Source organism: Meridianimaribacter flavus (assembly GCF_004366715.1).
Classification (GTDB): domain Bacteria; phylum Bacteroidota; class Bacteroidia; order Flavobacteriales; family Flavobacteriaceae; genus Gaetbulibacter_B; species Gaetbulibacter_B jejuensis.
Map to the genome: position 1 here is coordinate 346,028 of NZ_SOQZ01000001.1, position 115,343 is coordinate 461,370.

At 33.6% G+C, this 115,343-nt stretch carries 96 protein-coding genes (2 of these 96 running past the window's edge); 49 read left to right on the forward strand and 47 right to left on the reverse strand.

Annotation, left to right across the window (positions count from 1 at the left end):
• Nucleotides 1-3,745 carry the 5' portion of a GEVED domain-containing protein gene (locus A8975_RS01610; protein WP_134198441.1) on the reverse strand. 1,913 nt of this gene lie to the left of the window's left edge, so only the first 3,745 of its 5,658 coding nucleotides appear in the window; the start codon lies at nt 3,743-3,745; the stop codon falls past the left edge of the window.
• 115 nt (nt 3,746-3,860) lie between these two features.
• On the opposite strand from A8975_RS01610, the gene A8975_RS01615 reads away from it, so the two are divergent.
• Nucleotides 3,861-4,331 (forward strand): regulatory protein RecX, encoded by a 471-nt coding sequence (locus A8975_RS01615; RefSeq protein ID WP_134198442.1) that lies wholly within the window; start codon nt 3,861-3,863, stop codon nt 4,329-4,331.
• Nucleotides 4,332-4,384: 53 nt separating this feature from the next.
• On the opposite strand, the gene A8975_RS01620 is transcribed toward A8975_RS01615, so the two are convergent.
• From A8975_RS01620 to A8975_RS01645, 6 genes are all read right to left on the reverse strand, one after another.
• Nucleotides 4,385-6,541 (reverse strand): T9SS type A sorting domain-containing protein, encoded by a 2,157-nt coding sequence (locus tag A8975_RS01620; protein WP_134198443.1) that lies wholly within the window; start codon nt 6,539-6,541, stop codon nt 4,385-4,387.
• 130 nt (nt 6,542-6,671) lie between these two features.
• A complete protein-coding gene (locus A8975_RS01625) occupies nt 6,672-7,163 on the reverse strand; it encodes a DUF6646 family protein (protein WP_134198444.1) in 492 nt (163 codons plus the stop codon).
• A gap of 35 nt (nt 7,164-7,198) precedes the next feature.
• Nucleotides 7,199-8,068, reverse strand: coding sequence for a cupin-like domain-containing protein (locus A8975_RS01630; RefSeq protein ID WP_134198445.1), 870 nt, complete (start codon nt 8,066-8,068; stop codon nt 7,199-7,201).
• 264 nt (nt 8,069-8,332) lie between these two features.
• Nucleotides 8,333-9,769 (reverse strand): flotillin family protein, encoded by a 1,437-nt coding sequence (locus tag A8975_RS01635; RefSeq protein WP_131506249.1) that lies wholly within the window; start codon nt 9,767-9,769, stop codon nt 8,333-8,335.
• A 60-nt stretch (nt 9,770-9,829) separates the two neighbouring features.
• The gene (locus A8975_RS01640; protein ID WP_134198446.1) at nt 9,830-10,468 is read right to left on the reverse strand and encodes a hypothetical protein; all 639 of its coding nucleotides are present in this window, start codon (nt 10,466-10,468) and stop codon (nt 9,830-9,832) included.
• A 364-nt stretch (nt 10,469-10,832) separates the two neighbouring features.
• Nucleotides 10,833-12,650 carry a TonB-dependent receptor plug domain-containing protein gene (locus A8975_RS01645; protein WP_134198447.1) on the reverse strand — a complete coding sequence of 606 codons (1,818 nt, stop codon included), beginning with the start codon at nt 12,648-12,650 and terminating at the stop codon, nt 10,833-10,835.
• A 79-nt stretch (nt 12,651-12,729) separates the two neighbouring features.
• Here A8975_RS01645 and A8975_RS01650 point away from each other — a divergent pair, with 79 nt between their 5' ends.
• On the forward strand, nt 12,730-14,223 hold the full coding sequence (locus A8975_RS01650) for a PLP-dependent aminotransferase family protein (RefSeq protein ID WP_134198448.1): 1,494 nt from the start codon (nt 12,730-12,732) through the stop codon (nt 14,221-14,223).
• Between the two features lie 10 nt (nt 14,224-14,233).
• Here the strand turns inward: A8975_RS01650 and A8975_RS01655 are convergent, their stop codons facing one another.
• Nucleotides 14,234-14,647 carry a putative signal transducing protein gene (locus A8975_RS01655; protein WP_134198449.1) on the reverse strand — a complete coding sequence of 138 codons (414 nt, stop codon included), beginning with the start codon at nt 14,645-14,647 and terminating at the stop codon, nt 14,234-14,236.
• A gap of 106 nt (nt 14,648-14,753) precedes the next feature.
• On the opposite strand from A8975_RS01655, the gene A8975_RS01660 reads away from it, so the two are divergent.
• Entirely contained in the window at nt 14,754-15,272 is a 519-nt protein-coding gene (locus A8975_RS01660; RefSeq protein WP_134198450.1) for a DUF2975 domain-containing protein, read from the forward strand.
• 2 nt (nt 15,273-15,274) lie between these two features.
• Nucleotides 15,275-15,481, forward strand: coding sequence for a helix-turn-helix domain-containing protein (locus tag A8975_RS01665; protein ID WP_134198451.1), 207 nt, complete (start codon nt 15,275-15,277; stop codon nt 15,479-15,481).
• A gap of 14 nt (nt 15,482-15,495) precedes the next feature.
• On the opposite strand, the gene A8975_RS01670 is transcribed toward A8975_RS01665, so the two are convergent.
• From A8975_RS01670 to A8975_RS01705, 8 genes are all read right to left on the reverse strand, one after another.
• Nucleotides 15,496-16,044, reverse strand: coding sequence for a hypothetical protein (locus A8975_RS01670; RefSeq protein WP_134198452.1), 549 nt, complete (start codon nt 16,042-16,044; stop codon nt 15,496-15,498).
• Between the two features lie 118 nt (nt 16,045-16,162).
• Nucleotides 16,163-16,456, reverse strand: a complete 294-nt coding sequence (locus tag A8975_RS01675) for a F0F1 ATP synthase subunit epsilon (RefSeq protein ID WP_129759603.1) — start codon at nt 16,454-16,456, stop codon at nt 16,163-16,165.
• Between the two features lie 60 nt (nt 16,457-16,516).
• Entirely contained in the window at nt 16,517-18,025 is a 1,509-nt protein-coding gene (gene atpD / locus A8975_RS01680) for a F0F1 ATP synthase subunit beta (RefSeq protein ID WP_134198453.1), read from the reverse strand.
• 169 nt (nt 18,026-18,194) lie between these two features.
• On the reverse strand, nt 18,195-19,850 hold the full coding sequence (locus tag A8975_RS01685) for a G-D-S-L family lipolytic protein (RefSeq protein WP_243832933.1): 1,656 nt from the start codon (nt 19,848-19,850) through the stop codon (nt 18,195-18,197).
• Between the two features lie 4 nt (nt 19,851-19,854).
• A complete protein-coding gene (locus A8975_RS01690) occupies nt 19,855-22,602 on the reverse strand; it encodes a TonB-dependent receptor (protein ID WP_131506240.1) in 2,748 nt (915 codons plus the stop codon).
• Nucleotides 22,603-22,792: 190 nt separating this feature from the next.
• Entirely contained in the window at nt 22,793-24,640 is a 1,848-nt protein-coding gene (glmS, locus tag A8975_RS01695) for a glutamine--fructose-6-phosphate transaminase (isomerizing) (protein ID WP_134198455.1), read from the reverse strand.
• Between the two features lie 6 nt (nt 24,641-24,646).
• The gene (locus tag A8975_RS01700; protein WP_134198456.1) at nt 24,647-26,251 is read right to left on the reverse strand and encodes a DUF4270 domain-containing protein; all 1,605 of its coding nucleotides are present in this window, start codon (nt 26,249-26,251) and stop codon (nt 24,647-24,649) included.
• A 101-nt stretch (nt 26,252-26,352) separates the two neighbouring features.
• Entirely contained in the window at nt 26,353-27,156 is an 804-nt protein-coding gene (locus tag A8975_RS01705) for a glycogen/starch synthase (protein WP_131506237.1), read from the reverse strand.
• Between the two features lie 110 nt (nt 27,157-27,266).
• Between A8975_RS01705 and panC the strand changes: the two genes are divergently transcribed.
• The 13 genes from panC (at nt 27,267) to A8975_RS01770 (ending at nt 48,652) form a co-directional block, all read left to right on the forward strand.
• Nucleotides 27,267-28,115, forward strand: coding sequence for a pantoate--beta-alanine ligase (gene panC / locus A8975_RS01710; protein WP_134198457.1), 849 nt, complete (start codon nt 27,267-27,269; stop codon nt 28,113-28,115).
• A 13-nt stretch (nt 28,116-28,128) separates the two neighbouring features.
• A complete protein-coding gene (gene panD / locus A8975_RS01715; RefSeq protein ID WP_129759595.1) occupies nt 28,129-28,479 on the forward strand; it encodes an aspartate 1-decarboxylase in 351 nt (116 codons plus the stop codon).
• 3 nt (nt 28,480-28,482) lie between these two features.
• Nucleotides 28,483-29,436: a lysylphosphatidylglycerol synthase transmembrane domain-containing protein gene (locus A8975_RS01720; RefSeq protein WP_134198458.1), complete on the forward strand. Its 954-nt coding sequence runs from the start codon at nt 28,483-28,485 to the stop codon at nt 29,434-29,436.
• Nucleotides 29,437-29,474: 38 nt separating this feature from the next.
• Nucleotides 29,475-30,623 (forward strand): alpha/beta hydrolase, encoded by a 1,149-nt coding sequence (locus A8975_RS01725; protein ID WP_134198459.1) that lies wholly within the window; start codon nt 29,475-29,477, stop codon nt 30,621-30,623.
• A 49-nt stretch (nt 30,624-30,672) separates the two neighbouring features.
• The gene (gene radA / locus A8975_RS01730) at nt 30,673-32,034 is read left to right on the forward strand and encodes a DNA repair protein RadA (protein WP_134198460.1); all 1,362 of its coding nucleotides are present in this window, start codon (nt 30,673-30,675) and stop codon (nt 32,032-32,034) included.
• A 25-nt stretch (nt 32,035-32,059) separates the two neighbouring features.
• Complete coding sequence (locus tag A8975_RS01735; protein ID WP_134198461.1) at nt 32,060-32,644, forward strand: hypothetical protein; 585 nt, start codon at nt 32,060-32,062, stop codon at nt 32,642-32,644.
• Between the two features lie 296 nt (nt 32,645-32,940).
• Nucleotides 32,941-38,532 (forward strand): GEVED domain-containing protein, encoded by a 5,592-nt coding sequence (locus A8975_RS01740; protein ID WP_134198462.1) that lies wholly within the window; start codon nt 32,941-32,943, stop codon nt 38,530-38,532.
• A 7-nt stretch (nt 38,533-38,539) separates the two neighbouring features.
• Nucleotides 38,540-41,401, forward strand: a complete 2,862-nt coding sequence (locus tag A8975_RS01745) for a PQQ-dependent sugar dehydrogenase (RefSeq protein WP_134198463.1) — start codon at nt 38,540-38,542, stop codon at nt 41,399-41,401.
• A gap of 126 nt (nt 41,402-41,527) precedes the next feature.
• Nucleotides 41,528-44,932 carry an isoleucine--tRNA ligase gene (gene ileS, locus A8975_RS01750; protein WP_134198464.1) on the forward strand — a complete coding sequence of 1,135 codons (3,405 nt, stop codon included), beginning with the start codon at nt 41,528-41,530 and terminating at the stop codon, nt 44,930-44,932.
• A 5-nt stretch (nt 44,933-44,937) separates the two neighbouring features.
• Nucleotides 44,938-45,321, forward strand: a complete 384-nt coding sequence (locus A8975_RS01755; RefSeq protein WP_129759590.1) for a TraR/DksA family transcriptional regulator — start codon at nt 44,938-44,940, stop codon at nt 45,319-45,321.
• Between the two features lie 123 nt (nt 45,322-45,444).
• Nucleotides 45,445-46,059: a lipoprotein signal peptidase gene (locus tag A8975_RS01760; protein ID WP_134198465.1), complete on the forward strand. Its 615-nt coding sequence runs from the start codon at nt 45,445-45,447 to the stop codon at nt 46,057-46,059.
• Nucleotides 46,060-46,091: 32 nt separating this feature from the next.
• Nucleotides 46,092-47,978 carry a hypothetical protein gene (locus tag A8975_RS01765; RefSeq protein ID WP_134198466.1) on the forward strand — a complete coding sequence of 629 codons (1,887 nt, stop codon included), beginning with the start codon at nt 46,092-46,094 and terminating at the stop codon, nt 47,976-47,978.
• Between the two features lie 89 nt (nt 47,979-48,067).
• Complete coding sequence (locus tag A8975_RS01770) at nt 48,068-48,652, forward strand: hypothetical protein (protein ID WP_134198467.1); 585 nt, start codon at nt 48,068-48,070, stop codon at nt 48,650-48,652.
• On the opposite strand, the gene A8975_RS01775 is transcribed toward A8975_RS01770, so the two are convergent.
• Genes A8975_RS01775 through A8975_RS01790 form a run of 4 tightly spaced genes read right to left on the reverse strand, consistent with a single transcriptional unit; the run spans nt 48,636 to nt 51,483 of the window.
• Nucleotides 48,636-49,211, reverse strand: coding sequence for a 5-formyltetrahydrofolate cyclo-ligase (locus tag A8975_RS01775; RefSeq protein ID WP_134198468.1), 576 nt, complete (start codon nt 49,209-49,211; stop codon nt 48,636-48,638). The two genes, A8975_RS01770 and A8975_RS01775, sit on opposite strands and share 17 nt — an antisense overlap.
• Nucleotides 49,180-50,190, reverse strand: a complete 1,011-nt coding sequence (locus tag A8975_RS01780; RefSeq protein ID WP_129759585.1) for a succinylglutamate desuccinylase/aspartoacylase family protein — start codon at nt 50,188-50,190, stop codon at nt 49,180-49,182. The genes A8975_RS01775 and A8975_RS01780 overlap by 32 nt, the downstream gene beginning before the upstream one ends.
• The gene (rimK, locus tag A8975_RS01785) at nt 50,187-51,062 is read right to left on the reverse strand and encodes a 30S ribosomal protein S6--L-glutamate ligase (RefSeq protein ID WP_129759584.1); all 876 of its coding nucleotides are present in this window, start codon (nt 51,060-51,062) and stop codon (nt 50,187-50,189) included. The genes A8975_RS01780 and rimK overlap by 4 nt, the downstream gene beginning before the upstream one ends.
• Nucleotides 51,040-51,483 (reverse strand): ATP-dependent zinc protease, encoded by a 444-nt coding sequence (locus tag A8975_RS01790; protein ID WP_129759583.1) that lies wholly within the window; start codon nt 51,481-51,483, stop codon nt 51,040-51,042. Before A8975_RS01790 ends, rimK begins: the two co-directional genes overlap by 23 nt.
• A 114-nt stretch (nt 51,484-51,597) precedes the next feature.
• On the opposite strand from A8975_RS01790, the gene uvrC reads away from it, so the two are divergent.
• The 10 genes from uvrC to A8975_RS01840 all read left to right on the forward strand — a co-directional run bounded on the left by uvrC (nt 51,598) and on the right by A8975_RS01840 (nt 67,477).
• Nucleotides 51,598-53,388, forward strand: a complete 1,791-nt coding sequence (gene uvrC / locus A8975_RS01795; protein ID WP_134198469.1) for an excinuclease ABC subunit UvrC — start codon at nt 51,598-51,600, stop codon at nt 53,386-53,388.
• Nucleotides 53,388-55,625, forward strand: a complete 2,238-nt coding sequence (locus tag A8975_RS01800; RefSeq protein WP_134198470.1) for a patatin-like phospholipase family protein — start codon at nt 53,388-53,390, stop codon at nt 55,623-55,625. Before uvrC ends, A8975_RS01800 begins: the two co-directional genes overlap by 1 nt.
• Before the next feature lie 217 nt (nt 55,626-55,842).
• Nucleotides 55,843-57,000: a homogentisate 1,2-dioxygenase gene (locus A8975_RS01805; protein WP_134198471.1), complete on the forward strand. Its 1,158-nt coding sequence runs from the start codon at nt 55,843-55,845 to the stop codon at nt 56,998-57,000.
• Between the two features lie 126 nt (nt 57,001-57,126).
• Nucleotides 57,127-58,287 (forward strand): 4-hydroxyphenylpyruvate dioxygenase, encoded by a 1,161-nt coding sequence (gene hppD, locus A8975_RS01810; RefSeq protein ID WP_129759579.1) that lies wholly within the window; start codon nt 57,127-57,129, stop codon nt 58,285-58,287.
• Nucleotides 58,288-58,436: 149 nt separating this feature from the next.
• Nucleotides 58,437-59,216, forward strand: coding sequence for a DUF3108 domain-containing protein (locus A8975_RS01815; RefSeq protein WP_129759578.1), 780 nt, complete (start codon nt 58,437-58,439; stop codon nt 59,214-59,216).
• Between the two features lie 4 nt (nt 59,217-59,220).
• Nucleotides 59,221-60,153: a tryptophan 2,3-dioxygenase family protein gene (locus tag A8975_RS01820; protein WP_134198472.1), complete on the forward strand. Its 933-nt coding sequence runs from the start codon at nt 59,221-59,223 to the stop codon at nt 60,151-60,153.
• Nucleotides 60,154-60,167: 14 nt separating this feature from the next.
• A complete protein-coding gene (locus tag A8975_RS01825) occupies nt 60,168-61,457 on the forward strand; it encodes a peptidoglycan DD-metalloendopeptidase family protein (protein WP_134198473.1) in 1,290 nt (429 codons plus the stop codon).
• 7 nt (nt 61,458-61,464) lie between these two features.
• The gene (gene pgi, locus A8975_RS01830; RefSeq protein WP_131506218.1) at nt 61,465-63,087 is read left to right on the forward strand and encodes a glucose-6-phosphate isomerase; all 1,623 of its coding nucleotides are present in this window, start codon (nt 61,465-61,467) and stop codon (nt 63,085-63,087) included.
• A 163-nt stretch (nt 63,088-63,250) separates the two neighbouring features.
• Nucleotides 63,251-65,815: a TonB-dependent receptor gene (locus tag A8975_RS01835; RefSeq protein WP_134198474.1), complete on the forward strand. Its 2,565-nt coding sequence runs from the start codon at nt 63,251-63,253 to the stop codon at nt 65,813-65,815.
• 12 nt (nt 65,816-65,827) lie between these two features.
• On the forward strand, nt 65,828-67,477 hold the full coding sequence (locus tag A8975_RS01840) for a choice-of-anchor J domain-containing protein (protein WP_131506216.1): 1,650 nt from the start codon (nt 65,828-65,830) through the stop codon (nt 67,475-67,477).
• A gap of 56 nt (nt 67,478-67,533) precedes the next feature.
• Here the strand turns inward: A8975_RS01840 and gldD are convergent, their stop codons facing one another.
• From gldD to mutY, 4 genes are all read right to left on the reverse strand, one after another.
• Entirely contained in the window at nt 67,534-68,109 is a 576-nt protein-coding gene (gldD, locus tag A8975_RS01845) for a gliding motility lipoprotein GldD (RefSeq protein WP_131506215.1), read from the reverse strand.
• A complete protein-coding gene (locus A8975_RS01850; protein WP_129759571.1) occupies nt 68,109-69,416 on the reverse strand; it encodes a gliding motility-associated protein GldE in 1,308 nt (435 codons plus the stop codon). Before A8975_RS01850 ends, gldD begins: the two co-directional genes overlap by 1 nt.
• Before the next feature lie 25 nt (nt 69,417-69,441).
• Nucleotides 69,442-69,885, reverse strand: coding sequence for a single-stranded DNA-binding protein (locus tag A8975_RS01855; protein ID WP_129759570.1), 444 nt, complete (start codon nt 69,883-69,885; stop codon nt 69,442-69,444).
• Between the two features lie 82 nt (nt 69,886-69,967).
• The gene (gene mutY, locus A8975_RS01860) at nt 69,968-71,014 is read right to left on the reverse strand and encodes an A/G-specific adenine glycosylase (RefSeq protein ID WP_134198475.1); all 1,047 of its coding nucleotides are present in this window, start codon (nt 71,012-71,014) and stop codon (nt 69,968-69,970) included.
• Nucleotides 71,015-71,147: 133 nt separating this feature from the next.
• Between mutY and A8975_RS01865 the strand changes: the two genes are divergently transcribed.
• Together A8975_RS01865 and A8975_RS01870 are read left to right on the forward strand one after the other, a co-directional pair.
• Nucleotides 71,148-71,438 (forward strand): HU family DNA-binding protein, encoded by a 291-nt coding sequence (locus A8975_RS01865; protein ID WP_129759568.1) that lies wholly within the window; start codon nt 71,148-71,150, stop codon nt 71,436-71,438.
• Nucleotides 71,439-71,760: 322 nt separating this feature from the next.
• Nucleotides 71,761-73,305, forward strand: coding sequence for a ribonuclease E/G (locus A8975_RS01870; protein ID WP_134198476.1), 1,545 nt, complete (start codon nt 71,761-71,763; stop codon nt 73,303-73,305).
• Nucleotides 73,306-73,368: 63 nt separating this feature from the next.
• Here A8975_RS01870 and A8975_RS01875 read toward each other — a convergent pair whose 3' ends face one another.
• The 3 genes from A8975_RS01875 to A8975_RS01885 form a co-directional block, all read right to left on the reverse strand.
• Nucleotides 73,369-74,406 (reverse strand): aldo/keto reductase, encoded by a 1,038-nt coding sequence (locus A8975_RS01875; protein WP_134198477.1) that lies wholly within the window; start codon nt 74,404-74,406, stop codon nt 73,369-73,371.
• 88 nt (nt 74,407-74,494) lie between these two features.
• Complete coding sequence (locus A8975_RS01880; RefSeq protein ID WP_131506210.1) at nt 74,495-75,454, reverse strand: flagellar motor protein MotB; 960 nt, start codon at nt 75,452-75,454, stop codon at nt 74,495-74,497.
• 11 nt (nt 75,455-75,465) lie between these two features.
• Complete coding sequence (locus tag A8975_RS01885; RefSeq protein WP_134198478.1) at nt 75,466-76,236, reverse strand: exodeoxyribonuclease III; 771 nt, start codon at nt 76,234-76,236, stop codon at nt 75,466-75,468.
• A 112-nt stretch (nt 76,237-76,348) separates the two neighbouring features.
• On the opposite strand from A8975_RS01885, the gene A8975_RS01890 reads away from it, so the two are divergent.
• Both A8975_RS01890 and A8975_RS01895 read left to right on the forward strand, forming a co-directional pair.
• Nucleotides 76,349-79,759, forward strand: a complete 3,411-nt coding sequence (locus tag A8975_RS01890; RefSeq protein ID WP_134198479.1) for a hypothetical protein — start codon at nt 76,349-76,351, stop codon at nt 79,757-79,759.
• Nucleotides 79,760-79,832: 73 nt separating this feature from the next.
• The gene (locus tag A8975_RS01895) at nt 79,833-80,414 is read left to right on the forward strand and encodes a DUF3575 domain-containing protein (protein ID WP_129759561.1); all 582 of its coding nucleotides are present in this window, start codon (nt 79,833-79,835) and stop codon (nt 80,412-80,414) included.
• A gap of 83 nt (nt 80,415-80,497) precedes the next feature.
• On the opposite strand, the gene A8975_RS01900 is transcribed toward A8975_RS01895, so the two are convergent.
• Together A8975_RS01900 and A8975_RS01905 are read right to left on the reverse strand one after the other, a co-directional pair.
• Complete coding sequence (locus A8975_RS01900; protein WP_134198480.1) at nt 80,498-82,042, reverse strand: glycine--tRNA ligase; 1,545 nt, start codon at nt 82,040-82,042, stop codon at nt 80,498-80,500.
• 63 nt (nt 82,043-82,105) lie between these two features.
• A complete protein-coding gene (locus A8975_RS01905) occupies nt 82,106-82,990 on the reverse strand; it encodes a hypothetical protein (protein ID WP_134198481.1) in 885 nt (294 codons plus the stop codon).
• A 180-nt stretch (nt 82,991-83,170) separates the two neighbouring features.
• On the opposite strand from A8975_RS01905, the gene A8975_RS01910 reads away from it, so the two are divergent.
• Nucleotides 83,171-83,740 (forward strand): ComF family protein, encoded by a 570-nt coding sequence (locus tag A8975_RS01910; RefSeq protein WP_317128031.1) that lies wholly within the window; start codon nt 83,171-83,173, stop codon nt 83,738-83,740.
• A 113-nt stretch (nt 83,741-83,853) separates the two neighbouring features.
• Nucleotides 83,854-85,461: an Ig-like domain-containing protein gene (locus A8975_RS01915; RefSeq protein ID WP_134198483.1), complete on the forward strand. Its 1,608-nt coding sequence runs from the start codon at nt 83,854-83,856 to the stop codon at nt 85,459-85,461.
• On the opposite strand, the gene A8975_RS01920 is transcribed toward A8975_RS01915, so the two are convergent.
• The 3 genes from A8975_RS01920 to A8975_RS01930 all read right to left on the reverse strand — a co-directional run bounded on the left by A8975_RS01920 (nt 85,448) and on the right by A8975_RS01930 (nt 87,939).
• A complete protein-coding gene (locus A8975_RS01920; RefSeq protein WP_134198484.1) occupies nt 85,448-86,227 on the reverse strand; it encodes an amidohydrolase in 780 nt (259 codons plus the stop codon). The two genes, A8975_RS01915 and A8975_RS01920, sit on opposite strands and share 14 nt — an antisense overlap.
• A gap of 11 nt (nt 86,228-86,238) precedes the next feature.
• Nucleotides 86,239-86,709, reverse strand: coding sequence for a hypothetical protein (locus tag A8975_RS14490; RefSeq protein ID WP_166667430.1), 471 nt, complete (start codon nt 86,707-86,709; stop codon nt 86,239-86,241).
• A gap of 87 nt (nt 86,710-86,796) precedes the next feature.
• A complete protein-coding gene (locus A8975_RS01930) occupies nt 86,797-87,939 on the reverse strand; it encodes a methionine aminotransferase (protein ID WP_134198860.1) in 1,143 nt (380 codons plus the stop codon).
• Nucleotides 87,940-88,022: 83 nt separating this feature from the next.
• On the opposite strand from A8975_RS01930, the gene A8975_RS01935 reads away from it, so the two are divergent.
• Nucleotides 88,023-90,113 (forward strand): S46 family peptidase, encoded by a 2,091-nt coding sequence (locus tag A8975_RS01935; RefSeq protein WP_134198486.1) that lies wholly within the window; start codon nt 88,023-88,025, stop codon nt 90,111-90,113.
• 89 nt (nt 90,114-90,202) lie between these two features.
• On the opposite strand, the gene ahcY is transcribed toward A8975_RS01935, so the two are convergent.
• Nucleotides 90,203-91,519 (reverse strand): adenosylhomocysteinase, encoded by a 1,317-nt coding sequence (gene ahcY / locus A8975_RS01940; protein ID WP_129759553.1) that lies wholly within the window; start codon nt 91,517-91,519, stop codon nt 90,203-90,205.
• A 68-nt stretch (nt 91,520-91,587) separates the two neighbouring features.
• Between ahcY and A8975_RS01945 the strand changes: the two genes are divergently transcribed.
• The 8 genes from A8975_RS01945 to A8975_RS01980 all read left to right on the forward strand — a co-directional run bounded on the left by A8975_RS01945 (nt 91,588) and on the right by A8975_RS01980 (nt 98,864).
• On the forward strand, nt 91,588-92,217 hold the full coding sequence (locus tag A8975_RS01945; protein ID WP_134198487.1) for a 4'-phosphopantetheinyl transferase family protein: 630 nt from the start codon (nt 91,588-91,590) through the stop codon (nt 92,215-92,217).
• On the forward strand, nt 92,218-92,943 hold the full coding sequence (locus A8975_RS01950) for a geranylgeranylglyceryl/heptaprenylglyceryl phosphate synthase (RefSeq protein ID WP_134198488.1): 726 nt from the start codon (nt 92,218-92,220) through the stop codon (nt 92,941-92,943).
• Between the two features lie 2 nt (nt 92,944-92,945).
• Nucleotides 92,946-93,206, forward strand: coding sequence for a thiamine-binding protein (locus tag A8975_RS01955; RefSeq protein ID WP_129759550.1), 261 nt, complete (start codon nt 92,946-92,948; stop codon nt 93,204-93,206).
• Nucleotides 93,190-93,822, forward strand: coding sequence for a nicotinamide riboside transporter PnuC (pnuC, locus tag A8975_RS01960; RefSeq protein WP_131506198.1), 633 nt, complete (start codon nt 93,190-93,192; stop codon nt 93,820-93,822). Before A8975_RS01955 ends, pnuC begins: the two co-directional genes overlap by 17 nt.
• Complete coding sequence (locus tag A8975_RS01965; RefSeq protein ID WP_134198489.1) at nt 93,783-94,352, forward strand: AAA family ATPase; 570 nt, start codon at nt 93,783-93,785, stop codon at nt 94,350-94,352. Before pnuC ends, A8975_RS01965 begins: the two co-directional genes overlap by 40 nt.
• Entirely contained in the window at nt 94,349-95,914 is a 1,566-nt protein-coding gene (locus tag A8975_RS01970) for a DUF4301 family protein (protein ID WP_131506196.1), read from the forward strand. The genes A8975_RS01965 and A8975_RS01970 overlap by 4 nt, the downstream gene beginning before the upstream one ends.
• The gene (gene arfB, locus A8975_RS01975; RefSeq protein WP_134198490.1) at nt 95,907-96,311 is read left to right on the forward strand and encodes an alternative ribosome rescue aminoacyl-tRNA hydrolase ArfB; all 405 of its coding nucleotides are present in this window, start codon (nt 95,907-95,909) and stop codon (nt 96,309-96,311) included. The genes A8975_RS01970 and arfB overlap by 8 nt, the downstream gene beginning before the upstream one ends.
• Nucleotides 96,312-96,680: 369 nt before the next feature.
• Entirely contained in the window at nt 96,681-98,864 is a 2,184-nt protein-coding gene (locus A8975_RS01980) for a TonB-dependent receptor (RefSeq protein WP_134198491.1), read from the forward strand.
• On the opposite strand, the gene A8975_RS01985 is transcribed toward A8975_RS01980, so the two are convergent.
• Entirely contained in the window at nt 98,861-99,286 is a 426-nt protein-coding gene (locus A8975_RS01985; protein WP_129759544.1) for a hypothetical protein, read from the reverse strand. The two genes, A8975_RS01980 and A8975_RS01985, sit on opposite strands and share 4 nt — an antisense overlap.
• 171 nt (nt 99,287-99,457) lie before the next feature.
• Here A8975_RS01985 and greA point away from each other — a divergent pair, with 171 nt between their 5' ends.
• The gene (greA, locus tag A8975_RS01990) at nt 99,458-99,931 is read left to right on the forward strand and encodes a transcription elongation factor GreA (protein WP_129759543.1); all 474 of its coding nucleotides are present in this window, start codon (nt 99,458-99,460) and stop codon (nt 99,929-99,931) included.
• Between the two features lie 99 nt (nt 99,932-100,030).
• On the forward strand, nt 100,031-100,420 hold the full coding sequence (locus tag A8975_RS01995; protein WP_129759542.1) for an HIT family protein: 390 nt from the start codon (nt 100,031-100,033) through the stop codon (nt 100,418-100,420).
• A 1-nt stretch (nt 100,421) separates the two neighbouring features.
• On the opposite strand, the gene A8975_RS02000 is transcribed toward A8975_RS01995, so the two are convergent.
• A complete protein-coding gene (locus tag A8975_RS02000; RefSeq protein ID WP_131506192.1) occupies nt 100,422-100,772 on the reverse strand; it encodes a hypothetical protein in 351 nt (116 codons plus the stop codon).
• Between the two features lie 12 nt (nt 100,773-100,784).
• Nucleotides 100,785-101,939 carry a sensor histidine kinase gene (locus tag A8975_RS02005; protein ID WP_134198492.1) on the reverse strand — a complete coding sequence of 385 codons (1,155 nt, stop codon included), beginning with the start codon at nt 101,937-101,939 and terminating at the stop codon, nt 100,785-100,787.
• Nucleotides 101,940-102,061: 122 nt separating this feature from the next.
• On the opposite strand from A8975_RS02005, the gene A8975_RS02010 reads away from it, so the two are divergent.
• The 3 genes from A8975_RS02010 (at nt 102,062) to aat (ending at nt 104,389) form a co-directional block, all read left to right on the forward strand.
• Complete coding sequence (locus A8975_RS02010; protein WP_134198493.1) at nt 102,062-102,931, forward strand: flavin reductase family protein; 870 nt, start codon at nt 102,062-102,064, stop codon at nt 102,929-102,931.
• A gap of 16 nt (nt 102,932-102,947) precedes the next feature.
• Nucleotides 102,948-103,322 carry a DUF3127 domain-containing protein gene (locus tag A8975_RS02015; protein WP_129759538.1) on the forward strand — a complete coding sequence of 125 codons (375 nt, stop codon included), beginning with the start codon at nt 102,948-102,950 and terminating at the stop codon, nt 103,320-103,322.
• A 443-nt stretch (nt 103,323-103,765) separates the two neighbouring features.
• Nucleotides 103,766-104,389, forward strand: coding sequence for a leucyl/phenylalanyl-tRNA--protein transferase (gene aat, locus A8975_RS02020; RefSeq protein WP_134198494.1), 624 nt, complete (start codon nt 103,766-103,768; stop codon nt 104,387-104,389).
• An 11-nt stretch (nt 104,390-104,400) separates the two neighbouring features.
• Here the strand turns inward: aat and A8975_RS02025 are convergent, their stop codons facing one another.
• A complete protein-coding gene (locus A8975_RS02025; RefSeq protein ID WP_134198495.1) occupies nt 104,401-104,967 on the reverse strand; it encodes a DNA-3-methyladenine glycosylase I in 567 nt (188 codons plus the stop codon).
• A gap of 103 nt (nt 104,968-105,070) precedes the next feature.
• On the opposite strand from A8975_RS02025, the gene A8975_RS02030 reads away from it, so the two are divergent.
• Nucleotides 105,071-105,655 carry a thioredoxin family protein gene (locus A8975_RS02030; protein WP_166667431.1) on the forward strand — a complete coding sequence of 195 codons (585 nt, stop codon included), beginning with the start codon at nt 105,071-105,073 and terminating at the stop codon, nt 105,653-105,655.
• Nucleotides 105,656-105,757: 102 nt separating this feature from the next.
• On the opposite strand, the gene A8975_RS02035 is transcribed toward A8975_RS02030, so the two are convergent.
• The 7 genes from A8975_RS02035 to A8975_RS02065 form a co-directional block, all read right to left on the reverse strand.
• Nucleotides 105,758-106,498 (reverse strand): energy transducer TonB, encoded by a 741-nt coding sequence (locus A8975_RS02035; RefSeq protein ID WP_134198497.1) that lies wholly within the window; start codon nt 106,496-106,498, stop codon nt 105,758-105,760.
• A gap of 49 nt (nt 106,499-106,547) precedes the next feature.
• Nucleotides 106,548-107,087, reverse strand: a complete 540-nt coding sequence (locus A8975_RS02040; RefSeq protein ID WP_134198498.1) for a hypothetical protein — start codon at nt 107,085-107,087, stop codon at nt 106,548-106,550.
• 37 nt (nt 107,088-107,124) lie between these two features.
• Entirely contained in the window at nt 107,125-107,817 is a 693-nt protein-coding gene (gene truB, locus A8975_RS02045) for a tRNA pseudouridine(55) synthase TruB (RefSeq protein WP_134198499.1), read from the reverse strand.
• A complete protein-coding gene (locus A8975_RS02050; RefSeq protein ID WP_131506183.1) occupies nt 107,817-108,614 on the reverse strand; it encodes an undecaprenyl-diphosphate phosphatase in 798 nt (265 codons plus the stop codon). Before A8975_RS02050 ends, truB begins: the two co-directional genes overlap by 1 nt.
• 137 nt (nt 108,615-108,751) lie before the next feature.
• Nucleotides 108,752-109,018 carry a DUF3098 domain-containing protein gene (locus A8975_RS02055; protein ID WP_129759530.1) on the reverse strand — a complete coding sequence of 89 codons (267 nt, stop codon included), beginning with the start codon at nt 109,016-109,018 and terminating at the stop codon, nt 108,752-108,754.
• A gap of 34 nt (nt 109,019-109,052) precedes the next feature.
• Nucleotides 109,053-109,388, reverse strand: coding sequence for a hypothetical protein (locus tag A8975_RS02060; RefSeq protein WP_134198500.1), 336 nt, complete (start codon nt 109,386-109,388; stop codon nt 109,053-109,055).
• 62 nt (nt 109,389-109,450) lie between these two features.
• Nucleotides 109,451-110,329 carry a cell division protein FtsX gene (locus A8975_RS02065; RefSeq protein ID WP_129759528.1) on the reverse strand — a complete coding sequence of 293 codons (879 nt, stop codon included), beginning with the start codon at nt 110,327-110,329 and terminating at the stop codon, nt 109,451-109,453.
• Between the two features lie 201 nt (nt 110,330-110,530).
• Here A8975_RS02065 and A8975_RS02070 point away from each other — a divergent pair, with 201 nt between their 5' ends.
• Nucleotides 110,531-113,668 (forward strand): leucine--tRNA ligase, encoded by a 3,138-nt coding sequence (locus tag A8975_RS02070; protein WP_134198501.1) that lies wholly within the window; start codon nt 110,531-110,533, stop codon nt 113,666-113,668.
• A gap of 221 nt (nt 113,669-113,889) precedes the next feature.
• Here A8975_RS02070 and A8975_RS02075 read toward each other — a convergent pair whose 3' ends face one another.
• From A8975_RS02075 to A8975_RS02085, 3 genes are all read right to left on the reverse strand, one after another.
• On the reverse strand, nt 113,890-114,438 hold the full coding sequence (locus A8975_RS02075) for a hypothetical protein (RefSeq protein WP_134198502.1): 549 nt from the start codon (nt 114,436-114,438) through the stop codon (nt 113,890-113,892).
• A gap of 254 nt (nt 114,439-114,692) precedes the next feature.
• Complete coding sequence (locus A8975_RS02080; protein WP_134198503.1) at nt 114,693-115,121, reverse strand: hypothetical protein; 429 nt, start codon at nt 115,119-115,121, stop codon at nt 114,693-114,695.
• Between the two features lie 157 nt (nt 115,122-115,278).
• Nucleotides 115,279-115,343, reverse strand: partial view of a hypothetical protein gene (locus A8975_RS02085; RefSeq protein ID WP_134198504.1) — the 3' portion only. It continues 418 nt past the right edge of the window; only the last 65 of its 483 coding nucleotides appear in the window; its start codon lies off the right edge, out of view; it ends in the stop codon at nt 115,279-115,281.

The following is a 115,343-nucleotide window of genomic DNA, read 5'->3' on the forward strand; positions in this document are numbered from 1 at the left end:
TAGCTGTATAACAAGTGCTAGAATTTTCCCTAACTTGACAATAGAACTGATAATCAATATAAGTAATTGGGTTAATTATATCTAGTGATGCTGATGTTGAATCATTATTAAAATCGACATTATTAGGAACAACAACAAAAGTAGTAGCGTTTGGTGCAAGGTAGTACCATTGATAACTTAAAGGTAGACCTCCTGCAACACCTTCAGAGCCATTTACTGTAAGTTGAATGGAGTTATTACAGTCAAAAGTAGGTGTGTTTAATACAGAAACTGTTGGTGGAATTCCTAAAGAAAAATCAAATAGCCCAATGTCTACATAATCAGAATCAGAACAATCAGTCCAGTCAATCATATCCCAATCATTAATGTCAAATGTGCTAGAAGGCAATGGAGTAGCATTATTTTGTCTTCTAAAATTAACACCATCACCACCAATACCTAGTCCATTAGCCCATGTGCTACTTCCATAAACTCCAAATGCATCAATAATAGAAGTTGTGGAAATTCTGTAAAGAGCAATCATATCAGAGCTATTATTGTCAAAATTAATTCCACTTGATGAACTAAAAGTTTGGTTAGGGCTCACACTCAAATTATTTAATGGACTACAAGATGTTGTCCCAAGCGCTACAACATAAACGCTACCAGATGTTAAGTTACCAGATAATACATTTGAACTAGAAGGGCTTGCATTACCATTATTGTATACATTTATACTATAATCTGATAAATTTATTGTGCCTGATGTACCATTAAAAATCTCAACATAGGATGAACTTCCACTTGTTGCATCTGTAACCTCGCTTATAAATAAATCATTTGGAATTGTTGATGACAGAGCAGTTTCACAACCACTAATTGCATTATCAATAAAAGTAAAAGTATTTGTAGAAGAACAGCCAGTTGGAAATTGAACAACTAAATTTCCTGATGTTGAACCAGCAGGTACTAAAACAACAAGCTCAGTAGAAGTTGAAGAAACCGTCGTCATAAGTAAGCCATTTAATTCAGCGTAGGCTCCAGTTAAATCTTCAGCAGAAGTGATGGTTACTTCAGTGTTTTCAGGTCCTTCAATTGGCCAAATAGAACTAACTAAAGTTGCTGTGCATACTCCTGTGCCTTCAATATCAAAAGTATAAGGGTTCTCGTCGCTATCAGAATTAATTATGCTCACAGTAGCTGTTCTTGTTCCATCAGCAGTAGGAGAAAATTCTATTCTAAATTCAGAATCAGAAGATGAAGCTATAGAGGTATTAGGTTGTAGGGTTACTGTAAAATCACTAGCATTTGTACCTGTAATTTCAACGATAGGTGCTCCAGTAAGGTTTAAAGCAGTTGCTCCAATGTTTTCTACAAAATAACTTTTTTCAGCACTAGTTGACCCTACGTTTGTTGAGCCAAATAATGTGTTGTTTAAACCATAAGGAGCGTTAAAGCCGTTTGGTATAGTAATATTATTACCTTTTACATTTATTTCAGCATTTGTTGGTTGGATGACATTAATGGTGTAATCTTCAACCTCACCAAAATTAAAATCTTCACAAGGTGTTGCGTAAGGTCCTCCATTATCTGATTTTGCACTTACTCTCATTCTTATATTTCCAAGTACAGCGTTTGTAGGAACTGTAATAGATAAAGGAGATAAAGATGGTTGAGCGTTTGCACTATTGGTGGTTGTTCCTAATTCAAAGGCTTCGTTTCCAGAATTATTAAAAGTTCCGTCTTGATTCCAATCTATCCAAACTTTTACATAAGACGTATAATTACCTGAAGTGTTAACATTAACACTTAAATTATAACTATCACCTAAAGTCAAATTGGTTGTAATTGCTGTGTAATTCGAATAACTATTAGTAGAAACAGTTGTATTATCAATAGTATTTAGATTAACATTTAAAATACCAGACGCATTAGTTCCACCATCAGAACTACAATATGTTAATGTAGGTACTGAACAAACTTCTACTCCTTCAGACCATGTTGTCCCTCTTCTTATAAATACATTAAAGCAATAATTTAAGCCATTAACTAAACCAGTAACTGATTTGTTGGTAACATTTGCTGTTGTTTCGTAAACAAGCTGATTAGGTGTAGTATAAACATCATTGTCAGCTCCTGAATAAGCTGAGCCATCACCTGTTGGAGTAAAGGTAACTGAACCTTGGTTAGCTACTATAATTAATTGATCCCAACAAGAAGTAGGTGTTGGATTATTCCAACTTAAATTGACTTGGTTAGTAAGTGGTGTAGCAGTTAGGTTGCTAATATCTCCCTGAGCAATACCATTGGTAACAGTACTTCCACCTGTGCCTCCACTTGCCCATCCAGTAAGTGATTCGCCAACATAAGAATATACTGTAAACGAATAATTGTTATTCTCAGTTAATCCTGTAATAGTAGCAGATGTAGCATTACCTTTATAAACGACGCGACCTAATGAAGCAGGTGTTACAGGAGTAGCTAATGAAAAATCTGAATTAGCAGTATAAGTGTTAGCGTCAGTTTTGGTTCCTGCAGGATCGGTTCCTCCGTCGATTGCAAAAACAACATAACCTGTTGGAGTAGTTCCTGTAGCTGGAGGTGTCCAGCTTAAAATAACACTATTATCTTCAAAACAACCTGAAATACCAGTTACGTTATTTGGATTAGGATTAGAAAGATTTAAAGTGGCACTGTTTGATGTTGTTGAACCACAAGCATTACTTAATACACATCTGTAAAGATTACCATCCATTGTCGTGTTTGTAGCTCCTGTTGTATAGGTGTTAGTTGTTGCTCCAGTACCATCTGTTACATTGTTCCAACCCGAACCAGAGTTAACTTCCCATTGGTATGTTGTAGCATTACTAGAAGCAACAGAGAATGTTGCTGTATTTGGTATTATAGCATTTTGATCGGTTGGTTGTGTAGTTATATTAGGAGCAGTAATTCCTGTACCAGTTAAAATGCTTGTAGCATCATCTGTTATTGTTGTGCTACTTATTGTTAAAGTAGCTATTTGCGCTCCAATAGCAGTAGGAGTAAATGTAACATCATAGGTGGCTGTACTAGAAGGAGCAATAGTAGTTGAAGATAAATTGCTTACTACAAACTGAGGGTCATCTGAAACCACATTAACATCAACAGCAGGCACAGTACCATTATTGGTTATTGTATACTGTAGTGTTGTAGCAGATGTATTTAAGCAAGAAGAACCATGGTTTGTTGAAGCGCCTGAAATGGCAAGGTCTGAGGTTGGAGTTACTAACTTATATAATTGCAATTCTTGTTGTCCGGAATTTCCATATGCTGCAAATCTAGGAGCTCCAGCGTTGTAAGAAAGTTGTCTCGATGAATGATCAACATTTAATACTGTAAATTTGCCACTACTATATGAAAAGACCCATCTTTGTTCATCACTGGATACAGCAGTAACAGCATAAGCATGATTACTTGTACCAGTATAAGACACATATCTACTACTAGCTTCATTATAAATGGTTCTACCTGAGCCATTGACTTCAATTCTCCATATAATAGCGGCAGCGGGATTTGAGATTTCACCACTAACTGGTGAAACATTGGTATAACCAAAATAAGATCCGCCATTGTTGTTGTTCATAGCATATTGGTCATCTTCGTTTGTGACAACATAATAACCATCTGTGAGTTCTGCTAAACTTGTAATTTTGGTATAAGTCTGCCCAAACCCAGTTGCGGTTAGGCATAAAAATACTATTAATACGAGGGAGTATTTCTTTTTCATAAAGGGAAAAAATTATATAACGCTAAAAAACAAGCAGTAAATATAAGCTAAATTACTTAATTTTCAAGGGGTTGAGTTTTCGGTTTTATTAACAAATTGTTACTATTTTTGCACTATGCATCGACCAAAAACATATACTCTAGATGAAGCGCAAAAACGGATGGAACGGTATTGTGCGTATCAAGAACGTTGTCATCAAGAAGTGACCAAAAAGTTATATGAAATGCGAATGATTCCTGAGGCAAGAGACAAAATTATTGTGCATTTGCTTGAGCATAATTTTTTAAACGAAGAGCGTTTTACAAAGACGTTTGTTTTAGGGAAGTTTAGAATAAAAAAATGGGGACGTAAGCGCTTAGAGTTAGAGCTTAAAAGACGAGAAATTAGTTCATATAATATCAAGTTAGCATTCAAAGAAATTTCTGATGCTGAATACCTAGAAACCTTTAACCAACTTGCCGAAAAAAAAGTAGCACAAATAAAGGAATCTAACCTTCAAAAGAAAAGAAAAAAACTAGCAGATTATTTACTGTATAGAGGTTGGGAAACCCATTTAGTATACGATAAAGTAAATGAGCTGATATAAAAAAAGCCCTTGAGTAAATACTACAAGGACTTTTTTAAAACCAAAGGTGAAATTTAAAACTGCTTTATGAATTTTTTGGTTAATCTAGTATGGTTTGTTAGGGTTGTTTCTATAATATAATTGCCTTTAGAAAGTTGTGAAGTGTTAATAACAACTTCATTGTTATTGGCTTCAATTTCATTTACTACTTGACCTAAAACGGTATAAAGTTTTACTTGTGCTATGTCTTGAGTTTTGTGTTTAACTTTAATACTCGTTCTGTCTAAATTGTAAATTGAAAAATCATTTATTTCAGCTTCAGAAACACTTAGAGTACTGTTCTCTGTAAAAACTATTTCAAATCTGTTATCATGTTCTCCTGCTATAGCATTAAACGTATAATCAGCTGATGATAAATCATGTTCTATACTTAAAAAATTATCTCTTAAATAAATAGTGTGTGTATTTAAAAAATCGCCTTCAAGCTGAGGTATTGAAATGGTAAATTGAGCGTCTTCAGTTGCTATAAATCCTAAAGGGATTATTTCATTTTCAGTAAGTGTACTAGGCGCTTTACCTTGTATAGCTAGTTTGTGAACATCTGTTTCGTTAATTAGTGAATATAAATAAGCATTAGCACCACTTGCTAGGTTTTTTTCAGCATCATAAAAACTAGAGTCTTCACCATCAGTTGCACCATTAACATAAGCTACAAGAGTTTGATTAAATGCACCATTGTTATTGGTAAGGTTAACCCATAATCTACTTTCGGCTGAAGGACTACAAGAACCTGCATCTCTAAAAAATTGATTGTTACTAATGTCATCTCCCATACGCATGCTGTTGGTAAAGGTTACATTAGCGTTTGCTAAACCTTGAATAAAAAAGCTCTGTCCTGAAGGGATGTATCTACAAGGTACAATACCTGATCCACCTGCAATTTGTCCGCTTCCGTTAATAACAGCATAATCATTGGTGTTAAAGTTTAGTGTTTCATTACCTGTGTTATTACCGCTAGGAGGTGATGCTTGTGACCATAAATAAACTGCGTTAGAGACTACACCTGTATTTTCAGTAAAAAAGGCATCAACACTTATTGCTGAAGGATATGGATTTCCTATCATATTCCAATCGTTATCTCCATTGTCTCCATTATAATATATAGGTGTCGTTATATCTCCTGTGTTAAATGGTCCGCTAAAGGTGTATGGATATGAAGTTCCAGATGAAAACCCACTTGCTGTATGTGTTGCTGCATATCCTGTTCCTGGTTGTAAAACTGTTGCGTCAGAAATACTTTGCCAATCGTTACCATCATCATCAATATTATCATGTCCAGCAACATATGTTCCAGTATTTCCAATTTCATCTAAAACATCAAGATAATTTTGTGCATTATAAACAAAACGATATTGAGATGATGAAAGCGCATCTCCAGCAGTTTCACCAACAACTGGCGAACTCCAATAGGTATAATTGTACCAGTTGTTTAATTGTGCAGTTTGCTTTACAACGTTAGAAGTACCGCCTACATTAACAGTAAATGTACCTGTATCTTCAACTTGCACAAAAGCACCATAATGAGCTACAGTTATTGTTCCATCAACTACTACGTCAGTAGTTACAGAGACATGTGTGTTATCACCAACTGATAATGTATGACCTGCATTAACTTGAAGACTCCACGAGTTTATGTTTCCTTGAAGATTAGTAATATAATCAGCATTTATCTCAACAATACTGTTTTCGTTAGGTTGAGAGTTGCTCCATGAAGTTCCATTCCATGTCGTAGAGTGTCTAACAACTTCACCACTTACAGAAACAGATTCAGAAACAGAAGGGTTTGGTAATAACTCAGGGGCTGAAATTGCTATAGTTCCATTATAGTTTCCAATAACTAGTCCGCTTTCAAGTCTAATGTAAACGATTACGGAGCCAGAGCTAATTAATGCTCCTGGAATAGTAATTTCAGAACTATATCCTGAGTTTTCATTAGTAGAAACCTCATAACCAGTTGGGGCAGTAATGGTGTAAGGTCTACTTAATGAAAACGCATCGGATACTAAAAAAAATTGTGCAGCTGAGGGACCATTTTCATATTCGTATGAAAATCCACTAATTGAAGGTACGCTAACAGTGTAAGCTAAAGCTTTTGCTTGTGTTAATACTCCAAAGCAAAAAGCAATGGTCAATACACGTATAACTCGTAGGTTAAGTAATTTAATTATCATAGGTTAAGTTTGGATTTGGTTAATCGTTGAGTAATTATACAACTTTAGATTAACTCACCTATGAAATGCAATTTGTTTTCGATTAAACGATTATTTGTGTAGGATAAATCTTAATTTATGATGAATAAACTTACAAATTAAATGAAGCTCCAATATTTAAAGCAAACTGATTATGAATGTAATAACTAATGTCAGATTTATCATCACTATATTTTGCTAAAGGGAATGATGCTTCTGTAAAAATTCCAAAACCATCAGTGAAAAAATATCGAGCTCCAACATGACCTCCAAAATTCTTTAAGCTAATGTTTAAACCAGGATAAAGATCAAAATTTTCATCAATATTTACCACATTACCTAAATTAGCATTAAAACGCCCTTTAATATCAAAGCGATCACCAAAACCAGCATCTAAACGATCATCAATTCCTAAAGCATATGTAGAGGATACACCAATAGAGATGTTTTCGCCTAAACCATAGTCGTAACTTATATTAATTCCTGTAGCTTCATCTTGCAAATTCAGTCCGACTTGAAATTTCTGGTCTCCTTTTCCTTTGAATGCTTGTGCATTTACTAATGAAAATGAAATTAATGCAATAAATAAAAATAAGTTTTTCATAATTAAAATGTCTTAAAGTTTTAAGCCTGTAAATATTATAAATTCTTAAGATAGTTATCGGTCTTTGTTATGGCTTTTTCGTTTTTCCAATCTATCCAGTTCTGTCCTTTAATTCTACGCATTATATTATCAAAATGTCTCATAATAAAAATATTGTATAGCGCTTTTGATAAATTTTTAGGACGCTTTGCTATAGATCTTAGACTCATAGAAAAGCCTGGGGTCACATATTTCATGTAATGCCAATAGCCTTCAGGCATATAAAGGACTTCCCCATGGTTGAGTTCAGTAGTGTAACCTTTTGCATGTTGTAATGCTGGCCATTTTTTGAAATCTGGATTGGAAAAATCAATATCTTCTCTTGTGATTAAAGAGTGAGGTACTTTATATAGATACTTGTTTTGTTTTTGGTCAAAAAGGATAATTTGTTTTTTACCTTCAAAATGAAAATGAAAAATATTAGCCAAATCAATATCATAATGCATAAAGGTATAAGAGTCTTCTCCACCAAAAAATAACATTGGTAGTCCTTTCATTAAGCGAATACCAAAATTAGGATAGCTAAAATCTTTTTGAAGTTGAGGTACTTCTTTTAAAATGTTCCAAAGAAAAATACGATAACGTGTAGGTTCTTTTTTAAGTAAATCTACATAGTCGCGCATTTTCATTTTAGCATGTGGCTCGTTAAAACCGTCTTTATAATCAACAGGTCTGTCGTCATAAAGTGGTACGGTTTTATCACCAGCAACCGACTTCATATAGTCTAAATTCCATTTGGAATACGCAGGCCAATCTTCGATAAAACGCTCTATAACCACAGGTTTTTGTGGTTTGTAATAGTGTTTTATGAAATCCTCTTTAGTGATGGTTTTTACTCGAGGGATGTCCTGAAGTTGTAATTTCAATGCTATTAATTTAGAACGCCAAAGTTAAGAAAACGTTACGAAATGAATTACATTGTGTATTGAAAAATTTTACACTGAAAAGAATTACAGCCATTTAGATTCATTTTCGGTTGGATCCAAAATATCAATTTGCAAGACTTCGGCTAAATGTTTAGCTACTTCAAAAGCATCGTCTTTGTCAGTTGTTAAGTTGTCTTTAATCTTTTCTTGTAAAGAGGTTTAGTGCTTAATAAAAAAATCCGCTAAGTAGCGGATTTTCAATGTTTAGTTTTTATCATCTTCCTTTTTGCTAGGTAGAGATTTTGTCTCTTCTGGATCTTTTTTGTCTTTACCTTTAAGATACTCAGGTAAATCCATTCCTGCCATATTAAACATTTCTTGTAGAGGAGGAACAGCTTTGTACATTCCTGAGATAAAGTTAGATGTTGAAGATTTTCCGTCTTTATTACCTCCATTTTCCCAAACAGTTACTTTATCTATCTTAATATTTTTAATGGCTTCAGCTTGTGTTTTTACTAGTTCTGGTAACTTATCAGCAATTAATAAAAGTACAGCGTCTTTAGAGTTGTTACCAGCTGCTTTTACGATTTCATCTAAACCTGCAGCTTGTTTGGTTAATACTTCATAAAGCCCTTTTGCTTCTGCTTGTGCTTTAAACAATATAGCATCTGCCTCACCTTTTGCACGTCTTCTAATGCGTTCCGCTTCAGCTTCAGCATCAATTTCAGCTTTCTTTTTAGCAATTTCAGTAGGTACAATAACATCAGCCATTTGTGATGAGCGTTCACGTTCTGCTCTGGCAGTTTCAGCTTCTTGCTCAGCAGCATACGACTCTTGTAATGCCTTTGCAGCTTGTACTTTCTCTGAAGCAATTGCTACTCGCTCAGCTTCGGCTTCACGTTGACGACGTAAGGAATCTGAATTAGCAACCGAAATTTTAGCTGTATTTTCTCCTTCAACAGCTTTAGCATTTGCAGCGGCAACTTGTGTTTTTTCGTCCTGTACTGCATTAGCTTCACCAATAGCTCCATCTCTGTTTTTCTCAGCAACCGATTTACGAGCAGCATTAATAGCGTGTGCTGCGGCTTCTTTACCTAAAGCTTCAATGTATCCTGATTCATCAACAATATCAGTAATATTTACGTTGATGAGTTTAAGACCAACCTTTTTTAGCTCAGATTCTACAGACTGTGAAATATTGGTTAAGAATTTATCTCTATCAGAATTAATTTCTTCAATATCCATAGAAGCAACTACCAAACGTAACTGACCAAAAATAATTTCTTTAGCAAGTTCTTGAATGTCTTGTAAGCCTAAACCTAATAAACGTTCTGCAGCATTTTGCATTACTCCAGGTTCAGTAGAAACACCAATGGTAAAACGCGATGGTACATTTACACGAATGTTTTGTTTAGAAAGTGCGTTTACTAAATTTACTTCAATAGAAATTGGTGTTAAATCGAGATATTCATAATCTTGAATTACAGGAACTATAAAAGCAGCTCCACCATGAATACATTTGGCAGATTTTCCGCCTCCAACTTTTCCATAGACTACAAGTATTCTATCTGATGGACAACGTTTGTAACGCTTAATAAGGATAACTAAGGTTAAAACTATAAATAGTGCTACAAAAATAAGTAGCATTGGACCGCCTAAACTTTCAACGTTGAAGCTTTCCTGAAGGGTTAGAAATTTCATTTGAGTCATTTTAAAGATTTAATAGATTGTGTTATGATTTTATGATAGATTAATAGTGTGTTACTCAATTAAGTTGTTGTTACCGTTATTGAGTTTTTGACGCTCAGCAACTGAGGGTTCAATTGGTTTTCTGGTTTGGTCAACAATAAGAATACCGTTAGAGGTAACGTCTACAACTTTAATAATTGTTCCAGATTTTAATTCGGTTAACGAGTCGGTTAAAGCGTCTAATTCACGCACAGTTCCTTGTACATTTACGCTTACTTTACCCATACTAGAGCGATCTGCACCAATAGTAAGGTAAACTTCACCAACTGCATCTATAGCATTTTTATAGTTAAGAGTTCCGCTATCGCTAAGCTTACTTATAAAATGAAACATTGCAGCCATGATTAGCATCATGAGTAAACCGCTAATCACAGAAATAATTATGGTTGTAGGTTTAGAATATCCTGCATTTAAACAAGCAATTCCACTCCAGCCAAAAATAGTAAAGAACCCAACCAAATTTTTGAATGTGATAAACTGAAAACCTGCGCCTATGTCGCTATCGATATCAGTGTCAATATCGCCTAAGTCATCAGCATCACCTCCCAAAAAGGCCATAAACATTACTGCCAAAAATACAACAGAACCTATAATGGCAACTACCCAATATACTTTAGGCAAAAATTCTAAATTTGAAAACCACTCTGTCATATTTTAAAGATTTTAAATGCGTTAATAAATATACAATCATTGTAAGATTATTCTATCTTATTTTTGAAAGTTTTCGACAAAGTTTAGCCACCTTATAGACTTACATAGTCTTGGATGTTTTTTGAAATCTTTTTTTGGATAGTGAATTATCCAAAATTTAGGAATGTCAATAGTATAAATTTAAGATGGTTAGTCTTGGCGGTTTTTAAACCATATTTTTTGAGCTCTAAAAAAGGAAGGTGTAAAAACTACTTTCAATATATCAGTAGTTTACAATTTAATTTTGTTACATTTTTGAAATAAATTAAATAAAAAATTCCTGTCTGAAATAGACAGGAATTACATTTAATGCGTTTACTTGTTTTTATCTAAAGTTATAACGCAACCCAAATAATACATTGCTTGGAGGCATTGGAACAAATCCTGACTCAATGTAATCTACATCAAAAATGTTGTTTGCAGTTACACTAAACTCAGCAGATTTTACTTTTACAATAACTGATGCATCCCAAACATTGTAAGTTTGTCCTGTAGTACGTTCGGCATATTTATAAACTATGTTTTGTCTTACATTTTTAAATAATTGAGAGCTAAACCTAGTAATGTATTGGTGTTTTAATGTGTTTAATGAGTAACGTGATAAATCTTCGTTTTGATCTAAAATGTTATCATCTAAGTATGAATAGCCAAAGCCTAATGTTTGTTTATAGTTATTAATGTTGAAGTTATAGGCAGCATCAAACTCTAGTCCTTTGGTATTAACTTCGGTAATATTGGTAGCTGTGAAAGTGTCTTCAGACACGTCTGTTCTTACATAATCAATTAAATTTTTTGCATCTCTGTTAAACGCTGCAATGCTAGCTGTAAGTTTTGCTGAAGTATATTTAAGACCTACTTCTTGTGCAAAAGCTTCTTCGGGTTCTAAGTTAGAATTTCCTTGGGTAACAGGGTCGCTATAATACAAGTCAGTGTAAGTAGGAATACGATAGGTATATCCAATATTTCCGTAAGCTTTTAAACGGTCTGAAATGTCATAACCAATATCTAAACCTGGAAATGCATGAAACTTAAAATCGGAAAAGTAAGTTAGTGCAACACCAGGAGTAACATCTAGTTTGTCATTAGCAAATTTAAATTGATGTTCAACAAAAGCTGTAGCCATAAAGCGGTTACGTTGTCCAAGGTTATTACTACTAATGTAAACTTGGGATAAATCGATACCAAATCCTGTTACACCTGCTTTTGAAGTATAAGATGCATTGGCTTCAGCTCCTATTTTGTTTGTAATATGAAGGTTTCTGTAAAAACTAGGTTCTTCTCTACGTAGTAAAAAGAGGTCTTGGTTTCTTTTCCAGTAAACCCTTGGTTGTATCTTTAATTTGTTTGAAGCAAATTTTGTTGTAAATGCTAAAAGGCTATTTTGAGTTTCTTCGTACTCAAAAAATGTTGGGTTTGTGGTGTAAAAATTTTGAGCACCAAACTTTCTATCCATAAAGGTAGCAAGCATTTCAATAGGTTTATGTTTAGTATTGAAAATACTTTTCAAAAAGAAATTGGTGTTATCATAATCGGTATTTGTGCGATATCCATCCGAAGTCATTTTTCCTGCATGCACTAGGTGTTGAGAATTTTCAAGCGAACTAGCAGCGGTTATTGAACCGTTAAGTTGACCGAAAGAACCTGCTTCTGCATTAACAGACACTGATGTGTCTAATTTGTTTTTGGTAACAATATTGATGGCACCATTAAAGGCGTTTTGGCCAAATATTCTAGCAGCAGGACCTTTAACAATTTCAATACGCTCAATAACTTCTAGCGGAAGTGCAGCATTCATAGTATGATGACCTGTTTGAGCATCGTCCATTTTTATACCATCAATTAGTAATAAGGTTTGATCAAAACCACCACCTCTTATGTATAAATCGGCTTGACTGCCTCCAGTACCACGACGTCTAATGTCAACTCCTGCAAATTGCTGAAGTAAATCAGCAACATTAGTTGCTGCGCTATTTTTTATATCCTTACTTGATATAACAGTAATGGTTCTTGAGTTTTCTTTAAACGGAACATCGATTCGTGTTGAAGTTATTACAACCGAGTCTAGATTTTGTTCCTCTAGTTCTTGAGCTTGTATTGATAATGAAAAAATAAAAAGTACAGTAAATAAAGAGATTGCTCTCATAATATAAATAGTTTTCGTGTTTTTAACGCTGCAAAAGTCGTAACTTTCCGGATCATTAAAATAGTCCAGTTTTAAAACAATGAGTAGTCCGGTTGAAGACAATCTTAAATCCTTAATTACATTTGATAAAGCGTCAAGTACTTCGGTTTATATTCAAATTGCACAGCAAATGGTAAATGCTATCCAAAGAGGTTATTTACATGAAGGAATAGCACTTCCAGGAACACGAAAATTTGGTGAGATATTATCTATTAATAGAAATACAGCTGTTGCTGTTTATGATGAGTTAGCATCGCAAGGTTGGGTTGATATTGTACCCAATAAAGGAACGTTTGTACTGATGCCAGAGCAAAAAACTGCTGCTATTAAAGCAGCATCGCAAAGTATTGAACACTTAACAGCATATCCAGAAACTACAGGTTTTCCGTTTCAACTGTCTTTCAATTTGGCTTCTACCGAAGAAACAACACAATGTAATTATGTGATTAACGATGGTCAACCAGATTTAAGGTTGCATCCTACGCATCAGTTTTCAAGATGGTATAGTGCTTCTATGAAACGAACTGCTTTAATTTCTAAATGGAATCAAACTCACGAGCAATCGCATTCAACATTCAATATACAATTGTGTAATTACCTTAATGCTACACGTGGGTTTCATATAAAACCGCATAACATTTTAAGTACAAGAAGTACTGAAATGAGTTTGTACATTGTATCTCGACTACTTATTCAACAAAATGACATTGTACTTGTAGGCGATTTAAGTCACTACAAGTCTAATATGATTTTTCAACAGGCAGGAGCAACGCTAAAGACAATTCCTGTTGATGCTAATGGTATTGATGTAGATTTTATTGAAAGACATTTTACCAAAGGAAGCATACGTTGCGTTTATGTTTGTGCGCATAGGCAGTATCCAACTACAGTAACACTTTCTGCTGAAAGACGTTTAAAGCTATTACAGTTAGCAAAGGTTTATGGTTTTGCTATTATTGAAGATGATTTTGACTACGATTTTCAATTTGATGGGTCTGCAATGTTACCAATGGCAAGTGCAGATGCTGAAGGTGTTGTTATCTATTTAGGACGATTGGGTCAGTCGTTTTTCCCAAGTTTTCAAGCTGGTTTTATAGTAGCTCCTCAAACTATTATTAAAGAAGTGAACAATTACTTGCAAATTTTGGATAAGCAAGGTGATTTAATTCAAAAGCAAATGCTTGCAGAACTTATTAATGAAGGTGAGATACACCGTTTAATTAAAAAGAATATTACCATTTATAAAGCAAGACGCGATTATTTAATTTCTTGTTTACAACATCATTTTAGCGATGACTTGTATTGGAAAGTGCCTACTGGTGGCTTAGCCATTTGGTTACATTTTAAACCTAGTATATCGCTTGCTAAACTTGCTGAAAAAACTAAAGCGCGAAATTTATTGTTGCCAAAAACAATACTGTATCAAAGCAAAACTATTTGCGCTATTAGGTTTGGCTATGGACATTTAAATGAAGATGAAATAACTGCAGTCGTTACTATTTTAAAAGAGTCTTACACGGCAATTGGCAATTAAAGGTTTGTAGTTATTTTATATCAAATTCAGTATTGCATTCCTCACATCTGTATTTGTCTTTTGCATAAAATGGGAGAGTACTAAATAAAAACCCAATAAGGAAAGAGAAAAATGATTTAAAATCTTTAATAGTTGAAAACAACATTACTTTACTACTATTGCAGTTAGGGCATTGTATAGCGTTACCATCGTCATCTATCGAATATTTATTAATGGTTTCTAAAATATGTTGTGCTTTTAAAGCATCTTTAGCGAGTACTTTTAACTTAACACCACCAATAGCATTGCTAACCAAAGGATCAGTATCTATAGTTAAATGATCACTTAAAAAGACTTCAATACCTTCAGATTCTAAACGTCCTTTTATAATTTGCGCTTCTGTAGAATACTGAAATTTTGCAATGGTTTTAAAGGTTGATGACATATTTGTTTTTAAATTGATTATAAATATAGCTTTTTAGATTTTGATTAAAATTATTGTTTTTCGATAATTTTTTATACATTTGTTATTGTTAAACGATAATTTAAGAATGAAGTCATTACAAGTTTTTAAAATAATGCATGTGATATCGTGGATTATTTTTATAGGATTAAGTATTAAGGCAGGTGCATTAATAATCTCATTTATTGTTAGCATTTTTGTGGATGAATTTGCGTCAAAGAACCTTTACCTTGGGTTAGATTTATTAAATGTGTACAACTTTAGTGTGTTTCATTACTCGAGCATAATTGTATTCTATATTCTTACCGCAATACTGAAAGCCTATTTATTCTATTTGTTAATTAAAGTGTTTAGGCATTTAGATGTCAACAATCCGTTTAATTTAACAGTTGCAAAAACAATTACTAAAATTAGTTATGTCTCATTTTGTATAGGCTTAATTGCAGCACTAGCTTATGGATATACTATATGGCTTTCTCAAAAAGTGTTTTTTGCATTTAACTGGAATGCTTCAGGATTTCTTTTTATGGCTGGAGTTATATTTATAATTGCCTTTTTATATAAACGCGCTGTTGAATTACAAACAGAAAACGAATTAACCATATAATTATGCCAATAGTAGTCAATCTAGATGTTATGCTAGAAAAAAGAAATATGAGAAGCAACGAGTTGGCAGAAATTATAGGTATTACTACAGCAAACCTCTCTATTTTAAAAACAGGAAAAGCAAAAGCGATTCGGTTTTCAACTTTAGAAGCAATATGTGAAGCTTTGGATTGCCAGCCTTCAGATATTTTGGAGTATACTAAAGATTGAAACAATATAGGGTGTCACAGATATTTAACCTGTTTTGTTTCTCTATATACATCTTTATTTACCCACCTATGGTTGCCTCTTTCACGAGCGTCTAACAAATCAATGTTTAATTTATCAGAAAAAATAAAGGCCTTTTCAATAACTGAATCATAATCATCAAGTAAAAAAAGGTTTAAAAATTTATTGTTTCCATACCATAAGTTTACTTGGTAACTACCTCGGGAACTAAACATTGAAATGTAATTTAAGTCTTCAAGATTTTGCCATTTTTCATTATGATTAAATATACCTATAGCGTAGGAATGTTTTATTTTATGCTCACTGAAGTTAAAATGTATTGAATGTTGTGCTACAATTGGAGTAAAGCAATAAATAAGCGTTATGAAAATTAAAATAGAAAAAATAATCATTTTAATAATATCAGAAGATGTTAAGCTTTGAATAATATTACTACTAAAAAAGAAGTACATAAGACCAAAAAATGATGTAAAAATTAGTGAAAAAACAATACGGTAAAACCAAGGTACATTAGGTTCTTTAATTATAAATTCACTTTTATACATATTAGTAAATGTACTGGTTTAGGTTAAATTATGAGTCATGGTTATTTTAATTAAAGCTACATAAAAAAAGCCAAACATTATTGTTTGGCTTTTTAATATTAAGAATAAAGAAATGTAATTAGTCAGCTAATACAATTACTTTATTGTCTTTCATTTCAATAGTTCCTGAATTAATTTTCACAGTTAGTATTTTGTCATTATCGTTATGAGGAACAACACTTGCATGTAGCTCATCAAATACTAAATGACTTTGTGTGTGAGTGTGGATTCTAATAGTTCCTTCTTTTAAAAGCGACACGATAGGAGCGTGGTCTTTTAACATTTCAAACTCACCATTAACTCCAGGAACAACAACAGAATCTACTTCTGATGAAAAAATTGTTGCTTCAGGTGATACAATTTCTAAATACATAGTTTTTTAGTTTGCAGTTGCAGTTTGCAGTCAATAGAGACTGACTACTGCCAACTAATTTTAAGCTTCAGCTAACATTTTCTCACCAGCCTCAATCGCTTCTTCGATAGTTCCTTTAAGGTTAAACGCTGCTTCTGGTAAGTGATCTAATTCACCATCCATAATCATGTTAAACCCTTTAATAGTTTCTTTAATATCAACTAATACACCAGGAATACCAGTAAACTGTTCAGCTACGTGGAAAGGTTGTGATAAGAAACGTTGTACACGACGCGCACGAGATACAGCAAGTTTATCTTCTTCAGATAATTCTTCCATACCAAGAATTGCGATAATGTCTTGTAATTCTTTATAACGTTGTAATAACTCTTTTACACGTTGTGCACAGTCATAGTGCTCATTTCCTAAAATATCAGCAGTTAAAATTCTTGATGTAGAATCTAATGGGTCTACCGCAGGATAAATACCAAGCTCAGCAATTTTACGAGATAATACCGTTGTTGCATCTAAGTGAGCAAACGTTGTTGCAGGAGCAGGATCTGTTAAATCATCCGCAGGTACGTAAACCGCTTGTACAGATGTAATAGAACCTTTTTTAGTTGATGTAATACGCTCTTGCATTGCACCCATTTCTGTTGCTAATGTAGGTTGGTAACCTACCGCAGATGGCATACGACCTAAAAGTGCAGATACCTCCGAACCAGCTTGAGTAAAACGGAAGATGTTATCTACGAAGAAAAGTACGTCTTTTCCTTGACCGTCACCAGCTCCATCACGGAAATATTCTGCTATAGTTAATCCTGAAAGTGCCACACGAGCACGAGCTCCAGGAGGCTCATTCATTTGTCCGAATACGAAAGTAGCTTTAGAACCTTTCATAGCAGTTTTATCTACTTTAGATAAATCCCATCCGCCATCTTCCATAGAGTGCATAAAGTCATCACCATATTTAATAATACCAGACTCTAACATCTCACGAAGTAAATCGTTTCCTTCACGAGTTCTTTCTCCAACACCTGCAAATACTGAAAGACCACCATGTCCTTTTGCAATGTTGTTAATTAACTCCTGAATTAATACGGTTTTACCTACACCAGCACCACCAAATAATCCAATTTTACCACCTTTTGCATAAGGCTCAATAAGATCGATTACTTTAATACCTGTAAAAAGTACTTCAGTAGAAGTTGATAAATCTTCAAACTTTGGCGCTTGTCTGTGAATTGGTAAACCTGCGTCACCAGCTTTAGGTAAATTTCCAATACCATCAATAGCATCTCCAATTACATTAAATAGACGTCCGTAAACATCTTCACCAATTGGCATTTGAATAGGAGCACCAGTAGCAGTAACTTCTGTTCCTCTACTTAAACCATCAGAAGAGTCCATTGCAATAGTACGTACAGTATCTTCACCAATGTGAGATTGTACCTCAAGTACTAGAACAGAACCATCAGGTCTTTTAATTTCTAACGAATCATAAATTTTTGGAAGTTCAGCACCAGCTCCGAATTCAACATCGATAACTGGACCTACTATTTGTGCAACTTTACCTGTAACTTTTGACATTACTTATGTGTTTAATATTATGCAATTTAATTGAATGAAAACACCTATTGTTTTCGCGCTGCAAATATATGAGTTTTAATTTAAAAACTCTATCATTTTTTCAGGCTTTTTAAGCATAAAAAAACACCTTCAAGTTGAAGGTGTTTTGTATAAGATTTTTTAAGATAGTTTATTGAAGTGTAGGAGAGTAATTTGTTGGGTAATTTCCAATGTTTACCAAATTACCTGAAGCTTCAAAGTTTGAACCGTAAGTAGCATCAATTGCTTTCATAAATTCATTTGCAAGTAAAGCATAACCTCTAGATGTTGGATGTACACCATCTAATGAGAACGCTCCACCTGTAACTAAATCAGAAGTTAGTGTAAAGTCACCATCAGAATATCCGCTACTAGCTAATTGCATCATCAATGAGTTAGCATCAACAAATGCTAAACCAGCAGATGTAGCAGCAGTCTCAAGGGTTGCATTAAAGCTTGCTGTTGCAGATGCGATTTCAGCTTGCTCTGTTGGTATTAATACCCATTTATCTTCTAAAGGTAAAGTAATCCCTTCGATTGCAAATTGATCTGCTAATTCGGCTGGTAAACCTTGACCTGCTAAAAAGCCAGCATAATCCATATTCACTTCACCAATCACTGAACTACTTGGTAAAACAAATAAGTCGTTTTCAGTAGCTTGTCTTGTTTGCCCATAAGTTTGCCCTAAAAGGTTAGCTACTAACTGTACAACAATAGGGTTACCACCATCTAAACCAAATTGTGCTATAAAAGCAGGGAATGTTGGACTTGCCATTAGTGCTCCTGTAATTTGAGCTGAAATATCATCTAAGCTTTCGTCTTTAATAACTACAGCACTTGCTTCAGTTTCAGAAAAAACGATAGCTCTTTCAGGTTGACCTAAAGCAACATAAATTTGGTTTATAGCACCGAAAATTGAGTTTAATAATGGTATTTGAGGACCAAAATCTTCATTTGTTGGGTCTAATGGGTTGTGAGGTACTGTAGTAAAATGTGGTATTGAAGTCACATCAGGAATGTTAGCCATTACACCTTTTGCTCCGCCAGAAGTTAATGTAGTTACTAGGGTGTTTATTGCAAAATCAAAAGTGGCTTGGTCAGTTATTGTACTTGAACCATCACCACCAGAAGTAGCATATCCTAAAACATCATTGTTACCAGCCCATAATGTAAAGAAAGTTGGTGATTGCGCCATTGCAAGTTCTAATACACTTGCATCAGGAGTAGCACCTGTCATTCTTATGAAATATGGGTTAGCAGCAGCAGGGAAATTAGCGATGTTACCATATCCTGGAGCTATTAAGTGAAAACTAGCTGCACCAGGAACTCCCATATTATTAAAAGGACCAGTTGGGTTGTTTAGTAAGAAATCAGTTGTTGAAGTTACAGGACCAATAACATCTTCTAGGTCTTGTGGAGCTCCACCAGTAGTTACTAATCTAGGCTTAAATAGTTGCTCTCCAGTTAAAGGATGAAAAACAGGAGTTCCGCCTAATATAAGACCTCCAATATTATCATTCATTAATGGTTGAGTAAAACTTCCACCTCCAGCAAAAGCAAATTGAGTTGCTAAAATATTTGGAAGTGAGTTTTCTTGAGATGCAATAAATAATGCGTTATCAGAAAATCCAGCAGTTAAAGAGTTTCCTAATGACACATAGTTAGAAAAATCTGCTTCGCCAGCAGTTAAAGCTGGTAACTCCATTCCACCACCATTAGATGAGTCGTCGTCATTTTCACAAGCTGTAAATCCTAATAATACAGCAAGTAACCATATATATTTTACTTTCATAATATTCTTTTTCATGTTATTATAAGTTGTTAATTGTCCAAGACACATAGTACATTGAACCTATATTACCAGTACCAATTGCTGTAAAGTATTCATCTCCTAGAATATTAGTTGCTCCTGCTTTAAATGTAGATTTAAAAGAAGGTACTCTAAGGTTGATTTGAGCATCTAAAGTATGGTATGAAGGAATCTCTCCGTCACCAAAAGTTGCTTGCCAGTAATAGTTGTCACTCCATCTCCAAGCTAAGTTAAATCCAAAGTTTTTAAATAAATCGGTATTACCAAAACTAGCTTTTACTTTATGTTCAGGTGTGTTAAAGTTTGTTCTAAAATCAGGGAATGCGTCTTCATCAAAATCTTGCTTAGCATAAGTATAGTTACCGCTTAAATCAAAGTCACCAAATACTTTAGTAGAAACTCCAATAGAACCACCAAATGCATTCACATCTGCAGGAGAGTTTGTATAAGTTTGATATACTTTATAATCTCCATTTGCTACAGCAGCTAGTGAAAGAGAGTTGTCACCAACTTCACCATATAACGGAGCAATTACATTTTCACCTGAAATGAAATCTTGGTACTTATTGTAATAAACACTTAAGTCAACAATCGTTTTGTTTAGTTTTCCACGATACCCTACTTCAAATGAAGTTACTTTTTCTGGCGTTACTAAATCAGAATTAGCAATCACTAAGTCTGCTGGGTTTTCTGATTGCGCAAATGCTTGAACAGATGTTGCAAGATATGAGTTTTCATAAGCTGCTCTACCTGATTGTTGAACTGTAGATGGTACACCTAATAATTGACCAGATGCACTAACGCCATATGTTCTTGTATAACGATCTAAGTTATCAGGAGCAGAACCAACCAATATTGCTCTACCAGCATCTAATCCTATAAATAAATCTTGAGTAGTTGGGTTTCTAAAACCTGTTTGGAATGACCCTCTAATGTTGTGGTTTTCATTGATAGTGAAACCAGCTGAAAGTCTTGGAGATAAGAAACCATCAAAGAATTCAGATTTGTCATATCTAATAGATCCTGTAAGCTTAAGTTTTAAATTCTCATTAAGGTCTAGTTGTTTTTGTAACTGAGTGTATAATCCATATTCGTTATAGTCAATATTTCCATCATAATCAGTATAGATTGTACCGAATGAATTTAAGCTGTATTGTCTGTAAGAACCACCAACTTGAATTTCTATTTCATCCCAAAGGTGGCTAAAGTTATAATTACCATCTACATGATAGTATTTAGAGGCATCTTGGAATTTTGATCCACTAGCAAAATCAGGGTTAGTAATTACATTATTAAATGCAGCTTGGAATTCTGGAGTTCCAGGTACTAATCTTCCAGTTTCAGCAGCAGCTCTAGCAGCAGCGTGTGCTTGAGTATCATTTGCACCACCTAAAGTTGCAGCAGCATATGTTTGTATGTATTGCCCAAACCAATCTTCATCACTTTTCCAACTTCTATTGATATTAATTCCTGTAAATACCATGTCATAAGAATCACCTGCTTTGTCAGATACAATATATCCTCTTAAAAAGAAATTATCGTTTTTAACTTCAATTTTATGTTGTTCTTGAGTAAACCCATTAATGTAATACCTGTTAGTTCCTTGGTAAATTGTTGAACCAGTACCTACTTTACCAACATATTGAATTTCGAAGTCATTAGCCCATGGACGATAGTATAATCCCCAATCAGCCTTTACACTTTCAGCATTATAATCAGTTAGGTCTTCTTCATTGTAACCAGTTCTACTAACAACAACATCTGGAATTATTCCTAATCCTCCAGAAGCAGCTCTGATGTTAGTTGCAACCTCATCACCATAAACATTGTATCCATCGTAACCTAGAGCATCTCTTGTGTCTCCAGTTCCTGGTTTACCATTGTAGTTATTAGCAGCCCAATCGGTTCCTTTTAACCAACCAAAATTTACTTTAGCAGCAAACTTGTCGCTAAACTTATAAGCCATTCTTATACCTGCATCTCTATAAGTATTGTCTCCAGCAGCATCTTGAGATGTCATACCTTGCTTGTAATATCCACTTATACCTTGATGGTCAAAAGGGCTTTTACTTCTCATAAATAGTATACCATTAAAAGCATTTGCTCCATATAATGCAGAAGCAGCTCCTGGTAAAAGCTCAACACTTTGAATGTCTGTTTCATTCATACCCATAAGGTTACCTATAGGGAAGTTAAGTGCAGGTGTGGAGTTGTCCATACCATCTACTAACTGCATAAATCTTGTGTTTGCAAAGGTTGCAAAACCACGAGTGTTAACAGATTTAAAGGTTAAACTGTTGGTGTTTACGTCAACACCTTTTAAGTTTTCAAGACCATCATAAAAATCTGCTGAAGCAGTATTCTTGATTTCTTTTAATCCAAAACGCTCAACAGTAACAGGAGATTCGAAAATTCGTTCAGGAGTTCTTGAAGCTGAAATAACAACTTCATCTAATGAGGTTCCTTCAACTAAAATAACTTCTACTGTTTGAGGGTTTGTGGTTATTTCTTTTGTTACTGTTTCAAAGCCAACACTACTTATTTGTATAGAAAATGGTGGCTCTTGATTGTAGGTTAGGGTAAATTTACCATCAAAATCTGAAATTGTACCTGTTGTTGTACCTACTACTATTATATTCGCTCCAGGTAAAGGTTGACCGTTATTGTCAGTCACAGTCCCTTTCACGGTAGTTTGTGCAAAGGAAACAGCACAACAAAACAGCATAAAAATCTTAAGAATTGTTTTCATGTATAGAGAATTAGTTAATTTATTAATGGCAATATAAATAAATATACGAAATTTTAATGCGTTTTTTTAAAAAAGTATGCACGCATAGTAAAATTTTGAAAATATTTAAGGGTTAAAATTGTGTTTTTAGCAATTTTGAACACTTAAACTGAGAATTTAACATTTGATATTTAGTAAAATAAGAGCAAATTTACTCTACAGTTACTGACTTTGCTAAGTTTCTTGGTTGGTCTACATTTTTATTTAGCATTACTGCAATATGATATGATAATAATTGAAGCGGGATTGTAGTAACTAATGGAGATAACGACTCTAGAGTTTCAGGAACTTCAATAACGTGGTCAGCTAACTCTTTTACTTGCTGGTCACCTTCAGTAACTATTCCAATTATTTTTCCTTTTCTAGATTTTATTTCTTGAATATTACTTACAACTTTATCATAGTGTCCTTTTTTTGTAGCAATGACTACAATAGGCATGTTTTCATCTATTAATGCTATTGGTCCATGTTTCATTTCTGCTGCAGGATAACCTTCGGCATGGATGTATGAAATTTCTTTAAGCTTTAGAGCGCCTTCAAGTGCAACAGGGAAGTTGTAACCTCTTCCTAAATACAGGAAGTTTTTTACATCTTTATAAATGTTGGCTATAGTTTTTACATAGTCATCAGATTTTAGAACTTTTTCCACTTTACTAGGAATAAGTTCTAATTCGATTAAGTGATGTCTATAGTCTGAACTTGAAATAGTTCCTTTTGCTCTAGCTAATCTCAAAGCAATAAGCGTTAAGACAGTAATTTGTGTTGTGAACGCTTTTGTAGAAGCAACACCAATTTCTGGTCCAGCATGAGTGTAAGCTCCAGCGTCAGTTTCTCTTGCTATAGAAGAGCCTACTACATTACAAACACCAAAAACAAAAGCACCTTTAGATTTAGCGAGTTTTATTGCGGCCAATGTGTCAGCGGTTTCACCTGATTGCGAAATGGCTATCACTAAGTCTTTTTCTGTTATAACTGGGTTTCTATATCTAAACTCTGAGGCATATTCAACTTCAACAGGTATTCTTGCTAAGTCCTCAAAGATGTACTCTGATACTAAACCTGCATGCCAAGAGGTGCCACAAGCCACAACAATAATTCTGTCAGCATTAAGGAATTTTTTCATGTTATCCTCAACACCAGACATTTTTATTATGGCTTCGTTGGTTCTTAATCGACCTCTAAAAGTATCTAAAATTGCTCTAGGTTGTTCATATATTTCCTTAAGCATGAAATGGTCATAACCGCCTTTTTCAATTTGTTCAAGGTTGAGTTGTAACTCTTGCATGTAAGGAGCAACAGGAGAGTCGTCTTTAATTTTCCTGATTTTAACTTCCTTATCTCTTCTCACTATTGCCATTTCTTCGTCTTCAAGATAAATGGCGTTTTTAGTGTATTCTAAAAATGGAGATGCATCACTAGCAATGAAAAATTCATCATCACCAATACCAATGGCTAATGGACTTCCTAATCTAGCAACGACAATTTCGTTAGGTTTGTTTTTGTCAAACACAGCAATGGCATAAGCACCTACAACTTGATTTAAGGCAATTTGAACAGCTTTACCTAGTTTTGTGTTTTCCTTTTTCATCACATCTTCAATCAAATTGACAAGAACTTCTGTGTCTGTATCTGATTTAAAAGTGTACCCTCTTTTTATAAGTTCTTTTTTTAAAGACTCATAGTTTTCGATTATTCCATTATGAATAATAACAAGGTTGCCTGAATTTGAATAGTGAGGATGAGAGTTTATATCGTTTGGAACACCATGAGTTGCCCATCTAGTATGACCAATTCCTAGAGTTCCATTTGTAGTTATTTCTTTTTCTAAACGTGCTTCTAAATCGGCAACTTTTCCTTTTGTTTTGGAAAGTTTTATATCAGAGCCATCATAAAGTGCAATACCTGCACTGTCGTAGCCTCTATATTCTAATCGTTTTAAACCTTTTAGAATTATTGGGTAAGCTTCTCGATGTCCAATATAGCCAACTATTCCGCACATAATATTTTAGTTATTTGGTTCGGTATAAAAGATTTCTAAATATACCTTTTTTTCTTCGTTTGTTGTGTTGTTTCCAAATAAAACAGTTCCTTCAGGACATATAATAGAACTACCAGGAATCCTATTAAAATCCTCATCATCAGTTTGAAAGCTATATTGTACTGTGTTGTTTTCAAAATCAACATTGCTGCTAACGGTTAACCCAAGCTTTACATTGGTAGAGTCGTTAAGTAAAATGTTGTTGATGTGTTCAGTGATTCTAATTTTATATTTTATTCCTTTTCCTAAATCATCAGAACCAGTATCTTCTCTTTGTAAAGCGCCTAGGTGATTAGCTTTAGATAAAAGAGGGTATGTTGTGTTAGTTAAGTCGTAGTAATAATCTATCAAAGGAGTTTGATTTTTTAAATCGTATAAATAAACTCTATCTGGTTCAGTTTCGTTGTCACCAATCATCATATCTTGGTCAACATAAAACACTAGATTTGCTTCGTTTATTAACCAGTTATTTGATTTGAATTCTTCTAGCTCAGGAGAGTCTCCATTTTCGTCTCCATTAAATAAATTAATTATAGCCATTGAGCCTTCACCTCCTTTTAAGTAAAGTTTTTCGTCACCATTAACAGCATCTCCATCGTCAAGAGGTATGGTGTATTCATTTTCAAGAATGTTAAACCTGTTACCGCTAAAGTCAATTGTATATGTTGAAGCTATTCTGTCTCCATCATCAGATATTGGGTCTTTGGTGTAATGTAGAGTAATATTAGCATTACTGCTAGCAAGATTTAAAAGAAGAAAGTTACCATCTCCACCAACAGCTTCGGCTTTAAAGTATAAGCCTCTGAAGTAGTCGCTAAAATTATTTTGATTTGTTAGTTCTGGTTCCCCTTCTTTATCAAGAATTTTTTCTTGCCAATAAGCATTGTCTAATTTGATACGTAAAGCTGGTTGTAATCTATCAGAAATTTCCATTTCTCCATCCTCGTTTTCTTCTTTCAATACGATTTGATCTGGACTAGGTTGGAAGTTTTCTTCAGAGTATAATAATTGTCCTTCAAATTCAACTGGATTGATTAGGTCAGAACTAGAAGTAGAAGCATTAGAATAGTAACGTTGGGTTATATCAAATTCAGAAGTTGGATCAAAGTCTCTTAAAAAATAATTGCTTTCATAAATTGATAAATCAATATAATTGTTGCTATATAATGAGTCTAACTTGTATGATGTAGAACCATCACTATTTACTTCTGTAGCAGTACTAAAATAAGGAATTGTAAGTACTACCGAGTCAAGTTCTATATTTTCTCCAAAATCTGGATCTAAAGTTGAAATGTTAAGTTGAGTTACAAAGCTAGCTGTAGTTCTACCATAAACAGGGTCGTTGTATACACCAAAAGGGTTTACTGGAAGATTGTTTGTTTGTACAGGAGGCAGCTTTTTGTTGTAAGCTATAACATCATACTGGATTTGGCTTGAATTGAAATGTGTAGCATTATCTCCATTTATGATATCTGAATCAATACTTGCAAAATCTTTATCACATGCAATAAATGAGCTTATTAACACTGTTAAAATAGCAATGTATTTCAGGGCAAACTTTATCTTTTTCATTTAAAATTTTTGTTTTTTGATTGTCAAATGTAACATCTTATCTTTTTTGATGCCTTTGGTTTAACAAAACTTTAGAAAGTGCTCAGTGAATTTGTATTAGTCTAAAACTGAGAATTATAAAACTCAGTATATGGTTCAGCAAACTCCTCTGGTGAAAAATAATCTAACACAGGTTTTTTAGATGCTTTTAAGTAATCTTCAAGCTCATTAGGAATTTCTTGAGACCCTTTAATCAAAGCATCTGAATGATCAATAGCAATTTTCATCAAGTTGTTATAATTAGGTGTGTCAAGTACTTTTACAATCTCTTCGTCAATATTGTCGAACTTAACTTTTCCAATCATGTTTTTATCTAACGTACCATCAAAGCTTTGATTATATATCGAAGTTATTATTTTACTTTCATTAAATAATGGTTCATTTTTATAAAACTCCTTAAGATATAAAGGCAGTAATGATGCCATCCATCCATTAACATGAATAATATCTGGTGACCAATTTAATTTTTTTACTGTTTCGATAACACCTTTAGCAAAGAAAATAGCGCGTTCGTCATTATCAGGGAAAAGATTACCATCTTCATCTGTTAAGGTTGCTTTTCTTTTAAAATACTCTTCATTATCAATAAAATAAACCTGAATACGTTCTTTAGGAATCGAAGCAACTTTAATTATCAAAGGCATATCTAAGTCGTTGATAACTAGGTTTATTCCTGAAAGTCTTATTACTTCGTGTAGTTGATGTCTTCTTTCGTTTATATTTCCATACCTAGGCATAAATATTCGTATTTGACCTCCTTGTTTGTTTACCATTTTTGGAGCCTCAAAAGACATTGAGGAAATTTCAGTTTCTGGTAAATATGGTACAACTTCAGAAGACACATACAATATTCGCTTATCTTTCATAAATCAGTTCGTTTTGGAAATTAAAAATAAAAAACATGCAAAATTACAAAAATTTATGCAGATTGCTAGTAAAATATTAAGTTTGCAAGCTGTTATTTTTTAGTAAACACGTGGAAATTTATCATAAAAAGCAAAATTTAAATCAATTCGTTAAAGAATTGAAAGCTCAAAAACTGTCCTTAGGATTAGTGCCTACAATGGGAGCTTTACACGATGGTCATTTGTCTTTAATCAAAAAAGCGCTTGAAAATAATGACAGGGTTGCTATTTCTATTTTTGTAAATCCAACTCAGTTTGATAACAAGGACGATTTAAAAAAATACCCAAGAACTTTAGAGTCTGATGTAGAGCTGCTTAAAACAGTATCTAACGATATTGTTGTGTATGCACCAACGGTTGAAGATGTTTATGGTGATAATGTAGCGTCAGTTAACTATACTTTTGATGGTCTAGAGCATGCTATGGAAGGTAAATTTAGACATGGTCATTTTGACGGAGTTGGTACTATTGTAAAACGTCTTTTTGAAATTGTACAACCAGACAATGCTTATTTTGGAGAAAAAGATTTTCAGCAATTAATGATTATCAAAAAGCTTGTTGAAAAGCACAATATTCCAGTAAATGTTGTAGGCTGTCCTATACATAGAGAAAAGGATGGGTTGGCAATGAGTTCTAGAAATACACGTTTAAAACCAGAATACAGAAACGCTTCTCCTTTTATTTATAAAACGCTATTAGCTGCTAAAGAAAAGTTTGGCACAAAAAGTGCTAATACAGTGACGGAATGGGTTGAAAAACAGTTTGAAAATCATGAGTTATTAAAACTAGAATATTTCACAATTGCTGATACCCAAACACTAAAAACAGTAAAACGAAAGTCAAAAGACAAAACATATAGAGCATTTATAGCTGTATATGCAGATGATATAAGACTAATAGATAATATCGCATTAAATTAATTACCTTTGCCTCATGCAAATTCAAGTCGTAAAATCTAAAATTCACAGAGTAAAATGTACAGGTGCTGAACTTAACTACATTGGTAGTATAACTATCGATGAAGACTTAATGGATGCAGCAAACATAATTCAAGGTGAAAAAGTTCAAATTGTAAATAATAACAATGGTGAACGCTTAGAAACCTATTGTATTCCTGGACCTCGAAAAAGTGGCGAAATTACTCTTAATGGTGCTGCAGCAAGAAAAGTATCAGTAGGAGACACGCTTATTTTAATTACCTATGCATTCATGGATATTGAAACAGCAAAAAGCTTTAAACCTTCACTAGTGTTTCCAGACGAAGCAACCAATTTATTAAAGTAAACTTTGACAGCAAAAACTAAAAAATTACTTCGCATAGCAATTCCAATTGCTCTTGCTGTATTTTTTGGTTGGTACACCTTTTCTAAACTACCTGTAGATACAATCATTCCTTTTGTAAAATCTGCTAATTATTGGTGGATTGCTTTTGGTGTGTTTTTAGGTATCTTAAGTCATTTATCAAGAGCATACAGGTGGAAGTATTTGCTAGAGCCTTTAGGATATACTACCAAATTACCTAATGGAATTATGGCAGTATTTATCGCTTATTTGGCTAATTATGGTATTCCAAGATCAGGCGAAGTATTACGAGCAGCAGTACTTACTAATTATGAAAAAGTACCATTTGAAAAAAGCTTTGGAACTATTGTAGCTGAGCGTATGGCAGATTTGGTAGTTATGCTTGGTATTATCTTGGTGACTTTAATCATAGAATACGATTTTATTTTAAACCTTCTTGAGCAATCATTTCAGCCTAAAAAACTAATACTATTAGGTCTTACAGGAATTGTAGTTCTATTTTTAGTATTCATTTATATCAAAAAAAGCAGTTCTAAATTTGCTGTAAAAGTAAAGACCTTCTTCAAAGGATTAATGGAAGGTGTGTTAAGCATTTTTAAAATGAAACATAAATGGGCATTTATTGCTCATACATTGTTCATTTGGGGAATGTATGTTTTAATGTTTTACGTTACTACTTTCGCTTTACCAGATTTAGATAAAGTTACAATTGGAGTAGTGTTGGTTGGTTTTATTTCAGCAAGTTTTACCATTGCAGCAACTAATGGAGGGATTTTTGTGTATCCTGCTGCTGTTATGGCTGCATTTACACTTTTTGGAATTGAAAAAGACCCAAGCTATGCATTTGGGTGGATTATGTGGGCTTCACAAACCATAATGGTTATTGTTTTAGGAAGTATATCGTTTCTGTACTTGCCAATCTACAATAGAATAAAATAATTGTTTACCTTGCAGTAACAATTTTTAATAGGCTAACCATGAAAAAACTTATCCTGCTAATGCTGTTGTGTTTTTCAGCAAACACAATTTATTCACAAGCGAATTACGAATCTATTTTTTCTGAAAAACTAGGAGAAGATAGACAGTTAAAAATACTATTACCAAGAGGTTATAGTGATGATGACAATAAAAAATATCCGTTAATCATTGTTATGGATGGGGATTATTTGTTTGAGGCAGTAGCTGGAAATGTAGATTATTATTCCTATTGGGAAGATATTCCTGAAGCTATTGTTGTAGGTATCAAGCAAGCCGATAAAAGGTTTGACGATTGTATGTATTCTGAACAAAATTCGCTTCCAATTGAAACTGGTGCAGCGTTCTTTGAATTTGTAGGTATGGAACTTATTCCGTATTTGAACAAATCGTACAAAACTGAAAACTTTAGAGTAGCAGTAGGTCATGGAGAAACCGCTAATTTCATTAATTATTATTTACTAAAAGATGTTCCGCTATTTCAAGCTTACATTACTATTAGTCCAGATTTAGCACCAAATATGAATGAGTATCTAGCTGAAAGATTTGGAAAATTAGAGAACAAGATTTTTTATTATTTAGCAACATCAACCAACGACGTTGGTTCAATAAAAGAAGGAACCGAAGCTTTAAATAAAAGTTTAACAGGCTTAGACAATAAAAACCTATTATATAATTTTGATACTTTTGAAGGACCTTCTCATTATGCTTTACCAGCTCATGCAATTCCTAAAGCTTTAGAAAGTATCTTTTTTGTATTTCAACCTATTAGTAAAAAAGAATATACCGAAAGTATCTTAAAACTAGACTCTTCTCCAGTAGAATACCTTCAGGAAAAATACACCACAATAAAAGACCTTTTTGGAATTGACAAGAAAATTCTTGTAAACGATTTTAGAGCTATTGAAGCTGCTATTAAAAAGAAAGAGCAGTGGGATTATTTTGAAGAATTAGGTAAAATTGCCAGAAAAGAATATCCTGATACACTTTTAGGACATTATTATTTAGCTCAGTTTTATGAACAAACAGGAGAACCTAAAAAAGCAATGAAAACCTATAGGTCTGCTTATATTTTAGAAGAAATAGGAGGCATCACAAAAGACTTAATGCTAGAAAAGGCAGATGAGATTAAAGCAGATTTTGGGTACTAAACTATAATATAAATTTCCTCTCCTTTGGAGAGGTTGTTAGGAAAGGTTAATGGCTAAAGTAAAAACGACATTTTTCTGTCAAAATTGTGGCACACAATATTCAAAATGGCAAGGACAATGTACAGCGTGTAAAGAGTGGAATATCATTGCTGAAGAACTCATACAAAAACCAGAAAAAAGCGACTGGAAAACTCCCGAAAAAGCATCAACAAAACGCTTGTCCAAACCGTTATTGATTAATGAAATTGATACAGCTCAAGAAGCGCGTTTAAACACTCAAGACCATGAATTTAATCGTGTTTTAGGTGGTGGATTGGTTCCAGGATCGTTAACGCTTTTAGGAGGCGAACCTGGAATTGGAAAAAGCACACTGTTGCTTCAAATAGCTTTAAAATTACCATACAAAACACTATATGTTTCAGGTGAAGAAAGCCAAAAGCAAATAAAAATGCGTGCCGAACGTATTAACCCAAACAGTAGCAATTGTTATATTTTAACCGAAACCAAAACACAAAACATTTTTAGGCAAATTGAAGAGTTAGAACCAGATATTGTTGTTGTAGATTCTATTCAAACATTGCATAGTGATTATATCGAGTCGTCTTCAGGGAGTATTTCTCAAATTAAAGAATGTACAACAGAACTTATCAAATTTGCTAAGGAAACTGCAACGCCTGTAATTTTGATTGGTCATATCACAAAAGATGGTAATATAGCTGGTCCAAAAATATTGGAGCATATGGTTGATACGGTTTTACAATTTGAAGGAGATCGTAACCATGTGTTTAGAATCCTTAGGGCCAATAAAAACCGATTTGGGTCTACTAACGAACTCGGAATTTACGAAATGCAAGGTTCTGGTTTGAGAGAAGTTACCAATCCAAGCGAGATATTAATTTCAGAAAAAGATGAAGCCTTAAGTGGTAACGCTATTGCAGCAACCCTAGAAGGTATGCGACCTTTAATGATTGAAGTACAAGCTTTGGTAAGTACAGCAGTTTATGGAACACCACAACGCAGTGCCACTGGTTTTAATGCAAAACGTTTAAATATGCTTTTAGCGGTTTTAGAAAAACGAGCTGGTTTCCGTCTTGGAGCAAAAGATGTCTTTCTAAACATCACAGGTGGTATTACTGTTGATGATCCTGCAATAGATTTAGCGGTTGTAGCTGCCATTTTATCATCTAATGAAGACGAGGCTTTGCAAAGCGATTTTTGTTTTGCTGCTGAGGTTGGTTTGTCTGGTGAAATACGCCCTGTTCAACGTGTTGAGCAACGTATTCTAGAAGCTGAAAAATTAGGGTTTTCAACTATTTTCGTATCTAAGTACAATAAAATTTCACTCAAGAATACAGTTATCAAGATTCAATTGATTTCGAAAATTGAGGATTTGGTTGATTTTATTGTTTAATAAATTTATAAAGATTTAATGTAAATTGAAATCACTTCTAACATACTTTTTCATTACTATTCCATTGTTTTTTTATGCTCAAACCCAAGAAGCTACTATTTATTTTAACGATGGGACTTCGCTTTTTGGATATGGTGAGATTTATCAGGAGTGGAAGATTAAATTTAGGCTAACTAAAGATAAAAAACCTGATGTTTGGACTGATGTAATGGTTTCTAAAATTATATTTCATGGTTTTGAAGAAGATGTAGAATATAGATATTTATACAAAAAAGAATTTTCTTTTCGACCATTTTTGTTGGAAGTCTTGACTGAAGGGGAAGTTACTCTTTATGCGGATGTGTTTAGTTCAAAGGTTTTTATCCCTTTCTTTTCAGGTAATGTAGCATCACTTAGAACAGTCACGCTACCTGTAGCTACTAAACTTTATGTGAAAAGAGATTCAGAAGAAAGTATTACCAGTATTAATGGTGCTTTCAAAAGAAAAGTTAAGGCGTATTTCCACAATTGCCCAATATTATTAGAAAAGGTAGATAATAATGAGTTTACTCGGATGCGTATTATAGAGCTAGTAAATTATTACAACGATTTTTGTACAAAATTAGACTAATATAAGAGTTTTTTGTAGGAATCCTACATATGAAAAGTTCAAATTAGGGTTTTAAAATCAAATTCTATCACTTCAAAATAGGATTTTTTGATTAAAATTTGGTGCTGTTGAGCTTTTTAGAGTTAAATAATCTTCATTATAACTATCTATTTATCAGTTTTTTTTCAAAGAATTGTACAAAAATGTCAACTTAATATATTTTTTTGTCATTTTCATCATATTTAATGGGTGGAAAGTGTATTACATCGATTTTTTATATACTTTCGTCGAGCAAATCTATCAAACCCTAACTAATAATGAGAAAAAACTACTTTATTGACAGTTTTAAGCTTGTTTGCCTAATTGTGTTTTGCTTTGGAGTTAAGGCTCATGCACAATACTGTACGCCTTCGTTTGCCGACCCTTCACAACATTTTATAAGTAGAGTTCAGCTAAATAGTATAGATAATTCATCAACCTACACCAGTACCTCAAATAGTTATTCAAGCTATACAGGTATTTCTACTGATTTAACGGTTGGAAATACTTACACTTTAACCATTCATACAGCTAGAGTAGATTCTTGGAGAGCTGCAGGGTATGGTGTTTGGATAGATTATAATAACGACAACGATTTCAATGATCCTGGTGAGCAAATATGGTCATTTGGTACTTCAACAGCTTCACCTCAAGCCACAACATTTACTGTACCAGGAAGTGCTGTTATAGGTAGTTTAAGAATGAGAATTAATATGGTGAGTTGGTATGAACCTGGAGCTTGTGCTGTTGATGGAGGTAATTTTGGAGAGACTGAAGATTATACAGTAAATATAATACAATCACCAGACCCTTCAGCAGCTAATGATTCTTTCAGTGTTTTGAAAAATAGCTCTACAGGGATTGATAATCAAATTGATGTTAGTTTAAATGATGATCTAGGTTCTGAAGGTGGTGATGCTGATAACTATTCTATAACAACAAGTCCAACAAACGGAATAGTTACTGAAATTTCAGATGGAGTTTTTGAATATGTTCCTAATACAGATTTTATTGGAACCGATAGTTTTACATATACTATTTGTGATGTAAGTAATGATTGTGACACCGCAACAGTAAATATAGGAGTGAACCTTGGTGCATGTGAACCAACAATTTCGTCAGGAGGTTCTCATTATATTACTAATGTCTCTTTAACTGGAGAAAATGCTACAGCGTTTAACAATACTACAGGTGATGATGGTGGTTATGGAAACTATACCCACTTACCAGCTGTGGAATTGTACACAGGAAACAGTTATACTATATCAGCATCTTTTGCAGGAGGAAATATAGGATGGGCTGTTTATATAGATTTAAATCAAGATGGAGATTTTACCGATCCTGGAGAAAATTTAGATAATACAGATGGGGAAGGTACTGGTAATTTAACGATGAACATACCAACTTCAGTTGTTACTGGCACTACCATTATGAGGGTTGGGGCAAGAAGATATTGGTGGTCTAATAACCCTTGTGGAAACACTGAAGGACACCCTGAAGAATTTGAAGACTATAAAGTTGATATAAAAGTAGACCCATTTTCACCTGCCGAAATAGAAGTGACAGGAAATAGTAACCCTATAGTTGATGGCTCTACAACGGTATCTGTTAATAACCATACAGATTTTACAGAATATGATATTTATGAAATACTTCCATTAGAAAGAACTTTTACCATTACTAATAATGGTGCTCTAGATCTTAGCCTAATAGGAGTTCCAACTGTTGATTTTTTAACTCCTTCGACCGATTTTAGTATATCTACACAACCAAGTCAAACCGTTTTAGGGCTTGGTGAGTCAACTACTTTTACCATAAGTTTTAACCCAACATCTATAGGTGTTAAGCAAGCTACAGTAATAATATATAATGATGATTCTGATGAAAATCCGTATACATTTTTAATTGAAGGTGAAGGAGTGCAAACATTTCCAGATACTGATGGTGATGGTGTGCCAGATAATGTAGATGTAGATGATGATAATGATGGACTTTCAGATGCTTATGAAAACGATACATGTCTTTTGTATCCTCAATCTCAAACAGCTGAAGTAATATTTTTAAATGAAGATTTTGGTTCTGGTACTACAAGACGCCAAATAAATGCCAACGTTACTAATGCCTCTACAACGTATTGCTATGAGGATGGTACGGGATCATGTCCTGCAACTTACAACCCTACAAGTGTTAATGATGGGGATTATACAGTTCATCATACAGTTACCAATAACAATGGTGTGTTAGATGATATTAATACAGACATTTCAGATTGGGCAGACGATTTTTGGTATGAAGGTCCAGATCACACTACAGGTGATACAAACGGTAGAATGGCAATTTTTAATGCTACCGAAGAACCTGGTATTTTTTATAGTTCTGTAATTAGTGGAGTAACACCTAATGTGACAATTGAGTATGGTTTTTGGGCTATAAATTTAGATAGAACAGATGCGCCAGATATTGAAACTAGAGAAAGACCAGAAGTATTGATTGAGGTTTTTGATCCTAACGGAAATTTAATTACATCAACTACCTCTGGATTAATTGAACCAACTGATGCTGCTAACCCAACAGGAGATTGGATAGAAGTAGCAGCAAGTTTTGTGTCTCCTTACTCTCAGTTTACGGTTGTTTTAAGCAACAACAATCCAGGAGGAATAGGTAATGACTTAGCAATTGACGATATTTTTGTTAAACAAGTGCTTTGTGATCTTGATGGTGACGGCATTGTTGACTCAATCGATTTAGATAATGACAATGATGGTATTCCTAATGTTGTTGAACTTCAGCTTGCTGATGGTGATAAAGACGCAACAGTTTTTAATGACCCAATAAATGTTTGGGTTGATGCTAATGGTAACGGACTTCATGATGCATATGAGTCACTTACTCCAATAGATACTGATGGAGACGGTGTTCCAGATTATTTAGATGCTGATAGTGATAATGATGGTATTTTTGATAACCTAGAGTATGACCACAAAGGAGATATAGATATTGATGGAGATGGAACTGGAGATGGAGATGATATTCCATCTGGTGACATAAGCGATGAAAAAGATGGTGATGGTATTTTGGCTATTATGGATTTAAATGATGATGGGTCAGGTAACGACCATGGTAGTAATGCTTATCCCGACCCTTTAGACTCTGATGGTGATGGAATTCCAGATTATTTAGATATAGATAGTAACGATGCATCTAATGACCCTTCAAATGGTAGCGATATTGATACAACTATTTATGCCTCATATGATGCCGACAATGATGGAATTATAGATGGTTCTCAAGATGATGATAAAGACGGTATTTTAGATTCTTTTGATACTGATAATACGGTTTATGGTTCTCCAAGAGACTTAGATTTTAAATACACGCTCTTTTTTGATGGTCGTAACGATTATGTTTCAGACAATGTTCCAGTAATAGGAGCATGGTCTAATGCTACACTTATGGCTTGGGTAAAAGTTGATCCAAATGCATCAGGAGTAATGAGAATTTTTGGACAAGAAAACATATTCTTAAAAGTAAACCCGTCAGGAACAATTAGTGCAGTAGCAGGAGTAACAACGCTTACATCAACAACTTCTTATTCAGATAATATATGGATTCATGTAGCGGCAACTTATGAAGATGGAGAAAACTTCACACTTTATATTAATGGTAAAGTTGAAAGTACAACATCAGTTTCTGGTACGCTTTCAGTAGGAACTACCGATTTAACCATTGGTAGGAAACCAGGTATTTCGGGTGAGGAAAATGTGCTTACTTCTGAATATTTTATGGGTGAAATAGAAGAGGTAAGGCTGTTAAACATTGCACTTCCTCAAGACCATGTTCAAAAAATGGTATATCAAGAATTAAATCATGATTATAGTTTTGATAGAGGAACAATAATTCCTTTAAAAATCTCATCAGACATTGGTCTTGGTTTAGTGAGGTATTACAAGATGGATGCTTATGTTGATGATATTTTAGACGATAAACTTACTCCTGTAAGAGACTCTGGTACAGGAGCAAAAATGTATAACATTAAACACATTTATTTTCAAACAGCACCAATGCCTTATGAAACTGTCGCAGCTGGTGATTGGTCAGCTACTGATACTTGGTTACATGGTGATGTTTGGGATATTACTGACGAAACAAATAATAAAGACTGGTCAATCGTTCATATTAAAAATGATGTTACAACTTCAAATAGACATGGTACTTTAGGATTAATCTCTGATGCAAACACAGAATTAGAAATCAATAATGACCAAGAATTATACAATACTTGGTATTTAAAACTAGATGGTTTTATTGACTTAGAAGGAGAATCTCAATTAACACAAAACGAGACTAGTAATTTGTTTGTTGGTGCTAACGGAAAATTGGAAAGAGACCAACAAGGAACCGAAAATAAATACACTTACAATTACTGGTCGTCTCCTGTACACTCAAGTGTTTCTAGCATACCAGTTGATGGCACTGAAACCTATACTATTGAAGATGTTATGCTTGATGGAACAGAAGCTTCTTCACCAGAAGCAATCACGTTTATTGGAGGTTATGATGGAAGTAATCTAAGTTCTCCAATTTCAATAGCAGAGTATTGGTTGTGGAAATTTGTAAACAATGCAGAAGGAGAGTATTCTGAATGGGAAAAAATTTATAGTAATACAGCCAATAAAGTTGGAGAAGGGTATACGATGAAAGGACCTGGTAATGGACCTGAAACTAATGACCATAATTATGTGTTTAGCGGAAAACCTAACAATGGAACTATAAATTTAGAGATAACAGAAGACAACGACTATTTGGTAGGGAACCCTTATCCTTCAGCTATTGATGCAGATGAATTTTTAAACGACAACCCAAGTACTAATGGTACTCTTTATTTTTGGGAACATTGGGGAGGAGGTTCGCACATTTTAGCGCAATACCAAGGTGGTTATGGATTGTATAATTTTTCAGGTGGTACACCTGCAATTAGTGACCAAGATGTAAGTCAAACAGGATCTGGAACAAAAACTCCTCGACAGTACATTCCTGTTTCTCAAGGATTTTTTGTTAATGCAATTTCTGATGGAAACATAATTTTTGAAAACGATCAAAGAATATTTGTAAAAGAAGGAGCTTCAAATACTAACTCTTGGTTTTTTAGAAACAGTCAATCATTAGAGACGAATAGTGTTGATTTTGTAAGTCAAGATATTAGGTCTAAATATAGAATTGGTGTTATAACTCCAAATAATTATAAGAGGCAACTTTTATTAACTGAAGATGAAAATGCAACATTGGGAGTAGATTGGGGTTATGACGGAAATCTTATAGAAACCAATCTTGAAGATGCTTTTTGGGTGATTGATAATAATCAGTTTGTAATTCAAGGTGTAGATAGTATTAACGAAACATCAGTTTTTCCTATTTCAGTAAAAGCCAATAACGAAGGAGTTGTAGAGTTTAAAATAGATGGTTTAGAAAATGTTGAAGAAGAAGTAAACATTTATTTGAAAGATTTTGACGCATATCATAATCTTGAAGAGTCTAACTACATAACTACAGTTACTCAAGGAATTACAACTAATAGGTTTGAAATTGTGTTTTCAAATGTAGTTCTTTCTACAGGAGAAGACTTATTAGGTAATGATATTAATATCTATTACGATTTATCCCTTAAATCTTTAGTAATACTTAATAACAAAAATAAGTTAGTACAAACTGTAAAAGTTATAAATATGCTAGGGCAGCATGTTATGACATTAGATGTTAACTCTAATAGCAATAAGCTTTCTGTCCCAATAAGTATAACTTCAGGAGCTTATATTTTTGAAATAGCTACAGAAACGGCAAAAACAACCAAAAAATCTATAATTAACAACTAAACCAAAAATGAAACTAAAACTACTCAACCTAACACTTTTTGCATTATTTACTTGTTTAGTAGTAGCACAGCCTGTTACTAATAATTCAGATTGGACAGTACAAAACGTTACTGCAGATCATGCTTTAGACTATCCATGGGAAGTAACTTATGCTCCTGATGGAAATTTATGGATAACTGAACGCGTTGGAGAAAAAATAGTAAGATTTAATACAACCACAGAGAGCATTACAACAATGATAGATTTAAGCGCTAAAGTTGCAAACTCTACTCAAGGTGGTTTATTAGGTATGGCAATTCATCCAGCATTATATAACGATATTACAACAACTACCAACAATTATGTGTTTGCGGCTTATAATTATGATGATAATGGGTACAAACTGCGCATTGTTAGATTAGTATATAACCATGCTACAGGTAACTTAACCGAAGACACATCATTAAACCCTAATGGTTCTATTCTAGAAGGATTACCTGGTAGTGGAGACCATAACTCAGGACGACTTATCATTGGTCCAGATTTAAAATTATATTACACAGTAGGCGATCAAGGAGCAAATCAATTTAGCTATTCTTGTAATCCTATTTTATCTCAAGTATTACCAACTTCATCTACTGATTATGATAACTATCCAGGTAAAACACTTCGTATAAATATAGATGGTTCTATACCAACAGACAATCCAGTTTTAAATGGAGTTAAAAGTCATGTTAATACTTATGGACATAGAAATGCTCAAGGAATTGTTTTCTCACAAGACGGTACTTTGTATGCATCAGAACACGGTCCTAAAACAGATGATGAAATTAATATTATTACAAGTGGAGGAGATTATGGTTGGCCTGAAATAGCTGGTTATTATGATAATTTAGCTTATACATATTGCAACTGGTCTTCATTAGAAGGTGCTTGTAATGCAGGAAGTTTTAGTGACCATAACTGTCCTTCTGGAGCAGATACTGCTACTGAGTACGAGTCGTATCCTTCTGGTGCACCAAACAACTTTCAACCGCCAATAGGAACTTATAATAGTACTATTACAACCGATCCAAGTGGAGGTTGGTTCACGTGGCCAACTGTTGCGCCTTCAAGTATTGATATACATGAAGTAGGAAATATTCCAGGTTGGGGACGTTCACTATTAATTCCTTCATTAAAAAAAGGAACAATTTACAGAGCAAAATTAACTCCTGAGGGTACTGATATTGTTGGAGATTCTTATGAAGAGTTTCATTCGTCAAATGACAGATATAGAGATATAGCGATATCTCCTGACGGTCTTACAATTTATGCAGTAACTGATAATGGAGGAGGAACATCAGGACCTTCATCTAACTCTGGTGTTAGTATTGAAAATCCTGGCTTAATTGTGAAAATTCAATATGTAGGCTCACAAGTAGTTAATGGACCAACAGCTAATTGTCAAGATATTATAGTAACATTAGATGCTACAGGCAGTACTACTATTACAGCTAATGATATTGATAATGGTTCAACTGGAGGAAGTGCAGGAATCGATTCGATAGCTATCGATAGAGATGCTTTCTCTTGTGAAGATACCTATGAAGCTCAAACGGTTTGGTTAACTGTAACTGATAACGATGGTAACGAAAGCAGATGTACTGCACTAGTTACTGTTCAGCCAAATTCAAATCCAGACCCAATTACTGCTCCTAGCTTAGACGATATAGTTTCAAACTGTGCCATTACTGTTGAAGCTCCAGTGATAACGTCTAATGGTTGTCAGGAAATTACAGCAACTACAACTGACAACGTAACATTCAATAGTGGAGAAAGTGGAACAATAACTTGGTCGTTTAATGATAATGGAAATATAGTAACATCAAGTCAAAATGTAACTGTCAACACTTTATCTGTACCACAAAATATTAGTGTGAGTCCAGGAGCTACAAATGCTTATGTGTCTTGGGATGAAATTGAAGGTGTAACTTTTGATGTAAGATATAGAGAGCTATCAGAGTTTACATGGATTGAAACATCATCACCTACCAACAGCATTGAATTAACTGGTCTTGATGTTCTAACAGATTATGAATTACAAGTAAGGTCTAATTGTGGAGCGTCTTACTCCTCATATAGCACTACTACTTACTTTACTACTCTAGATATTGAATATTGCGATGCCGTTGGAACAACCGATGGTGGTGGTAACAAGACATATATTACCAGAGTTGCTTTGTCTAATGTTAACAATCCTTCAGGAGAAACCACTTACAGCGACTTTACTTCGCAAGAGGCAGTGTTGTCTAACGCAGTAGGCAACTACAATTTAACTATCGATTGTTTTGTTGGTCAATCTTGGATTAATAGAGGAATTTCTGTTTGGATAGATTACAATATCGATGGTGATTTTGAAGATAGTAACGAGCGTGTAGTGTATACTTCTGAGTTAATATCAGGAAGCGTACCTTCAACAACATATAACATTTCATTACCTTCTAGTTTTCAAGTTGGTAGAACAAGAATGCGTGTAATAATGACACAATGGTACACTCAAGATTCACCATGTGGAACCTTTACTAATATTTCTGAAGTTGAAGATTATGCAATATCTTTAGAAGATAATACATTATCGATCCAAGATGAAGATGCTGTTAACTTTTCAGTATATCCTAACCCAATGAAAGACAATGTTACGGTTAAATTACCTTCAAATGTTAGCTTTAATAATTTAAATGTAAAACTGTACGACGTACAAGGAAGAGTTATTAAACAACGTAAAATTGAAAACTCTCAACGAGAAATTGTGTTTGACAATTTAAGTAGTTTAAATAGTGGATTCTATTTCATAAGAATAATGAGTGATAATAAACAATTACTTTCAAAAAAGTTAATCAAACTATAACCCTAACTAGAAGTAATTTTACAAAGCCTTTGAAAATTTTCAAAGGCTTTCTTTTTTCAAAAGTTAAAGCAGACTTATTTCCTTAAAAATCATTAATTTCGCACGTCGAAACGAATTAATGATATAATGAGTAAGAAATTCCCTGAATATAAAGGTCTTGACTTACCAAAAGTTGCTGAAGAAATTGGCAATTCTTGGCAAGAAAATAACGTATTTGAAAAAAGTGTAACCACACGTGAAAACGCTAAACCATTTGTGTTTTTTGAAGGGCCTCCTTCTGCAAACGGCTTACCTGGTGTACACCACGTTTTAGCACGTGCTATCAAAGATATTTTTCCGCGTTACAAAACCATGAAAGGTTACCAAGTAAAGCGTAAAGCTGGTTGGGATACCCACGGATTACCTATTGAGTTAGGTGTGGAAAAAGAATTGGGAATTACAAAAGAAGACATTGGTAAAACCATTTCGGTTGAAGACTACAACGCTGCCTGCCGTAAAGCAGTTATGCGTTACACTGATGTTTGGAATGACCTGACTCAAAAAATGGGTTATTGGGTTGATATGGACGATCCATACATTACCTACGAACCTAAATACATGGAATCGGTTTGGTGGTTACTAAAGCAGATATACAACAAAAGCTTGTTGTATAAAGGTTATACCATTCAGCCTTATTCCCCAAAAGCGGGTACAGGTTTAAGTTCGCATGAGTTGAACCAACCAGGAACCTATCAAGATGTAACAGATACAACGGTTGTTGCGCAGTTTAAAGCTAATGAAGCATCGCTTCCTGACTTTTTACAAAATGAAGGAACTATTCATTTCTTGGCTTGGACTACCACGCCTTGGACGCTTCCAAGTAATACAGCCTTAACGGTTGGACCAAAAATTGACTACGTATTGGTTGAAACGTATAACCAATATACGTTTGAACCAATTAACGTTGTGCTAGCAAAACCGTTAGTTAACAAACAATTTGACGGAAAGTTTAAACGCGTAGAAACAAAACCAGAATTATTAGAATATACATCTGGAGACAAGAAAATACCATACTACGTTGTAAAAGAATTTAAAGGAGCTGATTTAGTTGGTATTACGTATGAGCAATTATTGCCTTATGCGTTACCAAACGACAACCCTGAAAATGCTTTTAGAGTGATTGCTGGAGATTTCGTAACGACTGAAGACGGAACAGGAATTGTACATACAGCGCCAACTTTTGGTGCAGATGATGCTTTGGTAGCTAAACAAGCAAAACCTGAAGTACCACCAATGTTGGTAAAAGATGCCAATGGAAACTTGGTGCCTTTAGTAGATTTACAAGGTAAATTCCGTCCAGAAATGGGTGAGTTTGCAGGTAAGTATGTAAAAAATGAATATTACAATGATGGCGAAGCTCCTGAAAAATCAGTTGATGTAGAGTTAGCTATCAAATTAAAAACAGAAAATAAAGCCTTTAAGGTTGAAAAATACAAACACAGCTATCCTAACTGTTGGAGAACCGATAAGCCAATTCTATACTATCCGTTAGATTCTTGGTTTATTAAAGTAACCGATGTTAAGGACAGAATGTTTGAATTGAATGAAACCATTAACTGGAAACCAAAAGCAACAGGAACTGGTCGTTTTGGTAACTGGTTAGCTAATGCCAACGATTGGAACTTATCGCGTTCGCGTTATTGGGGAATTCCGTTGCCAATTTGGAGAACCGAAGATGGTAAAGAAGAAATCTGTATTGGTTCTGTTGAAGAACTAAAAGCTGAAATGGCTAAAGCTGTTGAGGCTGGTGTAATGAAAGCTGATATTTTTGCTGATTTTGAAGTTGGAAACAATTCCGAAGAAAACTATGCTAAGTTAGATTTACATAAAAACATTGTTGATGAAATTGTGCTTGTATCACCATCAGGACAACCAATGAAGCGCGAAAGCGACTTAATTGATGTTTGGTTTGATTCAGGTTCTATGCCTTATGCGCAATGGCATTATCCGTTTGAAAACAAAGAAAAAATAGATAATAACACTTCATTCCCTGCCGATTTTATCGCAGAAGGTGTTGACCAAACACGTGGTTGGTTCTATACACTACATGCTATTGGAACGATGGTGTTTGATTCGGTAGCTTATAAAAACGTAGTGTCTAACGGATTGGTATTAGACAAAAACGGACAAAAAATGTCTAAACGTTTAGGTAATGCTACAGATCCTTTTGAAACCTTATCAACTTATGGTGCTGATGCCACACGTTGGTACATGATTTCAAACGCAAACCCTTGGGATAACCTAAAATTTGATGTAGATGGTATTGAGGAAGTAAAACGTAAATTCTTTGGAACACTTTACAATACCTACTCATTCTTTAGTTTATATACCAATTTAGATACATTCAATTATAGCGAAGCTGATATTCCGTTAGAAGAACGTCCAGAGTTAGACCGTTGGATTTTATCTGAACTACATACGCTTATCAAGAAGGTAGATGAGTTTTATGCAGAATACGAACCTACTAAAGCAGCAAGAGCTATATCAGACTTTACACAAGAATATTTAAGTAACTGGTATGTGCGTTTAAGTAGAAGACGTTTTTGGAAAGGCGATTACCAAACCGATAAAATTTCGGCTTATCAAACACTTTATACCTGTATGATAACGCTTGCAAAATTAGGCGCGCCAATTGCACCATTTTATATGGATAAACTTTACCAAGACTTAACACAAGTAACACAAAAAGAAAACTTTGAGAGTGTACATTTGGCGGAGTTTCCAAAATACGATGAAAGCTTTGTAGATAAAAGTTTAGAACGTAAAATGGAGAATGCGCAAACAATATCGTCGTTGGTATTGTCGTTAAGAGCAAAGGAGAAGATTAAAGTGCGTCAACCATTGCAAAAAATTATGATTCCTGTTGATAGTAAACAACAAAAGGAAGAAATTCTTGCAGTTGCCGATTTAATAAAACATGAGGTTAACATTAAAGAAATTGAATTGTTAAGCGACGCTTCAGATATTTTAGTAAAACAAATAAAGCCTAATTTTAAAGCGTTAGGACCACGTTTTGGTAAAGATATGAAGTTTATTGCTGGAGCAATTTCTAAGTTTACTTCAGAAGATATTAAAAAAATCGAGCAAAATGGTGTTTTAGATGTTGAAGTTAACGGAAAAAACATTACTTTAGAACTCGCTGATGTTGAGATAACATCTCAAGATATCGAAGGTTGGCTTGTTGCTAACGAAGGTGCTTTAACAGTAGCACTCGATGTTACACTTACTGATAATTTACGAAGAGAAGGGATTGCTCGTGAGCTCGTAAACCGTATTCAAAATTTACGTAAAGATTCAGGCTTTGAAGTTACAGACAGAATTAATGTTGTACTTCAAAAAGATGATAATATTGTTAAAGCCATAGATACAAATCTTGAGTATATCAAAACAGAAACTTTAACCGAAGAACTTGAAATTATGGACACTGTAAACAATGGTATAGAAATTGCTTTTGATGATGTAAATACCAAATTGTTTATTCAAAAACATTAGAGAATATGGCAGCAGAAACAAACGTAAGATACTCTGATAAAGATTTAGCAGAATTTAAAGCTTTAATACAAGAGAAAATAGATAAAGCAGAGCACGATTTAGAATTAATTAAAAGTGCTTATATGAATGACCTCAATAATGGTACTGATGATACCTCTCCAACGTTTAAAGCCTTTGAAGAAGGTAGTGAAACAATGAGTAAAGAGGCAAACTCACAGTTAGCTATTCGTCAGGAAAAATTCATTCGCGATTTAAAAAATGCTATTATTAGAATAGAAAATAAAACTTATGGCATTTGTCGTGTTACAGGAAAGCTTATCAATAAAGAACGTTTAAAGCTTGTGCCACATGCTACACTTAGTATTGAAGCTAAAAATATGCAACAATAACATTCTCATAAAAGTGAGAACCTCGTGATATTGTAACGAGTTTAAGTAACTATAATTAGCGTCTTGCTCATGGCAAGACGTTTTTATTTTTAATAAAATAATAGTTTATTTTTGCACCCAAATATGTCATTAAAAAAAGCAACACTCTTAATAATTGTAATACTACTTATTGACCAAATAAGTAAAGTATACATTAAAACGAATTTTTCACTAACCGAAAGAGCAATAGTTTTTGATTGGTTTCAAATAGTATTTGTTGAAAACGATGGAATGGCTTGGGGAACTAAACTCAGCGATTTTGTTACTTTTATTTCTGATAGAACAGCTAAACTTTGCCTAACACTTTTTAGAATAGTAGCTGTTGTTGGTATTGGATATTGGTTAGTAACTTCGGTTAAAAAAAATGCGTCCAAAACACTAACCATTGCAGTTTCTTTAATATTTGCTGGTGCTTTAGGTAACATTATAGATTCAGTATTTTATGGTGTTTTATTTGATTCTAGCTCTAACCAAGTTGCTACATTTTTACCGCAAGATGGAGGCTACGATTCGTTATTTCATGGTAAGGTTGTAGACATGCTTCATTTTCCTATTTGGAAAGGTGTTTTACCTAATTGGATTCCGTTTTATGGCGGAAAGTACTTTACATTTTTTGAACCTGTTTTTAATATTGCTGATATGGCAATAAGTATTGGAATAGGAATTTTAATCTTCTTTAATAAAAAAGCGTTCAATTAAGCTTATATTAGTTTCTTAAAAATCATTCTTTTATGAAGCTAAAACATTTTTTAAGTCTTTTTGTATTCGTTTATTTTGCTAGTACTTTACACTCCCAAAATTATTTCGGAATACATTTTCCTAATCAAGGCGAGCAACAAGTTTGTCAAAAGTTCAATCAGGCTTTTGTAAACAGACCTAAAGAATCAAAGTTTGCAATAAAACGTGAAAACTCTAATCTGTTTTTTGAAACCAATGATAAAGAATGGTTCAATGCTCTTTTTGCAAATATAACCGACGGAATTGCTATAGATATAGTAGATAAAGACCGTTATGCTTGTAGTGTAGCATCAATTGAACAAGTGCAAATTAAAGGAACACTTTTGCCACCTGTATATGCTAAAAAACTAAAAGGAGGTCTTAAAAAAAGCAGCGAAACGTCGTATAGGGTTTTAGTAGGTCGTATTCCTGAAAACCTTATGAATAAAGAACTGGAGTTTAATATTCTCTTTTTAAGCGATAAAAACCTGTGTCAATATTATGTAATTTATGATCTAGAATCTTATCCTTGGGATTTATTGGATATGGGAATGTACCTAGATTCTATCGCCTATAATGCAAAACAGATAAAAGCCAATGCTAAGGATGCTTACATTATAAAGAATAAAACTTTAAAATTTAAAATTCCTTTTGAAAAGAATAAATCAGAATACTCTCCTGAAGATATTAAACCTATTTATGATTCACTTCGCTTAACCGATTATTACATAAAAACAATAAAAATAAAAGCTTATGCATCGGTTGAAGGTAGCTTGGAACGTAATATAGAGCTACAGCAACAGCGTGCTGCAAGTATTGCCAATGCACTACAATCGTTTCAAAAACCATCTATAAAAAATGACATTTCGTCTTCTGAGAATTGGGTGGAATTTCTAAATGCTATTGAAAATACCAAATACAGTGATTTAAAAGAGTTAAGTAAATCAGAAATTAAAGCAAAACTCGTTGGTAGTTTGTCTACTGAAATGGAACCAATTTTAAAAAACCATCGAAAAGCTTTAGTGGAGTTGGAACTTGAAAAAAAGGACAAGTACAAAGATTTGAGTGGAACAGAATTGGTAAACAAGTTTAATACAGCACTAACCCAAGACCAACTTGATGAGGCATTGCAAATTCAAAATTCGCTTTTCGAAAAATTAAAGAATAAAGAAGTTTCACCAGATCATATAGGTAAGCTTCAAGTACCAAATCAATTAAAATACCTTACATTTTTGAATAAAAATTCAGCAATGAAATATATGTTGGAAGAACCTCAAATAGTAATTGTTTATAACGAATTGCAACAGCTAGAAAAACTGTCGCCAAAAGACAAACGTGTAAAATATAACATTGCAGCTATTGAACTTAAGTTGTGGCGATATAAAGCAATGGATATTGATAAAAACAAACTTAAAAGCAAAATAAATGCTTTAAAAACCTATGGTATTAATCAGGAACTAATCTCTAGAATGCTGGTGAATTATCATATTATTGAAGCTGAAAATTTAATGAGAAAACGCGATTATGCCAACAAGGACAAAGCTGTTTCGTATATTAAAAACAGTTATAAGAATTTTCATTTATCAGACTATGATTATTTAAGTTTAGCGCAGTTTTTTAGCTATTACGCTAATACTGATATGGCTGTGGAACTTTTAAGCCCAAAAGCAAAAAGCATTGATATTGACGAAAACTTGCTGTTTTACTATTTGAATTTAACCATTATAAATCCTGAGCTTACACAAACATCAGATTATAGAACTATTATGCTAAATGCATTAAACATGAACAAAACACGCTATTGTAAATTGTTTAATCCTTATGGTGAAGGTGGAGTTACATTTCAGCTGTTGGAAGATAGTTATTTAAGAACAACCTATTGTGAGAGTTGTGAAAATTAAGAGTCATTAATGGTTTGAAAAAGTCTAAAGACATATTGATAATTATTTTTTTGGTTCTTGTAATTTCAGTTTTGATTTATTTGGTTAGCATGTTTTTTCATGTTCAAAAGAAATATCGCGAAATTCCAATTGAAAAAAATGAAGTTGTTAAAACGTCAAAATTAGATGTTAACTCTAGTTTAGTTGAATTTTTAAAAAGTCCAATAGATTTACAGAAATTTAAAAGCGACAAAAAGAGAAATGTCACAACAACAGTTACTAAAGGAATGAATTACTACTTCTCCCCAAAATTTAAAGATTCAATTTTTTATAAATACAATTTTATAACAGAAAAAGAAGGAGGTAAGATTGGAATTAATAAACTAGTTGTCTTTAAATATGGAGAAAGCAAACACAAGTATGACGATTCAACAGAAATATTGATAGAGCTAAAGATTTCTAATAAAGATGTAAGTTTAAAGAAAGCAAACCTTGTTGGAACTACAAAAAAAGATATAGAATCTAAATTTGGAAAAGATTATTTAGTCTTTGAAAAAGGAATAGTTTATTCTCACAAAGACAAAGTGTTAATGATTGAGTTTAACGATTCTATAGTTAATTCATTTAAGTATATAAGATTAAACACTAATGTAATTGATGACGAGTTAATCCGAAAAATTAAAGAGAGCAATTAAACCTATATATGGTTTTAGGCGTCACGCAACAATCTAAAGTAACATCACTTTCATAAGTGTCTTCAATTTGGGTTTCTGCTTCAAAAAAAGACAGTCCAATTTTTAGTGTTTCAGGGTTACATTGCGACAAGAATTTATCATAAAACCCTTTGCCATAACCTACACGATGACCTTGTTTATCAAAAGCTAAAAGCGGAACAAAAACAACATCTATTTTTTCCGAAGGAATTGCAATACCATCAACTGGTTCTGGTATATTATAATGGTTTTTCTTAATAACTGTTGCATCAGTTAATAGAAAATGAGTCATTTCATATGTGTTGAAATCACTTTTTGAAATCACTATGTTTTTATCTTTTCCTGAGAGGATGTTTAAAATAAAATCGGTATTGATTTCTTTTTGTTCTTCAATAGATAAAAAAATATGATAAAACGATTTGCCCCAAATATCTAATTGAAGTAACGCATTTGCAATTTGAAGACTCAAATCATCAACATCATCTAGTGTTAAAGCGTTGCGTTTTTGTTTATAAGTTGCTCTTAAGGTGGCTTTTTTCACTTGAAGAGGGTTTTAATTTAGTGGTAATATGAAAAAGGGCATCACCTTGATATACAATAGGAGATTCATTAACATTAATAATATAACCCGAAAAAGAAGCTCTCACAAAGTGGTTGAATTTCCCATAAGGGTCAGTAATATTACCAATAATATCTCCTTTAGTCACTTCAGAGCTTATTTGAACTGAAGCTCTAAACATACCTGAAATATTTGCACGTTGCCAACGACTGTCTAAAATATAAACAGGATTGTTTTTAGGTTTAGACACCTTAAATTTTGTAGATAACATACCTAAATGATTTAAGACGCGTTTAGCTCCATTTACACCAGTATTGGTAATGTTGTTGTCAATATGATTAGATTTTCCGCCTTCAAACAATAGTACAGGTTTACCATGTTTGCTCAACACGCTTCTAAACGATTTTTTAATGTTTTTTGAGTACAGTACAAAAGGTGCATTAAAAATGTTTGCTAGTAAATCGAGCTCAGGATTGTTTTTTACAATACGCATTTGAGGTGCATTAAAACGACCTGCTCCACCAGTATGAAAGTCGACTACAAAATCTACATCAGGAATAACTTCGGTAACTAATTTATTGGCAACTCTACTGGCTAAAGAGCCTTTTTTTGTGCCTGGAAATACGCGGTTTAAATCTCTTCCGTCAGGGAACTCTCTGTTGAGATTAATAAACCCAAACACATTAATTACAGGTAGGCATACAATAGTTCCGCACTTAGGTTTATTGATGCCTTTTGCTATAATTTGACGTACAATTTCAACACCATTAACTTCATCACCATGAATACCTGCGGTAAATAAAACTACAGGTCCAGGTTTTTTAGAGCGTTCAATAATTACAGGCACATCAACACTAGAGGAAGTATGTAAATTAGCAACACCAAAACTAAGTTCGCAGCTTTCGCCAACTTTAATATCGCGTCCTAAAATTGTTATAACTTTCCTCTGTTTGTAGGTCATGTTCTGTTTCTTTCTATATAAGTGATAATAGCTTTTGCTATATTTTTTCCAGTTGCACCTTCAATGCCTTCAAGTCCTGGAGTAGAGTTCACTTCTAATAACAAAGGTCCTCTTGCCGATTGCAGCATATCAACACCACAAACAGGTAATTTTAAAGCGCGAGATGCTTGCATTGCTAATCGTAGTTCAGCATCGTCTAGTTTTACTACTTCAGCAGTTCCACCTCTGTGTAAGTTAGACCTAAATTCGCCTTCTTTACCTTGGCGTTTCATGGCGCCAACCACATGTCCATCAACAACTAAAGCTCTTAAATCGGCTCCTTTTGCTTCTTTAATAAACTCTTGAACAATAACTCTTGCTTGTAAACCATTAAAGGCCTCCAACACTGATTCGGCAGCATTTTTTGTTTCAGCTAAAACAACTCCTAAACCTTGTGTACCTTCTAAAAGTTTAATAATTACAGGTGTTCCGCCAACATGTTCAATAACTTCTTCAACGTCTCTAGAGTAGTTAGTGAAAACCGTTTTTGGCATACCAACACCAGCTTTACTTAGGCGTTGTAAACTGCGCAACTTATCTCTTGAACGTACAATGGCATCAGAGGTTACAGTTGTAAATACATTCATCATTTCAAACTGTCTTACCACAGCGCAACCGTAAAAGGTTACCGAAGTTCCAATTCGAGGAATGATAGCATCTACATAATCCAAATACCTATCTTTATAATAGATAGTTGGTTTTTCTTTTTCAATAATAATATCACATTTTAAAGGGTCAATAACTTCAACGATATGACCTCTTTTTTCTCCTTCATCGATTAATCGACGCGTTGAATACAAATGCGAATTTCTAGATAGAATGACAATGTTCATGGATGCTGGTATTGTATGATACATTTTGTTGATTAACGTCAACAAGAAATTTCTTGCTCAAAAACTGTCTGCCAATGAGTACAGGAAATTTCATATCATCTCTAGTGCTTAAAGTTAAGTTAATCTTATACGTTTTACCAAAAAATATAATGGTTGATTTTATTTTAAATCTATTTTCCTTAAAACCATTGCTGCTTTTTACGTCAGTACGAGTATAGCTGTCAAACACAACTTCTTTTCCGCTAAAATTAGGATGACCAGCACTGTAAAATGTGCAAAAAAGTTTGTTGTCTTTTTCAATAATTTTTGAACAATGTATGGCAGAGGTGTAAGCACCTGTATCTATCTTAACATCAATGCTAAAAAGACCTAGCGTAGGAAAATCTACTCTGTCAATTCTACCAATAATTTGTTTTGTCATGTGTTTTTTTACGTTTTAAAAAAGTGGCGCAATGTAGTAAATAAGTTAATTCAAAAAATTTTAAAAATCATAAATTTTTCACGCTAAAAAATTAAAATATTTACCTTTGAAGTAATGAGCAATACATCACTAGAAATTCAGCTAAAAACCCTACCAAATCAACCTGGTGTATATCAGTATTTTGATAGTGATGGCAAGATTTTGTACATAGGTAAAGCCAAAAACTTAAAGAAACGCGTAAGCTCTTACTTCAATAAACAGCACGATTATGGTAAAACCAGAGTGTTGGTGAAAAAAATTGCAACTATAAAACATATTGTTGTTGATACCGAAACCGATGCGTTGTTGCTGGAGAATAATCTTATTAAAAAATACCAACCTCGTTACAATGTTATGCTCAAAGACGACAAATCTTACCCATGGATTTGTATTAAGAATGAGCGTTTTCCAAGAGTATTTTCTACTAGAAGAGTGATAAAAGATGGTAGTGAGTACTTTGGCCCTTATACAAGTATGAAGACCGTTTCTACATTGCTTAACCTTATAAAAGGGCTTTTTCAATTAAGAACTTGTAATTATGATTTGTCACAAGAAAAAATTGATGCCAATAAATATAGAGTGTGCTTAGAATACCATTTAGGAAATTGCAAAGGTGCATGTGAAGGTTATGAAACTGAAACAGAGTATCACGCAAACATTGATGCTATAAAAGAAATTCTTAAAGGAAATTTTAAAGATTCGCTTTCGCAGTTTAAGCAGCAAATGAAAGACTATGCCGAAGATATGCAGTTTGAAGAAGCGCAGAAAATAAAAGAAAAAATTGAAGTTTTAGAAAACTACCAGTCAAAATCTACTATAGTCAATCCAAAAATTAGCAATGTGGATGTGTTTAGCATTGTAAGTGATGAATCTTATGGCTATGTCAATTTTTTACAATTATCTTATGGGTCAATTATTCGTTCGCATACATTAGAAATTAAAAAGAAACTTCAAGAAACTGATGTTGAACTTTTAGAATTGGCAATTACCGAGTTAAGACAGCGTTTTAATTCAAAGTCAAAAGAAATTTATGTGCCATTTAAGGTGAATATTGGTGAGCATATAAAAACAACAATTCCAAAGCTAGGAGATAAAAAGCACATTTTAGACCTATCTCTTCGAAATGCCAAATATTACCGAATGGAACGCTTTAAACAGGTAAAAATCACCGATCCTGATAGACATGTCAATAGGATTATGGCACAAATGAAAGCCGATTTGCGTTTAAATGAAGAACCTAGACATATTGAGTGTTTTGATAACTCAAACATACAAGGAACCAATCCTGTTGCAGCTTGTGTAGTGTTTAAAGATGGTAAACCAAGTAAAAAAGATTACAGGCATTTTAATATAAAAACAGTTGAAGGACCAGACGATTTTGCGTCTATGGAAGAAGTAGTGTTTAGACGATACAAGCGTTTGCTTGACGAGGATCAACCGTTACCACAATTAATTGTTATTGATGGAGGAAAAGGACAACTCTCTTCTGCCTTAAAGAGTTTGGATGTTTTAGGGTTGAGAGGAAAAATAGCAATCATCGGAATTGCAAAACGTTTAGAAGAATTATTTTATCCAGATGATCCAATTCCCTTATATTTAGATAAAAAAAGTGAAACCCTAAAAATCATTCAACAATTACGTAACGAAGCACATCGTTTTGGAATAGAACACCACAGAAACAAACGTAGCAAAAGTGCTTTAAATACTGAGTTGGAAACCATTCCAGGAATTGGAGAAAAAACAGTTGTTGAGCTTTTAAAAACATTTAAATCGGCTCGTCGAGTATCTAATGCAAAACTAGATGAGTTAGAAGATGTAGTAGGTAAATCAAAAGCAGATAAAATTTATAATTACTATCATAATTAATGAAGCATATAATCTTAATAGCACTGATATTTTTTAATATATCACTTTATGCTCAAGAAAACGTAGAAGAAACCAAGCCTAAAATAGGTTTAGTGCTAAGTGGTGGTGGAGCAAAAGGGTTTGCACACATAGGTGTTTTAAAAGTTATTGATAGCTTAGGTATTAAAGTAGACCATGTTGCGGGAACCAGTATGGGAGCAATTATTGGATCATTGTATGCGTCTGGTTATACAGGAAAACAATTAGATTCAATTTTTAGAACTCTAAATTTTGATGATGTTATTAGCGATAATCTTCCGCGAGAAGCAAAAACATTTTACGAGCGCGATAATGCCGAAAAATATGCAGTGAGCTTACCGTTTGATAAATTTAAACTTAAGTTGCCTTCAGCAATTTCAAGAGGGCAAAATGTATATAATTTATTAACCTATTTAACGCTACATGTGAGTGAGGTTGATGATTTTCAAAAGTTACCAATTCCGTTTTTTTGTATTGCTACTGATGTAGAAACTGGTAAGGAGGTAATTCTAGATAAAGGAAATTTAGCTAAAGCTATTACAGCAAGTGGAGCATTTCCGTCTTTATTTCAGCCTGTTGAGATTGATGGTCAACTACTTATTGATGGAGGTGTAGTAAACAATTATCCTATTGATGAGCTTAGAGCCAAAGGGATGGATATAATTATTGGTGTTGATGTGCAAGATGGATTGGCTACAAGGGACGAGTTGACTTCGGCACCTGATATATTACTTCAAATCAATAATTACAGGACAATTAACGATATGAAGTCTAAAGTAAAGAAAACCGATGTTTACATAAAACCAGACATTAAAGACTTTACTGTAATTTCGTTTAGTGAAGGAAGTCAAATTGTGGAAAATGGTGAACATGCTGCAAGTCAAAAGATTGATGAACTTGTAGCATTAGCAAAAACAAATCAAAACTCTGTGCGGTATAAAGCAGTCAAATCACCAGATAGTATACTTATTAATTCAGTAAATTTTGATGGTAATAAACGCTACACGAGGTCGTATGTGCTAGGAAAGTTAAGATTAAAACAAAACTCTAAAGTAAGCTATGAAGATTTTAATAGTGGCGTAAATAATTTGGTTGCAACCAATAATTTTGATGCCTTTCAATACAAGTTCAAAAAGTCAAAAGACTCTGGTGGTTACGATTTAGATGCAACCTTAAAAGAAAGTAAAGCAACTACGTTTTTAAAACTGGGCTTACATTATGACGATCTTTATAAAAGTGCAGCTTTAGTAAACATTACCAAAAAGCGATTTTTATTTGATAACGATGTAGCTTCTTTCGATTTTATTCTAGGAGATAATGTTAGATATAATTTTGAATATTTTATTGACAAAGGGTTTTACTGGAGTATTGGTTTAAGATCTAGATTTAACCAATTTCAAAAGGGAATTAGTGCACAATTATTACTAGATGATGCAGAGCAAGACTTAACAGGAATTAACAAGCTAGATGTAGAATTACAGGATCAAACCAATCAATTTTATTTACAAACCCTTTTCAGAAAAGACTTTGCGTTTAGTGTTGGAGCAGAGCATAAGCGTTTAAGAATTAAATCGGAAACGATAATCGACGATTTTCAGAGCGATGATGATGAGGTCATTTTTGAAAACACCGATTATTTAAGTTTGTTTGGAGGGCTTAAGCTAGACACATATAGTAATAAGTATTTTCCAAAGAAAGGATTTTATTTTAATGGCGATTTTCATTTGTATTTACACGCTTCAAACTTTAACAAGGAGTTTTCTGAATTCTCAATAGCTAAAGCTGATATAGGATATGCGTTTAGTTTTTCTGATAAGTTCGCGGTAAACCTTTTATCACAAGGAGGCTTTAAAATTGGTGACGACTCTACCAAAACACTCGATTTTGCACTCGGTGGTTATGGTAATAACTTTATCAATAATTTCATTTCATTTTATGGGTATGAAAACATTGCCTTAACAGGTAATAGTTTTGTAAAAGGAACCATAACCTTAGACTATGAGTTATTTAAAAAACACCATATAATAGCTGCTGCTAACTATGCAAATATTGAAGATGGCTTGTTTGAGTCTGGAGGATGGATTTCTAAGGTTGACTACAGTGGTTATGCCTTAGGCTATTCAGTAGAAACATTTTTAGGACCGCTTGAAGCAAAGTATACATGGTCTCCAGAGAACAATAAAAGCATTTGGGTCTTTAATATTGGGTTTTGGTTTTAATAATCGTTTAAATTTTTCGATATTTGAGGACATGAAACCATTTTGGGAAGACTTATTACTACACTTACATTTTCTCATTAAGAGAAACCCAGAATAATTAGGCTCTATTGTAATTTCTGCTTAGACAGAAATCTTATATTTTGTATCTTTATATAAATTAAATAACGACTGTTCTGTAACTTTAAACTTTTAATATCAGAACATTAAAATATAAAAAATGCCTTTTTATCATAAATTAGGGAAAATCCCACATAAACGACATACACAGTTTAGGAAACCAGATGGTAGCTTGTACTACGAGCAATTATTTGGAACCATTGGTTTTGATGGTATGTCCACCAATATGTATCACGAGCATAGGCCAACACAAGTCAAAGAAATAAAAAAACAATACAGTGTAGCGCCTAAAATTGCCAAAGCAAATAATATTCAATCCTATAGGCTTCACGGATTTAAAATTCCACAGATAAACGATTATCTCGAAAGCCGAAAAACAGTGTTAACCAATAGCGATTGTAGTATTATTTTGGCAGCACCAAAACAATCTACCAAAGAGTATTTTTACAAAAATACCGATGCCGACGAGCTTATTTTTGTACATCGTGGTAGCGGAAAACTACGAACACATTTAGGAAACCTCGATTTTAAATATGGCGACTATTTGTTAGTACCAAGAGGAATCATCTACAAAATAGATTTCGATACCGAAGACAACCGTTTGTTTATTGTGGAGTCTCGTCGTCCAATTTACACGCCAAAACGTTACCGTAACTGGTTTGGACAATTATTGGAGCATTCGCCATTTTGTGAGCGCGATTTACGTCAACCGCAAGAATTGGAAACTCATAACGAAACAGGAGACTTTTTAATGAAAGTTAAAAAGCAAGGCGATATTTTTGATATGGTTTATGCTACTCATCCTTTTGATGTTGTTGGATACGATGGTTACAATTATCCGTACGCCTTTTCAATTCACGATTTCGAACCTATAACAGGTCGTGTGCACCAACCACCACCAGTACACCAAACCTTCGAGACCGATGCCTTTGTGGTATGCAGTTTTGTACCAAGGCTGTACGATTACCATCCAGAAGCAATTCCTGCACCTTATAACCATAGCAATATAGATAGCGATGAGGTTTTGTACTATGTAGATGGCGATTTCATGAGCCGAAACGATATTGACGCAGGTCATATCTCGCTGCATCCAGCAGGAATTCCGCATGGACCACATCCTGGAGCAACAGAGCGTAGCATTGGTAAAGTAAAAACCGACGAGTTAGCAGTAATGGTAGATACATTTAAACCCTTACAAGTAACCGAAGACGCATTAAAAATAGCAGACGAAGATTATTTTAAATCTTGGTTAGAATAACATATTAATAAGAAGCTAATCCTGCTTTCGGCAGTCGCTTTAAAAACTGTCCTATCGAGCGCAGTCGAGATACAGTTTTTAAGAGCTCCAACAAACTGCCTCAATCAGGGCTAAAAAATAAATAAAATGAGCAAAAACATAGAATCAGTAAACTACGGACTAGAAAAAATATTTGAAGGCGCAGAAGACTTTCTGCCTCTATTAGGAACCGACTATGTGGAGTTTTACGTAGGTAACGCTAAGCAAGCAGCACACTTTTACAAAACCGCTTTTGGGTTTCAATCTTACGCATACAAAGGGTTAGAAACAGGAAGCAAAGACACAGTATCTTATGTCTTAAAACAGGACAAAATACGATTGGTATTAACCACTCCATTAAACTCAAAACACCCAATTAACGACCATATTGTAAAACATGGCGATGGTGTAAAAGTAGTTGCGCTTTGGGTTGAAGATGCTCGTAGTGCTTACGAAGAAACCACATCGCGTGGTGCAAAATCTTACATGGAACCAACAGTTGAAACTGATGAATTTGGAGAAGTGGTAAGAGCAGGTATTTACACCTATGGCGAAACCGTTCACATGTTTGTAGAGCGTAAGAATTACAAAGGTCAGTTTATGCCTGGGTTTATAAAATGGGAATCTGATTACAACCCAGAACCAGTAGGCTTAAAGTATATTGACCACATGGTTGGTAACGTAGGTTGGGGCGAAATGAATACTTGGGTAAAATGGTACGAAGACGTTATGGGCTTTGTAAACTTCCTGTCTTTTGATGACAAGCAAATCCACACCGAATACTCTGCTTTAATGAGTAAAGTAATGAGTAATGGTAATGGTCGCATTAAATTCCCAATAAACGAACCTGCTGAAGGAAAAAAACGCTCACAAATTGAAGAATATCTAGATTTTTATGAAGGTCCAGGAGTTCAACATATAGCTGTAGCTACAGATGATATCATAACAACAGTTTCGCAGTTGCGTTCTCGAGGTGTTGAGTTTTTATCTATTCCACCAGAAGAGTATTACAAAGCAGTTCCTGGTCGATTGGAAGAATTTAGTCATGAATTACGTGAAGATATCGAAACGTTAAAAAGTTTAGGTATCATGATTGATGCTGATGAAGAAGGCTATTTATTACAAATATTCACCAAACCAGTAGAAGATAGACCAACGTTATTCTTTGAAATTATTCAACGTATGGGAGCAAGAGGTTTTGGAGCTGGAAACTTTAAAGCTTTGTTCGAATCTATTGAAAGAGAGCAAGAAAAGCGCGGAACATTATAACAAATGTTTAACAATTACAGTATCAAAAAACTCCGCTAAAATATTGTGGAGTTTTTTTGTTTTAATACTTTTGGAACAGTAATTGTAATTTGTTGTTTATAACAATAAAATGTAAGCAAATAAGTTACATTTACAATCTTGTATAGATCATGAAAAAATTACTACTTATAATAGTTGCCCTGTCTTTTATGCAAACGTCTTTTGCTCAAGAGAAAACTGCATTTCAAGATGGAGAATGGTTTAAGTTTAGAATGAGTTACAGTGGCTTTTTAAAAGCTGGTAACGCAACATTAACAGTAGATGAAACTACCCTTAATGGTAAGCAAGTATACCATGTGGTTGGTAAAGGATGGACAACTGGAGCTATAAAGTGGTTTTTTAAAGTGAAAGATCGCTATGAAAGCTATTTTGATAAACAAACAGGACTTCCATATAAATTTATAAGAAAAATAGATGAAGGTGGTCACACAAAAGATATTGAAATAGACTTTGACCATAAAAAAAGGCAAGCTCACGTTGAAAATAAAAAACACAATACCAAAAAAGTAATTGCTACAGAGAAAGATGTGCAAGATATGGTATCTGCGTTTTATTTTTTACGTAACAACTATAAAACCGAATCTATAAAAGAAGGAGACATGGTCTCTCTTAATATGTTTTTTGATGAAGAAAACTTCAATTTTAAATTGAAATTTCTAGGAAGAGAAACTATAGATACTGAATTTGGAAAAGTAAAAACACTTATATTCAGACCATACGTTATGGCAGGACGAGTGTTTAAAGAACAAGAAAGTTTGACGCTTTGGGTAAGTGCAGACGAAAATAAAATACCATTAAAAATTAAAGCAGATTTAGCTGTAGGATCATTAAGAGCAGACTTAGAAGCTTTTAAAGGACTAAAGCACTCCTTTCAAGTACAATTTGATTAATACCATGTCTAACCAACAAGATTACGATACAATAATAGAAGCACTTCAACAGAAGTACAAATCCATAAATCAAGATACCGAAGACCATTTATATGGTCTTTTGTACAGTAAACCCATTACTTATTGGGATTATATTCAAACCGATGCACTTTTAAGCCTACAAACGCAACGCACCACATTACCAGATGAAATGGTGTTTATTGCCTATCATCAAATTAACGAGCTTATCTTTAAAATGATTTTGTGGGAAATTCAGCAAGTAGCCGAAAAAGAAGAATTAGATGCTACGTTCTTTGAAGGAAAAATAATGCGTATAAGTCGTTATTTTGATATGCTTACCACCTCATTCAATATTATGAGAGAAGGTATGGAAATAGAGCAGTACATGAAGTTTAGATATACTTTAACACCTGCGAGTGGTTTTCAAAGTGCACAATACAGATTGGTTGAATTTGCTTCAACCGAATTGATAAATTTAATTGACTATAGGTTTAGATCCTCTATTGATCGAAATACACCTTACACGCATGCTTTTGAGCATTTGTATTGGCAAGCAGCAGGTAAAGATTATAAAACTGGTAAAAAATCAACACTTTTAGTTAATTTTGAAAAACGCTACAAAGATGAATTTTTAAGGTTTATGGAAAGTTATAACACCAAAAACCTTTGGACGCGTTTTAAAGAATTGCCAGAAAAAGATCAAAAAGATGAAGATCTTGTTAAGGCAATGAGACATTACGATTACACTGTAAACGTTACATGGGTTATGGCGCATTACAATGCTGCAAAACACTATATTGAAAGCGGTACAGGTGATGGCGAAGCTACTGGAGGAAGCGATTGGAAAAAATACATGCACCCAAAATATCAAAGACGTATATTTTTTCCTGAACTTTGGACCAAAGAAGAATTGGATAATTGGGGAATGGACGTATAAAATCAATCAAAATAATGCAATCAAAAAAATTATTAATAGCACTTTTAATTTTCACTTCAATTTTATCATGTAAAGATGATGAAAAAGAAAAAATTGAAGAAGTTCCGCTACAAACCTTTGTTGAGCCTGAAGGAATTAAAGAGTTTGGGTTTAATCTTAACGATTATATTGTAAAAAGAGATACCATAAAATCAGGAGATAGTTTTGGTGTTATCTTAGAAAGAAACAATTTAGGGTATCCAAAAATTTTTCAAATTGCCGAAAGAGCCAAAGACACTTTTGATATTACAAAATTACAGGTAGGAAAACCCTACACCTTGTTATGTGCTAAAGATTCTATACAAACGCCTAGGTGTTTTATTTATCAACCTAATAAAGAAGAATATGTGGTTGTGAATTTTCACGATTCCATTCATGCTTACACTAGCCGAAAACCAATAAAGTATGTCGAAAAAGTTGCTACAGGAACTATTTCTAGCAATATTTCAGAAGCTTTAGAAGAGCAAGGTTTAAGCCCTAGGTTAGCATTTAAAATGGCTGACGAAATATATGCTTGGACTATTGATTTTAGACGCTTACAACCAGGAGACAGGTTTAAAGTAATTTATACTGATAAGTATATTGATGACAGTATTTATGCAGGTGTGCATAATATTAAAGCTGCTTTTTTTGAGCATAACAAAGAGCCTTTTTACGCATTTCAGTTTGAAACAGATTCTACTAAAGGTATTAAAGATTACTTTAACGAAGAAGCTAAAAACCTAAGAAGAGCCTTTTTAAAAATGCCTGTTAAGTATGGTAGATTGTCTTCTCGCTATAATTTAAAAAGACGTATAGCCTATTACGGTTATAAAATTAGACCTCACAAAGGAACAGACTTTGCTGCTCCTGTTGGTACTGAAATTATGGCAACAGCAAATGGTACTGTAACTGAATCTAGACGAAAAGGAGGAAATGGTAATTATGTTAAGATTAGGCATAATGCAACCTACTCTACCCAATACTTGCACATGAGCAGACGAAAAGTTAAAGTAGGTGACTATGTAAAGCAAGGCGACGTTATCGGTTGGGTAGGAATGACAGGTAATACTGGAGGACCACACGTATGTTATCGTTTTTGGAAAAACGGAAAACAAGTAGATCCTTTTAGAGAAAAACTACCTGAAGCTGAACCAATTTCTGATAGCTTAAAGGTTAGATATTTAGAATACATAAAACCAATAAGAACCCAATTGGATAATATTCTATTTGAAGAACAAGAACCTGAAATCGAATTAGCAATAGAGGACGATATAATATCATAAGTATATAATGGCACTAAAAACAATCAACCCTACAACTACAAAATCTTGGAAAAAATTAGAAGAGCATTTTAACAATGTTAAAGATGTTCACATGAAGCAATGGTTTGCTCAAGATGCAGAAAGAGCAAATAAAATGACCATAAAATGGGAAGATTTTTATGTAGACTATTCTAAAAACAGAATAACTGAAGAAACGCTAAACCTTTTACTAGAGTTAGCTAATGAAGTTGATTTAAAAGATGCTATTTCAAAATATTTTGAAGGCGATATCATTAATGAAACCGAAGGAAGAGCGGTACTTCATACTGCTTTAAGAGCTCCAAAAACAGCTGAGGTTTTAGTAGGTGGAGAAAATGTTATCCCAGAAATTTATAGTGTTAAAGAAAAGATTAAAGATTTCACTAATAAAATTGTTAATGCCGAATTAAAAGGATATACAGGAAAAGCTTTTACTGATGTTGTAAACATTGGTATAGGTGGTTCCGATTTAGGTCCTGCAATGGTAGTCGATTCTTTGTCATATTATAAAAATCATTTAACAACGCATTTTGTAAGTAATGTAGATGGAGATCATGTTAATGAAGTTATCAAAAACTTAAATCCAGAAACAACACTATTTGTTATAGTGTCCAAAACATTCACCACACAAGAAACGCTTTCTAACGCAACAACTATTAGAAAATGGTTTTTAGAAAAAGCGCCAGATAATGCAGTTGCTAAACATTTTGTAGCTGTATCTACAAATATTGAAAAAGTAAAAGCTTTTGGTATTGACGAAAACAATATTTTCCCAATGTGGAATTGGGTAGGTGGTCGTTTTTCGCTTTGGAGTGCTGTAGGACTATCAATTAGTTTATCGGTTGGTTTTGAAAACTTTGATAAACTGCTTCAAGGAGCTCATAAAATGGATGAGCATTTCAAGACTGAAGACTTTGATAAAAACATACCTGTAATTGCAGGCTTGCTAAGTGTGTGGTACAATAACTTTTTTAATGTAGAAACCGAAGCGATTATCCCTTATACACAATACCTAAACCAGTTTGCTACCTATTTGCAACAAGGTATAATGGAAAGTAATGGAAAAAGTATTGACAGAAGCGGAGAACCTGTAAACTACCAAACAGGAACTATTATTTGGGGAGAACCAGGAACTAATTCACAGCACGCATTTTTTCAATTAATACATCAAGGTACAAAAATAATTCCTGCAGAATTTATAGGTTTTGCTGAATCTTTACACGGTAATCAAGACCATCAAGATAAGTTAATATCTAACTTTATTGCGCAAACTGAAGCCTTGTTAAATGGTAAATCAAAAGAACAAGTAATTGCTGAAGGTGCTCCTGAAAAATTAGTGCCTTTTAAAATATTTGAAGGTAACAAGCCTACAACTACAATTTTAATAAACCAATTAACACCTGAAAGCTTAGGAAAGCTAATTTCATTATACGAGCATAAAATATTCGTTCAAGGTGTAATTTGGAACATTTTTAGCTACGATCAGTTTGGTGTAGAGCTTGGTAAGCAACTGGCAAATGCAATTTTAAAAGACATTGACGAAAAAGAAATTGTTAATAAACACGATGCATCTACGCTTAACCTTTTAAAATTCTACAAAAATTTAACATAAAAATTGTTAAAAAGTTCTTGATAGTTTAAAGGCGTTAATAACTGATAACCTCAATATTATAGGTAACTTCTATCGGTTTAATTCTTAACATTTAGGTAATATATTATTTCCTTTAATGCGTAATTTTGCCAAAAAACTAATTCAAATTTTTTAATAATTCAGTATGAAAAAAATTACTCAATTTTTATCGATTGTCGTACTAATGCTTTTTACGACAATTGCTTTTTCACAAAGCACTATTACAGGTAAAGTTATTGGTTCAGACATGAATGAACCATTACCTGGAGCAAATGTTATTGAGAAAGGAACATCAAACGGAACAACAACAAACTTTGATGGAGAATTTTCAATTACAACTAAAGCATCTTCGGGTGAGATTACTATTACTTATGTTGGTTACACAACAAAGACTATTGCTTTTAATGGTAATCAAGATTTAGGTGAAATCATTTTACAATCTAGCGAAGTAGGTTTACAAGAAGTACAAATTATTGCTTCAGTAGCAGTAGACAGAAAAACACCTGTTGCTGTATCTACTGTTAAGGCTGCTGACATTGAGTTAAAATTAGGAACTCAAGAATTTCCTGAAGTATTAAAATCTACTCCAGGTGTATATGCAACTAAGTCTGGTGGTGGATTTGGTGACGGTCGTATTAACTTACGTGGGTTTACGTCTGAAAACGTAGCTGTAATGATTAATGGTGTACCAGTAAACGATATGGAGAATGGTCAAGTATACTGGAGTAACTGGGCAGGTTTATCTGATGTTACAAGCTCAATGCAAGTACAAAGAGGTTTAGGAGCTGCAAGAGTAGCTGTGCCTTCTGTTGGTGGAACTATCAACATTTTAACTAAAACTACTGATGTTGAAGCTGGTGGAAATTTTTACACAACTTTAGGTAACGATGGTTACAAGAAATTTGGAGTGACTTATTCTACTGGTTTAATGGATAACGGTTTTGCTGCAACAGTTTCTGCTTCTAAAACAGATGGTGAAGGATATGTAGATGGAACTCAATTTAATGCAGTTTCTTACTTTGTTAACTTATCTAAGCAAATTAATGACGCGCACAAATTGTCTTTCACAGCTTTTGGAGCTAAACAACGTCACGGTCAAAGACAAAACCGTCATACAATTGCAACTTATAGAGATAGCGAAAGAGGTAAAAAATATAACTCTGATTGGGGTTACAAAAATGGAGAAGTTGCTTTTATAGAAGATAACTTTTACCACAAACCACAAATATCTTTAAACCACTATTGGGATATAAATGATAACACTAGTCTTTCTACTGCAGCTTACGTTTCTTTTGGCTCTGGTGGAGGAGGAGGAACTCTTGGTAGCGATGGTGAAGTTGCTGGAGATGGTAGATCTAAATTTACTAGTGATGACTATCGAATAGGAGAGTTTGGTCCTTTAGATTTCGACAGAATAATTGACGAAAACATTGCTCTTGGAGCTAACGGTTCAACTGCAGCATTAAGAGCTTCTCGTAATGACCACAACTGGTTTGGAGTTATTTCTACATTAAAAACTAACCTTAACGATGATTTAGTACTTTTAGGAGGTTTAGACTTTAGAAATTATAAAGGTATTCACTTTAGAGAAGTAACTGATTTATTAGGAGGTCAATTCATTATCAACGAAGATAACGTAAACAACCCAACAGGAATTGCTAGAGTAGGTGATAAAATTTCTTACTATAACGATGGTCTTGTAGGTTGGGTTGGAGCTTTTGCTCAGTTAGAGTATGACGTTAATGAAAAATTCAACACATTTATTGCATTAAACGCGTCTAACACTTCTTACAAAAGAAAAGATTACTTCTTATACACTCCAGACGATCCATTAAGAGAGACTGATCGTTACAACTTCTTCGGTTTTGGAGCAAAAGGAGGTGCTAACTATAGACTTACTGATAACCACAACGTATTTGTTAACTTAGGATACTTTGAAAAAGCTGCCGATTTTGACGCTGTATTCCCTAACTTTAACAATGAGGAAATTAATGAGGATGCTGAAAACCAAAAAATTCTAAGTTTTGAGTTAGGATATGGATATAGAAGTGATAAGTTATCTGCAAATGTTAACTTATACAGAACAGCTTGGAGAGATAGAACAGAGACAATCGGTTTCCAATTAAATGAAGACGAAACAGGGTTTGCTAATATTTTAGGAATTAACGCTGTTCACCAAGGTATTGAAGTAGACTTTGTATATAGAGCTACTGATAGATTAGATATCACTGGTATGGCGTCTTTAGGAGACTGGAGATGGGAAGAAGATGTAACAGGTGTTCAAATCTTAAATGAAGAGCAAGAAGTGGTTGATACAGTAGACTTATATATCGAAGATACTCCTGTAGGAGATGCTGCTCAAACTACTTTAGCTTTAGGTATTAACTATAAATTTGGTGCTGATACTAGATTAATAGTAGATTATAATTATTTTGATCGTTTATATGCTGATTTTGACCCAAGTGATAGAGGTACTGAAGGTGCTCCAGATCCATGGGAAGTTCCAGCGTATGGTGTTTTTGATGCTGCATTAACTCACGGTTTCTCTTTTGGAGAGTTCGATGCTTCTTTAACAGCGAGAATAAACAACGTATTTGATACTGAATACATTGCTGATGCTTTAGACGGAACAGGTTCTAATGCTCAAACAGCACTTGTTTATTACGGATTTGGAAGAACATTTAGTGTAGGCGCAAAACTTAAATTTTAAAAAAATAGAACAATGAAAAGAATAGTTTATTTATTAACAATTGTAGGAATCATCTTTGTAGGATGTAATCCTATGGAAGACATCAATAATGAGATAGATGCAATTGACAACCCAGTTGTTGGAAATGCAGAATACACATTAACAGATGATGATTACGAAGATCTTGAACTAGGTTTTGGTAGCTTCGACTCTGAAGACCAAGCTAGAGAATTGTTACCAGATTTCCTTGCAGGATTATACCCATTTTGGGGAGATGGTTCATCAGTAGTAGTAGGGTACAACCTTTATGTTGGAAATGCTGAAGGTGTAAGTGATTTTACTGGAGCTGATATTTATGAATTCACAAATTCTGATTATGCTACAACAGGTAGTGATGCTTTTGGTTTCTATCCTAATGTAAATGCTACTAACGAAATTCCTGCAATATTAGATGCTCAAATAGCTAGTCCAACTGAAGGACAAATAGTTTTAGCTAAATACGACCAATATACGGAAACTCCTGAAGTAGGTTTAGCTGACTTAGTAGCTTACAACTTTGCAGGAAGCATGGAAGGATGGACTGTTGCTGAAGAATCAGGAGCTGATGATGTTTGGACTTCTCAATCAGGATATGTTCAAGGTAACGGATATTTTGGAACTCAAATAGCTAATGAAGAGTGGTTAGTATCGCCTTCAATTGATTTATCAGGAGAAAGTGATTTGAAATTCCAAATTACTCAAGAGTTAGATTTCGCTGGAGATACATCTTTAATCAAGATCTTAGTTTCAACTGATTATACTGATGATGTTTTAACTGCAACTTGGGATGAAATTACTTTAGCTAACCCAGCAACAGGAGATATGGCTTCTTCTGAAGATTATGATTTTTCAGCTTATGATGGAGAAACAATTAACGTTGCGTTTAGATATGAGTCAACTGATAGTGATGCTGCTAGATGGAGAATTGCAAGTTTAAAAATTAAAACTCTTGGTGCAACAGGAGACACTAACTCTAAAGGAGAATACTTTATGTATTCTGGAGGTACTTGGGTAGCTGTTGAAGGTGTATACTATTTAAGTTCTGATGATTTTGATGCAATGGGAGAAGGTTCTGGTCAACCAGGTCAGTACGATAACTTTAGTAGTTCTGTATCACCAAACAACTACTTGCCAGCGTTTATGGAAATCACTTTCCCTTACGGTCAAGAAGATGAAGAAATGTTTATTATTTATGACTATTTCTCTAGTTCTACTGGAGCGCAAATTAGAGGAAACCTTTACACTGTAACTGACGGTGTTTGGACAGGTCACGAGTCTACTATCGAAACAACTTTACAGTTTGGACATGATGGTACTGAGTGGCTACCTGATAACACAATTCAATACACATTAACAGGAACTGATTACTCTTACGTAGCAACAAATTATGCTGAAGTAGAAGGGTTTGAAGCTGCCGCAGGTAACTTAGCATCATTTGGTAACTTTAACAGAACTGGTGGTGGAACTAGCTGGAGTGATGAAATGATGTTTACTGTATTAACAGATTTATTAGCTAATGTTATTGCTCCTACTGCTGAAGAAGGTCAAAAATATGTATTAAGCTATGATGTATATGTTGGTAGTGGTGCAGTTGAATCTTTAAGCCTTATCAAAGAAGGTGGTGAGTGGATATTGAACGAATAATAACAGATATCACTATATAAAAAAACCGCTGAAATACTTCAGCGGTTTTTTTTATTTTATTGCCTCCATTTTATGGTTTCCATTATGTGCTTAATGTCGTTTTTTAAATACACAGCAGCAGGATAAATGGAGTCGTAATTAGGTTTTGCATAAAAGTAAAGTGACCCTGTTAAAAAGTGATTAATGCTATCAGTAACATAAAACTGAGATTGCGATGCAGCATTACCACCAACTTCGTAAAACATTCCAAAAACGCTTTGCTTTTCATTCTCATAAGGCTGTTCAACGATTTCATCAGCTTTACTAACATGTTTTAGAGTTAAACTTTGAGCATCTCTTAGTAAATTGTTTAAGTTGTCTTCGGTAACTTTTTTATAGGTAAGATAGATAGTTCCTTTCATTGAAGGATAGTTTATATCAATACCATAAGCATTTCTATTCTCGTCAATTTTAATTGAAGAAATACTATCAGAAAGTGTATTTTTTTCAAATGAAAACGGAAGAATAGTGTTTGTGCGCTTATACTCAGCAGCAGGATAATCTAAACGAAGATAACCATTAGGTTTTGGTACTGGATCGTCGCCACAAGACATACATAAACTTGCTAAGACAGGTAAAATGAGCTTCTTCATTAATCTAATATTGTAAACTTTACTTGTTTTATTCTCTTTTTGTCAAGAGCTTCAATAGTGAAAACGTAGTTTTTGAAATTTATTTTACTTCTCACTCTTGGAAATATACCAGAAATCTCTAGGACAAAGCCTGCAACGGTTTCAGCTTCTCCTTTAAACTCTTCAAAGTCTGAGTCGTCTTCTAATGAGATAATTCTATAAAAATCCTTTAAAGGTGTTTTACCTTCAAACAAAAAGTTTTTATCATCAATTATAGTGTAAATAAGGTCTTCATCGTCAAACTCATCACTAATATCTCCAACTATTTCTTCAATAACATCTTCTAAAGAGACCAACCCTGATGTGCCTCCATACTCATCAACCACAACTGCAAGATGTACTTTTTTAGTTTGAAATTCAACCATTAAATCATCTAGTTTTTTATTCTCAGGAACAAAAAATGGTTCGCGTAGCAAACTGGTCCAATCAAACTGCTTTCGGTCAATATATGGCAATAAATCTTTTACATATAAAATACCTACAACAGTATCTATGCTTTCTTTGTAAACAGGAATTCTAGAATATCCATTTTTTACAATTTCAGGAATAATTTCGGAGTATTTCTGTTCAGAATTAAGCGCGAAAATATCCATTCTTGGTCGCATAACTTGTTTGGTGTCGGTGTTTCCAAAAGAAACGATTCCTTGTAATATTTTATGTTCTTCGGTAGTGGTGTCTTGTTCGCTAGTGAGTTCTAGAGCTTGTGAGAGCTGGTCTACACTAATGTTGGACTTTTGTTTTCCAAGCCTATTTTGAATAGTAATGGTAATAAAACGCATAGGCATACTCACAGGTGTAAAAACAACATCTAAAAAGCGCAAAGGAACAGCCATAAAAGATGAAAACTTTACCCTATTTCTACTCGCATAAATTTTAGGAAGAATTTCACCAAATAGTAAAATTAAAAAGGTAATAACCACCACTTCTAATAAAAAACGTACCCAAGGGACTTGTATGCTATGAAATAAGCTTTCTCCTAAATAAGCAAACAAGATTACAATACCAATGTTTATAAAATTGTTAGCAACAAGTATGGTTGCCAAAAGTTTTTTTGGGCGTTCCAAAAGGTTAGAAATTATATTGAAAGTGTTAGGTTTTTCGTCTAAACCTGTATCAATATCAGATCGTGTTAAAGAAAAAAAAGCAACTTCGGCTCCAGAGATAAGTGCAGAGCAAGTTAGCAAAACTACAAGCAGAATAATTCCCGAAATTAACGGAAGGTTTACTGAAATTAATGTTATTATTAAACTCGAGGGTTCAGGGTCCAATTCTAAAAAATTTGGTTAAACATAATTAAAATGGTAAATCATCATTATCATCAACCATTGGTTCAGAACTACTATTGGCAGTTGGTTGTGGTTTTTGTGGTTGAGGTGTAGGGCTGTTTTGTTGAGATTCGCTTTTAGTAGTTAAAAACGTAAAGTCTGTACATTGTATTTCGGTTGAATACCTGTCCATGCCTTTATCGTCTTGCCACTTTCTAGTTTTTATACGACCCTCAACATAAATTCTATCACCTTTGGTTAAATATTTTTCGCAAATTTCAGCAGCTTTATTTCTAACTACTATATTATGCCATTCAGTATTAGTAACCCTTTCGTTAGTTTGCTTGTTGGTGTAGGTTTCGTTAGTAGCCAAAGGAAAACGACCAACACAGTTTCCACCTTCAAAATAATGCAGTTTTACTTCATCTCCCAAATGCCCAATGAGCATTACTTTATTTAAGGTTCCAGACATAATTAAAATTAAAATTTAAGTTAGCAAAATTAGCCATTTTAAAATGACTTTTTTAAAAGTAATAAAAAAATATGAGTCTTTACTAAACAGGAAAATTAAAATCGTTTAAAAAGTTACTTATTAAAACTGGAGTAGGATAATTGTGTAACTCAGTAATATAAATTCCTTCTTTAGGCAAGGTGTCAACTTCAATAATCCAAAATTTAGTATGTAAATGTTGATGCGATAGTTTATGTGTAATTTCAGTCTCATTATATAATGTAAAGTCATAACGTTGACCACTAAAAAAATCTTTAACCAAAGGATGTGTTTTAAAATCGTCAACACTTAAACTAGATTTAGTTTCAACTAACGGAAATTGATAAAGGTTTTTCCATATTCCTTTACCTGTTCGTTTATTGAATACAGTTTTTTTATCAGAAGAGATACACACCAAAAAGTTAAAGTGTTTTTTACTCACTTTAGTTTTCTTGAGTTTAACAGGTAGTTTAGAAATAGTATCGTTTTTTAAAGCTTCACAACTAGAGTTAAAAGGACAACTAGTACACTCAGGGTTTTTAGGCTTACATTGTGTAGCACCAAACTCCATTATGGCTTGGTTAAAATCAGCAGGATTATTGGTGTCAATAAGCTCTGTTGCCAAAGCCTTAAAAGTTTTAAAGCCTTCGGTAGTGTTTATTGGAGTCCCAATACCATAGTGTCTAGATAAAAACCGATATACGTTACCATCTACAACAGCAGTAGGTTCATTAAAACAAATTGAAGCTATCGCACTTGCAGTATAATCTCCTATACCTTTTAATTTAAGTAGCTCCTTGTATGTGTTAGGGAAAATCCCATTTAGTTCGTTTACAATATATTTTGCAGTGAAATGGAGGTTTCTGGCTCTAGAGTAGTAACCTAAACCTTGCCATAGTTTTAAAACCTCTTCTTCACTGGCATTAGCTAAGTCGAAAATAGTAGGAAAATTAGTAACAAAAGCTTCATAATATGGTAAACCTTGCTTAATTTGGGTTTGTTGCAAAATTATTTCCGATAACCAAATGTAATATGGGTTTTTGGTTTTTCGCCATGGAAGTTCGCGCTTATTTACTGAATACCAAATAGTTAAAATTTCTTTAAAATTCATTTAAATTTCTAAATATTGACAAAAATAAATCTTTACAACGTTAAATTTTAATTAATTAGGCTTGAAATATTGAAATTAAAATTCCTATATTTGCATCCCTTATAATTAATAGTAACCCAAAAATTAAATAACTATGACTAAAGCTGATATAGTAGCTAGAATTTCTGACAAGTTAGGAATTGAAAAAGGAGATGTACAAGCAACAGTAGAGACATTCATGGAAGAAGTAAAAACCTCATTAGAAGGTGGTGACAATGTTTACCTAAGAGGTTTTGGAAGTTTTATTATCAAAACAAGAGCAGAAAAAACAGGAAGAAACATTTCTAAGAATACAACAATTAAAATTCCTGCTCACAACATACCAGCATTTAAGCCTGCTAAAGTATTTGTAGAAGGTGTAAAGACAAATGTTGAAGTTAACTAAGACATTATAAAATAAATATTAATTAAAAAAGACAACAATTTATGCCAAGTGGTAAAAAAAGAAAAAGACACAAGGTAGCTACGCACAAGCGTAAAAAAAGACGTCGCGCTAATCGACACAAAAAGAAATAAAGTTGAAAAAGTAGTTTTTAAGCTACTTTTTCAATTTTTTAAAACTAACGTTCTTTGATATAAAATCCATAATACTTTACGTTTACCTTCGTAAAATATGGGTTTAACGGATTTAACATCCTGTGTCAAAAAATAAAGTACAATCCATCTATCGTGGTCATTTATGACCATGGTGGATTTAAATTTACAATATGGAGAATGAATTGATTATAAGATCGAGTTCAGATATTGTTGATTTTGCCTTATTAAAAGATGGAAAACTTATTGAATTACATAAAGATGAAGAGGATAACAACTTCTCGGTTGGTGATGTGTTTATAGCCAAAATACGTAAAGTTGTTCCTGGTTTAAATGCTGCATTTGTTAATGTAGGTTATGAAAAAGATGCATTTTTGCATTATCATGATTTAGGACCAAAATTACCTTCACTTTTAAAATTCGTAAAACGTGTAAGCACAGGAAAACACACAGATTTTTTACTCAAAAACTTTCAGTTTGAAAAAGATATTGATAAAAACGGAAGCGTTACTAACGCTTTAAAGTCCAATCAATCAATATTAGTACAAATTGTAAAAGAACCAATTTCAACCAAAGGACCTCGCATTAGTAGTGAGTTGTCCATAGCTGGTCGTTATATTGTTTTAGTACCATTTTCTGATAGAATTTCAATTTCTCAAAAAATTGAATCGAAAGAAGAAAAAGATCGTTTAAAACGATTGGTAAAAAGTATAACACCTAAAGGTTTTGGAGTTATAGTTCGTACTGTAGCTGAAGGACAAAAAGTTGCAGAGCTAGATAGAGATTTACAAAACTTACTATCTAGGTGGAAAGCAATGTGTAAAAAACTTAACAAAGCACATCACCCAAGCAAAGTACTTGGAGAAATGAACAAAGCCTCTTCTATTTTAAGAGATATATTTAATGATTCATTTTCTAGTATTGTTGTGGATGATGAAGAGTTGTACGTACAAATAAAAGATTATGTGCAAGAAATTGCACCAAAAAAAGAGTCTATTGTAAAGATGTACAAAAATGGCGTACCAGTTTTTGAAAAATTTGGTATAGAACGTCAAATAAAAACATCTTTTGGACGCACAGTATCAATGGCAAAAGGTGCCTACTTGGTTATTGAACATACCGAAGCACTACATGTTATTGATGTAAACAGTGGAAATCGATCTAACAAAGAAAAAAACCAAGAAGACACTGCTCTTGAAGTTAATATGATATCAGCATCTGAAATTGCTCGACAATTGCGTTTACGCGATATGGGAGGAATTATTGTAGTTGATTTTATTGACATGAACAAAGCAGAAAACCGAAAAACACTGTACAATCATCTTCGCGAAGAAATGAAAGATGATAAAGCAAAACATAAGATATTACCTCCGAGCAAGTTTGGGCTAGTACAAATTACCAGACAGCGTGTACGTCCGGAAAGGAATATTAAAACAAAAGAAGAAAACCCTAATGGTAATAATGGTGACGAAATTGAAGCACCAATTAAAATTGTGAATAAAATTACACAAGACCTTGAAAGGATTTTCAATAAAGACTATAAAAAGGTGACTTTAAACACACATCCTTTTATAGCAGCCTTTTTAACTAAAGGTTTTCCATCCATTAGGACAAAATGGTTTATGGAACATAAAAAATGGGTAAAAGTGTTACCTAGAGATGCTTACACATATCTTGAATATCATTTTTTTGACAAAAATGGTAAGGAAATCAAATAATATCTAAAACCCCTTTTCACTATCGTGGAAAGGGGTTTTTTGTTTTTTAACCTTTGTTAAATGTCAAGGAGCTGGATTAGGTATTTCAGCATGTACTTGGTCTATTTCTTTAAGGATATCATCAGTTAATGTGATGTGTATACTGTCAATGTTTTCTTGTAACTGTTCGGTACTGGTTGCTCCAATAATATTACTGGTTACAAAAGGACGTTGTGTTACAAATGCCAAAGCCATTTGAGCTAATGACATGTTGTGGTCTTCAGCAATTTTTAAATATCGCTTTGTAGCTTCGGTGGATTGTGCGCTACTGTATCTTGCAAATCTTGGAAAGAGGTTTAATCGCGCGTTTACGTCATCTTGACCTTTTATGTACTTACCAGATAATACACCAAATGCCATTGGCGAGTAAGCTAAAAGCCCAATATTTTCACGTAATGAAATTTCAGCTAAGTCACCTTCAAAGGTTCTGTTTAATAGTGAATACGCATTTTGTATGGTAATCATTCGTGGTAAATCATGAGTTTTAGAGGCTTCTAAATAACGCATAGTTCCCCAAGCTTTTTCGTTTGAAATACCAGCATGTCTAACTTTTCCAGACTTGATAATATCGTCTAAAGTTTCTAAAACCTCATGGAAATTATCACTCCACGCATCAGCAGAATTGTGTTTATAATCTCTTATTCCAAAGGTGTTTGTATGACGCTCTGGCCAATGCAGTTGAAACAAATCAATATAGTCGGTCTTTAATCGTTTTAAACTATTTTCAACCGCTTCATGCAGTGCGTTTTTGCTAAACCCATTAGTTCTTATATGTGCTGTGTAATCTCCAGGTCCAGCAATTTTACTTGCTAAAATAACCTTGTCTCTATTACCAATTTTTTCAAACCAGTTTCCTATAATTATTTCGGTGTGCGCATAACGTTCAGGTGTTGCTGGTACAGGATATAATTCGGCAGTATCAAAAAAGTTTATGCCATGGTCTAAAGCCATATCCATTTGTGCAAAGCCTTCGTCTTGGGTGTTTTGATTTCCCCAAGTCATTGTGCCCAAACATAGTTTGCTCACTTTTATATCAGTATTTGGGAGTGTAGTGTATTTCATTTTGCTTTTCTTGTCATGCTGAACTTGATTCAGCATCTAATTAAAACTTTTTTCTGATAAAGGATTCCTGCTTTCGCAGGAATGTCGATTAAATGTCATTCAATAACTTAGAAATCTCGTCTAACTTTGGTGTTAAAATTACTTCAATTCTTCTGTTCTTCGCTTTTCCTTCTGCAGTATCATTGCTTGCAACAGGTGCAAACTCTCCACGTCCTGCAGCAGTTAAATTTTCAGGGTTTATTGAAGGGTTTTCTCTTAAAATAGTAACGATAGCAGTTGCTCGTTTTGTTGATAAGTCCCAGTTACCACTAAGTTGACCACTACCTGTATATGGAACATTATCAGTATGTCCTTCAATAAGGATAGCAATTTCAGGGTTCTCAGCTAAAACGCTACCAAGTTGTTTTACAGCTTCTCGTCCGTTAGCACCAACAGCCCAACTACCTGATTGAAACAACAGCTTGTTTTCCATAGATACATATACTTTTCCGTCGCGTTGCTCAACAGTTAAGCCTTTACCTTCAAAGTTGGTTAACGCTTTTGAAATAGCGTCTTTTAAGCGTGTCATGGCAGCATCTTTAGAGGCAATCACGTTTTCAAGTTCAGCTACACGTTGCGATCTACTTTCCAGTTCTTTTTTCAATTTCTCTAAACGCTCGTTTTCGGCAGCAAGAGCTTGTTCTTTAGCTTCTAATTGCGCTAACAATTCTCTATTCTTTTTAGAGTTTGCTGCAATAGCTGAAGAGCTGTTTTTCTCTAATGCATCATAAGATTCTTTTAAGTTGTCGAGATTGGTTTTTGTAGCGTCATAATCGGTTTGCAATTTATCACGCTGAGCAACAGTTGCGTCGTAATCTTTTTTAAGTTTTGCCAAATCGTTTTGAGCTTTGTTTAAAGCATCAGACAAACTTTTGTTCTCACTGGATAACGCTCTGTTTTCCTTTTTTAAATCGGCATATTTGTTTTCTAAATCAGTATAGATTTTTTTAGATACACATGATGTTGTTAAGGTTAGTGTAAGTGCTATTAACGACAATTTTTTAAGCATATAATTAAGTTTTAATTGTTTTGGGTTTCAATTTCTAATAAAATAGGACAATGGTCACTATGAACAGCGTCAGATAGTATAACGCTTCGTTTTATGTTTTCTTGTAAAGGTTCGGTTACCATAGCATAATCTAGTCGCCAACCTTTGTTGTTGGCTCTTGCATTGGCTCTATAACTCCACCAAGTATATTCTTGTTTTCCAGGATGTAAATGTCTGAAAGAATCTATAAAACCACTATTGATAAAATTGCCTAACCATTCGCGTTCTTCGGGCAAAAATCCTGAAACGCCTTTCATTTTAGGATTGTGAATGTCAATTTCTTCATGGCAAATATTATAATCACCACACACTACAAGGTTAGGGAAGGCTTCGCGTAATTCATTTAAATACTCATGAATCATGTTCATGTATTCAAATTTATGGGCTAACCTATCATCATTGGTTCCTGAAGGTAAATACATACTCATTACTGAAACACCATTAAAATCGGCTCTAATGTTTCTACCTTCAAAGTCCATAGACTCTATTCCTGTACCAAACTCTACATGATCAGGTTTTATCTTGCTAAGTATAGCAACACCACTGTAGCCTTTTTTTTGAGCACTAAACCAATAGTTGTGAGTGTAACCTGCTTCTTCAAAAATATCTAAATCCAATTGCTCTTTTAAAGCTTTTATTTCCTGAAGGCAAACAACATCCGGATTTGCAATTTTTAACCAATCTATAAACCCTTTATTTAATGCTGCTCTTATACCATTGACGTTATAGGAAATAATCTTCATTGAATCTTTTTTTGAATTTTAGCTAAAATAAATAATACTGTACTTTTACACTAAAATTTTATGGAGCTTTTAACTATAAAATATTTTTGTGTTTAAAGAGTTTTAGGTACTGATGAAAATTGCTATTGCTTGTGTGTGTGTTTTAATGTCTTTTTGTGCTTTAGCACAAGAATCGACCTCTAATTACAGAACCAAAAAAGTAGCAGTAAGTGATACCATAAAAATTGATACTGTAAGCATTAACTCTAGCAAGTTTGTGTTAAAGACTAAAACTAATGTGGTTATTGATAGCTCTAAGTACAATGTCGATTTCTCTAAAGCGCTCTTAACTTTTAATGCTCCTTTAGAAACTGATACGCTTGTTATTGAATACTTGCGTTTTCCTGAGTTTATGACTCGTAAGTATTTTCAGTTGGATGATAATATTATTGTGAATAACACCAATGATACACAACGATTGTATAGGTTGCAACAATCCACACTACAAAATAATTTCACACCTTTTGACGGTTTAAATACTTCAGGAAGTATCTCTAGAGGTGTTACTATTGGTAATAACCAAAACTCAGTATTAAACAGTGAATTGGATTTACAAATCACAGGTAAATTGAACGATAAAGTCTCGCTGCGAGCATCAATACAAGATGCAAATATACCTTTGCAAGAGAGTGGATATTCGCAACGATTAGATGAGTTTGATCAAGTGTTTATTGAGTTGTTTAGTGATAATTGGAACATTAGAGCAGGAGATATCGATTTGGTTAACAACAGTAGCTATTTTGCCAATTTTACTAAGCGTGTACAAGGATTGCTGGTTAATGTAGATTTAGAACACCCTAACTCTAAAACCAATTTTTTTGCCTCAGGTGCTTTGGTAAGAGGACAGTTTACAACCAGCAAGTTTACAGCTCAAGAAGGTAACCAAGGTCCTTATAAACTTAGAGGGCCAAATAACGAGTTGTTTGTGCTTATTGTTTCTGGTAGCGAAACGGTTTATGTTAATGGAATTCCGGTTGAACGTGGAGAAAACAAAGACTATATCATAGATTATAATGCTGGTGAGATTATTTTCAACTCAACCTATCCTATCACTTCTGAAATGCGTATCACTGTCGATTATCAGTTTAGTGAACGTAATTTTTCACGTTTTACAGCGTATGGAGGTGGAAGTTATGAAACCGAAAAACTTAAGTTAGGTGTTTCGGTGTATTCCGAAGTGGATGCTAAAAATCAACCCTTACAGCAAAACCTATCTAACGAACAAAAGCAAATATTGGCCAATGCAGGTGATGACAGATCCTTAATGGTTGCGCCTTCTGATGTTCCTGAAAATTACAGTGAAAATCGAATTTTGTACAAAAAGGAACTCATTAATGGTGTTGAAGCCTTTGTGTTTTCAAACAATCCTGATGACGAATTGTTTAATGTGAAATTCTCGTTAGTTGGTGATAATGAAGGAAATTACATTATAATAAATAGTAATGCCATTAATAACATTTACGAATATGTGCCACCAGTAAACGGTGTGCTACAAGGAAATTATGAACCTGTTGTGCAGTTGATAGCACCTACAAAATTGCAGATAGCAGTACTGAATGCAGCATATAAACCAACTGAGAAAACAGATGTGTATTTTGAAGTAGCAGGAAGCAAAAACGATCTCAATTTATTTTCGGGTTTAGATGATGCTAATAACGATGGGTTTGCTGCTAAATTAAAAGTGAACCAAAAACTGATACAAACCGATAGCCTTTGGAACTTAAATGCTTATGTAGATGCAGATATTATCCAGGAGAATTTTAAAACCATTCAACGTTTGTATTATGCCGAATTTAATAGAGATTGGAACCTCGAAGATCCACTTGGTAATCAAAACCTGTTGAGTTCAGGAGTAGAATTATTTCATCCTAAAAAAGGAATTGCAAATTATAAGTTTGAATATTTAGGGTTTTCTGAAAATTTCACAGGAAACCGTCACAGCCTTTTGGCTAATTTGAACTTTAAAGGTTTAAATGTATTTACAAATACAAGCATAACCAAGAGTGATAACACAATTTCAGATTCTAGGTTTTTTAGGTCATTTAATCGTGCTGTGTATGGTTTTAACAAACAATGGGTTGGTGCCAAATTAGCTTCAGAAGAGAACAAGCAACGCGAAAAACTATCAGGTAATTTCACTAATTTAAGTCAGCGTTTTACGTCTTACGAAGTGTTTACAGGTATTGGTGATAGTACAAATGTGTTTGTTGAATTGGGTTATAAACACAGGGTTAATGACAGTTTAAGGGTTGAAGGACTTAAGCGTGTAAACAGTTCAAACACGTATTATATTAAGTCAAAGTTGATACAAAATGATAATACCAATTTAGGAGTTTATGTTAATTACCGAAAATTAAAATGGGAAGATGAAGCTGCTGAAGATGAGCAGTCCTTAAACTCTAGAGTAAACTACAATCAAAACTTGTTTAATAATTTAGTACAGTGGAATACAATTTTTGAGACCAATTCAGGAACATTACCACAACAAGATTTTACTTATGTTGAAGTTGAAGCAGGACAAGGTAGCTATACTTGGATTGATTATAACGAAGATGGTATACAAGAGCTCAACGAGTTTGAAGTGGCTCAATTTCAAGATGAAGGAAATTATATACGCGTGTTATTGCCTAATCAGGTATTTATAAAAACACATCAAAATAGGTTGAGTCAAACTATAACCTTAAATCCGCAGCAATGGTCAGTTTCCGAAAATAAATCCAAAAAGTTCTGGTCTCATTTTTATAATCAAACCGCATTTTTAATTGACCGAAAGTTGAGAAAAGAAGGCAATGACTTTAATTTAAATCCTTTTGAAGAAGATGAAAACAACCAATTGGCAGTTAATAAAAGTATAAGAAATGTGTTGTTTTTTAATAGAGGAAAACAACGTTTTACAACATCTTACACATTCTTGTCCAACAGTAATAGAACAGTACTTTCAATAGGATTTCAACAAAATAAATTAAAGAGTCATCAGTTTAATTTTAATCATAAATTCGGGAAAAGCTGGTTGCTTAACATGACTTCGGCTATTGATGTCAATGAGAGCGAAAGTGAAAATTACAGCTCAAGAAATTATACGATTGACGAAGTAAGGTTTAACCCAAAGTTGTCATATTTATTCAATGAAAATGCAAGTTTTGATGTGTTTTACCAATACACTTCAAAAGACAATACTATTGGTAATATGGAAACCTTACTTCAAAACAATTATGGAATTTCTTTTACGTACAATAACGCGCAAAAAATTTCACTTACAGGTGAAGTCAATTTGTTTCAAAACACCTTTGAGGGTAATGCCAACACACCTGTAAGCTATCAAATGCTAGAAGGCTTACAACCAGGAAAAAACTTTACTTGGAGTTTACTGGCTCAAAAGAAATTGACTAAGTTTTTAGATTTGAATTTAAATTACTTTGGAAGAAAAACCGAAACCTCCAAGACCATTCATACAGGAACAGTACAGTTAAAGGCTTATTTTTAAAAAATAAGTGAATTCTCACGCAACGTTTTCACTACTATTGCATCTTTATAGTATTAATTTTTATCTATTCTTTATGAAAAAAACAATTTTGCATGTAGCTTTATTATTATCTGTCTTTGCTGTAAATGCTCAAGAATTAACAGATGAAGCACCAAAAAAATCTGAAATTTCAACAAACCTATTAGATTTAGTAGTTGCAGGAACTTTAAATGTAAATTACGAGCGTTTGTTCGACAAAAATCAATCATTATTAATTAGTGCTAACTTTTTTGATACCTATGGTTATTATGATGCAGGATATATTGAAAAAAGCAATGCATTAAGTTTTAAGGCTGCTTATTTAATTTACTTTTCTAAAGAAAAAGAGCATGCAGGTTTTTTCTTTTACCCTCAATTAAAAGTTAGAACAGGAGAAATTACTGTTGAAGAATATTATTACTATGACTATGAAAATGAAACATCAATTGAAGAAGAATACACCTATGATGTTGATGGGTTTTCAGCAGGCTTTGGAATTGGACATAAATGGATGTTTAGTAATAAATTTACTCTAACACTTTATGGTGATATTGCAAGAAACCTAGGAAATTTTGATACTGATTATTTAGAAAATATCGAATTAAGGTTTGGAGTTAATTTTGGTTACAGATTTTAATCTACACAAAATGCTATAAAAAAATCCCAAGAGTGTACTTGGGATTTTTTTATTGAGGTATGTTAGTTTTTTGTAGTGATAAATTACATTTTCATTAACCACTCACGAACATCAACTTCTTTTTTGATAATGTCTCTTAACTCAGAAACCTTAACGCGCTTTTGCTCCATAGTGTCTCTATGACGAATTGTAACTGTGTTGTCTTCTAAACTTTCTCCATCTACAGTAATACAAAATGGCGTACCTGCAGCATCTTGTCTTCTGTAACGTTTACCTACAGCATCCTTTTCATCATAAAATACGTTGAAGTCCCATTTTAAGTCATCAACAATAGCCTTAGCCATATTTGTTAAAGCTTCATCTTTTCTTACTAATGGTAGTATAGCAGCTTTTGTAGGTGCTAAAACAGCAGGAAGTTTCAACACATCGCGTTTAGAACCATCTTCTAATTCTTCTTCTACTAATGCGTTTGAAAACACTGCTAAGAACATTCTGTCAAGTCCAATAGACGTTTCTAGAACATAAGGCACGTAGCTTTTACCTTCTTCGTGGTCAAAATACTGTAGCTTTTTACCAGAGTATTCTTCGTGTTGTTTTAAATCAAAATCTGTACGCGAGTGGATGCCTTCTAGTTCTTTAAATCCGAATGGGAATTTAAATTCAATATCAGTAGCAGCATCAGCGTAGTGTGCTAATTTTTCATGATCATGGAAACGATAGTTGTCTTCGCCTAAACCTAAAGATTTATGCCATTTTAAGCGTGTGTCTTTCCAATAGTCGAACCATTCTTTTTGAGTTCCTGGTTTTATGAAAAATTGCATTTCCATTTGTTCAAACTCACGCATTCTAAAAATAAATTGTCTTGCAACAATTTCGTTTCTAAATGCTTTTCCTGTTTGGGCAATTCCAAAAGGAATTTTCATACGTCCTGTTTTTTGAACGTTTAGAAAGTTTACAAAAATACCTTGAGCTGTTTCAGGTCGCAAGTACAAATCCATTGCACTTTCAGCAGAAGCACCTAGTTTGGTACCAAACATAAGGTTAAATTGCTTTACATCTGTCCAGTTACGACTTCCTGTAAGTGGGTCGGCAATTTCCAACTCTTCTATCAACGCTTTTACATCAGCTAAATCTTCATTTTCTAAAGATTTTGCAAGACGCGATAAGATAGTATCAATTTTTTCTTGATACCCTAAAACACGCTGATTGGTGGTAATAAATTCTTGTTTATTAAATGCGTCACCAAAACGTTTTTCTGCTTTAGCAACTTCTTTATCTATTTTAGTTTCAATTTTGGCACAGTAGTCTTCAACAAGCACATCAGCTCTGTAGCGCTTTTTAGAGTCTTTGTTGTCAATTAATGGGTCGTTAAAAGCATCGACGTGTCCAGAGGCTTTCCAAGTAGTTGGATGCATAAATATTGCAGCATCAATACCTACAATATTATCGTGCATTTGTACCATGGCTTTCCACCAATAGTCACGTATGTTTTTTTTGAGTTCGGCTCCATTTTGTGCATAATCATATACAGCACTTAAACCGTCGTATATTTCACTACTTTGGAATACGTATCCATACTCCTTTGCGTGTGATATAACCTTTTTAAATTGATCGTCGTTGTTTGCCATGGTGCAAAAATAAAAAACCGCACCAACTAACGGAACGGTTTTTCAAAAAATAAAATTAGTTAGTTAATTAAGCTCTATTTTGGTTGAACCTAAATGATGATTTTTGTGAAACACATTAATGTGATAGGTGCCTTTTGTTAAAGGTTGATCGTCATTATCAGTGTCTATTGACAGTGTGACATCCATATCATTATTTTGGTAATTAACCACTTCTTTAAGACTGTAGATTAATAGCGAATTTCCAAAATCAATTGAGCCTTTATCAGCTACTACATTGTTTTTTGGGTTTACTATTTGAACATATAATTCTTTATCTCCATTTTCAGCTAATGCATTTTCAGCCAAAGTAAAACTTACGTCTATTTGGTTGGCACTACTAGCTTTTCGAGTAATTATGGTTTTTCCTAAAAAGTTTTTAACTGCTTTTGCTTTAAAGGAATTTGCAGTTAGAATAGCCCCTTCTTCTAGCTTTTTGTTTAAAATAAAATTTTCTTCGGAAAGCTTTTTATTGGTAAGTCGCTCTTTTTGTAACTCGTTGTAAGCTAGTAGTTTTTCCTTTTGGAGGTTATGGTTAATAGCTTTTAAAGAGTCTATAGTAAAGAACAATAGATTGTTTTTTTCTTTAAGATTAATAACTTGGTTCTTGAACTTCGAAATCACTGATAAATCCACATGCATAAGCTTTAGAGAATCCAAAGCTACTAGTGTTTCTCTTTTGGCGTCTTCGAGTTGTGAAGACAAAAGATTATTAGAGGTAAGCGTGTTGTCATATCTCAAAATCATTTGAGATAATTCATTCTCCATTAAGTATTTTTCTTGTTCTAAAAATTGTTGATGAGCTCTAATGGATTGGTAACTTGTAAAGCCAAAAACACATAAAACCGTAATAGTTGCTATTAATGAACCAATAATTAATCTGTAGTTAAAAAATTGAGGGTTAACTATCATTATTAATTTGTTATTTTACCATGCGAAAGTATAATTTTATGTTAAGGTTATTTTATTTTTATCGATGAAATGATAAAAAACTTGTTAAACTTATTTTTTCCAAAGGTTTGTCTCGCTTGTGCAAGTTACTTGGGCGATAATGAGGCTTATATTTGTGTTAAATGTAGGCACGATCTTCCATTGACAAATTTTCATTTTAATGATGATGATACTATTAAGAAAGTACTTTACGGAAGAGTAAAACTTGAAAACGCAACTGCTTTTTTACACTTTTCAAAAAAAGGTATTGTACAACAGCTTATTCATAAATTAAAATATAAAGGGCATGAAGAGGTTGGAACATTTTTAGGAAATTGGCTAGGTGCTGAATTAAAAACAATTGAAGCTTATAACACCATAGATATAGTAGTGCCAGTGCCTTTGCATAAACACAAACTTAGAAAACGAGGGTATAATCAAGTTTCAAAATTTGCCAATGAGTTAGCCAATGCTTTAAATGTGAATGTTAACACTACTACACTACAAAAGATTGCAAACACTAAAACACAAGTATTTAAGGACAGGTTAAAGCGAACCGATGATAGTAAAACTATTTTTGCTATATCTGAAAACCAATCATTAAAACACAAGCATATTTTATTGGTTGACGATATTATTACAACAGGAGCAACAATAGAAGCTTGCGCTAATGCCTTGTTGCAAATAGAAGGTGTTAAAATAAGTGTGGCAACTATGGCAATTACACATTAACGTATTGCTTAACGGTAGTTGGTTTTCGTTTTTTAATACAATAAAACTTAATAAGTTTGAGTTTTGAGTATAGTTTTTAAAATTGTTTCTTTGTGCAAAATTATTCTTATTTAATGCGCTCATATATCACACGGATTTTAGGCATTGTTTTCTTAGCATTAGTTATTGCTAGTTGTGCTAATAGAGGAACTCCATCAGGTGGAGAAAAAGATACTGAACCACCAGTAATACTAAAATCTGTTCCTGAAAACTTCACGACAAATTTTAAGGGTAACGAAATTCGAATTTATTTTGATGAATACATTAAGGTTAAAGATGTTCAGCGTCAGCTTATCATTTCGCCACCAATGGACACACAACCAGATATTATTCCGTTAAGTTCAGCAAGTAAGTATATAAAAATAACCATAAAAGATACGCTTCAACCTAATACAACTTATGCGTTTAATTTTGGTGAAAGTATAGTAGATAACAACGAAGAAAACCCTTACCCTTATTACAGATATGTATTCTCTACAGGTGATTATATCGATTCGCTTTCGGTTAAAGGTGTGGTTATGGATTCTAAGCTTAAAAAACCAGATACCTTTGTTTCGGTAATGCTGTATGAAGTCGATTCCACTTTTACTGATTCTATCATTTATAAAGAAAAACCTAAATACATTACTAATACACTAGATAGTGTTACAACATTTAGTATTGATAACTTAAAAGCTGGTAAATACTTGATGGTTGCTGTAAAAGATGAAAACAGTAATTACACATTTGAGCCTAAAAGTGATAAAATAGGATTTCATAAAGACTTTATTGAAGTCCCTAGCGATTCCATTTATACTTTAAAACTATTTGAAGAAGAACTCGATTTTAAAGCTATAAAGCCAAAACAAATTGCAAAACAACGAATTGCTTTTGGCTATGAAGGAGACTATAACGGAATGCAGATTGAAATACTCAACGACAGTATACCTAATAACTTTAAAACCAAAATAACTAAAGACAGTAAAACTGATACTTTGTATTACTGGTACAAACCTAAATTAGAATTAGATTCTACATTGTTTGTGGTTAAAAATAAAACGTATGTTGATACACTAAAACATAGGTTTAGAGATTTAGATAAAGATTCATTAAGTGTTAGAGCGTTGGTTTCAGGAACTATAGATTTTGGTAAAGATTTTTCATTACAAGGAAGTACGCCTTTTGTGTCTTTAAACGAAAAGCAGGTGACTATCTTAGATCAAGATTCGGTAAATGTAGATTTCACTACAGAGTTTAACGAAATGGAAAACACCTATGCTTTTAAGTTTGAAAAGTCTCAAAACAATACCTATAAGATACAGATGTTACCAGAAACATTTACCGACTTTTTTGGTGAAGTTAATGATACGCTAAACTTTAATTTAAAAACTAAAGCTTATTCTGATTATTCTAATGTGAGAGTGACTTTAAGAAACGCTAAATATCCTGCTGTTGTTCAACTTACTGATGATAAAGGCGAAGTTAAATATGAACAATTTGCTACAGAGTTAAAGCCAATAGATTTTAGGTACATTCTTCCAGGAACTTATTTTTTAAGAGTTGTGCATGATGCTAATGGTAACCAAAAATGGGATACAGGAAATTACCTTAAAAAGATACAGCCCGAACGCGTTAGCCACTTCCCTGATGCTATAGACGCAAGAGCTAATTGGGACCCTATTATTGAGTTTATTCTAGAGTAAAACGGTCTTTATCGTTTAAAAATCTGAGTTTATTACGATAAAATGTAATATGGCTACGCTCTAGCGTAACTATTTCAGTAAGGTCTTTATTGGGTTTTATAGGTAGCATCACATTGCCCAAAACATCGTAAGCAGCTGAGTGTCCACAATATTCGTTTTCTTTTTCGTCAACACCAATTCGGTTTACACCAATGCAATATGTCATGTTTTCTATTGCTCTTGCTTTCAGCAATGCGTCCCAAGCTTGTATGCGAGGTTTAGGCCAATTGGCAACATATAGCAATAAGTCGTAGTCTTCAATGTTTCGACTCCAAACAGGAAATCTTAAGTCGTAGCATATAAGAGGACAAATTTTCCAACCTCTAAAATCTATCACTAATTTATCACTACCAGCCGAAAATACTTTGTCTTCACCTGCTAATGAAAAGGTGTGGCGTTTATCATATTTATGGATAGTTCCATCTGGTTCTACAAAACACAATCTATTATAAAACGCGTTATTTTCTTCAATAATTAAGCTGCCAACTACAGCAGCATTTTTGTTATTGGCCATTTTTTGCATCCACTCTACAGATTTACCTGCCATGGTTTCAGCATTGTCCTTGGCATTCATGGTGAAACCTGTGGTAAACATTTCAGGAAGAAGTATAACGTCAACAGGCTTGGTGATGTCTTCTATTTTTTGTTTAAAATGTTTGCGGTTTTGTTTTGGGTCTTCCCAAATTAAATCCGATTGTAAATAAGCGATTTTTAGTTGGTCTTGCATTGAGTTTAGGCTCACTTGAGCTTCTTTTTAGACTTATCGTAGTTTTCTTTTAGTTTTTCTATTTTTTCAAGCCATTTTGCCTCGTCATTAGGAGATAGTTTTCCTTTCTTTTTTAGCTTTTCGTACTTGCTTTGAGCGTCTTCTAATTTTTTAGATGCTTTATCAAATTTTGATTGCGCCTTTTCTTTTCGTTTTAATTCTTTTTCGGCCTTTTTTTGAGCTTTTTCAGCTTTTTTTGCTTGCTTTTCAAGTTTTTTAGCCTCTTTTTCTTGTTTTTGTGCTTTGTCGTATTCTTCTTTTGCTTTGGCTATTTTTACTTTAAATGCTTCAATTTCTTCTTTAGTAAACGTATCAGTAACATCTTTTCCTTCAAGGAAAATTTTTCCTTTTTTTATTTCGTAAGTTTTTCCTTCATGTTTAACTTCTTGTGCGTTTAAGTACAGTCCTAAGCTTAAAAATAATATTGTAATCCAGAATTTCATGTATTTATGTATTTGGTTTCTATGTAAAGTAAGACACAGAATTATTGTAAAAGTAACTCTTTTGTAGCAAATTAATTCAACTATTTTTTAAATGCTGTTTAATAATTCTGCAGCCTTTTTTAAAGTGTCATTTGTTTTAGCAAAGCAAAAGCGTAGCACATGCTCATCTAAATTATTATCGTTAAAAACGGATAATGGAATTGAGGCTATACCATGCTCAATAGTTAGGCGTTTTGCAAAATCTACATCGTGCTCTAGTGTAATGCCAGAGTAATCCAATACTTGAAAGTATGTGCCTTTTGAAGGTGTAAACTTAAAACGAGAATCTTTTATCAATTCTAAAAATAAGTTGCGTTTTTCTTGATAAAATTCAGGTAAATTCAAATAATGATTTGGCTCTTCCATATAATCCGATAGTCCTTTTTGTGAAGGATGATGCACAGAAAACACATTAAATTGATGCACGCTTCTAAAAATGTCCATTAGTGTTTTTGGCGCACAACTGTAACCAATTTTCCAACCAGTATTATGAAATGTTTTTCCAAAAGAAGCTGTTATAAAACTTCGCTCTTTTAAGTTTTTAAACCTACAAACACTTTGGTGTTGTTCACCATCAAAAATAATATGCTCATATACTTCGTCACTTAAAACAACAATATCTGTTTCGTTAGTTAATTCTTGTAGCTTGAGCATATCAGCTTTACTCAGTACTGTTCCGCTTGGGTTGTGAGGTGTGTTGACAATAATCATTTTGGTATTACTGTTTATGCTTTGCGCAACAGTATTCCAATCAATAGTATAGTTAGGTGCTTTTAGTTGTATAGCAATGCTTTTTCCACCATTAAGCTCGATTGCAGGTTGATAGCAATCGTAAGCAGGCTTAAAAATAATGACTTCGTCATTTGGTCTTATAAATGCTGATATTATGGTGAAAATAGCTTGGGTAGCTCCAGCTGTAACGGTAATTTCATTTTCAGGATTGTAACTAGAATTGTAAAGTAACTCATATTTTTTACTGATAGCATGACGTAAACCCAAATGTCCTTGCATAGGTGCATATTGGTTGTACCCAGAATTCATTGCGTTTGAAACTGCATCGATGAGTTTTTGGTCGCTTTTAAAATCAGGGAACCCTTGTGCTAAGTTCATAGCATTATGGGTATTTGCCAATGTACTCATTACAGAAAAAATGGAGTTGCCTACGTTGGATAGTTTTGATTGGTGGTATATCATAATATCTCGTTAAATTGATAAGTTTTAAAGATATAAAAATGTACTTTTTTTATTTTTACGCAAACTATAAAATATTAAATATGCGCATAATAAAATTGCTTTGCTTTTTCGTTGTTTTTCAAATGTCTGCCCAACAAGGAGGTATGTGGATTCCATCTCTTTTAGAAGGTATGAATGAAGATGAAATGCAAAGCCTTGGAAGTAAATTAACAGCTAAAGATATTTATGATGTTAATAATTCTAGCCTTAAAGATGCTATTGGACATTTTAATGGAGGTTGTACAAGTGAGGTAATTTCCGAACGTGGTTTGGTACTTACTAATCACCATTGTGGCTTTAGTCAAATCCAATCACATTCTTCTTTAGAAAACGATTATTTAAAAGATGGATTTTGGGCAATGTCTTTGGAAGAAGAACTGCCTAACGAAGGACTTTACATTGAGTTCATTGTAAGTATTCATGATGTTTCTGAGACCGTTTTAAAAGGGATTAATAACTCTATGACCGAAAAAGAAAAACAGTCTTTAATTGATCAAAATAGAAATGCAGTAATGGACTCTTGGCCAAAAGAAGAATGGCAAGATGTAAAAACAAAATCTTTCTACAAAGGCAATCAATATTTCTTATTTGTAACCGAACGATTTGAAGATATTAGATTGGTAGGAGCACCTCCAAGCAGTATAGGTAAGTTTGGAAGCGATACTGATAACTGGGTATTTCCAAGACATACAGGTGATTTTTCGTTATTCAGAATTTATGCTGATAAAAATAACAGACCAGCAAAATACAGCAAGGACAACGTTCCTTATAGACCAAAACATTTTTTACCTGTTTCTTTAGATGGTATTGAAGAAGGAGATTTTACAATGGTTTTTGGTTTTCCAGGTAGAACAAATGAATACCTTCCAGCTGTGGCCATTGAGCATATTACTGAAGAGTATAACCCTACAAATATTGCAATTAGGGAAGCCGCTTTAAAAGTGATTGATGCTAAGATGAAAGCGAGTGATGAAGTACGTATTAAATATGCCTCTAAGCAAGCTAGAATTGCAAATGCATGGAAAAAATGGATAGGTGAGAATTTAGGGATTGAGAAGAGTGATGCTGTTGCTAAACGACGTGAGTTTGAAGCTACATTTACAAAAGCTTTAAAAGAGAATAATTTAGAAGAAAAGTATGCGCACATTCTTCCTGAGTTTGATAGACTTTATAAAGACTTTGCTCCAATTAATATCAAAAGAAGGAATTTTACCGAAGTTTTTTTAGTAACCAATGAGTTAATGCAAATGACGTATAGGTTATACAAATTTGAACAAGCACTTGTTGACAATCCTGAAGATTTTGAAAAGCAAAAACCTGATTTAATCCAACGCTTTAAGAAAATTCATAAAAATTATGATGTTGATGTTGATAAAGGTGTTTACTTAAATGTAATGCCATTATATGGAGAATCAATTGATGCTTCAATTTATGATAAAACAGCTTTAACAAACTTAGACTCTGCTTTAAAACTTTTAGAAGGCGACGTTAAAAAAGTTCTAAAAAATATAAATAAGGATGCTGCTTATGCTTACGCAAAACCTATAATAGAGGAGTATTTTAATACTATAGACCCTGAGTATAAAGAAAAAAACGAGCTAATAACTGCATTGCAAACCGATTACATGACGGCATTAATGAAAGCATTACCTAACGAACGTTATTTCCCTGATGCAAATAGTACTTTACGTGTTACTTATGGGCAAGTTCGAGGCTATTCGCCAAGTGATGCTGTGTATTACAGCCCAGTAACTTATTTAGAAGGAATTATGGAAAAGTATATTCCTGGTGATTATGAGTTTGATGTACCGCAAAAGTTAATAGACTTATACAATACTAAAGATTTTGGTCCATATGCTGATAACAACGGAAAAGTGCCAGTGTGTTTTATAGGTACTAATCACACAACTGGTGGAAATTCTGGTAGTCCAGCTATAGATGCTTACGGAAATTTAATAGGACTCAATTTTGACCGTGTTTGGGAAGGTACTATGAGTGACATGAATTATGATCCTGAAATTTGTAGAAACATTATGGTAGATATTAGATATGTACTTTTTATAATAGATAAATATGCAGGAGCAAAACACCTAATTGAAGAAATGAAATTAGTTAGTAAAACAGCTCAATAAATAGGATAAAAATAAAACCCTTACTAAATTTAGTAAGGGTTTTTTATTATCTAAAAGCAAAGCAATCTATAGTTTAGACGCTAGTTTTTTTAGTATCTATAATACTCAGGTTTATAAGGACCTTCTACTTTAACACCAATGTACTCTGCTTGATCTTGCTTAAGTTCTGTTAACTCAACACCAATTTTTTCAAGGTGTAATTTCGCTACTTTTTCATCAAGATGCTTTGGTAACATATACACTTTGTTTTCGTAAGCGTCTTTGTTATTCCAAAGTTCTATTTGAGCCAATGTTTGGTTTGTAAACGAGTTACTCATTACAAAACTTGGGTGTCCTGTTGCGCAACCTAAATTCACCAAACGACCTTGAGCTAAAATGATAACATCTTTACCGTTTACGTTGTATTTGTCAACTTGTGGCTTAATTTCATCTTTAGTGTTACCGTAGTTTTTGTTTAACCAAGCCATGTCAATTTCATTGTCAAAATGTCCAATGTTACAAACTATGGTTTTGTCTTTCATAGCTTCAAAGTGCTCACCACGAACAATATCTTTATTTCCTGTAGTTGTAATTACAACATCTGCATTACCAATAACAGTTTCCAGTTTCTTCACTTCAAAACCATCCATAGCAGCTTGTAGTGCACAAATAGGGTCAATTTCAGTAACAGTTACAATACTTCCTGCACCTTTAAAAGAAGCAGCAGTACCTTTACCAACATCACCATAACCACAAACAACCACACGTTTTCCAGCTAGCATAACGTCAGTTGCACGACGAATAGCATCTACAGCACTCTCACGGCAACCGTATTTGTTGTCAAATTTAGATTTAGTAACAGAATCGTTTACGTTAATAGCAGGCATTGGTAATGTACCTTTTTCCATACGCTCGTATAAACGGTGAACACCTGTTGTAGTTTCTTCACTTAATCCGTTAATTCCAGGAACTAACTCTGGGTATTTGTCTAATACCATATTTGTTAAATCACCACCATCATCAAGAATCATGTTAAGTGGCTTTCTGTCTTCACCAAAGAAAAGTGTTTGTTCAATACACCAATCAAATTCTTCTTCGGTCATATTTTTCCATGCATAAACCGCAGTGCCAGTTTCAGCAATAGCAGCAGCAGCTTGATCTTGTGTAGAAAAGATGTTGCAAGAACTCCAAGTTACTTCTGCACCAAGAGCTTGTAATGTTTCAATCAAAACAGCAGTTTGAATAGTCATGTGTAAACATCCAGCAATACGAGCACCTTTTAAAGGTTGTTCATCTTTATATTCTTCACGAAGGCTCATTAAACCTGGCATTTCTGCTTCGGCTAATTCAATCTCTTTTCGTCCCCAAGCCGCAAGCGACATATCTTTTACCTTATTAGGTACGTAAGCAACAGTTTTTGTGTTCATATTAGTATATTTGTCTTTGTAAAATTAATTGAGACTGCAAAGATAACTAATAACTTTCAGAATAATAAATGCCTCTATATAAAACCCTTACTCCTAATTCTTATACTACTGTTAAAATTTGGAAGATTACAGAATCTTATAACCAGTTAAAGCAAGGTATGTTTTTAAGACCAGAGTGCGAAACTCGTGTTTTAGGTATGAAAAGCGAGTTGCATCAGCGTGGTTTTTTAAGCGTGAGACATTTACTAGCAGAGTTTGGATACACTGATGCCGATTTGTTTTATGACGAAAATGGAAAGCCACACCTAAAAGATGGAAAGCATATTTCCATAACACATTCGTTTATATTTTCGGCAGTTGTAGTAAGCGATAAAGAAGTAGGTATTGATATTGAAAAGCAACGAGAAAAAATAAGCATTATTGCTCAAAAGTTTGTTGAGTATGAGTTTGAATATCTCGATAAAACTGCAACGGATTATATTAATAAGCTTACTGTAATTTGGTGTATTAAAGAGTCCTTGTATAAGTTGTTTGCAACACCAGGTTTAAGCTTTTTTCAGCATACATTGGTAATTTCATTTATGATGAAAGACGAAGAAACAATAGCTTGGATTGATTATGATAATAAGAAATACCGTTACCAAACTACCTTTTTTGAGTTTGAAGGATTTACCTGTGCGTTAGCTTTACCATCATAAATGAAACAGATTTACAAAAACATAGTACAGTCTGTTTCTAGTGGCGAAAAGTTATTGGCAGTACTTATTGATCCTGATAAGTTTCAAATAGAACATACACCAGCATTCATTAGTAAAGTTAACGCGTCTATAGCAACTCATATTTTTGTTGGAGGAAGTGAAGTAGAAGAACAGCTTACAGATATTTTGGTTAATGAAATAAAAAAACACACGCAATTGCCAATTGTTTTATTTCCAGGAGATGTTACTCAAATTACAAATAAAGCTGATGGCTTACTATTTTTATCATTGATTTCTGGAAGAAACCCAGAATATTTAATAGGTAAACATATAAAAGCAGTTTCAAAACTAAAAGGCACACAGCTTGATATTATTCCAACAGGATATTTACTTATAGAAAACGGAAAAGAAACAGCTGTACAACGAGTTACTCAAACCCAACCTATGCCTAAAAACAATAGTGAACATATAGTAAATACAGCTAAAGCTGGAGAGCTTTTAGGTATGAAACTTATTTATCTTGAAGCAGGAAGTGGAGCATGTGAACCAATTTCAGAAAGTATTATTTCTAAAGTGAAAAGTGAACTGAATATTCCGTTGATTGTAGGAGGAGGAATTAGAAGTAAAACACAAATGAATGCGGCATATCAAGCAGGAGCAGATGTTGTGGTTATAGGAACCGCTTTTGAAGAAGACGAATCATTTTTTGACAGTTTAAAAAAATAAATATGAAAATATCAGTAGAACTAACATTAACACCATTACAAGACGATTTTGAACCATCAATCATCCATTTTATTAAAAAGTTGAGAGCTTCAAATCTTAAAGTATTAGAAAACCCATTAAGCACTCAGGTTTATGGTGAGTATGATGAGGTTATGCAGGTGCTTACAACCGAAATAAAAGAAGCATTTGAACTTGTGGAAAGAGGCTTACTGTATATGAAAATTGTAAAATCAGACAGACACGATTATGAGCCACATTTTTGATTGGTTATTTTCACAGTATCAAGGTATAGATACATATTTAATAGTTCTTGAGTTTATAGGAGTCTTCTTTGGCTTTTTAAGTGTTTGGTATTCCAAGCAAGAAAACATTTTGGTGTATCCAACAGGAATTATTAGTACAGCAATTTTTGTTTATATTCTTTGGGTTTATGGTCTTTTAGGAGATATGTTTATAAATGCCTATTACTTTTCTATGAGTATTTATGGCTGGTATTTCTGGACAAGAAAAGATGATAATAACCAAGAAGTGCCAGTAACAAAAACTACAAAAAAAGAACACTTGTGGGGTGCAGTTATTTTTGTAGCTACAATTCTTTTTGTGATTCTAATTTATAAAGTAAATGATAAGTTTGATTCTTGGACAGCTTATGTAGATACTGTTACAACTGCTATATTTTTTGTTGGTATGTGGTTAATGGCAAAAAAGAAATTAGAAAATTGGACATATTGGATTATAGGAGATTTAATTTCGGTACCCTTATATTTTTATAAAGGTCTAATTTTCACGTCTTTTCAATATTTTTTATTTACTATTATAGCTATTTATGGATATAAAGCATGGAAGAACAACTTAAACAACAACCAGCAAATTGCATAAAAGTAGTTTTGTTTGGACCGGAAAGTACAGGCAAAACAACACTTTCTAGACAGTTAGCTAGACATTATAATTCCGTTTGGGTACCAGAGTATGCACGTGAGTACCTTCAAAATAAATGGAACAATGAGCGTAAAACCTGCGAACCTAAAGACTTGCTGCCAATTGCTATTGGACAAATACGTTTAGAAAATGAGCTAGCTAAAAAAACAAATACTGTTTTGATTTGCGATACCGACTTGTTAGAAACCAAAGTTTATTCTGAAGCGTACTACTCAGGGACTTGCGATCCAATTTTAGAAAAATTTGCTTTAGAGAACACCTATAGTTTATACTTTTTAACGTATATTGATACGCCTTGGGAGGCAGACGATTTACGTGATAAACCCAATGAGCGAGAACGTATGTTTAAAGCGTTTGAAAGTGCATTAATCAAGCATAAAAAACCTTATGTTTTGCTTAAAGGAAATAAAAGTGAACGTCTAGAAACTGCCCTAAAACACATTGATCAATTATTAAAAAGCAATACATGAGTTTTTCAGATTCAGATTTAAAACAAATTGAAAGTAAAGGTCTAACGCTTAGAAAAGTCCAGTCTCAAATAGAACTTTTTGTAACAGGATTACCTTTTTCTAACCTTGTGTCAGCAGCTACCATTGGTGATGGAATTATCAGGTATACTGATACTGAGGTTGAACATTATATAAACGTGTTTGAAGGCAAAAAAAATGACCTATGCGTTTTAAAATTTGTTCCTGCTTCTGGTGCTGCAACTCGCATGTTTAAGTTTTTATTTCAGTTTATAAAAGACTATGACCCTGAAGCTGAAACCTTAAATGCCTATATAAACAGAACAAAAAACAGTAATCTGTCTATGTTTATGGTTGGTTTAGAAAAGTTTCCGTTTTATTATGAGGTTATGGATATGCTCAATGAAAAATATCCTAATTATAAAGCGCTAAGTACAGGTCATCAAGCATTGTTGTTTGTAAAAACTATGTTAGATGAAGACAAGCTTAACTATGGTAATTTCCCTAAAGGTTTATTGCCTTTTCATGAATACAAAAACAAAATAATCTCAACGGCTTTTGAAGAGCATTTATTTGAGTCGGCTTTGTATTCTTCAACAAATGCAACAACTAAACTGCACTTTACAATTTCTGAAAAGTATAAAGACAAATTCAAGAATGAGTTCAATAGAATTCAAGAAAAAGTAGAGAAAAAAACAGGCGCAAAATTTGATATTTCGTTTTCATACCAAAAAGAATCTACTGATACTATTGCGGTAACTCCAAAAAACAAACCCTTTCGTGAAGACGATGGTACATTGTTGTTTAGACCATCAGGTCATGGAGCGCTTATTGAGAACTTAAACGACCTAAATGCTGACATTATCTTTATTAAAAACATTGATAATGTTGTGGTGTATAAGTACAAGACTGAAGTTGCTAAATACAAAAAATTACTTGCAGGCGTTTTACTAAACCTTCAAGAAACCTCGTTTAAATATATGGAGCAATTGGATGATGAAGAAACAACCGAAGACGAACTGATTAAAATTGCTGAATTCCTTCTTAATAAATTACAGGTAAAAATTTCTCCTGAGTTTGAAAAATATAAAGCTAAATACCAAATTGAATATTTAAGAGAAAAACTTAATAGACCAATACGTATTTGCGGAATGGTGAAAAATGAAGGCGAACCTGGAGGTGGACCATTTTGGGTAAAAGACGAAAGCGGAAATGTGTCGCTTCAAATAGTGGAGTCTGCTCAAATAAACATGAAAAACAAGCCACAAAAAGCCATTTTAAAAAAATCTACACACTTTAATCCTGTTGATATTGTATGCAGTGTTAAAAACTATAAAGGAGAAAAGTTTGATTTAACTGACTTTGTAGACCCAAAAACAGCATTCATTACCATGAAGACCAAAGTAGGAAAAGATTTAAAAGCACTTGAGCTACCTGGTTTATGGAATGGAAGCATGTCTAACTGGAACACGGTTTTTGTTGAAGTACCTCTTATTACCTTTAATCCTGTAAAAACAGTAAACGATTTATTAAAAGCACCGCATCAAATAAAAAGTGATGCTTGACGAAGAACTCTTACTTACCGAATTATCTTTCAAAGCCATAAAAAGCTCTGGAGCTGGTGGACAACACGTTAATAAAACAGCTTCTAAAGTTGAATTGACTTTTAATGTTGAAGCATCTACAGTTTTAAATGAGGAACAAAAGGAGCTCTTGCTCAAAAACCTACAAACAAGATTAAGCAACCAAAATGTACTTATCTTACAATGTGGTGAAAGCCGAAGTCAGCATAAAAATAAAGCACTTGTAATTGAGCGTTTTTTAGAAATTATTAAACAAGGTTTGATCGTTCCTAAAAAAAGAAAAAAGACAGCTGTTCCTAAGGCAGTAAAACAAAAACGACTTCAAAACAAAAGGCAACTGTCTGAAAAAAAAGCCAATAGAAAGCCTCCTAAAATTTAAAAGTCATAGGTATCACTATCAGTGATTTTTTAAGTAACAAAAAATTGTTTCGAGAAGTCTTTTAAAGTCTAAATTAGTTCATTAATTTTGCAGCGTTCTCAAAAAGGGGTGCTTTTTTCAGTACTCAGTAGAGCAGTATTCAGTTACAGTTTAAGTGTTTTTTATAATACAGACTGCTAATTGTAAGACTGCAAACTGCGCACTGATTTCGGCTGAGATCATACCCAATGAACCTAGAACAGGTAATGCTGTTTAGGGACTGTGAATACTTAATGCTGTATCCGGAACAACCTAAAGTATTCTATTTTATAATTATTTATTAACCAAAGAATAATTACCTCTTTTTATTCGATTATAAACATAATCGTAATGAAAAATTTATTCGCATTTTTAGCATTATTCGTGCTATCTGTCAGTGCATTTTCACAAGAAAAACAAAAAGATTCTACCGAAGTAGAAAAACTAGACGAAGTTCTAGTAAAAGCAGTTCGTGTTGAGGCAACATCACCAATTACTCACACAAACGTAAAAAAAGAAGATCTTAAAAAGCGCAACTTAGGTCAAGACATTCCTGTGCTTTTAAATTATTTACCGTCAGTTGTTACTACAACCGATGCTGGAGCAGGAGTTGGTTACACAGGAATTAGAGTTCGTGGTATTAGTTCGCAATCCACTAACGTAACTATTAACGGAATTCCGTATAATGATGCAGAGTCATTAGGAACATTTTGGGTGAATTTAGGGGACTTTGCGTCTTCAGTTGAAAATTTACAATTGCAACGTGGAGTAGGGACCTCTACCAATGGTTCAGGAGCTTTTGGGGCTAGTATTAATGTGCTTACCGATGCAATTTCTGAAAAGCCTTATGGCGAAATTTCAAACTCATTTGGTAGTTATAATACTAGAAAACACACCTTAAAGTTTAGTACAGGTAAGTTAAATGACCATATTGAAATTGCAGGTCGTTTGTCTCAAATAAAATCTGATGGATATATAGACAGAGCAACTTCTGATTTAAAATCCTATTTTCTACAAGCAGCTTATGTAGATGCTAACACCTTAATTAAAGCCATTACTTTTTCTGGTAAGGAAATTACCTATCAATCTTGGAATGGATTGGAAGATTTAGAAAAACTAGAAAATGATCGTACCTTCAATACAGCAGGTATGTTTACTGACGAAGATGGTAACACACGCTTCTACGATAACGAGGTTGATAATTACCAACAAGATCACTATCAACTACACTGGAACCAACGTTACAATAACAATTGGTCAACTAACTTAGGGCTTAACTATACCTATGGTCATGGTTATTTTGAGCAGTATAAAGAAGACGAAAGCTTTTCAGATTATGATTTAGAAGAAATCACCATTGGTAGTGAAACTATCAATGAAACAGATTTGATAAGACGTAGATGGTTAGATAACGATTTTTATGTAGTTAATGCCAACGTTAATTATAAAGACGATGCTATAAATGTTATTTCAGGGTTATCTTATAGTAATTATGATGGCGATCATTTTGGAGAAATAATTTGGGCTCAATATGCTAGTAATAGTGAAATAAGAGACCATTATTATGACGGAAATGGTAAGAAAAATGATTTTAGTGTATTTGCAAAAGCAACCTACAGATTGAATGATAAAGTTAGTTTATATGGTGATTTACAATTACGAAATGTAGGTTATAAAACATCAGGAGAGACATCAGATAGAGTGCCATTTAATATTGATGAAAACTACAGTTTTTTTAATCCTAAAGCAGGTGTCACGTATAAGTTAAACACAGCAAGTAACCTGTATTTCTCGTATGCAAGAGCTAACAGAGAACCAAAACGTGATGATTTTGAAAACAATCCTGATGTAAAACCAGAACAGTTAAACGATTTTGAATTAGGTTGGAGATACAGTAAAGAAACCTTTAGACTTAATATCAATGGTTACTATATGCAGTATAACGAGCAATTGGTTTTAACAGGAACTATTGATGATGTTGGTAGTCCTGTAAGAGCTAACAGTGGAGAAAGCTATAGACTAGGTTTAGAAGTTGATGCAGCTTTAGCCATAACGTCTAAGTTTTCAGTGCAGCCTAATTTTACCATTAGTTCTAATAAAAACAAAGAAACTGTTGCCTCAATTGATGGCGAGTTAGTAAATCTTGGTAAAACCAATATTTCATTTTCACCAGAGTTTATTGCAGCTAATGCTTTTGTATTTCAACCAACACCACAATTTCAAATGTCTTTTTTAAGCAAGTATGTTGGTGAGCAGTTTATGGGAAATACTGATGCTGAGGCTTCAAAACTTGATAGCTATTTTGTTAACGATTTCAATATCATGTATGAAATTAAAACCAATTCTATTTTCAAATCTATAGTGCTAACAGGATTGGTAAACAATGTGTTTGGTAAAAAATATGAGTCTAACGGATATTATTACACCTACGATGATACTTGGTCTAATCCAGGACAAGTTGAAACAATTGAAGGTGCAGGCTTTTATCCGCAGGCAACTACTAACTTTTTAGTAGGAGCAACCTTACGATTTTAATTAGTAATACTATAGGTGTTACTTCCAGTTGGAGTAACTCTGTATTCTTTAAGACCACAAGGTAATGCTTCGTTAAGAGGCTGACCAATAAACAGGCTATATTCATTTTCATCACCACAACCACACTTAGCATTTGCACCATCAATAGTCATAATTGAGCAACTGCTAGCTGTGTGGCTAGGGTCTGCAGCATCCCATGCTCTCAGTCCTGAGCCAACATTGGTCACAATAATGCCTCCATTACCTTGGTTGGGAATATATACAGAGTTACTCGTAAACTGTAATTGACTGTATTGTGGTAGGTTAAGGTTAATACTTGCGTTAACCCCTAAATTTTGTAAAAAATTGCAGTTGTTGTTATCGTCACTTTTACTGCACGATACCAATAAAGCAAAGGTAAGTAGTGTTAAAAAATTCTTCATAGCATGAATTTATAAGCCTGCAATTTAAACAAAATAAATAGTGAAATAAATATTTTGTATATTTGTGTCATAATCTCGTGTGAGCGAGATTTTTTGCGTTAGTCCCGAGCATAAGCATCGGGATATTTTGAATAAAGTCGCAAAGCTAATTATAAAGTAAACGATGAAGTTATGAGTAAAGTATCTTATTATACTGCTGAGGGATTAAAAAAATTAAGAGAAGAGTTAAACCAACTTAAAGATATAGAACGTCCTAAAGCGTCACAAGCAATTGCCGAAGCTAGAGATAAAGGTGATTTGAGTGAGAATGCTGAATACGATGCAGCTAAAGAAGCTCAAGGTATGCTAGAGATGAAAATTTCTAAGTTAGAAGAAACTTTGGCTAACGCAAGACTTATTGATGAGTCGCAATTAGACACATCAAAAGTATTGGTATTGTCTAAAGTGAAAATTAAAAACCAAACCAATGGTATGGAAATGACTTATACTTTGGTTGCTGATGGTGAAGCTAATTTAGCGCAAGGAAAAATTTCAGTTAACTCTCCAATAGGTAAAGGATTATTAGGGAAATCTGTAGGAGATGTTGCCGATATACAAGTACCTAATGGTATAATGAAATTTGATATTTTAGAGATAAGCCGATAAGCTTTCACGACATAATAATATGCTAAAAGATTCCACATACGTTGGAATCTTTTTATATTTACAAATAGTGCAATAACTAAGTAACCTAAAACCTAAAAAATGGCATCCATATTCACAAAAATTGTAAATGGTGAAATACCTTGTTATAAAGTAGCCGAAACTAAAGATTATTTGGCGTTTTTGGATGTTAACCCAAATGCGATAGGACACACGCTTTGTATTCCAAAAATTGAAGTAGATAAATTATTTGATCTTGACGAAGCGACCTATATAGGTTTAATGGAGTTTTCTAGAAGCGTTGCTATTGCGCTAGAAAAAGCAGTACCTTGTAAACGTGTAGGTGTTTCAGTTATTGGGCTAGAAGTTCCTCATGTACATGTACATCTTATTCCATTAAACTCAATGGAAGATGCTCGTTTTATTTCAAAAGTTGCCATGGATAAAGAAGCGTTTGAAGCTACAGCAAAACGTATTGCTTCGTTTATGTAAACTACCCAAAAACTCCCATAGCAAATAGGACAACTCCTGCTATGATAAGCAAATCTAAAACAATAAGTACCCAAGCTAAGGTTTTTAGCTTTAAAGATTTTGGTTTAGGCTTAGCAGCGCGTTTTTGGTAAGCAACTACTTGTTCAATTTCATCAGTCCAACGTACTGGGAAAATATCAGTATCACAGGTAGAGCAAGACATAGATTGTGTGGTTTCTTCGGTAATGGCTTTGTAAAAAGCGTTTTCAACAAACTGTTGCTTAAAGGTGAGTTGCAATCCATTGTTGGAGTAGCACTCAGGACAATTGTTGTTAAGTTTAACTTCTTTTAGTGTAAAAAACTTTTTAGCCATACTTCAAATGTACTAAACTAATTTTAAACTGATTAACATTGTGGTGCCTTTGCCAATTTCGGACTGTAAGACTTTTATCTTGCCTTTGTGGTAATCTTCAATAATACGTTTGGATAATGAAAGTCCTAATCCCCAACCACGCTTTTTACTGGTAAAACCAGGTTCAAAAATTTTATTGAATTGGTGTTTTGGAATTCCTTTTCCTGAGTCGCTAATAGTTACTTTTACATATTTACCATCTTCAACTATTGCTATTTTAAGCTCGCCTTTACCTTTCATAGCGTCAATAGCATTTTTCACAAGGTTTTCAATAGTCCAACTGTAAAGTTGAGCGTTGAGGTTTACAAAAATATTAGCATCAGGAGTAGTGATTTCAAAATCTATAAGTTTGGAAGAACGTGCTTTTAAATAATCGTAAGAGTCTAGTGTTTCCTGTACAATATCAGTTTTTTTAAGTGTTGGTACAGATCCAATTTTACTAAAGCGTTCAGTAATGGTTTGAAGCCTATTAACGTCTTTTTCAATTTCTTTTATATAATCTGGATTTACGTTTTCAGAACGTAAAATTTCAGTCCAACCAACCAATGAAGACAACGGTGTCCCAATTTGATGTGCTGTTTCTTTTGCCATTCCTGTCCAGAGTTTATTTTGTTCAGCATTTTTAGCACTTCGGTAAAAAAAGTAGGCCACAGCTATAAACAGGAAAATAATAAGCAACAATGCCATTGGGTAATACTTCAACTTATTCAATAGAGGAGAGTTGCCATAGTATAGAGTAGAAAAAATCTTGTCTTTGTATTTTATTTCAATAGGTTGGTTTTCTTTTTTAAACTGTTCAATTAACTTTTTAGCATATTCAGGATCTTGAATTTTCTCTTCATCAATATTGTTACTGCTGGTTACATTTCCTTTTGCATCCAATAAAATCATTGGAGTAGAGGAGTTGCTTCTTAAAATCTCTAAAGGTAATTCACCTATGTCACCATCAAGGTCTGTGGTTTTGGTAACTTCTTTTTGAGCAAACGACCAATTTTGCATTTTTATTCGCTCTTCTTGTTTAAAATTTTGAAAGAAAATATAGGTATTCCAAAGTATTAACGAGATAATAATAAAAGAAACTATAATAATGGTCCAGCGTAGAATGTTCTTGTTTGCGGTAAGTGTCATTATAAAATGTTTACAATAATTAAATATAATGCAAATCTGTTAATAATATTGTACAGCAACTACTTCAAATCATTTTTATAACAGTACTAATATGGTTACATTTGTGCAAAATCAATGGTGTAATGATATCTTTTGAGCCAAAAGACCTTTCAACAGGAAAACTTCATAGTTATTTATCAAGTGCTGTAGCGCCTAGACCTATTGCATTTGCAAGTACTATAGACAAAGATGGTAACCCAAACTTGTCACCTTTTAGTTTCTTTAATGTGTTTAGTGCTAATCCGCCAATTATGATATTTTCTCCTGCACGACGTGTAAGAGATAATACAGTAAAACACACTTTAGAAAATGTTGAAGCTATAAAAGAAGTGGTCATTAATGTGGTGAATTATGATATGGTACATCAAGCATCATTAAGTAGTACCGAATACGCTAAAGGTATTAACGAGTTTGATAAAGCAGGTTTAACCATGTTAGCATCTGATGTGGTAAAACCTTTTAGAGTAGCCGAATCACCTATTCAATTTGAGTGTAAGGTAAACGATGTTATTAAACTAGGAACCGAAGGAGGAGCAGGTAATTTGGTGATATGCGAGGTGGTTAAATTCCATATTACGGAAGAAGTATTGGACGACAATCAAGTTATAGACCAAGAAAAACTAGACTTAGTTGCTAGAGCAGGCGGAAGCTATTACAATAGAGCTAAAAAAGGATTTTTTGAAATTCCTAAACCACTCTCAACACTAGGTATAGGTGTCGATGCAATGCCTGAAGAAGTTAAAAACAGTATGGTGTTGACAGGAAATGATTTGGGTATGTTGGGTAATGTAGAAGAGTTACCAAACCAAAAGGAGATTGATGCGTTTATAACCACTGTAAGCGAGCATTATCCAAATATTAAAAACATGTCTCACCACCAAAAGCATAGTATAGCGCGAAACTATTTAAGTTATGGCGATGTAAGTAGTGCGTGGAAGTTATTATTATCATAAGTAAATTAAATATTAGATGGAAATACAAGGAAAAGTAAAAATGATTGGAGAAACCCAAACTTTTGGAAGTAATGGGTTTAGAAAAAGAGAAATTGTTGTAACTACTGAGGAACAATACCCTCAGCATATAATGGTAGAATTTATTCAAGATAAAACCGATTTGTTAAATAACTATCAAGTAGGTCAACCAGTAAAAATAAGCATCAATTTAAGAGGAAGAGAATGGGTTAATCCACAAGGTGAAACCAAGTATTTCAATTCTATACAAGGATGGAGAATTGAAAACTTACAACAAGAAGCCTCTAGTGATATGCCACCAGTACCACCAGCAGAAGCATTTGAGCCTGCTGGCGATTTAAATGAAGATGACCATGACGATTTGCCATTTTAATTGGCAACCAAAATAAGTGTTAATGAAAATCCCAATGTAAACCCATTGGGATTTTTTATTTTTAGAACCTGTCACTTTGATAAAATTCTGTCAATTCGAGTGAATTTTACGATTGAAATGAGTAAAATTTGTATCGAGAATAGGAGTTTTAGACATCGAAAACAAGAAAACTTTGGCTTGCGTGTACTTCTCGATACATACCGACTTAATCTGTCGGTATACTCGAAGAGACATTTTTAGATAGATTAAAAAAAAGCCCTGAATTACTTCAGGACTTTATAATGTGGTTTTAGGTTTGACCTTTACAAACAAACTCAAAAAAAAGCAATGATGAACAAAATTTAATTAGTAAAGGTCTACTCAAATATGGCTAAAAATGTTTGTTTTTCAAAGTGTTAAGCCATATTTAACAGTAAAAAATCAACGAAAACGTTTTAGTAATAATGCACATTTTAAATAACGACATAGCGTTTCCTGAAATAACCTCGGCTTCACCTGAAGGCGTTTTAGCCATTGGAGGCGATTTGTCTGTTGAACGCTTATTGTTGGCCTATAAATCTGGGATATTCCCTTGGTTTAGCGAAGACGAACCTATTATTTGGTGGTCTCCAGACCCAAGATTTGTGCTCTTTCCTGAAAAGCTTAAAGTTTCAAAAAGCATGAAGCAAGTATTGCGAAACACTGATTTTGTTATAACCGTAAACCAAGCATTTACACAAGTAATTACAGAGTGTGCTAAGGCAAAACGCGACGGACAAGATGGAACTTGGATTACCCAAACCATGATTGACGCTTATACCAAATTACATCAATTAGGTTATGCTAAATCTGTTGAGGTCTGGTTACACAATGAGTTGGTTGGTGGTTTGTATGGTGTAGATGTTGGTAATGGTGTGTTTTGTGGTGAAAGTATGTTTGCCAAAGTAAGTAACGCGAGTAAAGCTGGTTTTATAACCTTTATACAAAACACCAATTACAAGCTTATAGATTGCCAAGTCTATACCAATCATTTAGAGCGTTTAGGTGCTGAAGACATGGATAGAGAGGTGTTTTTAGGGTTTTTGTGAAAATCATTCAACTAAACCTCATCATATCTAAAACAACCCACTTCATGGTCGTTTACCATACCTGTGGTTTGCATATGCGCATAAATAACGGTTGAGCCCACAAACTTAAAGCCTCGCTTTTTCAAATCTTTGCTAATGGCATCACTTAACGCAGTAGTTGCAGGAGCATCCTTGTAGTTTTTAAGCGTGTTTTTTATAGGTTTACCATCAACAAATCCCCAAATATATTTTGAAAAACTTCCAAACTCTTGCTGCACGTTCATAAACGCTTTGGCATTGGTGACGGTTGCGTTTACCTTTAGTTTGTTACGGATAATACCAGCATCTTGTAGTAAACTATCAATCTTAGCTTGTTTATAGTTAGCAATGGTTTTATAGTCAAAATTATCAAAGGCTTTTCTAAAGTTTTCGCGTTTGCGTAAAACGGTTATCCAACTCAATCCTGCCTGAAAGGTTTCTAATATTAAAAACTCAAAAAGTGTGTCGTCGTCATAAACAGGGACTCCCCATTCTTGGTCGTGATAAGCTTCGTAAAGGTCGTCTCCAACACACCAACCGCACCTGTGTTTTGATTGCATAACTTAGTTGTAAGTTTTTTATTATAAATTAGACTTATTCATGACATTAGTCATAAAACAAGAGTGTACAAGATACTATTTTTGCTTTATCAAACATACAATTATGAACCCAAATATAGATACAAAATTATCATACAATCAATACAGAGAGTTGGTTTCTGAATTGGTTGAAAACAAATCAACAACTGGTAACGATGCTTCTGAAGCATTGGTGAATTACACAATGCTCAACGACCGAAGAATGAAGCGTTGGGACAAGACCGTAAAAATTTCAGAAGAAGACCAAGCACGTATAAAATCTTTTAAAGGAAATGTTACTTGGGTAGTACTTACCGAGAGTTGGTGTGGTGATGCAGCACATGTAGTGCCTGTGTTAAATAAAATAGCTGAACTTAACGATGGTATTGAACTACAACTAGTTTTTAGAGATGAAAACGAGGAGTTAATGAATCAGTATTTAACCAATGGAGCAAAGTCTATCCCAAAACTGATTATGACTGATAATGTTACGCAAAAAGTGGTGGATACTTATGGACCAAGACCTAGTGAAGCAACTAAATTGGTAAACGATTTTAAAGCAAAACACGGAACACTATCTGCGGAGTTTAAAGAAGACTTACAGCGTTGGTACAATCAAGATAAAGGTAAAACTGTAATTAAAGATGTGTTACAGTTATTAAGAGTCTAATTGAAAACTATAGCTGCCGATTATTTTTAAAAACAATTATAAAAAATAGATAGAAGTGTCAGTTCGAGTATGCCGACAGAAACTGTCGGTATGTATCGAGAACTAGTTTTTTCCTTTAAAGAAAAATGTAATAGAGCCTATTTGCGAATTGTTGGTTGAAGCATCAAAAGTAGCCGATTTTGCATACTCCAAAGCATGTTCAGTTAAGCACTCATTTTGAGTTGTAGAAGAGCTGTTTATATAAGCATCGGTTACTAAGCCATCAGCATTTACTGTAATGTTTATTACAATTTTACCACTGTCTTCACATAAGTATCTAGGTGTGTTATAATCTAGTAATTCTCTTCCTTTTAGGGAGTATGTTAAGGTACTTATTGCATTTCCTTTTTGATTCTTTTCTCGTTTTTCAGGAGAACGCATTGCAAGTACATCGTTTGCTTTTTTATAACGGTTAAGTTCGTCTTTGTTAACAGAGTAGCCACTAGAACTGTTGTAGGAAGACGATGAGGTAACCACATCATTTAGTTCTTGCGAAGCTTCTTCTTCAAGGGCTTTTGTGGTACGATCAAAATCATTGGCATTCATGGATTTGAAGTTCTTCATCATTTCCTTGAATTCTTCGTCTTCGTTATAAGCTTGATTAGTCGTTTTTAGTCCTTTTTCCAAAGCTTTTAAAGCTTCAAGTTCTTTAAGCTCTTCTTCGGTTGGAGGTTCTATTTCATAGTAACTTTCAGCAATAAATTCTTGCTGTTTAGTAATATGAAAACTAAACATAGCAAATAGTATGATGCCTGCTAAAAGAACCGTAATTAATGCTGCTTTATGTCGTTCAATCCATTCCAAACGTTAAGATTTGTATACGCAATATATACGTTAAAATATGGAAAATAGATTAGAAGAGCATAAATTCTAAAAAAATAGATACACTAGATAGCTTTTCGGTTTGCCTAAATCCGAAGCGTTTTCGGCTAAAATCTAACCCAATCAACCACGAGTTTTTAAAGTTGTCATCAAAGGCTTGATATCCAATTCCTAGTTTGTAAAGCGTACCACTTTCAAAGTTTTTACCTAAGTCTATCATCTTACCATAACCTCCTCTTACAAACACTTTGTCATCAAAATCAAATACATTGTACCTAAAGCTTAAGTGTATAGGAAAAAAGTTGAGTTCTTGCTTAAAATAACGGTCATACTCTATGTTTAAACCAATACTTGAGCGTTCGTCAAACTGATAACCTAAAGTGTTATTGATAAAAATAGCGTTTGGGTTTATAAAGGTTTCACCATCGTCATTTCCAATGCTATAATCGTCATTGGTGGTTAGTGTAACAGCAGCCGAAACTTTATAAAAAAGACCTCGTGTTTTAATAGTATCTTGAGAAAATAAAAGGCTAGTAAAAAGTGCAAAGTAGAGTTGTAAAAATAGCTTCATGGTTTTGTTAGGTTTAAAGCTAGTTTGCTATCAATAATTATTCCGAAGCAAGTTGTTCAATAAACTTTTCGGGAGTAACAGCGTTGTCAACACTAAAATCACCAATTTTTGTACGTCTTAAAACCGAAAGGTGAGCGCCAGAGTTTAAGGCTTTTCCAAAATCGTTAGCCAAAGAACGTATGTAAGTGCCTTTGCTGCAAACTACTCTAAACTCCACAGAATTACCATTGATAGAAGTAATTTCAAATTCTGAAATATGTACAGTCCTAGATTTGATTTCAACCGCTTCACCTGCTCTTGCAAATTCATACAAACGCTTACCATCTTTTTTAATAGCCGAAAACACAGGAGGATACTGCTCTATGTCGCCAATAAATTGTTTGGTGGTTTCGTGTATGAGTGCTTCTGAAATGTGTTCGGTAGGATAGGTTTGGTCAATTTCGGTTTCTAAATCATAAGAAGGTGTTGTGCTACCTAAAACAAACGTTCCTGTGTACTCTTTTACCTGACCTTGAAAAATATTGATTTGCTTAGTCATTTTTCCTGTGCAAATCACCAATAGTCCTGTAGCCAAAGGATCTAAAGTTCCAGCATGACCTACTTTTATTTTTTTTATGTTGAATGCTTGCCTAATTTCCCAACGCAGTTTATTAACGGCTTGAAAGGAAGTCCAGTGCAAAGGTTTGTCAATTAATAAAACTTGACCAGAAAGTACATCGTCTTTAGTCATTATCCAGCGCTATAAGAATAGATTATGGCAATAATACCAACAACAATACAGTATAATGCAAAGTAAGACAATTTACTTTTCTTAACTAAAGCAATCATCCATGTACAGGCAAAAAGCCCAGTAACAAAAGCAGCAATAAAACCTACACTTAGACTTGTAAAGTTTGAGCTGTCGTAGGTGATGTCACCACTTAAAACGTCTTTTGCTATTTTACCAAAAATTAACGGAACAACCATCAAAAACGAAAAACGAGCTGCTTTGGTTTTATCGTTTCCTAATAATACTGAAGTTGATATAGTTGCTCCCGAACGCGAAATTCCAGGAAGCATTGCAATAGCTTGAGCAAAACCAATTACCAAAGCATTTTTAAAACTCACTTTTTTATTAGTGTCTTTGGCTTTATCGGCTAAATACAGCAAGAAAGCTGTTAGTAATAACATGTATCCTACCAATTGAATATTACCGCCAAAAAGTTCAGCCAGTTGTGATTCGTAATTATATCCAATTATAACAGCAGGAATCATTGAGATAACAATTTTGGTGAAAAACTGCATGTCTTCATTCCATTGAAATTTCAGAATACCTTTAATGATGTCCAAAATATCTTTTCTAAAAACAACCATTGTACTTAATGCTGTGGCAAAATGCAGTACAACCGTAAATAGAAGGCTTTCTTCTGGAACTAAATTATCTCCAAGAATGGCTTTTCCTATTTCTAAATGTCCACTAGATGATACAGGTAAAAACTCTGTTAGTCCTTGTATAATACCTAATATAATTGAATCGATAATATCCATGTGCGCAAAAGTACATGAATTTTTTCGTTTGAAAATTTAAAAACAAATGAAAAAATGTTAAGTATTAACAAAGTAGAAACTAAAGCGAAAAAAGGATGTAGTTCTAACAGATAAACATTAAAAAATGGAAGCTGGGTTTACTTCTTACTGTTTTCTTTATTTGGGTTCAATAAAATAGCATACACTTCAATAGCAAAACCAATTAAGATAAGTGTTGGCGCTAGTCTAATTCTTCTGAAACTAAAAATACTTGGGTCAAAAACGTTTGGGTCATCGCTACCACCACCAGACATTAAAATAAAACCAATGGCTATAAATGCTAAACCTATTAGCATAAACTTGTAGTTTTTCTTTCCGAAAACAAATTCGGCTTTTGCGCTTTCTTTACGTTTTTGTTCTCCCATATTCATTTCCTACCAAAGCAGGAATCTATTTTAATTACTCAAATTCTGTAAAAATAATCTCATCACCTATGGCAAGTTGTGCAATATGTTCTGAGGTACCTAACCAAAGTTTAGGTAAGTGCAAAGTAACGGTTTTATTTAAAACTTTTGCGTTAAGAGTATCTAAATTTAATCCGCGTTCCAAACCTCTGTTAATGTAAAAGAAGTCGGTTTTGTCATCATGAAACACAATATCATACGATGTACCTTCAGTAATATTGGTAATTTTAGCAGTAATCACAGTACATTCTTCTGGTTTAGGATTATTAATAATGCAAGACCAGAACATTAGAAAAAGGGCAAGGGCAAAAAAAGGAACTGTTCGTTTCATGAATGAAATCTTGGTTGGTTTCATTAAAAACGTAAAAACCCTAGTATTTAGTGTGTTGCGATTTAATAGTACAACTGGTCGGTTTTCAAATTCAAGAAACGTTGTGTGGCAATAAATGTACTAATCCAAGTGATAATTATACCAAGTATAAAAATACCAGCAAACAATATTGCTAACAACACAGGGTTTTGAACAAAGCCAAGATCAGGGAATGTTCGGTTAAGGTAATAAAGTACTAAAGCCATACCTATAAGTGCAACAATAGCTCCTATAACACCAAGTTGAACGCTTTTAAATACAAATGGTCTACGAATAAAAGCTTTGGTAGCACCTACCATTTGCATCGTTTTTATGATAAAACGTTTAGAATAAACAGCTAATCGTATAGAACTGTTAATGAGTAAAACCGCAATTACAGTAAATAATGCACTTACAATCAGTACCCAAAACGTTATTTTTTTAACGTTGTCATTCATCAGTTCCACAAGGTCATTGTCATAACGTATGTCTTCAATAAACTGTTTGTTGGCAAGCTCTTCGGTAATACCATCAAGGGTCTCGTTAGTAACATAATCGGCTTTTAAGTAAACCTCAATGTTGTTTTGTAGCGGATTGTACCCAACAAAATCCATAAAATCTTCACCTGTATCTGCTTTCATAAACTCAGCAGCTTCTTCTTTTGAGACATAAACCGTTTTCTTGGTGTATTCAGCCATGGCTAAACTTTTTTGAAGCTGGTTGATTTCAACCTCTTTGGCAGAATCATTCAAGAAAATAGTAACAACAACTTGCTCTTTAAAATGGTCTGCTACTTTTTTAGCATTTAAAACCAAAAGACCTAAACAGCCTAAAAGAAAAAGAACCAAGGCGATGCTGATAACTACAGAAAAGTATGACGAAATTAATTTTCGTTTTTGGTATCTATCAAAAGATGAACTCATAAATATTGTGGGTTAATGGTGTAAAAATAATAAACAAAACTATTTCCGTAAGGTTTACAACGTTTAATCTTTCAACATTGTTATAATAACCTTAAATTTGCACCTAATTTCCAAATTAAGTGTGATTTGTCATTCCGCACTTGATGTGGAATCCATAAAAGCGATAGTAAAAATAAAATACTCACCTTCGAGAGCATTATTATGACATATAATTTCAACGAAATAGAAGCCAAATGGCAAAAATATTGGGCAGAAAACCATACGTTTAAAGCCGAAAACCATAGTGATAAACCAAAATACTATGTACTGGATATGTTTCCTTATCCAAGTGGAGCAGGTTTACATGTTGGTCATCCATTAGGTTATATTGCTAGTGATATTTATGCACGCTACAAGCGTCATAAAGGGTTTAATGTATTGCATCCTCAAGGTTATGATAGTTTTGGTTTGCCTGCTGAACAGTATGCTATTCAAACAGGGCAGCATCCTGCAATCACTACCGAAACCAATATTGCAACCTATCGTCGTCAATTAGACCAAATAGGGTTTTCGTTTGATTGGAGTAGAGAAGTACGCACATCAGACCCAAGCTATTACAAATGGACACAGTGGATTTTTATTCAACTGTTCAACTCGTGGTACAATAACGAGAGTGATAAAGCTGAAAACATTTCAACTCTAATTTCTGTTTTTGAAAAAGAAGGAAATGCAAACGTCAATGCTGCTTGCGATGATGATATTAAAATATTTTCTTCGGAAGAATGGAAAGCCTTTTCTTCTGAAAAGCAACAAGAAATACTATTGCAATACAGGTTAACGTATTTAGCCGAAACTGAAGTAAACTGGTGTCCTGCTTTAGGAACCGTTTTAGCCAATGATGAAATTGTTAATGGCGTTTCAGAACGTGGTGGACATCCTGTAGTGCGCAAAAAAATGACGCAATGGAGCATGCGTATTTCGGCATATGCAGAGCGTTTGCTTCAAGGACTAGATACTATTGATTGGACAGATTCACTTAAAGAAAGTCAACGCAACTGGATAGGAAAATCGGTTGGTGCTTCAGTAATATTTAATGTCATTCCGAGCGAAGCGAAGGAATCTGCTAAAAGTGAAAACGATGGTCATGCTGAGCTTGTCGAAGCACCTCAAACTATCGAAGTCTTCACCACAAGACCAGATACTATTTTTGGAGTGTCGTTTATGACTCTAGCTCCAGAACACGAATTGGTTTCTAAAATCACAACACCAGAACAAAAAGCTGAGGTTGAAGCCTATATTGAAGCGACTTCAAAACGTAGCGAACGCGATCGTATGGCAGATGTAAAAACCATTACAGGAACGTTTACAGGAGCTTATGCAGAGCATCCGTTTAGTAAAAAACCTATCCCAATCTGGATTGGAGATTACGTATTGGCAGGTTATGGTACAGGAGCTGTAATGTCAGTACCTTGTGGTGACCAACGCGATTATGATTTTGCAAAGCATTTTAATATTCCTATTCCAAATATATTTGAAGGTGTTGATATTAGTGAAGCAGCATTTACCGACAAAGACAATACTGTAATTGCTAATAGTGGTTTTCTTGATGGATTAAACTATAAAAAAGCAACTAAAACAGCTATTTATGAGTTGGAAAAATTAGGCTACGGAAAAGGGAAAACCAATTACCGCTTACGTGATGCTGTATTTAGTCGTCAGCGTTATTGGGGAGAACCATTTCCTGTGTATTATGTCAACGGCATGCCGCAAATGATAGACGCGCAACACTTGCCTATTACCTTGCCTGAAGTTGAAAAATACTTGCCTACCGAAACAGGTGAGCCACCTTTAGGAAATGCAACCGTTTGGGCTTGGGATACTGAAACCAATACTGTGGTAAGCAATGATAACATAAACAATACCACTATTTTTCCTCTAGAACTTAACACCATGCCTGGGTGGGCAGGAAGCTCACAATACTTTAACAGGTATATGGACCCACATAATGACAAAGAAATTTTCTCGCAAGAAGCCGTAAATTATTGGCAGCAAATAGACTTGTACATTGGTGGTAGCGAGCATGCTACAGGACACTTGTTGTATGCGCGTTTTTGGCAAAAGTTTATGTTCGATTTAGGATTAGTACCTGTTGATGAGTTTGCTAAAAAACTCATTAACCAAGGAATGATTTTGGGAGAGTCTTCTTTTTGTCATGTAATAAGATTAGGCGGTTTAAAGATTGAAAAAATTAACTTTTCAGGTACAATGCCAAATAACTTCGATATAATAATTTCAGATGAATTGTTTCAAGAATCAACAATTGAGGAGTATGATTTTTATGACATATTAAAAAATAAAAAATTATTAGATATAATTACTCCTTTAATGAGGAGTAAACAAACAGTAGAAGAGATAAAAAGTATTTTTGCGTTGGAAGAACATGATTTTGATTTATCTGATTTATCAGTTGAAGATTTAGTTTATAGAGCGATTCATGTCGATGTAAAACAACTCAAAGGAACGTCTGATAACATAAATGTTAAGTCTTTAATTCAGGATTATAGATTTTCAGAATTCAAAGACTCATTTTTTATGGATACAGATTATGAATTAAAAAAAATAATTGAAGTTGATTCATTTAGTACTTTAAGAAGAGTCGAAAAAATGTCCAAATCTAAATATAATGTTGTAGAACCTGACTATATCTGTGAAGAATATGGCGCAGACAGTTTACGTTTGTACGAAATGTTTCTTGGGCCATTAGAGCAATACAAACCTTGGAATACTGCTGGTATTACAGGAGTGCATGGATTTCTTAAAAAGTTATGGAAGCTTTATCATTCCTCCCTTGAGGGAGGTCAGGAGGGTGTTTTTCACGTCACTGAAGACCAACCGACTAAAGACGCTTTAAAAACCTTACATAAAACCATTAAGAAAGTAGAAGAAGACATCGAGAACTTCTCGTTTAATACTTCGGTATCTACGTTTATGATTGCTGTTAATGAGTTAACCGCTCAAAAATGTACAAGCAGAGCAATTTTAGAACCTCTTATTGTGTTAATCTCACCTTATGCACCACATATTGCTGAAGAGTTATGGAGCAAATTAGGACACAACGAGTCGATTGCTACTGCGCCTTTTCCTGAGTATGACGAAAAGCATTTGGTAGAAAGCAGTAAGGTATATCCAATTTCGTTTAATGGTAAAAAACGTTTTGAACTAGAGCTACCATTAGATATGAGTAAAGAAGATATTGAAAAAACAGTGATGGCTCACGAAAAAACACAAGACCAACTACAAGGACGCACACCTAAAAAAGTAATTGTGGTTCCTGGGAAGATTGTGAATATTGTTGGGTAATTAAATTCCTGCAACAGCAGGAATCTCTCTTGTCATCCTGTCCCGAATCTTCGGAAGTTTCTGGATCTCGTGCAATTTGCTCGTGGCTTAACAAATCACTCGAAGTGACGATTAACTATTCCTCATCGTCAGTTCGAGTGTCACGCCAAAGCGTGATGTATCGAGAACTAAAGCAATACATTGCAAACATGACAAAATTTCTTGACGAATGTAATGATAAACTAAAAAAAGCGATTTACTAGAGTTAAGGCCTGTGCTCTTACGTTTTCATACAATGGTGTGGTTTTAAAATACTCACGAAAACATTTTGGTTTATCACTTTCCAGGACAGACTTACATTCAGACAATTCCTTAATCTGTCTGGATATATCTTGCTCTGTCATAAAAACACAATCTCCAGAAAGTACTAAAACATATAAATGCGTAGGTATGCCATTAGGAAAGTCTTGGGTAGCCGCACCTAACATGCCATAAGCCACAGCATCCTTTTTGGGTTCGATACTAAATGAGGTATAATCCAGTAATCGAGCACCAATAGCATAGACCTCTTCAAAGATTAAGGGTAAATGCTCAAACAAGTCATTTGGCTTTTCACTTAAGTGATACCCTTTAAAATGATAATCCAAAAGGGCATTGTTAGAATAAAAAAGGTTCAAAGAGTCTTTCTGTAGACTCAACCCATCCAATTGACGGTTGATGATGCCTTCAAAAAAAGTTTCAAAAACGATGGAACTTTGTGATAAATGGGTAGGACTTACACAGGGTTCCAAAACTTTTTTTAGACACTGTTCCAAAACCTGTAAAGAATCTATTGGTGATGGTCTAGTGAGTTGCCTGTCATCATTAAAATGGGTTATATAGCTTTCTTTAAGTTCTATATAATTTGAAATGGTTTTGTTTTGGGTAAAACAATTAAAACCTACGAAGGTTAGAATTAAAAATATAAAATGCTATGTGAAAATATTAACCTATGATTGATGTTAAGTTGCATTTATTGTGTGTAATAAGGATGAAGCATGAAAAATCAATTTTCTAATTCTTCGATTGATAGTGATTCAAAAGCCCAATCTCTATGTCCTTTTAAGGCATAGTTAATATCATTTACATAAATAACCTTGGCTTCTTTGCTTACTTCTTTTAGAGTTTCTTCCCGTATTGTTTTTAAACAATCCAGGTTGGTGTCGAAAACATTAGTGGGATTTTCACCGCCCTGTTGGATTATTCCAAATTTGTAACCATGAAAAAAACTATCATAATGTGAATTTACACTTCTAATAGCTTCGATAAATTCTCTTTTTCCGTAACCAAAATCTAAAAAATAATTCCTTTTAGGGTCATTCTTAAATAGTCCTGTTACTTTGTAAATGGGACTTACCAATACAACATAATCCATTCCATTGGTGTCAAAAGAAATAGCCACTCGCCAGTAGTATAGTTCAAACGATTTATTCAAATTGGTATCTCACCAATTTTGACTGTCTAAATATGTTTCGTTAGCACGTTTGCAGTCTGATTGACTGTATGATAAAAATGAGATTAAATAAAGTAGCAACAATAGTGTAAATGGATGTTTTATTTTCATTTGGATTGTTTTTATTAGACTGAAATTATTATTCTTTAGGGTCTATGTACTCTCGAAGAAAAGTAATTCTTTCATTGGGTATTTTTTTATCTG

Coding starts and splice junctions, on each gene's coding strand:
- A8975_RS01615 (WP_134198442.1), top strand. CDS start 3,861: ATGCATCGACCAAAAACATATACTCTAGATGAAGCGCAAAAACGGATG.
- A8975_RS01620 (WP_134198443.1), bottom strand. CDS start 6,541: ATGATAATTAAATTACTTAACCTACGAGTTATACGTGTATTGACCATT.
- A8975_RS01625 (WP_134198444.1), bottom strand. CDS start 7,163: ATGAAAAACTTATTTTTATTTATTGCATTAATTTCATTTTCATTAGTA.
- A8975_RS01635 (WP_131506249.1), bottom strand. CDS start 9,769: ATGAAATTTCTAACCCTTCAGGAAAGCTTCAACGTTGAAAGTTTAGGC.
- A8975_RS01640 (WP_134198446.1), bottom strand. CDS start 10,468: ATGACAGAGTGGTTTTCAAATTTAGAATTTTTGCCTAAAGTATATTGG.
- A8975_RS01645 (WP_134198447.1), bottom strand. CDS start 12,650: ATGAGAGCAATCTCTTTATTTACTGTACTTTTTATTTTTTCATTATCA.
- A8975_RS01650 (WP_134198448.1), top strand. CDS start 12,730: ATGAGTAGTCCGGTTGAAGACAATCTTAAATCCTTAATTACATTTGAT.
- A8975_RS01655 (WP_134198449.1), bottom strand. CDS start 14,647: ATGTCATCAACCTTTAAAACCATTGCAAAATTTCAGTATTCTACAGAA.
- A8975_RS01660 (WP_134198450.1), top strand. CDS start 14,754: ATGAAGTCATTACAAGTTTTTAAAATAATGCATGTGATATCGTGGATT.
- A8975_RS01665 (WP_134198451.1), top strand. CDS start 15,275: ATGCCAATAGTAGTCAATCTAGATGTTATGCTAGAAAAAAGAAATATG.
- A8975_RS01670 (WP_134198452.1), bottom strand. CDS start 16,044: ATGTATAAAAGTGAATTTATAATTAAAGAACCTAATGTACCTTGGTTT.
- A8975_RS01675 (WP_129759603.1), bottom strand. CDS start 16,456: ATGTATTTAGAAATTGTATCACCTGAAGCAACAATTTTTTCATCAGAA.
- atpD (WP_134198453.1), bottom strand. CDS start 18,025: ATGTCAAAAGTTACAGGTAAAGTTGCACAAATAGTAGGTCCAGTTATC.
- A8975_RS01685 (WP_243832933.1), bottom strand. CDS start 19,850: ATGAAAAAGAATATTATGAAAGTAAAATATATATGGTTACTTGCTGTA.
- A8975_RS01690 (WP_131506240.1), bottom strand. CDS start 22,602: ATGAAAACAATTCTTAAGATTTTTATGCTGTTTTGTTGTGCTGTTTCC.
- glmS (WP_134198455.1), bottom strand. CDS start 24,640: ATGTGCGGAATAGTTGGCTATATTGGACATCGAGAAGCTTACCCAATA.
- A8975_RS01700 (WP_134198456.1), bottom strand. CDS start 26,251: ATGAAAAAGATAAAGTTTGCCCTGAAATACATTGCTATTTTAACAGTG.
- A8975_RS01705 (WP_131506237.1), bottom strand. CDS start 27,156: ATGAAAGATAAGCGAATATTGTATGTGTCTTCTGAAGTTGTACCATAT.
- panD (WP_129759595.1), top strand. CDS start 28,129: ATGCAAATTCAAGTCGTAAAATCTAAAATTCACAGAGTAAAATGTACA.
- A8975_RS01725 (WP_134198459.1), top strand. CDS start 29,475: ATGAAAAAACTTATCCTGCTAATGCTGTTGTGTTTTTCAGCAAACACA.
- radA (WP_134198460.1), top strand. CDS start 30,673: ATGGCTAAAGTAAAAACGACATTTTTCTGTCAAAATTGTGGCACACAA.
- A8975_RS01740 (WP_134198462.1), top strand. CDS start 32,941: ATGAGAAAAAACTACTTTATTGACAGTTTTAAGCTTGTTTGCCTAATT.
- A8975_RS01745 (WP_134198463.1), top strand. CDS start 38,540: ATGAAACTAAAACTACTCAACCTAACACTTTTTGCATTATTTACTTGT.
- ileS (WP_134198464.1), top strand. CDS start 41,528: ATGAGTAAGAAATTCCCTGAATATAAAGGTCTTGACTTACCAAAAGTT.
- A8975_RS01755 (WP_129759590.1), top strand. CDS start 44,938: ATGGCAGCAGAAACAAACGTAAGATACTCTGATAAAGATTTAGCAGAA.
- A8975_RS01760 (WP_134198465.1), top strand. CDS start 45,445: ATGTCATTAAAAAAAGCAACACTCTTAATAATTGTAATACTACTTATT.
- A8975_RS01765 (WP_134198466.1), top strand. CDS start 46,092: ATGAAGCTAAAACATTTTTTAAGTCTTTTTGTATTCGTTTATTTTGCT.
- A8975_RS01770 (WP_134198467.1), top strand. CDS start 48,068: ATGTTTTTTCATGTTCAAAAGAAATATCGCGAAATTCCAATTGAAAAA.
- A8975_RS01780 (WP_129759585.1), bottom strand. CDS start 50,190: ATGACCTACAAACAGAGGAAAGTTATAACAATTTTAGGACGCGATATT.
- rimK (WP_129759584.1), bottom strand. CDS start 51,062: ATGAACATTGTCATTCTATCTAGAAATTCGCATTTGTATTCAACGCGT.
- A8975_RS01790 (WP_129759583.1), bottom strand. CDS start 51,483: ATGACAAAACAAATTATTGGTAGAATTGACAGAGTAGATTTTCCTACG.
- uvrC (WP_134198469.1), top strand. CDS start 51,598: ATGAGCAATACATCACTAGAAATTCAGCTAAAAACCCTACCAAATCAA.
- A8975_RS01800 (WP_134198470.1), top strand. CDS start 53,388: ATGAAGCATATAATCTTAATAGCACTGATATTTTTTAATATATCACTT.
- A8975_RS01805 (WP_134198471.1), top strand. CDS start 55,843: ATGCCTTTTTATCATAAATTAGGGAAAATCCCACATAAACGACATACA.
- hppD (WP_129759579.1), top strand. CDS start 57,127: ATGAGCAAAAACATAGAATCAGTAAACTACGGACTAGAAAAAATATTT.
- A8975_RS01815 (WP_129759578.1), top strand. CDS start 58,437: ATGAAAAAATTACTACTTATAATAGTTGCCCTGTCTTTTATGCAAACG.
- A8975_RS01820 (WP_134198472.1), top strand. CDS start 59,221: ATGTCTAACCAACAAGATTACGATACAATAATAGAAGCACTTCAACAG.
- A8975_RS01825 (WP_134198473.1), top strand. CDS start 60,168: ATGCAATCAAAAAAATTATTAATAGCACTTTTAATTTTCACTTCAATT.
- pgi (WP_131506218.1), top strand. CDS start 61,465: ATGGCACTAAAAACAATCAACCCTACAACTACAAAATCTTGGAAAAAA.
- A8975_RS01835 (WP_134198474.1), top strand. CDS start 63,251: ATGAAAAAAATTACTCAATTTTTATCGATTGTCGTACTAATGCTTTTT.
- A8975_RS01840 (WP_131506216.1), top strand. CDS start 65,828: ATGAAAAGAATAGTTTATTTATTAACAATTGTAGGAATCATCTTTGTA.
- gldD (WP_131506215.1), bottom strand. CDS start 68,109: ATGAAGAAGCTCATTTTACCTGTCTTAGCAAGTTTATGTATGTCTTGT.
- A8975_RS01855 (WP_129759570.1), bottom strand. CDS start 69,885: ATGTCTGGAACCTTAAATAAAGTAATGCTCATTGGGCATTTGGGAGAT.
- mutY (WP_134198475.1), bottom strand. CDS start 71,014: ATGAATTTTAAAGAAATTTTAACTATTTGGTATTCAGTAAATAAGCGC.
- A8975_RS01865 (WP_129759568.1), top strand. CDS start 71,148: ATGACTAAAGCTGATATAGTAGCTAGAATTTCTGACAAGTTAGGAATT.
- A8975_RS01870 (WP_134198476.1), top strand. CDS start 71,761: ATGGAGAATGAATTGATTATAAGATCGAGTTCAGATATTGTTGATTTT.
- A8975_RS01875 (WP_134198477.1), bottom strand. CDS start 74,406: ATGAAATACACTACACTCCCAAATACTGATATAAAAGTGAGCAAACTA.
- A8975_RS01880 (WP_131506210.1), bottom strand. CDS start 75,454: ATGCTTAAAAAATTGTCGTTAATAGCACTTACACTAACCTTAACAACA.
- A8975_RS01885 (WP_134198478.1), bottom strand. CDS start 76,236: ATGAAGATTATTTCCTATAACGTCAATGGTATAAGAGCAGCATTAAAT.
- A8975_RS01890 (WP_134198479.1), top strand. CDS start 76,349: ATGAAAATTGCTATTGCTTGTGTGTGTGTTTTAATGTCTTTTTGTGCT.
- A8975_RS01895 (WP_129759561.1), top strand. CDS start 79,833: ATGAAAAAAACAATTTTGCATGTAGCTTTATTATTATCTGTCTTTGCT.
- A8975_RS01900 (WP_134198480.1), bottom strand. CDS start 82,042: ATGGCAAACAACGACGATCAATTTAAAAAGGTTATATCACACGCAAAG.
- A8975_RS01905 (WP_134198481.1), bottom strand. CDS start 82,990: ATGATAGTTAACCCTCAATTTTTTAACTACAGATTAATTATTGGTTCA.
- A8975_RS01915 (WP_134198483.1), top strand. CDS start 83,854: ATGCGCTCATATATCACACGGATTTTAGGCATTGTTTTCTTAGCATTA.
- A8975_RS01920 (WP_134198484.1), bottom strand. CDS start 86,227: ATGCAAGACCAACTAAAAATCGCTTATTTACAATCGGATTTAATTTGG.
- A8975_RS14490 (WP_166667430.1), bottom strand. CDS start 86,709: ATGAAATTCTGGATTACAATATTATTTTTAAGCTTAGGACTGTACTTA.
- A8975_RS01935 (WP_134198486.1), top strand. CDS start 88,023: ATGCGCATAATAAAATTGCTTTGCTTTTTCGTTGTTTTTCAAATGTCT.
- ahcY (WP_129759553.1), bottom strand. CDS start 91,519: ATGAACACAAAAACTGTTGCTTACGTACCTAATAAGGTAAAAGATATG.
- A8975_RS01945 (WP_134198487.1), top strand. CDS start 91,588: ATGCCTCTATATAAAACCCTTACTCCTAATTCTTATACTACTGTTAAA.
- A8975_RS01950 (WP_134198488.1), top strand. CDS start 92,218: ATGAAACAGATTTACAAAAACATAGTACAGTCTGTTTCTAGTGGCGAA.
- A8975_RS01955 (WP_129759550.1), top strand. CDS start 92,946: ATGAAAATATCAGTAGAACTAACATTAACACCATTACAAGACGATTTT.
- pnuC (WP_131506198.1), top strand. CDS start 93,190: ATGAGCCACATTTTTGATTGGTTATTTTCACAGTATCAAGGTATAGAT.
- A8975_RS01965 (WP_134198489.1), top strand. CDS start 93,783: ATGGAAGAACAACTTAAACAACAACCAGCAAATTGCATAAAAGTAGTT.
- A8975_RS01970 (WP_131506196.1), top strand. CDS start 94,349: ATGAGTTTTTCAGATTCAGATTTAAAACAAATTGAAAGTAAAGGTCTA.
- arfB (WP_134198490.1), top strand. CDS start 95,907: ATGCTTGACGAAGAACTCTTACTTACCGAATTATCTTTCAAAGCCATA.
- A8975_RS01980 (WP_134198491.1), top strand. CDS start 96,681: ATGAAAAATTTATTCGCATTTTTAGCATTATTCGTGCTATCTGTCAGT.
- A8975_RS01985 (WP_129759544.1), bottom strand. CDS start 99,286: ATGAAGAATTTTTTAACACTACTTACCTTTGCTTTATTGGTATCGTGC.
- greA (WP_129759543.1), top strand. CDS start 99,458: ATGAGTAAAGTATCTTATTATACTGCTGAGGGATTAAAAAAATTAAGA.
- A8975_RS01995 (WP_129759542.1), top strand. CDS start 100,031: ATGGCATCCATATTCACAAAAATTGTAAATGGTGAAATACCTTGTTAT.
- A8975_RS02000 (WP_131506192.1), bottom strand. CDS start 100,772: ATGGCTAAAAAGTTTTTTACACTAAAAGAAGTTAAACTTAACAACAAT.
- A8975_RS02005 (WP_134198492.1), bottom strand. CDS start 101,939: ATGACACTTACCGCAAACAAGAACATTCTACGCTGGACCATTATTATA.
- A8975_RS02010 (WP_134198493.1), top strand. CDS start 102,062: ATGATATCTTTTGAGCCAAAAGACCTTTCAACAGGAAAACTTCATAGT.
- A8975_RS02015 (WP_129759538.1), top strand. CDS start 102,948: ATGGAAATACAAGGAAAAGTAAAAATGATTGGAGAAACCCAAACTTTT.
- aat (WP_134198494.1), top strand. CDS start 103,766: ATGCACATTTTAAATAACGACATAGCGTTTCCTGAAATAACCTCGGCT.
- A8975_RS02025 (WP_134198495.1), bottom strand. CDS start 104,967: ATGCAATCAAAACACAGGTGCGGTTGGTGTGTTGGAGACGACCTTTAC.
- A8975_RS02030 (WP_166667431.1), top strand. CDS start 105,071: ATGAACCCAAATATAGATACAAAATTATCATACAATCAATACAGAGAG.
- A8975_RS02040 (WP_134198498.1), bottom strand. CDS start 107,087: ATGAAGCTATTTTTACAACTCTACTTTGCACTTTTTACTAGCCTTTTA.
- truB (WP_134198499.1), bottom strand. CDS start 107,817: ATGACTAAAGACGATGTACTTTCTGGTCAAGTTTTATTAATTGACAAA.
- A8975_RS02050 (WP_131506183.1), bottom strand. CDS start 108,614: ATGGATATTATCGATTCAATTATATTAGGTATTATACAAGGACTAACA.
- A8975_RS02055 (WP_129759530.1), bottom strand. CDS start 109,018: ATGGGAGAACAAAAACGTAAAGAAAGCGCAAAAGCCGAATTTGTTTTC.
- A8975_RS02060 (WP_134198500.1), bottom strand. CDS start 109,388: ATGAAACGAACAGTTCCTTTTTTTGCCCTTGCCCTTTTTCTAATGTTC.
- A8975_RS02065 (WP_129759528.1), bottom strand. CDS start 110,329: ATGAGTTCATCTTTTGATAGATACCAAAAACGAAAATTAATTTCGTCA.
- A8975_RS02070 (WP_134198501.1), top strand. CDS start 110,531: ATGACATATAATTTCAACGAAATAGAAGCCAAATGGCAAAAATATTGG.